Here is a 110,747-nt window from a genome sequence, read left to right as displayed (position 1 = left end):
CGATGGCACCGATCACGGAGTCGGCATCGGCGACCACCATCGGCGCCCTGCTGCAATCGGTCGGCACCTCTACGGCCGGTGCGACCATGGCGGCCACCGCGACGACCTGGGCGATAACCCTCGACGGGTACCCCCAACCATCGCTCACCACCATGTTCTGGATTTCGGCGGGCGCCACCTTCTCCGCAGCCGTCCTCGCGCTGGTGCTCGTCGCCCGCGATCCCACTCACCGGCCACCCGCACGCCGGCCGATATTCGGTGCCGATAGGTTCGGACCTCGGATCACAGGAGCGCGGCCGGGCCGCTGAACGACATCGGGGACAAGCACATGATTTCGGCTTCGGCGCTGTCGCTCGACCGTGTGCCCAGCGGGCCTGTCATCTCGCACCGCTGCCGGGTCGATGAGTCGTGGATCGACTTCAACGATCACATGAACGCCATGTACTACGGCATCGTCGTCTATCGCGGGCAGGAGAAGCTCAGCGAGCTGATCGGCATGGGCGCCGATTACACCGAGCGGACCGGGCTGGGCAAGGTCATCGTTCAGTCGACGCTGGGGTTCGAGCGCGAGTTGCTGCGCGGCGACGAGCTCGAGATCCGATCCTGGTTGCTCGGTGTGGACAGCAAACGCTTCCATGTGCTGCACGAGGTGTTCAGTCTCGGCAGCGGGTACCGGGCGGCGGTGAGCGAGCAACTGGACCTGCACTTCGATCTCGCGGGGCGGCGTAGCTGCCCCATGCCGGCCACCCAGCTCGACTACCTCACCCGGTTCTCGACCATCCAGACCGTCGGAGGCGTGCCGAAGGGGATCGGCCGCACCATTCGTCCGCCACGCCCGAGCTGAGTGGCTTGTACCGACGAAAATGGGGATGCGCCGCTGTACCCGGTCCGATTTCCGGATCTGGGGCTCCCTGTGTGCGCATCGTCTTCGGCACGGATACAGCGGGGGCTGATGTACGGATAGTCACAGCAATGTTGCCTATAGGGCGGCGGGGTCCGTTGGCGCGCTAACGCCAACGACTACCAACGACTCGAGGTCAGGTAGCGACTTTGAGTAACTCTCCCCCGCGACAGCAATCCAACAGCGCCACACCTGGAGGCCGCGCACGTAGGTGCTGCCGACCCAGGTCTGCCGCGCGACGGTTCGAGAGAAGGAACCTCGCTCGAACTCCATCCAGAGAGTTCGATGCCCGCGTGGGTCGGTGCTTGTGTAGCCGAATGGTGTTGCAGGCGGTATTGTTTCGCTCTATGAACACGCCATCTCGGTGTGTCTGCTGCGGTCCACGGACATTTCGTGGTGCGAGTACGGCACCGGGATCGCCAGCGGGTGGTAGTCGACCTTGCGCGGCACGAAATTGCAGATCACGAAGTTGCGGCCCTCGAACACCTGGTGCACCGGCGGTGGCTGGTGAATTCGCCCGGTGATCGGCTCGAAGTCCTCGATATTGAACGTGTACGGGTAGAGGCAGCCGTCCCAGCCGACCACGTCGAACGGGTGCGCAGGCAGCAGGTATCGGGTGCCGGTGCTGCCGCCGGTGCCGCGGTGCTTCACCAGGAGCGGCACGTCGGTGTCCGCGCGCAGCAGCGGGCCGGTCGGGGCGTGCAGGTCGCGCTCGCAGTAGGGCGCGTGCTCGAGGAATTGCCCGAAGCGGGACAGGTAGCGCCTCGGCGGCGCGATGTGCCCGGTCGCCTCGATGACATAGGCGCGGACCGTCTCGTCCGGTACCCAGCGGTGAATGGTGGCGCGGGGAATCAGGACGTAGTCACCGGCGCGGAAGGCGAGTGCGCCGAAGACCGTCTCGACGACGCCGGAGCCCTCCTCGATGTACACGCACTCGTCACCGATCGCGTTCCGGTACAGCGCCGACGGCGCCCCGGCCACCGCGTACGAAATGCGGACATCGGCATTGCCGAGGATCAGCCGGCGTCCCGTGACGATATCCGCGGCGGGGTCACCCGGCAGGTCGTGCAGGCGCAGGTGCCGGGGCAGCAGCGGGGCATTGGGGGTCAGGCTCAGATCGCCCGGCTCCCATATCTCGGCGGCGGCAATGGCCGACGGGATTCCGCGGTGATACAGCAGGGAGGAATCGCCGGAGAAGCCCTCCTCGCCGACGAGTTCCTCGGAGTACAGCTCGCCGGAATCCCGCCGGAACTGGGTATGACGCTTCGGCGGAATCTCTCCGACAGCGCGGTAGTAGGCCATGGGATCCCTCGCCTCCGACGGTGACTGTAATGTGCGTCACTATTGTGCGCGGTCCGATCCCGGTGGGCGGCTCGCAGCGCGCGGTTACGGTCTTTCCGTGGTGCGGGTATGAGCGGGTCGAGTCGAGTTCATCGCGATGTGGCGAGGAGCGCGCCGTTCCAGCTGGCGGCGCGGGCGGGGCTGGTGGCCTACGGCGTGGTCCACCTCCTGGTGGCCTGGGTCTGCGTGCAGCTCGCGCTCGGCGACCTCGACGGCGACGGGGTCGGGAAGGCGGACAAGACCGGCGCGCTGCAGAGCCTCGCGGAGAACGGTGCGGGCGCGTTCATCCTCTGGCTCATCGCCATCGGGCTCGGAATCGCCGTGCTGTGGCAGCTGCTCGAGGCAGGCACCGGCGCGCGGCGCAGCCGCAGGGACAAGCTGCTGCGCGCCATGAACGTCGGCGAGGCGGTGCTCTTCGCCTACCTCGCCTACAGCGCGGCCAAGCTCGCGAAGGGGTCACCGGCCTCCTCGACCGACCAGGCGCAGCTCGCGCTCGTCGACGGCCTGCTCCGGAAGGAATGGGGCGGGGCGGTGGTGATCGTCATCGGGCTCGCCATCGTCGTCGCGGGGCTCTTCATCGCCCATCACGGCTGGTCCAAGCGGTTCCGCGAGGAGCAGGAGTTCCGCGGCGTGAGCCGGGCGACGGAACGGGTCGTGCTCCGGCTCGGACAGGCCGGGTACGCGGCGCTCGGCGCGGTGTACGCGGGCGGCGGGGTGCTCGTCATCGTGGCCGCCGTGCGGAGCCAGCCGCACAAGGCGACGGGGCTGGACGTGGCGCTCAAGACGCTGGCGGCGCAGCCGTACGGCACCGTGCTGCTGCTCGTCGTCGCGGCCGGGCTGGCCGCGTTCGCGCTCTTCGCCTTCCTCGATGCCCGGTTCCGCAAGGTGCACTGACCGCGCGATCTCACCCCTTTCGGGTGATACCCGGCCCCCCGTACGCCGATAACGTCGGCCCGGACACCGCCGACCGCGCGGTGCCGGAGGGAGCCCGGAGATGTCGGTGTGGGAAGTCCTGTGGCTGATCGTGGTGAGCTTCGCCTTCGTGGCGTACCTGCTGCTGCTGTTCTACATCGTCGGTGACCTGTTCCGGAACCGCGAGAGCTCCGGCTGGGTGAAGGCGGTGTGGGTGGTGTTCCTGATCCTGCTGCCCCTGCTGACCTCCCTGCTGTATCTGATCGTGCACGGGCGCGGCATGGCCGAGCGCTCGGCCGAGGCGGCGCACCGCGCGCACGACGCCCAGACCGCCTACATCCGCGAGACCGCGGGCACGAACTCGGCCGCCCAAATCGCCGATGCCAAGCGGCTGCTCGACGAGGGCACCATCACCGCCGAGGAATTCCAGCAGCTGAAGAGCAGGGCCCTGGCCTGAGGTCCGGAACGGCGAGGGGCAGGCATGACCGAGCAACTGGACTTCGAGAACACCACCGACTTCGACGACGCCACCCGCGGCTACCTGGGCGCGCTGGACCCCGCGGTGATCACCACCGCCGACGGCCGCCCGGTCTGGGACGGCACCGCCTACGACTTCCTCACCGGCGCCTGCCCGGAGACGGCGCACCCGAGCCTGTGGCGGCAGGGGCAGCTGTGCAACCTGCAGGGGCTGTTCGAGGTGTGCGCGGGCATCTACCAGGTCCGCAACCTCGATCTGTCGAACATGACCCTGGTCGAGGGTGAGCGCGGGGTGATCGTGATCGACCCGCTCATCTCCGCCGAGACCGCCGCCGCCGCGCTCGCGCTCTACCGCCGCCACCGCGGCGACCGCCCGGTGACCGGGCTGATCTACACGCACTCGCACGTCGACCACTTCGGCGGCGCCCGCGGCGTGCTGCCCGGCGACGACGCGCAGGTGCCGGTGCTCGCCCCGGCCGGATTCCTGGAGCACGCCGTCAGCGAGAACGTCTACGCGGGCAATGCCATGACCCGCCGCGCGGTCTTCATGTACGGCACCGGGCTGGAGCGCGGCCCGGCCGGGCAGCTCGGCTGCGGGCTCGGCATGACCACCTCCACCGGCACCGTCACGCTCATCCCGCCCACCGTCGACATCACCGCCACCGGGCAGACCGAGACCGTGGACGGCGTCGAGATCGTCTTCCAGCTGACGCCGGGCACCGAGGCACCCGCGGAGATGAACTTCCTGTTCCCGCAGCACCGCGCGCTGTGCATGGCCGAGAACGCCACCCACAATATGCACAACGTGCTCACCCTGCGCGGCGCGCTGGTGCGCGACAGCCGGATCTGGGCCCGCTACCTGGACGACGCCGTCGCGCTCTTCGGCGAGCGGGCCGACGTGGCCTTCGCCTCGCACCACTGGCCCGCCTGGGGCGCGGAGAACTGGACCGGCTGGCTCACCGGCCAGCGCGATATGTACGCCTACCTGCACGATCAGACCCTGCGGCTGCTGAACCGCGGCCTGACCGGCCCGGAGATCGCCGAGGAGCTGCGCCTGCCGCCCGCCCTGGACCGGCTGTGGGCCAACCGCGGCTACTACGGCTCGCTCTCGCACAATGTGAAGGCCGTCTACCAGCGCTACATGGGCTGGTTCGACGGCAACCCCGCGCACCTGTGGGAGCACCCCCCGGTCGAGACCGCCCGCCGCTACGCCGCCGACTACGGCGGGGTCGACGCGCTGGTGGCCAAGGGCCGCGAGTACGCCGAGCGCGGCGACCTGCGCTTCGCCGCGACCCTGCTCAACCACGCGGTCTTCGCCGAGCCCGGCCACGACGGCGCCCGGTCGGCGCTGGCCGCGGTCTACGACCGGCTCGGCCACGGCGCCGAGAACGGCACCTGGCGCAACTTCTTCCTGGTCGGCGCGGGCGAGCTGCGGCACGGGGAGACCGAGGTCGACATCGACACCGCCGACCCGCAGATGATGCTCGCCCTGCCGATCGACATGATCATCGACGCCCTGGCGGTCCGGATCGACGGAATGCGCGCCGCCGACACCGATTTCACCATGGACTGGCACCTGACCGACCTCGGCGGCACCGTCCGGCTGACGCTCTCCCGCGGGGCGCTGACCCGGCGCACCGGCACCTCCGAGGCACCGCTGCGCGGCAAGGCCGACGTCACCCTGACGCTGACCAAGCCCGCGTTGCTCGCCGCGCTGGGGGGCGGTGGGCTCGACGGAGTCGAGGTCGACGGGGATCCGCGGTTGCTCGCCACCCTCGCCGGGCTGCTCGACACCCCCGACCCCCGGTTCCCCATCGTGACGCCCTGAGATCGAGAGTTCCCGCGCGTGTCGGATACAACAGCTGGCAGGGGGATGCCATGTCGGTAACGGACGACTTCGACCTTTCGCCGTCGAGACGAAACGCGGCGCTGGCCACGCTCGCGGGCACCGATCCCCGCTTTCCGGTGCCCGCGGTAGCGGAACTCCTGCGCGACCCCGTCAATGCGCGATTGCTCGACTACGTCTACGAGGAAGCGTTCACCCACGTCTTCCCCGGTGACGACGCCGACTACCCGCCCGAGCGATTCCTCGCCGATTTCGGCGAAGAGCTCGCCCGCGGCGAGCCGCTGCACCTGTGGACGATCATCCCGCTGTGCCGGTACCGCTGTCATTTCTGCCAGTTCCCGATCATGGTGCTGCCGGCCGGCGGTGACCGCGGCCGGGCCAAGGGCAGCGAGTGGGTCGACGCGAACATCGCCGAGGCGAAGCTCTGGCTCGCCATGGTCCCCGAGCTGGCGCGCGTACCCATCGGCCAGTTCTGTCTGTTCGGCGGCACACCGACCGCGGTGGCGATGCCCGACATCGCTCGCCTGGTGGAGTTCTACACCAGCAACTTCACCTTCACCGATGCCAGCCTGCTGCAGGCCGAGGGCAGCCCGGACTCGCTCACGCGCACCGTGATCCGGCAATTGTCCGGCTTGGGTTTCAGCGAACTGACCTACGGGATGCAGACCTTCGACGACCGGCTGCTCGAGGTCGCGCACCGCCGCCACAGCGGCGCCGATGCCCGCCGGGTCGTCGCCGAGGCCAAGGAGCTCGGGTTCGAGCGCGTCGACGGCGACCTGCTCTACGGAATCCCCGGCCAGACCGTGCGCGGCTTCCTGGACGACGTGCGGACCATGGTTGAGCTGGACTTCGACACCGTGGTCGCGATCAAACTGCATCTGCGCTCGTTCCACGACGTGGACACCGCGGTCGGCCACGAAACACCCGCCGTCTGGGAGAACCCCGCCGTGCGCCGCGAGATCGCCGAGCGGGGTTTCCGCTGGCCGTCGCTCGGCGAGCAGTTCCAGATGCGCGAACAGTTCGACGCCGCGCTCACCGCCGCCGGATACCTCGAATACCCGGCCACCTATTTCCCGAAGCGCTCGGTGGGCCCCGAGCACTGGCGCTCGCTCAACCTCGACCAGGACAAACAATTCCCGCAGCTGGGTATCGGCCTCGGCGCCTACGCGTGGAGCAACCTCTCCGAGGCCAATACGCACAACTCCCCGCGCGACTACCTCGCGGCGCTCGACGCCGGCCGGTTACCGCTGCAGTCCGCGACCCGGATCAGCGCACCCGAACGGGAGGTGCGCGCGGTGCGAATGGCGCTGTCGACCTGCCAGCCGCTCCGCGACGAGCTGCACCGGGCGCGCTTCGGCGGCAGCTCCCTGTTCGGTCCGCGCTGGCGCCCGATCTTCACCGACCTCACCGAACGCGGGCTCACCGTCCAGGACCCCGCCGCGGGCACCATCACCCTGACCGGCCCCGGCCGCACCCTGGTCGAGGCGATCATGGCGACCGAGATCGGGTGAGCCCGATGCGGATCGCGCTGGTGTGCGGGGACGGACTGCCGGTGTCGGGGCTGCTCACGATCTTCCGCAATGTCCGGGAGCTCGGCCGGTCGATGGGCATCGTCGAGAACTCCGTCGCCGCCGACCTCGGCTACTCGTGGCGCCCGGACAAGAAGCGGTTCTTCCCCGCGGGCAACGGCGCCGGGATGACCGCTCCGTGGATGGAGATCGCCGTCAATGCGGCGGTGACGCATCTGGACCCGGATCGGCTCGCCGCCGAGATCGATGAACTCCGGCGGCTCACCGTCCGCTTCGACGACCTCGATTCCGAGCAGTGCGACGACCTCACGGCCCGGACCGCGCAGCTGCGGGCGCTCTACACCGAGCATTTCGAGAAGTGGCTCGCCCGCCATCAGCCCGACTGGGTGTTCGCGGTGAATACCACCCTCCCCGACGCGGTCTTCGTGACCCGGGCACTGCACGAAGCCGCCGCGGCCTTCTACCGGGACCGCCCCGGCGGGCTCCTCGTGTGGGATCACGACCTGTTCGGCTCGTGCGCGGTCTGGGACGCCGAGGCCGGCCAGCGGCACTACCCGGCCGCGCCGAACGCCGCCACCCCGCTTCCCGCCGCCGCACCCCACCTGCGGTGGGTGGTCGTCTCCGAGACGCTGGCCCGCGAAGCGCGGCGCTACCCCACCACCGCCCGGCCGCGAGTCGTGCCGAACATCCTGCCTGCCATCGGCGACAGCCTCGAGACCCGGCACCGGCAGGCCGCGGCGCAGCTCGGACTGGATCCGGGCAGGCCGGTGCTGCTCAACCCGGTGCGGGTGTTCCGGGTCAAAGGCGTCGACCTCGCGATCCGCCTGCACCACGCCGTCATCGAGCACCGGCGGCTCGCCGGTGCCGCGCTGCCCTACCTGCTCGTGTTCGGCGCCCTCGACGAGGACCCCGGCTACGCCACGGAGGTCATCGAACTGGTCGAGCGGCTGGGCACGGGCGAGCACGTGCGATTCCTCAACGGCGTGCCCCTCGGGACCTCGCGGGACGAGCACGGCCGCTGGTATCTGGACGAAGCGGACCTGCTCACGCTCGCCCGGGTGAGCCGAGGGGGTGTCGTATTCACCCCCTCGGTCCCCGATGTCGAGACCGTCGGGCTGGGTCCGGCGCTGGCGGCGCGCGCGGCGGTCCCCTGCGTGGTGACCGGCTACGACGTCTTCCCCGATACCTACGGCCCCGGCTTCACCTGCACCCGGTTCGCCACCACCGGCGAAGGGCTGGATGCCGCCGCAGCTGCTTTCGCCGACGATCTCACCGATTTCGGACGCGACGCGCCCGCGCTCCTCGAGCGGCTGCGGATCAACGGTGACGTCGTGGATCGGCGCTTCCCCGACCAGCCGTGGCGATCGGTGCTCACCGAGTTGCAGGAGCGGCTGCGGTACAGGTAGCGGACCAGGGGCACGTTGCCGGACGTCCGTCGATTGAACCCTCTTGCCAAGGTCCTGACCTCGATGCCCGGCATCGTAGTCAGGACCGGCACCCGCATCCCCGCCCGATCCGGCAACCACAAACTCGAACGCGCGTTGTTCCTGTCCACGTTCGCCGCGCTACACGACCTGAGGTTCCCCCGCTTTGTTGGAGGGCGTGATGTTCCCCCGGTTCCTCGGAGTTGGTTTGCTTGACTCTTGGTCACGGACTCATCGAAGGAGAGTTGTTCGTGCCGAGGCGTTACCCCGAAGAGTTCCGTCGCAAAGTCCTGGACCTGGTCGCCGCAGGGCGACCGGTCGCCCAAGTAGCCGTGGACCTGGGCTTCAGCGATCAGACGATCTACACCTGGCGCAAGCAGGAACCGATCGACACCGGCCAGTTACCGGGCGCGACCAGCGTCGAGCAGTCCGAGCTGACCGCGGCCAGACGCCGCATCCGCGAGCTCGAGCACGAGGTCGCAATCCTGAAAAGGTCTCGTGAGCTGCTCAAAGAGCAGGGCAACAGCCCAAAAGGCGGTACGCGGCCATAGCCACCATCGCCAGCGAGGGGTTGCCGGTGCAGGTCGCGTGCCGGCTGCTGGATGTCTCGGTGTCCGGCTTCTACCACTGGAGATCCCGCCCGCCGTCGCAGCGATCGATCCGCCACGCCTGGCTGACCGAGCAGATCCGGGCCGTGCACACCGCCTCCCGCGGCACCTACGGCGCACCACGCGTGCACGCCGAGCTCACCCTCGGTCTCGGGATCGGTGTCGGCTACAACCAGGTCGAGCTGCTGATGGCCGAGCCGGGATCAAGGGCCTGCCCGGGGTCAAGCGCGCCCGCCCACGGCAGCAGACACCGAGTGCTGGTGACCTGGTCAACCGGGCATTCACTCGCACGGCGCCGGACCAGTTGTGGGTCACCGACATCACCGAGCACTACACCCGGGAAGGCAAGCTCTACTGCGCGGTCGTGCTCGATACCTACTCCCGGCGGGTGGTCGGTTGGTCGATCGACTCGACCCAGACCGCGGCGCTGGTCACCAATGCCCTGGGCATGGCGATATCGAACCGCTCACCTCGGCCGGGAGCCACGATCATCCATTCCGACCACGGCGTTCAATTCACGTCGTGGGCGTTCACCGAGCGGGCACGCAGGTCCGGGCTGGTGCCCTCGATGGGGTCGATCGGCGACTGCTACGACAACGCCGTAATCGAATCCTTCTGGGGCAGAACGCAAACCGAGCTGTTGAACCGGCGACGATGGCGGACCCGGATCGAGCTGGCGAACGCGATCTTCGACTACCTCGAGATCTTCCACAACCGGCGCCGCCGCCACTCCGCTCTCGGCATGCGGACCCCGATCGAATACGAGATGATCCCACCATCCATCCAACCCGTGGCCTGAAGTCCAGCATCACGACTCCACAGAACCGGGGGAACATCACCTGCGTGAGGTGACGGAAGAGACCGGGCTATCCGATGTCTCCGTGGTGAAACGAATTGCTGTGGACCACTGACCACACCCGCAGACCCAGCATCCACGCCGAACTACCTACTTCCACCTCGAAGCCGGGGCAGACACACCTGACGCCTGGACACACCGGGTCACCGGCGCAGGCGACGACCACGGCATGAAGTTCGCATGCCGCTTCGTGGCGCTCCCGCTGGAAAAGCCGTTGGCCGACAAGCAGGACGCCTGGCTGGATCAAATCTCGAGCTGAGCCGTAGTCCACCGATCACAACACGGGAACTGGGCACGCCAGCAGCCCTGACTTCTGTGTTGCAAAACCATAGGGACACCCCCGCCGCCCCCGCCAACACCGTCCGCTTGGTCTACCTCCAGCCCGACGCGACGCAGGAGTTCTTCGTCGACTACGACCAGGTCGCTCGCGATGCTGCGGCTGGAGGCCGGGCGCAACCCGCAAGACCAGGCGCTGATCGAGCTGGTCGGTGAGCTCTCCACGCGCAGCGAGCTGTTCCGGCAGCGGTGGGCGTCGCGGGATGTTCGGTTCCACCGCACCGGGCGCAAACGGTTGCATCATCCCGGTGGGGGGCTGCTCGATCTCGACTTCGAGGCCCTCGAGCTGCCTGCGGAGCCCGATCTGCAGCTCAATGTCTACACCGCTGCCGTGGGCACTTCCACCGCCGATGCGCTCGCGCTGCTAGCAGTTTGGGCCGCCGATCGCAGCCCGCTGCCTACTGAGCACCGAGCACCGGGTCAAGTGCGATGAACTCCGGAACTCCGGAACTCGTAAACGCCCAGCGTGGGGAGCAACGGGACGCTGATCGGAGGGGCATCGGGAGTCACCGGATCGGACTTACCCGGTCGTCCGGATCGATCGACGAGATCGCGCGCTCCATATCGGTCAGCGTGCCCTCGTCGAGCACCTCCCCCTCCAGGTTCACCAGTTCATAGCCCCACCTCTTCATAGCCCCACCTCGGCGACCTCCGGGGCCGGACATCCAAGCCGCGTGCCGACGCCCGAGCCTTCGCTGCTTCCCACCGGGCTTCGTCCACGTGCTTACTCATCGCCCCTCCCGCTTCCCGGAAGCTGCCCGGGTTCTCGCTCTCGTTCTTAATCGTTGGTGCGCCCGATTCGATTGGTCCGGACCTTCGCATGTGGGCCTCCTGGTGGCGGTTTCGAATGGTCGGAGACATCCGGTTGGCGGTATGGCTCGCCGGTTCGTCTGCGACGTTTCCGGGTTCGATCGTGGTCTGCCAGCGCTGTCGGCAGTCCCGTGTGGTGGTGGCGTGCCGTAGGTATTCAGTGAGCATCTCGCAGGTCGATGCCTGAAACTGTGGTGGTGGATATTCGCGGGCAGGGGTGGACCGGATTCGAAGCAGCCGCGCTGCAAGAAGCCATGCGCAGATCGATCCGGGATTTCGCCGCGCTGCTCGGCGTCGAGACGACCACGGTGAACAATTGGCGTTCGGGCCTGAGCAGGGTGATACCCAGGTCTTTGACGCAGTCGATCCTCGATAGCGTCTATCTGCGGCACGCGACCCCGGAGGACAGGGCGCGATTCGATCAGATCGTTGTGGAAGGGGAAGCCGCATGGCGCTCACGGCATGCGAGGTCAGCGCGCACGCTTGCGGCTTCGGCGGCAGCGATATCCGCCGTCGAGCCGCTGATACGAGCAAGACCGGCACCGGACAGGTCATTGGAGAGCTTCGCCGCCATCACCTATCTGTTGGTGAGCAGACGTCAGAGCATCGCACCCGACGCGCTGATCGGCCCGATCGAAGCTCATCGGGATGCCGTAGCCGCCCTGTTCCACGCCGCGACGGACGCTCGAGCCAAGCAGCGGGCCGGTGCGCTGCTGTGCGAGACTTCCGTTGTAGCGAGCCGTGTTTGGAGCGCGATCGGCGATCGGTCGATGGCGCTCACACATTGCGCCTTCGCCCGCAAACTCGCCGATCGGCTCCAGAACCGTGCCATGGGTGCGGTCGCGCGGATTTTTGAGAGCAACCTGCGTTCCGATGCCGCCACGCTGATCGGCTCCGACGGCGATGTCGTGATCGGACTCCGGATCCTGAAGGAGGCAGCCGCCGACGCCGATCTGCTGCCACCCGCCGCCCAGGCGCGGATTGCGGCCGAGCAAGCGCAGGCGTATGCGGTGCTCGACCTGCGGGTCGAATGCGAGGACGCGCTATACCGTGCACAACGGGCCGCTGAGGACATCGGCGGTACCGATCGTGCCGGGCTGTTCAGCGATTGGAACGCGACCCGCATCCAGGTCTACGTGGGCACGTGCCAATTACTCCTCGGGCAGCCGAAGCGCGCGATCCAAGCACTCACCGAAGCGTTGAACGCCACCGCCGGAGACAGTCCGAATGTCGACCTCGCGGCTCGGGTCGACCTCGCAGGTGCCTACGCACTGTCCGGCGAATTGGAAGAGGGTTGCAGGATTCTCGGTGACACCTACGCTGCGCTGACCGCCATGGGCAACCACCGCGGAATCGACCGGGCCCAACATGCCATCCAACGATTGTCTCCCTGGCAGGATGAACGGCCTGTGCTCGAGATGCGAGCACGGGTCGCCGGTATCACCGGTTCTTGACCGACTCCATCGCCGTCCGTATCGCCCGGAGAACTGCTTCGGGCTCCAGCCGGTCGACGATAGCATCGGGTGCGTGCTGGGCCAGGTCTTCGACCGGCAACCTGTGCGCTACAGCAACCGCACCGAAACCAGCGTGACGAGCGGTGGCGATGTCGTTCGGGGCATCGCCGATAATGACAGTTCGTGCCGGGTCGAGCGGATGACCGAACCGCTCTCGAAACCGGTCGACGACGAAGGCGGGGAGGTCGAATCGCTCCCGCGCATCCGAACCGAAGGCGCCCAGGTCCAGATCCAGATCAGCGCCGAGACCGGCGACCTTCAGCTTGAATTCGGCAGAGGTCCGCAGATTTCCGGTGAGGGCGGTCTGGACGAACCCGTTCTCCGACAGCGCCGTGATGGTATCGGCGGCGCCGGGGTACGCAGCCTGGTCGCGGGCGAGTTCGGCCTCACCCTCGGCCATGACGTCCATGAGCACGTCGGCGTAGCGGGCGAATCCTTTCTCTGCGTTCGCCTCGGCGACTCCGGAGGCAATGGCGGTGTCGATCACGATGGACTCGTCGGTGTAGCCGTGGACACGCGACGAAGGGAACACGATCGCGGACTCTGTCAGGTGATAGGTGCGGGCGACGGCTCGCCGGAGCCACCGCAGATCCGCAGGGATCAGAGTGCCGTCGACATCCCAGACAATGAGGCCCGCGTGTTTGTCACCCATATCCACAGATTCTGGCAGACGGTGTCGAGACACGGCGCGGCCTCAGCGGGGGAACCCCGCGACGGTGAATCCGAGCAACCGCTCGAATCCGTCGGCATGGACATGATCCGGGTCGGCGAGGGCAGGCTGGTCGAGCACTGGATGGTCGCCGAGCCCTTCGGCGAGTAACGCGCGAAGACCCGGACGGCACACGCCCGGGTCCTCGAATCAGTCAGCGACGGTTCAGATCTCGACGATCTGCTCCTTCGGCGTCCGCGACGGATGCCCCTCCACCAGGAACTCCTCCGGCACCAGGTTCTCGATATACGCCTTGATCAGCAGCGACGTGGTGGGCGTGTACCACCGCGCCTGCGCGACGGCACCGAGCATGATCCACAGCCCGTCCTGCGGCGTCGGCTTCCAGACATTGTTGATCTCGCCGTCGGTGCCGAACCCCCAGACCTTGCCGACCTTCTCCCGCACCCCGGCGCCGAACCACTCCTCGATCGCGGTCTCGATCGGCTCGTACCCGGTCGCCAGCACCACGGCGTCCAGCGCGACCTCGTCGCCGTTCCGCAGCCGGAGCCCGGTGGCGGTGAAGGTCTCGATGTCGTCGGTCTGGATGACGCCGATATCGCCGTCGATGATGCGCTGCGAGGCGCCGACGTCGAGGTAGTAGCCGCCGCCGGTGAGGAAGTAGCTGTAGAAGAAGCCGGTGTCCTCGGGGCCGGAGCCGATCTTCATGCCGGCCGCGCGGAGCTTGTCGTGCAGCTCCTTGTCGATCTCGTCGCCGAGCGCGGTCTGGGTGATGAAGTTCTGCTTGAGCTGCGGGTACACCATGCCGGACATGAAGCGGATGTCGATCAGCTCGACGGGGATGTCGCGCGGGTTGTACGGCGCGTACGAGAGGTTCGCGGTCTCGATGTCGAGCACGATCGCGGGCGAGCGCTGCAGGATCTTCGAGGTGCCGCCGTGCTTGTGGATGTCGAGCGCGATGTCGTGGCCGCTGGTGCCGGTGCCGACGACCAGGACGTTCTTGCCGGTGTAGTGCCTGCCGTCGACGAACTTGCTGGAGTGCACGACCTCGCCGGCGAAGTCCGCGAGCCCGGCGATGTCGGGGATGCGCGGCTTCTGGCTGCCGCCGGTGGTGAGCACGACGTGCCGGGGGCGCAGCTCGCGGACCGAGCCGTCGGCCTGGGCGATGCGGACGGTCCAGCGGCCGGACGCCTCGTCGTAGCTGCCGCCCTGGAACTCCGAGGAGGTCCAGAAGTTGATGTCGAGCGCCTCGACGTAGGCCTCGAACCAGTTGGCGAACTTGTCCTTCGGGATGTACTCGGGGTAGCTGTCCGGGAACTTCAGGAAGGGGAAGTAGAGCATGCCGTGCGGCTGGTGCAGCAGCAGCGACTCGTAGCGCTTGCGCCAGGTGTCGCCGATGCGCTCGTGCTTGTCGACCACCACGTTCGGCACGCCGAGGCGGTTCAGGTGCGCGGCCATCATGACGCCGAACTGGCCGCCGCCGACGAGCAGCACGTCGGGGTCGGAGTCGGTGAAGCTGGATTCCCGGTCGCGGTGCTCGGACCAGCGGACATCGGGGTGGGTGTCGTCGAAGCGGTCGCGGCGCGGCCAGTGCGGCGCGTGGTCGCGCAGCCCCTCGATGCGGGTGAGCAGGTTGACGGCGCGCCAGCCGGTCGCGGCGGTGCTGTCCTCGACGAGGTAGGCGAGGCCGTCGGCGGTGCCGGCGTCGACATCGAAGGCGAGGAACACCTCGAGCACCCGCGGGCCGCCCTCCTCCTGCGCGATGGCGGGCACCGTCGGCTTGCTCTCGTCGACGCGGAAGCCACGCGGATTGGTGCCGTCGGCGCTGCCGAGGATCAGGTCGATGAGCGCGGCGCGGCCGGCGGCCTGGCGGAAGTTCCAAGTGAGCGCGCCCAGATCGCGATAGAAGCTCTCCTCGAGGAACAGCGCCTCGAAGGCGGCTCGGTCGCGGGACGCGAAGGCCTCGTCGAGGGCTGCCAGCCATAGCCGGGCCCCATCGAGCGCCGGGTCGGTTGTGGCATCGAGAGTACTGGTCATGAAGTGCCCCTGAAGTGCGCGCTGAACCGCCGCCAACCGTGCGGTGTCCTGACGGTAACAACGCTTCCCTCTAGCGTCAATGCCATTCTCCTCCGCGAAGGGGCACATTTCGCGGAGGCCTCCGCTACCCGGTGGCGAGCGGGATCTCCCCCTCCGCGATCTGCTGCGCGGTGGCATACGCCAGGTGCAGGAAGTCCGCGCCGGCCAGGGCGGCGACGGCGTCGGTGACCAGGCGGGTGGCGCGCGGGGCGAACACGTGGCCGATGGTGAAGCCGGTGATCACCCAGACGTCCAGGCAGAACGGGCAGCTGAGCAGCTCGCCGATGCTGTGCCGGAGCCCGGAGCTCGCCCTCGGGGCCTCGCTCACCTCGCCCGGGCCGCCGTCTTCGCCGGTGGGGCGGGTGAACGGGGCCCGGACGGGTGCGGTGACCGCGCCCTTGGTGACCAGCCGGGACACCTTGTGCGCGGCGAGCGCGGTGCCGAGCAGCTCCCTGCTGCTCATGCCGCGGGGCAGCGCCCGCCCGGTCGCGCTGCCGAGCAGGGTGGTGGCGAGCACCACGATGCCGTAGGCGATCATGGTCGCGAGGTAGCCGCCGAGCGGGCGCTTCTCCTCGTTCACGGGCGGGTCTGCCTGCGGCATGGTTCGTTCTCCTCGGTGTGATCAGTCGAGCCCGGCGGCGTTCCCGGCGAGCGCCGCGAGCCGGGTCTGGGCGGCGGAGACGACTCCGTGCCGGTTCCGGTGCGCCTCCTCGTAGGCGACGACGGCGCGGATGTCGCCGGGCTCGTCCAGCTCGCGGATGGCGCGGATGGTCTCGGTGGCGCCCAGCCGGTCGTAGTTCGGGATGGGCAGCTCGCCCTGGTCGAGCAGGCCGGTGGCGGTGCGCACCCGGTGCACGGCCTCGGCGGCGCCGTCCTCGCCCTCGTCGGTGGTGACCAGCTCGACGGTGCGCAGCGCGGAATCACCGGCGGCGGTGGCCGCCTTCGTCGCGACGGTGGTGGCGTGCGCGCCGCGGGAGAGCAGCTGGCCGACGGCGGGGCGGGTGCCGCGGACGGTGTCGAGCGCGCGGTCGATGCGCCGCGCGGACCAGGTGACCGGGAGGTTCACCAGCTTCACCGCGGTGCCGGTCGCCGCCTGCAGCGGGGTGCGGCGCAGCGCGGCGGGGCCGCCGAGCGCCTCCTCGGCGAGCACGGTGGTGAGCCAGTCGACGGTGGCGGTGTGCGCGGCGATCAGCCGGTCGGCGAGCGCCTCGGCGGTGGGGTGCTCGGCGGTGGCGGCGAGCGCCTTGATGTAGCGGGCGCGGTCGAGCAGCTGGTGCTCCAGGGCGAGGTCGCCGAGCAGCGCCTCGTCCAGCGGCTGGGCCTGCTCGCCGAGCGCCTTGACGGCGGCGGTGGCGCGGCCGAGCAGCGGGCCGATCAGCTGCGGCACTCCCCCGAGCTGGCGGACGACGGCCTCGATCGCGTCGGCGCGGGCGCGGGCGTTCTCGGCGTTCTCGGTGAGTTCGCGCCGGACGGCGTCGGTCCTGGCCTGGGCGGTCCTGGTCTCGGCGATCTGGATCTCGGTGTGCGTGAGGTCGCGGACGGCGCGCAGCTGGGTCAGCAGGGCCGTGGTATCGGGTGTGCTCATGGAGTTCGTCCTTCGACGTGTCGTGAGCGGGCAGGACGGCGCACCGCGGTGTGCGCCTGCACCCCCCGACTACCCGGCTCGCGCCCGCGAAACCCGATTCGGGCTGCCGGGCAAGCGAAATCAGGCGCGGGTCGAGGGGTCCTCGCCGCGGCGCAGCGGAGGCAGGTGCTCGACGGCGCCCGCGGTGGCGGCCAGCGCGCGGCTCACCCGCGCGCAGCCGCGCGCGATCCGGGCCGGGGCACGGCGGGAGAGCTGGTCGAGGCGGTCGCGGGAGCGGTCCAGCGGCGAGAGCGGCAGCGCGGCAAGGGAATTGCCAGGCGGGCGGCGGGCGACGACGGGGTGCGGGCGGGTCGGGGCGGTGCGGCGCACCAGCAGCCAGGCCAGCCCCGCCCGGCGCAGGGTCTTCGCGTCGGCCACCTGCTGCAGCCGGGGCAGCAGGATGTCCTCCTCGTCGCGGACGTCCGCGCGCAGCAGGACGGTGATCCGTTCCAGCAGCTCCTCGTAGGCGGGGGTGTCGGGCTCGGTGGTCTCGAGAACGGTGAAGAGCTCGTTGATCTCCTGGTGCTCCTGCTCCACCCGCAGGGTCAGCTCGTGGCCGTCCGGCAGGACCCGGCGCAGCAGCGGCCAGAGCACCGCCTCCTCGGCGAAGGCGTGCGGGAACACCAGCCGGCACAGCGCGGTGAGCGTCTCCTGCCGCTCGGCGCCGGTGGTCGCGGCGATCCGGTTCAGCAGCTGGTCCAGGTGCTGGTGGTCGCGGCGCTGCTGGACGAGCACGCTGCGCGCACCGCCCAGCTCCGCCTCGGTCTGGTCGGCCAGTGTGCGGGCCATCGGCGTCTCCTCTCGATCCGGGAATCGCCAACCGCCTACCCCGGCCCAGCTCCCGGCAAACCGGGCGGGCGGGTCAGCGGTGCGCGCCCTTCTGGTAGCGGTACACCCCCGCGCCGAGGGCGTAGGACAGGTGCCCGCCGAGCGCGCCACCGACGCCCATCGCGGTGAGGCCGAGCAGGCTCCAGGTGGTCGCGGCCCGGCCGGTGCGCGCCCGGTAGGCCTTCAGGAACAGGGTGGCGGCCGCGGCGTTGGTGGCGGCGTGGATGAGCGCCACCCGGCGGGCCTCGGTTCCGAGCGTCGGGAACTCGGCCCAGCCGGTGACGACGGTCGGCACCGTAGCGGCCAGGCCGAGCCCGATCAGGCTGCGCGCGGCCTCCGGCTGCCCGAGCGAGCGCAGCACCAGCGAGGCGGTCCAGGCGCCGATCGGCATGGTCACCAGCAGCGGGTGCACGGGGTGGCCGAGCCAGGAGCCGCGGAGCAGCCCCGCGACCCTGCCCTCCCCGACCGCGCGGGTGACCGCGTCGGCGACCAGGGCGGCGGCGGGGTCGAGACGTCCGGCGGATTCGGCGGTGCGCAGTGCGGTATGCGGGTCCATGCGGCGCAGCTACCCCGTCACGCCGCCGCGACACCTGCGGATTCAGCCGCGCAGGGTCGCGCTCGGTGAGCGGCCGTAGGCCTTCCGGTAGGCGAGCGCGAAGCGGCCCGCGTGCGCGAACCCCCACTCCCTGGCGATGCCGGCGACGGTCCGGCCCGTGCCGGGCCCGGCGGCGGTGAGCTGCTCGTGCACGGCGTGCAGCCGCAGCCGCTGCAGGTGCTGCAGCGGGGTGGTGTCGAGGTGCTTGCGGAAGGCCAGCTGCAGGGCGCGCGGGGTGACGAAGGCGGCCGCGGCGACGTCGGCGAGCGCGATGTCCTCGCGCAGGTGCGTCTCCAGGTAGGCGATGGCGCGGCGCACGGTGTCGGGGTGCGCGTCGCGGCGGTCGGTGGCGGTGGGGCCGGCGAGCGCGGTGGTCGGCATGGTGGCGAGGACGGTGGCGGCCAGGTAGTCGGCGGCGGTTCCGGCGACGAGCGAGTCGTCGGTGGACCCGGGGTCGGCCGCGAGCTGCCGCAGGTGCTTGATCACGGCGGTGAGCCTGCGGTTGGCGGCGTCGTCGAGGGGGCGGTGACCGATGAGCCGCACCGGCTCGCCGCCGCGCGCGGCCACCCGGTCCAGCAGGGCGGGGTCGAACAGGGTGATGTCGTAGCGCGCGGAGCGGATGACCCCGGAGTACGGCAGGTCGTGCGGGGTCAGCAGCCCGGCCTCGCCGGGCAGGAAGGTGTCCGGCCCGGTGTCGTGGTAGTTCTCCTCGATCGCGCCGGTGTGCACGCTGACCAGGCAGATCTTGTTCAGCGGCGCGGCGTCGTAGGCCATGTCGAAGCCGAGGTGCAGCCGGTCCAGGTGCACCGGGCCGAGCAGATCGCGGCGGACGTGCGCCTCGGTGGCCTGCGAGCTGTCGTTCCCGATCCGCATGCTGGTGTAGTTCCGGTTGAGGAACTCCTCGGTCTCGCCGAGGTTCGTGCTGTCGAACGTGAGACTCCGCACCTGTCACCGCCCTCTGTCCGGTGCCGGGACAGGGTTCGTCCCGCCCGCGCACGGCTGCTGGCTGAACCGCGTGACGTACTCCAGTGAACTACACCGTTCCCGATAGTCAACCGCATCCGCGGGCGCGTCGTCGCCCGCAGCCCATCGATGTGATCCCTGGATCACGATCATTCTATCCGAAATTGACTCACCAACAGTATGTTTAGTGCATTATGTTGCCGATCATTCCGCGCTGTTCTACGGTGTGTTCGTCCGCCACGGTGGAGGTGCGCGACACCGATGCGGCGGACGGAGTGCCCGCGGGCGGGCCACTGCCCGGTTCGCACGCGGGCGCGGCCCGCCCGTCAGGCGGCGGGCTCGGCGAGCGCCTGGTCGCGCAGCCGCTCCAGGGTCCGGCTCAGGATCCGCGAGATCTGCATCTGGGAGATGCCGAGCCGGGCCGCGATCTGGCTCTGGGTGAGGTTCTCGAAGAACCGCCAGGTCAGGATCTGCCGCTCCCGCTCGGGCAGCTGACGCAGCAGCGGCCCGATCGTCATGGCGTCCTCGAGCAGCCGGTAGGACGGGTCGACGGCGCCGCTGCGCTGCTCCACCGAGGCGGGCGCGGAGCCGGAGTCGTCCGAGCCCGCGCTCATGGCCTCCAGCGACTCCGAGCGGTAGCCGTTGCGGGCCAGCAGCGCCTGGGTGACCTCGACCACGTCGACGTCGAGTTCGGCGGCGATCTCGCGGGCCGTCGGCATCCGCTGCAGGCGCTGGGAGAGCAGCTCGACGGTGCCGCCGAGCCGCTGCTGCAGCTCCTTGACCGGGCGCGGCACCCGCACGCCCCAGGCCCGGTCGCGGAAGTGCCTGCGCACCTCACCCATGATGGTGGGCACCGCGAAGGCCAGGAACGGGCTGCCGAGCCCGGGATTGAATCGATCGACGGCCTGGACCAGCCCGACCATGGCGACCTGGGTCAGATCCTCCAGCGCCTCGCCGCGGCCGCCGTAGCGGGCGGCGATGTGCTCGGCCAGCGGCAGCGCCGCGGTGATGATCTCGTCGCGCAGCCGGGCGCGGGCCGGGTCGGTGTCGTCGAGCGCGGCGAGTTCGGCCAGCCGCGGCTCGAGATCGTCATAGGAGTCGGTACCGCGCCGGGCGCGGACAGCAGAGTTCGTCGGGCGCATGGGAGCACCTTCCGTTGGTCAAGCTCAGAAAAGACCTACCCGACCCGTATCAGCGGTTATCTCCACTCGCGGGGTTCCTGGCGGGCCGCCCCGCGATAACCGGAAAGAAATGTGTCGAATCATCGGCTCGCGGCGGCCTTACTGTCCGAACCCTACTCGCTATCGGCTCCCGGCGAAACCCGTACGCTGCGACGACCCCGCACGCTGCGACGAAAAGCGTTGCGCCGCAACACCGAGTGTAAAATGTCCGTTTTTGTCCGATTCGCTCACGCCGCGCCGCTCCGGAGCCCGGGGCGGGGCCGGGTAGGGTGGAGGCATCCGGCAGACGAATCGCGGCCCCCACTCGGCGCACGGCGCCGGAGCCCATCGGCGCACGGCACGATCAGGACAGGAGTACTCCGGACCACGGCTCACGCCGCGACCACCCGGCGGCCCCTCTCGATCCCGCCGGCCCGAACACCCGGAGCGCAGCTCCCCCCTATTCGATTCCGAGGACCCTGTGACCAGCAACTACGTGCCCGACCTGTTCAGCCATGCCCCGGCGGCCGAGCAGACCGAGCAGCAACCCGACACCGGCGCGGTGCCGACCCCGGTGTTCAGCAACCCGAGCTCCGCGCAGCCGCGCGACACCGAACCCACCCCGAGCCGCCGCCCCCGGCGCTGACCCGCCGGGCAACCCGGGAGGAAATCCTCATCGCCATCACCCAGGTCGGTGCGTACGCGCACCTGAGCCCCGCCGACATCGACGAACTCGGGCGCGAACTCGACGCCATCCGCGCCGACATCACCGACAGCCTCGGCGCGAAGGATGCCACTTACATCCGGCACACCATCGCCGCCCAGCGCGTCCTGGACGTGGTGTCCCGCGCCCTGACGGTGTTCGGCCGGTCGCGCACCGCGCTCGTGCTCGGCACCGCGGGCACCGCGCTCGCCAAGATCATCGAGAACATGGAGCTGGGCCACAATATCGGCCACGGCCAGTGGGACTGGATGAACGATCCGGAGATCCACTCCGCCACCTGGGAGTGGGACATGATGGGCGCCTCCGCCCACTGGCGCTACTCGCACAACTACCAGCACCACGTCTACACCAACGTGCTGGACCACGACGAGGATCTCGGCTTCGGCATCATGCGGGTGACCAGGGACCAGGAGTGGCGCCCGGCGCACCTGCTGGCGCCGGTCCAGAACCTGCTGCTCGCGCTGACCTTCGAGTGGGGCATCGCCCTGCACGGCCTCTACGCCGAGCTGGACCGCTCGATCAGCAAGCGCGAGCGCCGCGGCCACCTGGCCGCCATCCGCACCAAGATGCTGCGCCAGGTCGGCAAGGACTACCTGGTGCTGCCGCTGCTGAGCGGGCGGCGCTGGAAGCGCACGCTGGCCGCGAACGCCACCGCCAACATCATCCGCAATGTCTGGGCGTACCTGGTGATCTTCTGCGGGCACTTCCCGGACGGCGCGGAGAAGTTCGACCCGAGCGTCACCGAGCAGGAGTCCCGCGCGGAGTGGTACCTGCGCCAGATGCTCGGCACCGCCAACTTCGACGCCGGGCGCACGCTCGCCTTCCTCAGCGGCAACCTCTGCTACCAGATCGAGCACCACCTGTTCCCGGAGCTGCCGAGCAATCGGTACGCCGAGGTCGCGGTGCGGGTGCGGGCGGTGTGCGAGCGCTACGACCTGCCCTACACCAGCGGGCCGCTGCTCGCCCAGTACCTGCTCACGCTGCGCACCATCCACAAGCTCTCGCTGCCGGACCGCTTCCTGAAGGCGGACAGCCACGACGCCCCGGAGACCGCCTCCGAGCAGAAGTTCGCGCACGCCCCGCTGCCGCCGGTCCGGATTCCGGGGCGGCCGCACACCGGGCTGCGCACCGCGCTGCACAAGCTCGCGGCACGGGGCTGACACTCCGGAAATTTCGACTGTCCGAAAGCGTTGCGGCGCAGTCCGTTCGACCGATTCCCGGTCGAACGGACTGCGCCGCCCACGTTTTCCCCCGGTTTCCCGTGGCATCCCCCCGTGTGCAAGGACATTCGGGTATCAGGAGGCGATGACCATGGCGGAGAGCCACCGTTCGGCGGAGACCGGAGAGTACGTGAGCGAGGAGACCGCGGAGCGGAACCCGCGCACCACGCTCGGCGAGGACGAGGCGCACGGCGGCGACAACCGGCGCGACCGATCGGCCATCACCGGCCACTTCGTCAAGCCGGAGACCAGCCGCAGGCACCCGGACACCACCGTCACCGAGAACGGCTGACCTGTTCACCCCGGCCGCTCCGGGGTACCACCACCGGTACCCGACGAGAGGAGCGGCCGTGACCGAGCCGAAGAACACCGACGACGAGCCGAAGGGCGGCCGTCCCGGCCCGACCGACCAGGGCCGGGACGGCGGCATGGCCACCCGCGAACACGCGCCGGAACTCACCGAGCCGGACGAGGACGAATCCGGCGACCGCTGAGCCGCCTCGGCTCAGGCTCCGGACATGGCCTCGCGGCGCAGCCACCGGAGCAGGGGTGGGTTGTCGACCGTGGTGACGACGCCGACCGTAGCGCGGAGGTAGCGGTCGCCGTCGAGTAGCGCGAGCAGGCAGGCGGCCAGGTCGGCGCGGGCGGTGAACCTGCCGTCGGCGTGGCCCTCGACCAGCGTGTAGCCGGTGGGGGCGGCCAGGTGGTAGAGGCCGCCGGGGCGGACGACGGTCCAGTACAGGTCGCTGGCGCGCAGCGCGGCCTCCATGCGCCGCATGTCGGCGTAGAGCGTCCTGCCCGCCACGGCGGCGTCGACGGCCGTCGCGTCGAGGACATCGGCACCGATCACCTCGAGCCGATCGTGCCCGAACGGGAAGGACTCGGGCTGCCGGGTGACGGCGGCGAGCCGGTGCCCGGCGGCCAGTGCCTGGCCGACGAGCAGCCGGCCGGTGCGGCCGCTGGCACCGAAAACAGTGATACGCATGGGCGAACCTTCCTGAGGAGCGGATGCACACAGGTGGCTGGAGCGTCCGTCTCCGTGACAACCGGGCGGGGTGACGAGCGCCACCCCGCTCGGCTGTCACCCAGCGGGCCCGGCGCGCCACCGATGGGTGACGATGTCGATGGACAGGAGCGTCCATGAGCGAGGATTCCGCGACCGATACCTTCATCGCCCACCGCAACCTGCTGTTCACCGTGGCCTACGAGATGATCGGCTCGGCCGCCGACGCCGAGGACGTCCTGCAGGAGACCTGGCTGCAGTGGGCAGCGGTCGATCTCGCCGCGGTCCGGGATCGGCGCGCCCTGCTGGTGACCATCACCGCGCGGCAGGCGATTCGGCGATTGCGCGCCGTCGGCCGCCGCAGGGAATCCTATGTCGGCCCCTGGCTGCCCGAGCCCCTGCGCACCGCGCCCGACGTGGCCGCGCGGGTCGAGCTGGCCGACAACCTGTCGATGGCGATGCTGCTGGTGCTGGAGACCCTCACGCCGACCGAGCGCGCGGTCTTCGTGCTGCGCGAGGTGTTCGATGTGGGCTACGACGAGATCGCGCAGGTCGTGGCGAAGACCCCCGTCGCGGTCCGCCAGATCGCGCACCGCGCCCGCACGCATGTCGCGGCGCGGCGGCCGCGCGGGGCGACTTCGCCCGCCGAGACCCGCGCGGCGCTGGCGGCGTTCCAGCGGGCGGTCGAGACCGGCGACCTCGCGGGCCTGCTCACCGTCCTCGCCCCCGATGTCGTCTTCCTCGGCGACGGCGGCGGGGTCGTGCGGGCGACGCCGCGGCCGGTGATCGGCGCGGATCGGGTCGCGCGGGTGCTGCGCGGCGGCACCGGCTGGCTGGGCGGGCAGCCCTCCGCCGAGGCCGCGCAGGTCAACGGCTGGCCGGCGTTGATCATCCGCGTCGACGGGGAGCTCGACGGCGTGGTGGCGGCGCGGATCGACGACGGGCTCGTCACCGGGCTCTATTACGTGCGCAACCCGCGCAAACTCGCCCGCCTCGAGCGGGAGATCGCGGTGGAGCGATGAGGCCCGGACAGCGGGTACCGGCTCGATCGCCCCGGTCCGCGCCCCCGATACCGACCGCGGGTCGGCCGCGCACCCGAACCGCGCGAAATGTTTCGCCCGGCCGTTACACCGCACCGCACCGCCACGACACAGTCCCGGAACTATCGGACGACGGTCGAAAGGCAGGTCAGGTGAGCAGGTCAGGAATGGTCACGGTGGGTGCGGTGCTCGCGCTGTGCGGTGTGCTCGGTGCGGGCCCCGCGGGCGCCGACATGTCGCTGAACGGGACCGACCCGGTGGCGACCGGCTGTGCGGCGAAGGCGACGGTGACGGCGAACCTGCCGCTGCCCGACGAGCGCGGCGAGACGACCGCGCTCACGCTGCGGGTGCTGCGCTCGGCGGCCTGCAACACCAACTGGGTGGAGATCGACAACCCCTACCCGGCGGCCGAGGTGCACACCCTGATCGCGGTGGCCGCCACCGACATCCTCTACCAGCGCACCGCCGCGCGCACCGGGCGGCACGTCTCGCCGCAGGTGTTCGCGCCGGGCCGCACCTGCATCAAGGTCTCGGCGACGGTGACCGAGGCGGGCCGGGTGCTGGCCGGCGGCGGGCCCGCGACGAAGATCTGCTGACCCGAACCGGCGGCGCTGCCGCGGAATCGGTTTGGCCCCGGGGGCCACGGGTAGCTCGGCGCCGAACCCGGCATCGAAGAAAGGCACTCCCATGGCATCCCTCGGTTCGACTCCCCGCGCCGGCGAACGATCGCCGGTGCGGGCCGCGGCACTCATCGTCGGCGCGGTCTTCCTGCTCGTCGGCATCCTCGGTTTCATTCCGGGGGTCACCACCGACTACGACACCCTGCAGTTCGCCGGGCACCACTCGGAGGCGAAGCTGCTCGGGCTGTTCAATGTCTCGATCCTGCACAACCTGGTGCACCTGGCCTTCGGCGCGGCCGGGCTGATCGCGGCGCGGGCGATCCGCACCTCGCAGCTCTACCTCATCGTCGGCGGCGCGATCTACCTGGTGCTGTGGCTGTACGGGCTGGCCATCGACGAGCACAGCGCGGCCAACTTCGTGCCGCTGAACACCGCCGACAACTGGCTGCACTTCGCGCTCGGCGTCGGCATGGTCGGGCTCGGCGTGCTGCTCGGCCGCCGGACCGCCGCACCGGTGCCCCCCGGCTCGGCGATCTGACCCGGGACTCCGGCGGCCCCCGCGCACCGCGCGGGGGCCGCTGTCAGATGTAGCGGGAGACGACCCGGCCCCTGGCGAAGGCGATCACCCGGGTGCCGGGCAGCACCGCCGGTTCGCTCAGCTCGTGCAGCAGCTGCTCCAGCACGGTCGCGGCGGGCACCGGGTCGGCGCCGTCGGCGCCGCCGGGGAACCGGTGCCGGTTCTCGGCGGTGTAGATCCAGGCCCGATCGTTCCGGATCCCGATCCGGACCACCTGCTCGGCATTGACGAAACCCTCGAACTCGTCGCCGAGGTCGATGAAGGTGGCCATCCACGATCCCTTCGCTGTCGTGCGCGGTGCCGCGCACCCCGTCGGACTTCCCGCATCGGCGCCGCCGAACCCGTCCGGCGGCACGCGATGCGGCGAGCGGGGTGCGCGCGCCCGGCCGGTCTGGTTGACTTCCGAGGTGACCTCGAGTCGCCCGTCTCGGGCCGGGGCACGGTGTAGCCGCCCGCCCGCGACGAGCACCGACCCGATGCCGCGCCGCGCGTGCGCCGGGCGCCGCTCCGACCCGACTCGAAAGTCACTCGGAGCCATGGTTTCACAGCGAGGATATCGGTCGCACACCCGCGCACGCACTTGTGCGAACCCAGCTTTCCGGACCGGCGCGATCCCGGCCCGCACATCGGAACGAGGACGGCCATGACGGAGACAGCGGTGCCCAGCGACCAGGTGGAGCTGCGACAGCTGCTGGCCGGGCTGACCGCGGTGCGGGACGGCGACTTCGGCACCAGGCTGCCCGCCGACGCCGACGGGCTGCTCGGCGAGATCGCGACCGTCTTCAACGGCATGGTGGACCAGCTCTCGCTCTTCACCTCCGAGGTGACCAGGGTGGCCCGCGAGGTCGGCACCGACGGCCGGCTGGGCGGCCAGGCCGAGGTGCCCGAGGTCTCCGGCACCTGGAAGGACCTCACCGACTCGGTGAACGCCATGGCGGGCAACCTCACCGCCCAGGTGCGCAATATCGCCCAGGTGACCACCGCCGTCGCCCGCGGCGACCTCACCCAGAAGATCCGGGTGGACGCGCGCGGGGAGATCCTGGAGCTCAAGGAGACCATCAATACGATGGTCGACCAGCTCTCGTCCTTCGCCGACGAGGTCACCCGCGTCTCCCGCGAGGTCGGCACCGAGGGCCGCCTGGGCGGGCAGGCCGACGTCAAGGGCGTCTCCGGCACCTGGCGCGACCTCACCGACTCGGTCAACTTCATGGCGGGCAACCTGACCGCGCAGGTGCGCTCGATCGCCCAGGTCGCCACCGCGGTGGCCCGCGGCGACCTCACCCAGAACATCACCGTGGACGCGCGCGGCGAGATCCTGGAGCTCAAGAACACCATCAACACCATGGTCGACCAGCTCTCCTCGTTCGCCGACGAGGTGACCAGGGTGGCGCGCGAGGTGGGCACCGAGGGCCGCCTGGGCGGCCAGGCCGACGTCAAGGGCGTCTCCGGCACCTGGAAGGACCTCACCGAGTCGGTGAACGTCATGGGCGACAACCTGACCGCCCAGGTGCGCTCGATCGCCCAGGTGACCACCGCCGTCGCCCGCGGCGACCTCACCCAGAAGATCCGGGTCGACGCGCGCGGGGAGATCCTGGAGCTCAAGGAGACCATCAATACGATGGTCGACCAGCTCTCCGCCTTCGCCGACGAGGTGACGCGCGTGGCCCGCGAGGTCGGCACCGAGGGCAACCTGGGTGGCCAGGCGACGGTGCGCGGGGTCTCCGGCACCTGGAAGGACCTCACCGACAACGTCAACGTGATGGCCTCGAACCTGACCAACCAGGTGCGCTCGATCGCCCAGGTCGCCACCGCGGTGGCGCGCGGCGACCTGAGCCAGACCATCACCGTGGAGGCCAAGGGCGAGGTCGCGGCGCTGGCCGGGGTGATCAACACCATGGTCACCACGCTCTCCGCCTTCGCCGACGAGGTGACGCGCGTGGCCCGCGAGGTCGGCACCGAGGGCATGCTGGGTGGCCAGGCCAGGGTGCCGAATGTGGCGGGGACCTGGAAGGACCTCACCGACAACGTCAACTCCATGGCCAACAACCTGACCAACCAGGTGCGCAATATCGCCCAGGTGACCACCGCGGTGGCCCAGGGCGACCTGACCCGCAAGATCGACGTGGACGCGCGCGGCGAGATCCTGGCGCTCAAAACCACCATCAACACCATGGTCGACCAGCTCTCCGCCTTCGCCGCCGAGGTCACCCGCGTGGCCCGCGAGGTGGGGTCGGAGGGGCGGCTCGGCGGGCAGGCCGAGGTCGAGGGCGTCTCCGGCACCTGGAAGCGGCTCACCGAGAACGTGAACGAGCTGGCGGGCAACCTGACCAGGCAGGTGCGTGCCATCGCCGAGGTCACCAGCGCCGTCGCCGAGGGCGACCTGACCCGCTCGATCACCGTGGAGGCCTCCGGCGAGGTCGCCGAGCTCAAGGACAACATCAACTCCATGGTCGGCTCGCTGCGCGAGACCACCACCGCCAACCAGGACCAGGACTGGCTCAAGACCAACCTGGCCCGGATCTCCGGGCTCATGCAGGGCCAGCGCGACCTGAAGGTGGTGGCCGAGCTGATCATGGACGAGCTGGCCCCGCTGGTCCGCGCCCAGTTCGGCGCCTTCTACCTGGCCGACGACACCGCCGAGCGGCCCGAGCTGCGGCTGATCAGCTCCTACGGCAGCCCGGAGAACAGCGCGCCGCGGCTCGCCTTCGGGCAGTCGCTGGTCGGGCAGGCGGCGCGCAGCAGGCGCACCATCGCGGTGGACGAGGTGCCCGGCGACTACGTCACCATCTCCTCCGGGCTCGGCCGCACCGCGCCGATGAACCTGCTGGTGCTGCCGATCGGGGTCGAGGACCAGGTGCTCGGCGTGATCGAGCTGGCCTCGCTGCACCGCTTCACCCGCATCCACCGCGACTTCCTCGACCAGCTCATGGAGACGGTCGGGGTGAACGTCAACACCATCATCGCCAATGCCCGCACCGACGAGCTGCTGGTGGAGTCGCAGCGGCTCACCACCGAGCTGCAGGCCCGCTCCGAGGAGCTGCAGGTGCAGCAGGACGAGCTGCAGCGCTCCAATGCCGAGCTGGAGGAGAAGGCGGCGCTGCTGGCCACCCAGAACCGGGATATCGAGGCCAAGAACCTGGAGATCGAGCAGGCCCGCCAGGAGCTGGAGACCAGGGCCCAGCAGCTCTCGCTGGCCTCGAAGTACAAGTCGGAGTTCCTGGCCAATATGAGCCACGAGCTGCGCACCCCGCTGAACAGCCTGCTCATCCTGGCCCAGCTGCTCGCGCAGAACCCGAACCGCAACCTCACCCCCAAGCAGGTGGAGTACGCCGGGATCATCCACTCGGCGGGCTCGGATCTGCTGCAGCTCATCAATGACATCCTCGATCTCTCCAAGGTCGAGGCGGGCAAGATGGAGCTGGCCCCCGAGCAGGTGCCGCTGCGCAAGCTGCTCGACTACGTGGAGGCCACCTTCCGGCCGATGACCACGCAGAAGAGCCTCGGTTTCCGGGTCGGCACCGCGCCGGGGCTCCCCGCCGAGCTGCTCACCGACGACTCGCGGCTGCGCCAGGTGCTGCGCAACCTGCTCTCCAACGCGGTGAAGTTCACCGAGACCGGGTCGGTGGAGCTGCGCATCGAGCCGGCCGCGCCGGGTGAGCTGCCCGCGGCGGCGCGCAGGCACGGCCCGGCCATCGCCTTCCGGGTGATCGACACCGGCATCGGGATCGCCGAGCACCAGCTGGAGTCGATCTTCGGGGCGTTCCAGCAGGCCGACGGCACCACCAGCCGCAAGTACGGCGGCACCGGGCTCGGGCTCTCGATCAGCCGGGAGATCGCCTACCTGCTCGGCGGGGCGATCACCGCGGAGAGCACGGTCGGGCGGGGCAGCACCTTCACCTTCTACCTGCCGGTGGCGCGCCCGGACTTCCGGGACGCGCCCGCGCGCGAGGACGTGCGCAGCCCGGAGCCGCTCCCGCTCCCGGCCGGGCCGCCGCAGCCGCGCCGGCTGCTCGTGGTGGAGGAGCGGCCGCAGGGGCTGCTCTCGCTGGTCGCGCAGAGCGCGGTCGCCGACCTCGCCGACAGCAACGACCCGCGCGGGCCGGTGCAGGTGGTGACGGCGATCGGGGTGCAGGAGGCGGCCGCGGCGATGGCGGCCGAGGTGTTCCACTGCGTGGTGCTGGAGCTGAACATGCCCGATGACGCCGCGCTGCGGCTGCTCGCCACCATGGACGGCGACAGCGCCGCGCGCACCGTCCCGGTGCTGGCGCACAACAACCGCAGGTTCGACTCCGAGCAGGAGCAGCTGCTCCAGGAGCGCACCGCGCAGCGGCCGCTGGAGCTGCTCTCCAGCCTGGACGAGCTGCGCGAGCGGATCGCGCTGCACATCACCGCCGAGGCGCCGGGCGACGTGCTCCCGCTGGTCCGCGAGGAGAAGCCCGCGCCGACGCCGCAGCGCCCGGACGGGCGGCTGGCCGGGCGCACCGTGCTCATCGTCGACGACGACGCGCGGAACCTGTTCGCGCTGAGCAGCATCCTGGAGCTGCACGGGGTCACCGTGCTGCACGCGGAGAACGGGCGCGAGGGGATCGAGGCGCTGGTCGCGCACCCGGAGACCGACCTGGTGCTGATGGACGTCATGATGCCGGAGATGGACGGGTACACCGCCACCTCCACCATCAGGGAGATGCCGCGGTACGCGGAGCTGCCGATCATCGCGGTCACCGCCAAGGCCATGCTCGGGGATCGGGAGAAGAGCCTGGCCTCCGGGGCCAACGACTACGTCACCAAGCCGGTGGACGCCGACGCGCTGCTCACCTGCATCCAGCATTGGCTGGGGGCGCGGTGAGCGGGGCGCGGATCGAGCCGGGTCCGGGCGGGGCACCCGGTGTGGCGGGCGACGCTGTCTCTGCCGCAGGCGGACTCGACCCGGGGGGCGAACCGGTCGCGGGCGACGGCGTCCCTGGTGGCGGCCCGCGGGCGGGGGAACCGGCGGTGACCCGGCTCGCGGCGACCGTCGAGCGGCTGCGCGCGGAGGTGCAGCAGGCGCAGGCGAGCGCGGACGGGCGGGCGCTGGTCGAGATGGCCAAGGGCGTGCTCATCGAGCGGCTGCGCTGCGGCCCGGCGCAGGCGGCGCGGCAGCTGGACGCGCTGGCCAAGCGCTCCGGCGTGAGCCCGCTGGAGCTGGCGGCCGAGCTCGTCAACCAGGCCGCGCAGGACGAGGGCAGCGTGCTCCCGGTGCCGCCGCAGCCGGCCGAGGCGGTCCGGCTGCGCACCGCGGAGAGCGGGCTGCTCGCCGCGGGCGACCCGCAGCGGGTCGCGCAATCGCTGCTGGAGCACGCGGCGGCCCCGCTGGGCGCCACCGCGGTGGCGATCTGGGCCGTCGGCAGCGACTCCTCGCTCGCCCTCGCCGGTTTCGCCGGCATCGACCTCGCCGAGGCCGAGCGCTGGCGCTACCTGCCGCCCGGCGTCGTCACCCCGGCCCGCCAGGCGCTGGCGCTGCGCGCACCGCAGTGGATCGCCGATATCGCCAGGTCCGGGCTGCCCTCCATCGGGGCGCGGGAGGGGGGCCGCGCCGCCATCCCGGCGGGGCTCGGCGGCCGGTTGATCGGCGTGCTCGAGGTCTGCTGGCCGACCCCGCTGGAGCCGCAGCCCCCGCAGGTCCGGCGCCAGCTGGAGGCGCTGGCGGAGCTGTGCGCGCACACCCTGGAGTCGGACCCGGTGACGGTCGGCGCCCCGGCCCGCCCCGGCGTCGCCGACCTGGTGCGGCTCGCCGACGGCCTCTTCGACCCGGCGCTGGTGCTGCTCCCGCACCTCGGGCCGGACGGCACGCTCACCGACTTCCGCATCCACCACCTCAATGCCTCCTTCGTGGACCCGGCGGGGCGCCCGCGCGGGCTGGTCGACGGCGCGCTGCTCTTCGAGGCGTACCCGATGGCGGCCAGCGAGGGCAGGCTCTTCGAGCACATCGAGCACGTCTTCGCCACCGGCGAGACCTACCGCGCCGACCGGGTGCAGCTCACCGAGCTGGTCGATCAGGTGCCGCTCACCGTCTCCGCCGCGCTCGGCATCAGCAGGCACGGCACCGGGGTGCTTGTGGTGTGGCGGGTGGAGGACGAGACCGCCCGGCTGGCCACGCTGCTCCAGCACGCCCAGCGCCTCGGCCGGGTCGGCGGCTTCGAGGAGAACGCCGCCAGCGGCGCCATCACCTGGAGCAACGACCTCTTCGCGCTGCACGGCCTCGCCCCCGGCGCCGACCCGGTGCCGCTGGCCCGGCTCCCCGAGCACGTGCACGCCGACGACACCGAGGCCGTGCGGCGGCTGCTGCGCTCCCTGCTGCGCTACCGCCGCCCCGGCTCCACGGCGTTCCGGCTCATCCGCCCCAACGGCGACACCAGGCACATCCGGATCATCGCCGAGCCGGTGGTGGACAGCGCCGGCCACCTGCTCGCCGTGCGCGGCGCCTACCAGGACATCTCCGCCCAGCACTGGACCGAGGTCGCGCTCTCGGCCACCCAGGACCGGCTCGCGCACACCGAGCAGCACGCCGCCGAGCAGAGCAGGCTGGCCCGGCAGCTGCAGCAGGCCATCATGCCCGCCGCCCAGCCAGCCATCGAGGCGTTCGGGCTGCACATCGCGGTGCGCTACCGCCCCACCGAGCAGGACCACCTGGTCGGCGGCGACTGGTACGACGCCATCGTGCTGCCGAGCAAGCAGATCATGGTCTCGGTCGGCGACATCACCGGCCACGGCATCAAGGCCGCCACCGGAATGGTGGTGCTGCGCAACGCTTTACGCGGGCTGGCCGCGACCGGTGCCGGGCCGGGCCAGATGCTCACCTGGCTCAACCTGGTCACCCACCACCTCACCGACGACATCTTCGCCACCGCCGTCTGCGGGCTCTACGACCCGGAGACCAGGGTGCTGCGCTGGGCCCGCGCCGGGCACCTGCCGCCGGTGCTGATCCGCGGCGGCACCGCGGTGAACCTGCCCGAGCTCTCCGGCATGCTGCTCGGCGCGGTCGCCGAGTCGGTGTACGAGGAGGGCGCCGAGCAGCTGGAGGGCGACGACATCCTGCTGCTCTACACCGACGGCCTGATCGAGCGCCGCGACCGCTACCTGGACGAGTGCGTGCAGCGGCTGCTCGACATCAACGCCGGCTTCACCGGCACCCTGGACGAGCGGCTGGACCACCTGCTCGACCACAGCGAGGCCAACAGCGACGACGACACCTGCGTGGTGGGGATCCAGGTCGGCCGCGGCGACAGCCTCTAGGACGCGCGGCGGACCCGACGCGCGGCGAGCACCATGGGCAGCTGCAGCGGCAGCCGGGCCAGCGCCACGGCCTTGAGCGGCTTCGGCAGCTGCTCGTCGCGCACCCAGTCCACCGCCATCTGGATATTGGCCGGGTAGACCGCCACGAACAGCAGCTCCGCCAGCCGCGCGCCGAGCCTGCGGGTGCCCGGCCGCAGCAGCGCGCCCGCGACCACGAGCTCGGCGACGCCGGAGCCCAGGGTGTAGAGCCGGGGACTACCGGGGAGCTGCTTGGGGATCACCGTGTCGAACGGCGCGGGGGCGACGAAGTGCAGCACACCCACCCCGCCGAGCAGCAGCGCGAGCCGCCGCGCCGTCCGGTCCTCGTCGACCTTGCCCACTGCCGTCTCCTCCACCGTCGAGAATCACGGCTAACTTAGCAGTGTCAGGACGGCCCCGCGCGCAGGGCCGCCTCGACCGCGGCGGCCGCACCGCCGGTCCACGGGTCGCCGTGGCCGGGGAGCAGGGTGCGGGCACCGGTCTCGGCGAGCGCGGTGAGCGAGCGCAGCGCGACCGCGCTGTCGGCGGTGGCGGCGCCGGAGACGATCTGCGGGCCGGTGCGGCCGGTGTAGGGGTCGAGGGTGACCAGCGCGTCCCCGGTGAGCAGTACGTCGCGGCCGGGCAGGTGCAGGGCGCAGTGCCCGGAGGTGTGGCCGGGGGTCGCGATCACCCGGGGGCGGCCGGGCACCGGCAGCTCGTCGCCGGGCTCGAACACGGTGACCTCGCTGAGCCCGCGCACGGTGAGCGCTCCGGCCGCGGCCATCCTGGCCAGCACCGGCACCGCGCGCGGGTAGCGCAGCGGGTACCGGAGCCGGGGGCGTTCGTGCCGGTAGCGGTAGGGGTGCGCGGTGAGGTAGCGCTCGACGCTGTGCACGTGAACCGGAGTGCCCCAGCGCCGGTGGATCTCGCGCGCAGAGCCGACGTGGTCGAAGTGCGCGTGGGTGAGCACCACCGCGCGCAGGTCGGCCGGGGTGCGCCCGACGGCGCGCACCGCCGCCGCGATCCGGCCGAAGGTGGCGGGGAGCCCGGTGTCGACCAGGGTGAGCCCGTCCTCGTCCTCGATCAGGTAGAGATTCACGGCCGCGTGCTCGAGCAGGTGCACGCCGTCGGCCACGGTGCGGTACGCCATGGCCGCGCGCTACCCGGCACCCGGCCGGGCAAACCGTCAGCGGCCGCCCGCGGCGGCCACCCGCGCCCACACCGCCGGGTCGGTGCGCGGGCCGCCCGGAGTGCCGGCGCCGTAGCGGGTGATCTCGGCGTCCAGGTCGAGCGGGCCGGTCATGGCCGCGCCGCCCGCGAGCGCCGCCTCCACCTGCGCGTCGGGGACCAGCCAGCAGACCTCGAACTCGATGCCGTCGGGGTCGCGGCCGTAGAGCGCCTTGGTGGTGGCGTGGTCGGAGGCGCCGGTGAGCGCGTTCTCGGCGCGCAGCCCCCGGTGCAGCTCGGCCAGGTCGGCGAGGGTCTCGACCTCCCATGCCACGTGGTACAGCCCGACCGAGCCGGAGGCGGGCGGCTGCGCCACCCGGGACTGGAAGAGCCCGAGGTCGTGGTCGTTGGCCGAGCCCGCGTGCCGCAGGAAGGCGCCGCCGGGGAAACCGGCGCCGAGCCGCTCGAAACCCAGCACGCCCTCGTAGAAGTCCAGGCTGCGCTGGAGCTCCGCGACGTACAGGACGATGTGGTTGATGCCGCGCAGCCCCATGCCGCCCTCCTCCGCCGCGCCGGGAGCGGCGTGGCCTCTCCCCCATGATCCACGCTCCGGCCGGGTGCGGCGCCTCGTACCCTGAAACCGTGGTGAACCGCGACACTTTCGACCTCGGCGAGGTCACGCTGCACGCCCTGACCTGGGGGACGCCGGGCGCCCCGCTGGCGCTGTGCCTGCACGGCTACCCCGACACCGCCTGGACCTGGCGCCACCTCGGCCCCGAGCTGGCCGGGCGCGGCTTCCACGTGGTGGCGCCGTTCAGCCGCGGCTACGCCCCCTCCGGCATCCCCGCCGACGGCGACCTCTCCACCGGCGCCAGGGTCGCCGATGCGCTCGGCCTCGCCGCCCGGATCGGCGCGCCGGAGGCGGTGGTGATCGGCCACGACTGGGGCGGCTTCACCGCCACCGCGCTCGCGGCGCTGGACGGCACCCCGTTCCGCGCCGTGGTGAGCCTGGCCGTTCCGCCGATCGCGAGCATGACCCCGGGCCGGGACAACCTGGTCCCGCACCTGGCCCAGACCGTCGCACAGGCATTGAACAGCTGGTACATCCTGGCCAACCAGCTCCCGGCGCTGCCCGAGCGCGCCTTCGCCCGGCTCACCGAATTCCTCTGGCGAACCTGGTCGCCCGGGTACGACGCCTCCGCGGACCTGGCCCACCTCGCCGACGCCACCCCGACCCGCGCGCACCGCACCGCCGCCACCGACTACTACCGCTTCCTGCTGCGCCGCCGCGCCCGCAGCCCGCGCAACCGCGAGCTGGACCGGCTGCTCCTGGCCGAGCCGCGGCACCCGCTCCTGCTGCTGCACGGCAGCACGGACGGCTGCCTGCGGCCCGGCCTGTTCCGTGGGCTGGAGCGACGGCTTCCGGCCGGAAGCCGGGTCGTGGAGGTCGAAGGAGCGGGGCACTTCCTGCACCTGGAGCAGCCCGCCCCGGTGAACCGGCTGATCATCGAGCACCTGACGGCGGGCTGAGCTCAGGGCACCAGCGCGCGCAGGATGAGCGCGGTGGCGTGCTCGGCGAGCTCGCCGGTGCTCAGCGCGAGCGTGCCGTCCAGCCACGCCTCCACCAGCTGGCTCAGCCCGCCCGCCACGAAGAGCGCGGCGCGGGCCAGCCACGGCGGGTCCGGCTCGATGCCGAGCTGGGCGGGGGCGTACTCGACGACGATCGCGGCCATGGTGGCCAGCAGGGCGCGGCGGCGCTCCACCAGCAGCGGCAGCGAGCTGAGCTCACCCGCCGCGATGTGGTGCACGTGCGGGTCGGTGGCGATCACCTCGAGCAGCGCCCGCAGCGCCGCCCGCAGCCGCTGCTCCGGGGTGCCCGGGCTGGTCAGCCCGACCTGGATCAGGGTGCCGAGCAGCAGGTCGCGCACCTCGTCGGCGATGGCGACGAGCAGCTCCTCGCGGCTCGCGAAGTGCTCGTAGAAGTACCGGTCGGTGAGCCCGGCGGCCTTGCACACCCCGCGCACGGTGACCGCGGCGTGCCCGGACTCGCCCCAGATCCGGCGGCCCTCGCGCAGCAGCGCGGCGCGCCGGTCCGACCGCCGCTGGGCCGCGCTGACCCCGGCGTAGCTGCGCTCGACTCTCGGCCTCACCATTTGACCCTCATCGTAGGCGACCCTAGATTGGACGACGCTCGTCCTCAGATGGGCGCCGGAGAGGAGGGCGCGGTGCGCGACACCGAATTGCTGCGCTGGGCACACCGTTTCGAGATCCTGCGCGGGGAGCTGCGCGCGGGGTCGGCCGAGCAGCTGCTGGTCACCCAGCTCGCGGCCTTCCGCGAGTTCATCGACACCCCGCCGTGGGCGCCGCTGCCGCACCTGCCGCCGCCGATCACCGACCGGGCGGACGCGGCGGGCGCCGAGCACCTGCTGCTGGTGTGCCACTACCTGCTCGCGCTGCCCGCGGTGGTGGCGGCCGCCGCCGACCCGCCCGCCGCCCGCACCGCGCTGACCGAGCTGCTCGCGTGGCTGGGCGAGCTGGCCGCGGACTGGGCCCGCGACGGGGTGGACGAGGAGCGGGCGGGCGCGCTCGCGGCGCACAACCACGAGCTGCACCACGCGGCGCAGGGGGTGTGACCGCTCAGAGCCTGCCGATACCGGCGCGGACGTAGCGCTCCAGCTCCGCGGGATCGATCCGGTCCGGTGCGGTGAGCAGCGCGATGCGGGCGGCATCCGGGAGCGCCGGCTCGGCGCGCCCGGCGAACGCCGCCACCACCCGCGCCCAGCCGGGCATGCCGAACCAATTCCCGCTCACCGCACCGAAACACGACTTCACCGCGATGAACCAGGCCATGTCGTGGTCGTCCGGGCCGGTGAGCCCGGCGTAGTAGCGGACCGCGCCCGCGCAGTCCTCGGCCCACTCCCGGTAGTGCTCGCCGAGCAGGTCGGCGACGGTGCGGCGGCCCGCCGCGACGCGCTCCGGGTCGGCGAGGGTGCGCGAAAGCCGCTGCCACGCCTCGGGGCTGCGGTCGGCGGCGGTCAGGAAGCCGCGCATGATGCGGAAGGCAGCCACATTGGCGGCGAACATCTCGCCGTCGCTGATCCGGTTCAGCCCGTCCCCGGCGTGCGCGTCCTCGATCAGGGGGGTGCGCCAGGCGCCGAGCACCATGGAGTAGGCGGCGGCCGGGAGCTGGTCGGCGCCGATGCGCTCGGCGTGCCGGGTGGCGTAGTACTCGCGGCCCTGCGCGAGGGTCCAGGTCGCCATATCCAGGGGGCTGTTCACCGGGCGGTAGATATCGCCGTACTCGGTGCTGCGCTCGATGGCGACGAAGCCCGCCGAGGCCAGCTGCGCGAGTTTGTCGCGCAGCGTGCCGACCACGCGGGTGTCGATATCGGCCTCGTCCAGATCCCACATGCCCGGGTAGGTCATCCGGGCGATCCGCCGGGCCTGCACGCCGTGCGGGAAGCGGTCGACGACATCCACGAGCTGCCGGTACTCGACCGGCAACGCCGTGTAGACGGCGAACTCGGCTTCGCTGCGCATGCGGTCTCCTCCCGACGGTCACCGGCGGCCCTCGGCCGGGGGCCGCGCGGCGCCGGGCGGCCTGCGGTGGTCAACTGCGCTCCTGCCCGGCGGCTTTCATCGCGCTGCGCAGCCCCACCAGCAAGAACGCTACAACCAGGCACCGGGTCTCGCATCCGCACGCGCGGCGGAGCCGGCCCGGCGCCGGTCAGACCCGGTCGGAGCCGTCCGGCTCCCAGTCCGGCATCCAGTCCGGGTCGAGCACCGCCATCCGCTCCGCGCCCGCCTCCGCCATGAGCGCCGCCCGGTGCATGCCGTCGACCCACTGCGCGCCGTTCGCGGCGATCTCGATGGGGCGCGCGAACAGCTCACTCCAGGCGAACAATTCGTAGCCGCGCAACCCCAGCCGCCGCCCGTGCTCGCGCCACTCCCGGTGCGTCCAGCCCTTGGGCCGCGCGCTCACCGCCTCCGCGCTGGCCTCGGCGACCACCCGCCAGTCGACGGCGGCGCCGCCCCGGCGGGCGATATTGTCCGCGGCGACCCGGGCAGGCAGCGGCGGCACGTCGGCGACCTTCCACACCACGAAATCCATCGTGTCCTCGCCTCTGCTCACCTGCCATCGCCCCCGGATAGTCCGACGCCCGCCATTGCCGGAATCCACCGTATCGAGGAGTCAGCGGGATACCGAATCACCGGTTCGCCGAGCGCCGCGTTCCGTCCGATTCCGTGTACGGACGGCGCCGAGCGCGGCGGCGACGACCGCGCAGCCGCCGAGCACCGTCGCCGGGCCGACGCGCTCGCCGAGCAGCAGCGCCGCCCAGCCGATGGTCAGCACCGGCTGGGCCAGCTGCACCTGGCTGACCTGTGCCATCGGCCCGATGGCGAGGCCGCGGTACCAGGCGAAGAAGCCGAGGAACATGCTCACGACGGCCAGGTAGCCGAAGGCCGCCCACTCGGCCGCCGACCCGCTCGGCGGCTGCCGCGCGGCCGCGACGCCGGTGAGCGCGAGCATGAGCGGGGAGGCCAGGACCAGCGCCCAGGAGATGGTCTGCCAGGCGCCGAGTTCGCGGGCGAGCAGCCCGCCCTCGGCGTAGCCGATCGCGCACACCGCCACGGCGGCGAGGAGCAGCAGGTCGGCGTGGCCGAGTCCGGTGCGGCCGTCCCCGCGCAGCGCGGCGAAGCCGACCGCCGCGCCCGCTCCGATCGCCGCCGCCACCCAGAAGGCGCCCCCGGGCCGCTCCCGGCCCCGGAGTACCGCCGCCACGGCGGTCGCGGCGGGCAGCAGCGCGATGACGACCGCGCTGTGGCTCGCGGGCGCCGCGGTGAGCGCGTAGGAGGTGAGCAGTGGAAATCCGGCCACCACGCCGCCCGCCACCACCGCGAGCCGCGCCCACTGCCGCCCGCGGGGCAGCGCCTGCCGGGTCAGCCCGAGCGCCGCGGCGGCGAGCAGTGCGGCGACCACGGCTCGCCCGGAGCCGACGAACAGCGGGGAGAGGCCGCCGACCGCGATCCGGGTGAACGGCACCGTGAAGGAGAAGGCGGTGATGCCGAGCAGTCCCCACCCGAGGCCCGCCGATAGCGGAGGGGCGTTGCTTGCGGTAGCGCTACTATCGAGCTTCATGTTCGACAGTAGCAGTGATCGGATCGTCGACGCGCTGCGTACCTGGGTGGCGTCCGCCCCGGCCGGTGCGCGGCTGCCGTCCACCCGCGCCCTCGTCACCCGATTCGAGGTGAGCCCGGGGACGGTGCAGCGGGCACTGCGGACACTCGTCGGGCAGGGGCTGGTCGAAACCCGCCCCGGCGTCGGCACTTTCGTGCGCACGGTTCGCCCGCTCCGCCCGAACGACTACGGCTGGCAGACCGCCGCGCTCGGCGCCCCGACGGCCCGGCTACCGCGCTCGGCGGCCGCCCTGCGCACCACCGCCGACGATCTGATCGCCCTGCACTCCGGCTACCCCGACCGCGAACTGCTTCCCGGCCGCCTGGTCCGCGCCGCCTTCGCCCGCGCCGCCCGCGGCGGATCGGTGCTCGACCGCGCACCGGCGGCGGGGCTGCCCGAACTGCGCGCCTGGTTCGCCGCCGAACTCGGCGGGCACACCCCGCCCGCGGCGGGCGACGTGATCGTGCTGCCCGGCAGCCAGAGCGGGCTCGGCACGCTCTTCCGCACCCTGGTCGGCGCGGACCGCCCGCTGCTCATCGAGTCACCCAGCTACTGGGGCGCGATCCTGGCCGCCGCCCAGGTCGGCGTGCGCCTGATCCCGATCCCCACCGGCCCCCGCGGCCCCGACCCCGACGAGCTCGACCGCGCCTTCACCCGGACCGGCGCGCGCGCCTTCTACGCCCAGCCCACCTTCGCCAACCCCACCGGCGGCCGCTGGCCGCCCGCGCTCGCCGACGCCGTGCTCGACCTGGTGCGCGCGCACGGCGCCTTCCTGATCGAGGACGACTGGGCGCACGACTTCGGCATCACCGCCGAGCCCGCGCCGCTGGCCGCCCGCGACGACAGCGGCCACGTCGTCTACCTGCGCTCGCTCACCAAGAGCGTCTCGCCGTCGGTGCGGGTCGCCGGGCTGGTGGCGCGCGGCCCCGCCCGCGATCGCATCCTCGCCGATATCCGGGCGCAGGCCATGTACGTCAGCGGCACCCTGCAGGCCGTCGCGCTGGATGTGGTGACCCAGCCCGCCTGGCGCACCCACCTGCGCGCACTGCGCCAGCAGCTCGCCGCCCGCCGCGACCTGCTCGCCGGCGCACTCGCCGAGCACGCCCCCGCCGCGCACCTGGAGTCGTTGCCGAGCGGCGGGCTGAACCTCTGGCTGCGGCTGCCGGACGAGACCGATCTCGATCGGCTGGTGCGCGCCTGCGAGGCGGGCGGGGTCGTCGTGGCGGCGGGCGACGACTGGTTCCCGGCCGAGCCGACCGGGCGCTACCTGCGGCTCAACTACTCCGGCCCGCGTCCGGGCGATTTCCCCGCCGCCGCGGCGGTGATCGGTCAGGCCCTGGCCTGCTCGTGACGTCCGGCGAAGGCGAGCAGGTGCGGGATCACCTCGTCCGGGCCGGCCCACAGCAGGTCGTGGCCGATGCCGGGGTAGATCCGGATCTCGACCTCCGGGATGTGGGCGCGGGCGCGCTCCGCCGCCGCCTCCGGGTCGTTGACCACCGTCTCGGCGCCGAAGAGGACCAGGGTCGGCGCGGTGATCGCCGCGAGCTGCCCGTCGGTGAACGGGCGATCCCACGGCAGCGCCATCCGGTACTTCGTCGCCGCGACCGCGACCGCCAGTTCGTCGTCGCCGAGTTCGAAGCCGGGCATCGCCCACCGGTTGAACCTGCGCAAGCGCTCCGGGGTCGGTCGGGCACCGGTGAGCAGGAGTTTCGCGAGCAGGCTCAGCCGCGGGCGGAGGAAGGTCGCGGCGCTGGGTTCGAGCAGGGTGAGGCTCGCGAGCCGGTCCGAGCGGTGCACCGCGACCGCACCGGCCAGCCAGGCGCCGAGCGAGTTGCCCACGAGGTGAGCGCGCTGCTCGCCGAGCCCGTCGAGCAGTTCGGTGAGCCAGGTGGCGACATCACCGGTGTCGCGGATCGGCGCGGTCTGTACCGAGCGGCCCGCCCAGCCGATGACGTCCGGGGTGTAGACCGTGCGCTCCGCGGCCAGCTCGGTCATGAACCGCCACCAGACATTGCCGTTGCCGCCGATGCCGGGGAGCAGCACGATCGGCGCGCCCGCGCCCTCCCCCGACCGGCGCACCCGGGTGGTGCCGAAAGCGGTCTCGACATCGTGGTTCGTCGAGGGCACCGGCCATCTGGCCGCCACGCTGTCGTAAGCACGGAAGAACTCGCGCTCCGCGTTCTCGCTGGTGAATCGGCCGATCTTCGGCATGGGTACCCTCCCGTTCCCGTCGTTACGGTACGAGCATATCAACTTTTCTGGTATCTACATACCAGCAAGCTGGTCGGCGATGGTTCGCAGGCCCTCGCGGATGAGCTGCCCGTACTCGTCGTCGCCGAGCGTGTCGATCGTGGCCTCGGCGCGGGCGAGGTGTTCGCCCTGCCGCACAGCGCCTTCAGCGCGCCCAGCTCGGCACGATGAAGATGCCATCGGCCTCCACGGTGACACCGCCGGCATCGCCGAGCGTGGCCGTGATGAAGGTCTTCACCCCTTCGGTCCGCTCGGCCCTGGCCCGGGCGACGAGCGGCCCGAGCGGCGTGCCGCGGCGGTAGCGCAGGGTGAGCGTGCCGGTGGAGGTGGCGCGCACCCCGTCGGAGGCGGCGACCCCGGCGATGTGGTCGAGGACGAGGGCGCAGATGCCGCCGTGCACGTGCCCGGGCGGGCCCTCGTAGGCGGCGCCGAGCACGACCTCGCAGCGGTAGCCGCCCTCCGGATCCGGCTCGATCACCAGCGGCGGCGCGATGGCATTCCGCAGCCCGATGGCGGCATTGCCCCACGGCATGGAGTCGCCGCTGCTGTTGTAGCTGATGCCGAAGCTGCCGGGGAGCTGGTCGCGGCGCAGCCGGGCGGTGACCTCGCGGACGGCGGCCTCGGCGGCCCGGATATCGGCGTCGGCGGCGGTGCTGCGGATGGTGGCGTCGACGAGTTCGCGCACCGCGTCGGCGAGCGGGCCGTAGACCGCCGCGCGCCGGTCGATCTCGGCGCTCTCGACGTCCTCGAAGGTGAACACCGTCAGTACTTGAGCGCGCCGCCGTCGACCGGGATCTGCAACCCGGTGAGCGGGCCGGACCCGGGTCCGGCGAGCCAGCCGACAACCTCGGCCACGTCCTCGGCGGGCATGAACCCGCTCTGCCCGTCGGAGGCCAGCTTCAGCGGCACCGGCGGGAAGCTGTGCAGGAAGGCCGGGTGCTCACCGAAGAGCTTCATCATGGCCTCGGGCTGGATCATCGGGGTGTCCACCGAGTACGGGTGGATGGAGTTGACCCGGATGCCGTACTCCCCCGCCTCCAGCGCGAGCGTATTGGTGAGCGCGACCAGCCCGTGCTTGGCGGCGGCGTAGTGGCCGTTGCCCGGGGTGGCCTTGAGCCCGGCCGACGAGCTCACGATGATGATCGAGCCGCCGTTGCCCGCCTCGATCATGGCGGGCACCGCGGCCCGCACGGTGCGCCAGGTGCCGGAGAGGTTGACCTGGACGACGCTGTCCCAGTGCTCCTCGCTCAGCTCCCAGAGCCGGCCCCAGCTCAGGATTCCGGCATTGGCGACCAGCACGTCGAGCCGCCCGAAGAGCGCGACCCCGTCGGCGACCAGCTGCTGCTGCGCGGCCAGATCCCGGATGTCGACGACCCGGCTCAGCACCTTGCGCCCGGTCGCCTCGACCAGCCGGGCGGTCTCGGCCAGGTCGTCGGCGGTGGGCGCGGGGTAGGTGACGGTGGGTGAGATCGGCGCGCACACGTCGGCGATGATCAGGTCGGCGCCGAGCTCGGCCAGGCGGACGGCGTGCGCGCGGCCCTGCCCGCGGGCGGCGCCCGTCACCAGCGCGGCCCTGTCAAGTAGCGGCTCGGTCGGATCACCCATCGCAGGACCTCGATCATCGTCTCGGGCGAGCGGCCGGAGCCACCGCGGTACAGCCCTGAAATTAGACGGATGTCCATCCGGCAGTCAAGACACGCGCTCCGAAGCGGGTTCGCATTCGCGATCAGCCCCCTGCCCGGGGTTGCAACCTGTACCCGGGTACAGGCTTACCGTGCCGGTATGACCGACGACGACCTGCGGGCGACGATGATGAACCTGTCCGCCTGCACGCTGCCGACCGAGGATCGCCCGACCCGGCTCGGCGAGTTCGAGGACTTCTTCGCCCGCTCGGTCGACGCCGTGGCACGCCCGCTCCCGACCCGGCTCGAACTGCGGTTGCGCGCGGGCGGGGACGCCGAGGTGGTGGGCCGGGATCTGGCCGCACGGGAGTCGGCGTGCTGCTCGTTCTTCACCTTCTCCTTCACCCCGTCCGCGGCCGGTCTCGTGATGGGAATCGAGGTGCCCGCCGCACACCTCGATGTCCTCGACGCCCTCGACGGGCGCGCGCGTGCCGCCATCGAGGGGGCGGACCGGTGACCGGGTTGCGCAGCGGGCAGCTGGCCGCGGCGGCGGGGGTGAACGTGCAAACCCTGCGCTACTACGAGCGCCGCGGCATCCTGCCCGAACCGGACCGGTCGCCGGGCGGGCACCGGCTCTACCCGGAACAGTCGGTGTCGGTGCTGCGGATGATCAAAGCCGCGCAGCGGCTCGGGTTCACCCTCGACGAGGTCGCCGAGCTGCTGGAGGCCACGCACCCGCGCGGCGCCCGCGCCGAGGCCGGGCTACGCGAGCGGGCGCGGGCCAAGCTCGCCGAGGTCGACGCGAAGCTGACCGAGCTGCACGCGGTGCGCGACACCCTGGCCGCGGCGCTCGCCGCCGGGTGCACGGACCTGCTGACCGGCAGCCGGGCACCATGCTGCCCGATCCCGTTCACCGACGTCGCGGGTGATCGACGCCGCGACGAACCAGCGCCGCCAGCGCCCTAGAACTTTGCTGCCACAATTCACCGGAACAGGCTTGTGTTGAATACTGCTTCGTTCCATACTGGTCTCGTGAGCTCCCCCACCCCCCGCGCGTACGACTCCTCCCGCCGCCGCCGCCTCGCCGAACAGACCAGGGCGGAGGTGCTCGCCGCCGCCACCCGCCTCTTCGTCGAGCGCGGCTGGGCGGGCACCTCGATGCGCGACGTGGCGCGGGCGGCGGGCTGCTCGGTGGAGACCGTCTACGCCAGCGTCGGCACCAAGCGGGAGCTGCTCAAGGTCGCGCTCGACATCGCGGTCGTCGGCGACGACGAGCCGGTGCCGCTGCTGGCCAGGGGCGAGATCGGGGCCATCGGGGCGGGCTCGGCCGCGGCGCGCGCCGCGGCGGCCGCGGCGCTCTGCGCCTCGATCTACCGGCGCACCGCCGGGCTGAACCGAGTGCTCGACCAGGCCAGGGTCACCGAGCCGGAGCTGGCCGGGCTCTGGGCCGAGACGCGGGCCGACTTCCGCACCTCCCTGGCCGCGGTGCTGGAGCGCGTCGCCGCCCGCCCGCTGACCGGCACCGAGCTCGACGCGCTCTGCGCGGTCCTCGGCAGCGACGTCTACTTCCAGCTCACCGGCGAATCCGGCTGGCCGGACGAGCACTACGAAACCTGGGCCGCCGACACCGTCCTCCGGCTGCTCCGCCTCGACGAGGAGACCTGACATGACCATCGACCTCGACGCACCGGCCGATACCCGGGTGATGGGCCTGGTGCACCGCGCGCTGCGCCGCGACCTGGCCCGCGCCGCCGCCGTGCTCGACGAGCGCCCGTACCCGTTCGACCGGCAGCGCACGGCGCTCGCCGACCACCTGGTGTGGATGATGGGGTTCCTGCACCACCACCACGAGACCGAGGACGAGCACCTCTACCCCCTGGTCCGCGACCGCGACCCCGCGGCGGCGCCGCTGCTCGACCGGATGAACACCGACCACGAGTCGATCGTCCCGGCGATGGCCGCGCTGACCGCCGCCGCCCGGCGCTACCGCGAGACCCCGGACGCCAGGGCCGAGCTCGGCGGCGCAGTGGACCGCCTCACCGCCCTGCTCGTCCCGCACCTGGACCGGGAGGAGCGGGAGATGATGCCCGTCGTCTCCGGCGCGATCTCCGAGCGCGAGTGGCGGCACTGGGACCAGGAGTACAACGTCGGCCCGCTGAACCCGCTCCAGCTCGCCGACCAGGGGCTGTGGATCCTGGACGGCCTCGAGGGCGCCGACCGCACCGCCATCACCGAACTCGTCCCGCCGATTCCGCGCTGGATCATCGTCGAGCTCATGACCGGGCGCTACCGCCGCGCCGCCTTCCGGCGCTGGCGCGCCCCGGAATTCTCCCCGCTCCGCGCCGTCCTGCACGGGGAGCAGAGCGCCGAGGTCGCCGCGGCGCCCGCCGCGGTCTGGGAGATCCTGGCCGACGTGCCGCGGGTCGGCGAGTGGAGCCACGAATGTCACGCCGCCGCCTGGCTGGACGGGGCCACCGCGGCCGCCCCCGGCGCCCGGTTCCGCGGGCGCAACCACTCGGGGCGCAGCCGCTGGAGCCGCGCCTGCACGGTGACCGAGGTCGTCCCGGAGCGCGCGCTCGGCTGGATCACGCACGGCGGGATCTACGGCGACCACACCGAGTGGCGCTACACGCTGGAGCCGGCGGGCACCGGCACCCGCATCACCCAGACCTACCGGGTGCAGGCCATGCCGCGCTGGTTCGACCGGCTCGCCTGGCGGATCACCCCCGCGCACCACGACCGCTCGGCGGCGCTGCGGGACGACCTGTTCCGGCTCGGCCGGCTGGCGGCGCAGGCCCCGAGCCGCGCCTGACCTACCCGGCCACGACCTTCGCCGGCGACCGCACCAGCGCCGCCGCGGCCACCAGCACCAGCGACAGCACCCCCGCCACCAGGAACGCGGTGTGCACCCCGGCGGCGGTGGCCGCCACCGCCTCGGTGCCGTCGCGCAGCGCCGACTCGGTGCCGCGCGTCATCATGGTGATGAAGAGCGCGGTCCCCGCCGCCCCCGCCACCTGCTGCACCGTGCTCACGGTGGCACTGCCGTGCGAGTACAGCTCCGGGGGCAGGGCGCCGAGCGCCGAGGTCATGAGCGGGGTGAGGCCGCAGCTGATGCCGGCGCTGACGATCACGTGCGCGGTGATCACCAGCCCGATCGAGGAGTGCTCGTCCAGCGTCGCCAGCACCCAGACCCCCGCGCTCAGCGCGATGGTGCCGGGCAGCACCAGCGGCCGCGCGCCCCAGCGGTCGAAGAGCGCGCCGACGAAGGGCGCGAGCAACCCCATGACCAGCCCGCCGGGCAGCAGCACCAGCCCGGTGGTGAGCACGTCCTCGCCGAGCACGTTCTGCAGGTAGATGGGGAGCACGATGAGCGCCCCGAACAGGGTGAGCATGAGGCTGCCCATGAGCGCCACCGCCAGCCGGAACGGCCCGACCGCGAAGGTGCGCAGATCCAGCAGCGCCCGCCCCCGGCCGACCAGCTTCAGCTGCCGCACCACGAAGAGCGCCAGCGCCACCGCGCCGACGGCGAGCGAGACCAACGGCGGCACCGGCGCGTGCCCGGAGGCCGATTCGCCGATACTGCTCAGCCCGTACACCAGCCCGCCGAAGCCGAGCGCCGCCAGCGGCACCGAGACGTAGTCCAGGTGCGCCTTGCGCGGCTCGGTCACGTTCCGCACGAAGATACCGCCGAGGATCAGCACCGCGACCGCGATCGGCAGCACGATCCAGAACATGGCGCGCCAGCTCAGCGACTGCAGGATCAGCCCGGAGACGGTGGGCCCGATGGCCGGCGCCACCGAGATCACGATCGACACCAGCCCCATGGTGCGCCCGCGCGACTCCGCGGGCACCACGGTCAGGATCGTCGTCATGAGCAGCGGGATCATCAGCGCGGTGCCCACCGCCTGCACCACCCGCGCCACCAGCAGCACCTCGAACCCGGGCGCCAGCGCGGCGATCAGCGTGCCCGCGGTGAAGAGCGCCATGGCGGCGATGTAGATCGCGCGCAGGGAGAAGCGCTGCAGCACGAACCCGGTGGTCGGGATGACGATCGCCATGGTGAGCAGGAAGCCGCTGGTCAGCCACTGCGCCGTGGCCGCGGTGATGCCGAGGTCGACCATCAGGGTCGGCAGCGCGACCGACAGGATCGTCTCGTTGAGGATCACCACGAAGGCCGCGATCAGCAGCAGCCCGATCAGCAGGATCGCGCCCGGCTGCCGCCCGGCCGCGCCGGTGGTGCCGCCTGCCGCCACCTCGGTCTCTGTCACGTGCCCCATCCGATCCTCGCAGTGCCGGTACCCGGAGCAGACTATCCAATCGTGTCAGTGACTGCCATGTTGACATCAGGTGCCGATGCGTATTCTGACGCGGTGAACTCTCAGGCCGCGCCCGATCTGCGCGCGCGCAGGCGGAACGCGACCCGGATCGAGATCCGCGCCGCCGCGCTCACGCTCTTCGAGCGCCAGGGCGCCGAGCGCACCACCGTGGACGAGATCGCGGCCGCCGCCGGCATCTCGCAGCGCACCTTCTTCCGCTACTTCGCGACGAAGGAGGAGTGCGTCCTCTTCGACCTGTACGGCTTCGACGCCGCGCTGGATCGCTGTCTCACGGCCGCCGACCCGGCCACGCTCACCCTGGCCGACGTGGAGGCGGCCTTCGCCCCGGTGATCGCGAGCATCGGCGCCGGCGAGCAGGGCGAGGTCGCCGAGACCGCCCGCCGCATCCAGACGCTGGTCGCCACCGACGCCGCGCTCAGCCGGGCCGCCGTCGCCGGGCACGTGGGGAGCGCCCAGCGCTCGCTGGCGCTGCTCGACGGCCGCTGCTCGCCCGCGGACCGCGCCCGGCTCCGGCTGATCCTGCAGGTCGCGCAGATCGCGCTGCACCTCGCCTTCGAGGAGTGGGTCGAGGCGGATGCCGGCGCCGGGCTCGCCGCCATCTACCGCGCGGTCTGCGCCCGCGTCCGCGCGCTCTGACCGTGTCCCGCCGCTGGAACAGCTAGTGGAACCGGCCCCGATCGTGGTAGCGGTCCAAGGCGGCCCGCAGGTCGGTGATGGTGTCGGCGCTCAACCCGCCACCGGTCGAGACCGGATAGCTCGACGCCCCGCCACCCGCGGCGGTGCGCGCCCGCGCCTCCGCCTCGGTGAGCAGCCGGTCGGCCTCCAGGCTGGCGCGCCGGAAGCGGTGCCGTTCGTGGGCGTTGAGGGTGCTGCGCCTGCACTGGGCGTCGAGCTCGGCGTGCTGCTCGCGCAGCGCGCTCAACCTGCTCGGATCGGGCACCGTGGCGAGCCCCTCGATGGCCTCGACGAGATCGGTATAGCGCTGTTCGAGGGTGCCCATCGTTCTCCCGGGTCGGTCCGTCCCCCCAAGCCCGTACAGCGTAAGACAATCCCCCTGTCCGGGACCAGCTTTCGGTTCAGCGAACCGCCCGCTGCCCCTCCGCCACCGCGCCGACCAGCGGCGATGCCGCGGAGAGCGGCCCGGGCAGGGTGATCGGGAGCGGCGCCGAGGTGGGCGAGAGGTGGGTGTCGACGTGCGCGAGCAGGTCGTGCACCGCGAAGGGCTTGGGCAGGTAGTCCTGCGCGCCCGCCGCCATGGCCGCGGCGATCACCCCCTCCTCGCGGGTGGCGGAGACGATCACGATCGGCGTGGCGCAGACCGCGCGCAGCGCCCGGCAGACCGCGACCCCGTGCAGGTCGGTGAGCATGAGATCGAGCAGGATGAGCCCCGGCCGGTGCCGCCGCGCGTACTCGGCGGCCCGCGCGCCCGCCGCGAGGTGGTCGACGACCAGGCTCTGCCCGGCGAGCACGATGGAGATCATCTCCGCCGTGGCGGGGTCGTCCTCGACGAGCAGCACCCGCGCCGGGCTGGCCCAGTAGTCGCGCAGGCACACCGGGCGCGCCCGCCCCGGCGGCGCCGTCGTCGGCCTAGGTTTCTGACCCATCGCGAACTCCCGGGGACCCCGATCCGGCGGGTTTCGCCGTGATCACGAACGTGGTGGGGTTCGACCGTAGGCCGCGCGGTGCGGGGCGGCAATACGGGAGCGGTTGCGGGGATCGGGTGGTACCGATCGAAATCATCACGCCGCCAAGCTGTTACCGGAGCGTCGCCGGATCGGGGCGGTCGAGACCGGATCGAGATGCGACGGGCGGGAAAGCGCAGGTCGCGTGCGAGACCCCGGGGTTCGCCAGGCGGCGGCCTGCCACCCGCGGGCAGTGCCCCCGCGGATGCGTGCCCGGCGTTCGCGCAGGTAACAACTCCGTCGCATACCGTCACCCGCCTTCCCTGCTGCTTTTTCTCGGGCACCACTGAGCGCATACAGATTATTTGATGCGCATAGCGCAATGGGTACATGTCTAATCGAAAGCCGGAGACTGCCGAGACCCGAAGGTCTCGGCAGCTCGGTATCCGAGATGATGCGACCCGCACCGGCGGCGCGAGCCCCATCGGCGGCCATGCTACCGCCGACCCCGCGAAAAGCAAGGACCGATCCCCCGAAACCGTTGCGGCGGGTCGGATTTCACCGTCGCCGGGCCTCGCGCGGCACAGGGTCTTAAGTCCCCAAATGGACATCGCGGGCGCGAACCCGCTGCGGGTCAGGCGCTTTCGCGGGCGGCCGCGCGGCCGGCGGCGCGGCCGGAGAAGAGGCAGCCGCCGAGGAAGGTGCCCTCCAGCGCGCGGTACCCGTGCACTCCCCCGCCGCCGAACCCGGCCGCCTCACCGGCCGCGTACAGCCCGGGGATCGGGGCGCCCGCGGCGTCGAGGACCCGGCCGGAGAGGTCGGTCTGCAGGCCGCCGAGGGTCTTGCGGGTGAGGATGTTCATCCGGATGGCGATGAGCGGGCCGGCGGCCGGGTCGAGGAGGCGGTGCGGTTCGGTGGTGCGGGCGAGGGTGTCGCCGATGTAGGCGCGGGAGCGGCGCAGCGCGCGGATGCCGGGGTCGGTGCTGGCCGGGTTGCCGATCTCGGCGTCGCGGGCGGTGATCTGGGCGTGCAGGTCGTCGTGGGCGATGAGGCCGGTGCCGGTGAGCCGGTTCATGCCGGCGACCAGTTCGGGCAGCGTCTCGGCGATGACGAAGTCCTCGCCCCGGTCCAGGAAGGCCCGCACCGGCGGCGGGGTGTCGTTGAATGCCCGCATGGCGAGGTAGCCGACGAGGTCTTTGGCGGTGAGTTCCGGGTTCTGCTCGGAGCCCGACAGCACGAACTCCTTGTCGATGATCCGCTTGTTGAGCACGAACCAGGAGTAGTCGTAGCCGGTCGCGCCGATGAGCTCGAGCGTGCCGAGGGTGTCGACGCTGGGGATGCCGGGGCTGGGGAAGCGCCGCCCGGTGGCGTCGAACCACATCGACGACGGCGCCGCCAGCACCCGGATGCCGTGGCCGGGCCAGATCGGCGACGGGTTGGTGATGCCCTCGGTGTAGTGCCACATGCGGTCCCGGTTCACCAGCCGCGCGCCCGCCGCCTCGGTGATGCCGAGCATGCGCCCGTCGACGTGCGCGGGGACCCCGGTGATGAGCCGGGCGGGCGGGGCGCCGAGCCGGGCGGGCCAATTGCGGCGCACGAGTTCGTGATTGGCGCCGATGCCGCCGGAGGTCACGATGACGATCGGGGCGCGCAGCTCGAACTCGCCGACCTCGGTGCGCGAGCTCGGCGTGCCGCGCGCGGCCCCGCTCGGCTCCAGGATGCGGCCGCGCACCCCGGAGATGGCGCCGCCGGTGGTGACCAGTTCGTCGACCCGGTGCCGGAAGCCGAGGGTGAGCAGCCGTTCCGGCGCCTGCCGCACCTTGCGCTCGAACGGCTCCACCACGCCGGGGCCGGTGCCCAGGGTGAGGTGGAAGCGGGGCACCGAGTTGCCCGGCGTCTCCGGGCCCTCGCCGCGCTCGGCCCAGCCCACGATCGGCACCCAGCGCACGCCCTCGGCGAAGAGCCACGCCTGCTTCTCCTCGGCGGCGAAGTGCAGGTAGGCCTCGGCCCAGCGGGCCGCCCAGTAGTCCTCGCCGAGCGGGTCGTCGACCCCGCGGTCGAAGCCGGCCGTGCGGAACCAGTCCGCGCGCGCCAGCTCGAGGGAATCGGCGATCCCCGCCGCCTTCTGCTCCAGCGAGCCGACCAGGAAGAGCCCGCCGAGCGACCAGAACGCCTGCCCGCCGAGGCTCGCCTCCGGCTCCTGGTCCAGCAGCAGCACGCGGCGCCCCGCGGCGACGAGCTCGCTGGTCGCCACCAGCCCCGCCAGCCCGGCGCCGACGACGATGGCATCGGCGTCGCCACCGGGCGGCGCCGCCCAGGCCCGGTTCGCGCCGAGCGCGGCGAGGGTGGTGGCGGCCGCCGCGCCGCCGATCAGGCCGCGGCGGGTGATTCCGCCGGGGCCGGGGTGAGAAGGCATCGTCGCAGTCCTCGAGGGCAGGGGTCCGGTCACCGGATGGTAGGGAGCCGGAGCGACGGGCGACAACCACCCAACTGGTCAACTGACCGAATCAGCACACCCCCTTGACGCAACCTTCCGGTTGCAATAACGTCTATGGCAATCAAATGGTTGCTATAGAGGAGAACAGCATGAGCTTTCCCGATCGCATCGTCCGCACCGTCGACCTCGCGCACCCGCCCGCCGCCGTCTGGACCGCCATCACCACCGCCGATGGGCTCGGCGGCTGGTTCGGCGACAGCGCCAGCATCGACCTGCGCCCCGGCGGCGCCGCCGAGCTCAGCTGGTCGGGTGAGCACACCGCGCGGCTGCGGGTGGAGCGGGTCGAGGAGCCGTCGGTCTTCGGCTTCACCTGGCACATCCACGGCCTGCCCGAGGAGGATCCGCGCCGCACCTACGTGGAGTTCACCCTGGAGCCGGCGGGCGCCGGTACCAGGCTCACCGTGGTGGAGTCCGGGTTCGCCCAGCTCACCGCGGAGGCGCACCAGGTCGCCTTCGACGGCAATACCGACGGCTGGGCCAAGGAGCTCGCCGAGCTCGACCGGTACCTCGATGCCGCCTGAGCCGGAGGCCACCGCCGAACGGGTCTTCACCGCGCTCGCCGACCCGAGCAGGCGCTCGATCCTCGCCGCGCTCGCCGCGGCGGGCCCGGCCACCGCGACCGACCTCGCCGACCGGCTCCCCATCACCAGGCAGGCGATCGCCAAGCACCTCGCGCTGCTCGCGGAGGCCGGGCTGGTGATCGCCGAGCCCGGCGAGCGCCGCCGGGTCCGCTACCGCCTCGACTCCGCCCCCATGCGGGTGGCCCAGCAGTTCCTCGCCGCGCTGGCGCGGGACTGGGACGGGCCGCTCGCCGCACTCCGCCACCACCTCGACACGCAGGAGGGAAAACCCCATGACCACAGCTGATTTCACCGCCACCATCACCGTCGACGCCACCCCCGCCCAGGCCTTCGCCGCCATCAACGACGTCCGCGGCTGGTGGTCGGAGACGATCGAGGGCAGCACCGGAGCGGTGGGCGACAGCTACCGCTTCGAGGTGCCCGGCGTGCACCGCTGCACCATGACCACCACCGAGTCGGTGCCGGGCGAGCGCCTGGTCTGGCACGTCACCGACTCGTACCTCGCCTTCGTCGCGGACACCGCGGAGTGGGACGGCACCGACGTGGTCTTCGACCTCACCGAGCGCGGCGGCCGCACCGAGATCCGCTTCACCCACGTCGGCCTGCGCCCGTCCGGGGAGTGCTACGAGGTGTGCTCGAACGCCTGGGGCGGGTACATCACGACCAGCCTGCGCGACCTCGTCGCCACCGGGTCGGGCGACCCGTTCCGGCGCGGCACCACCCTGGAGACCGAGGCGGCCAAGCACGGCAACACCGAGCTCCTCGGGCTCGCGTAATGCGCTGGTCCGCAACGCCGCCGCGCCCACCGTTGTACTCGCGCTGGTTCGATTCCTTCCGCCCGGCTCCGCCGCCTCCTACCGTCGTCCCTGCTACGTCGCTCGCCGACGGGTGACGCCAGACGAGGGGACAGTGCGCCATGACAGATCTCGCCGCTCCGCCGATCGCGGAGGCGCTGGAGCCCGGCGTGCTGCCCGAGGCGCTGCTGCGCGGCTTCCACGAGCGCGCGCCGGAGTACGACCGCGAGAACCGCTTCTTCGCCGAGGATCTGGCCGAGCTGAGGGCGATCGGGTACCTGCGCGCGGCGATCCCGGTGAGCCACGGCGGGCTGGGGTGGACGCTGCCGCAGTTCAACCGGGCGCAGCGCGCGCTGGCCTACTGGGCGCCCGCCACCGCGCTCGGCGTGAACATGCACCTGTACTGGACCGGCCCGCTGGCCGACCGGATCGCCGCCGGGGACAGCTCGCTGGACTGGCTCGCGCACGAGGTCGTCGCGGGCCGGGTGATCGCCTCCGGCCACGGGGAGCGCGGCAACGACCTGGCCATCGAGGACTCCACCACCAGCGCGGTCCCGGTCGAGGGCGGCTACCGGATCACCGGCCACAAGATCTTCACCTCGCTCTCCCCGGCCTGGGACTGGCTCGGCATCCACGCCCGCGACGACAGCGATCCGGAGCGGCCGCGCATCGTGCACGCCTTCGTCCCGCGGACCAGCGCGGGCGTCCGCACCGTCGAGACCTGGGACACGCTCGGCGTGCGGGCGACCGCCAGCCACGACACCGTGCTCACCGATGTCTTCGTCGCCGACGAGCACGTGGCCGACGTCTACGACAAGGGCGAGAACCCCGGCCCGTTCATCGCCTCGATCCTGCCGTGGGCGATTCCGGCGCTGGTCAATGTCTACCTCGGCATCGCCAGGCGCGCGGCCGACGTGGCGCTGGAGTCGGCGCGCACCAGGACGGTGCTGAGCCTCGGCAACCGCCCGGTCGGCGGCAAGCCGTTCGTGCAATACCACGCGGCCGAAGCCGAGCTGGCGCTGGAGTCGGCCACCGCCCACCTCGACCACATCACCGAGCGGCTGGCCCGCGGCGACGACCTCGGCGACCGGCTGCTGCTCGCGCTGTTCGCGGTCAAGGAGCACGGCACCCGCGCCGCGCGGGAGGTCGTCGACATCGCGCTGGAGATCGGCGGCGGCGGATCGATCCACCGCCGCAACGAATTGGAGCGGCTCTACCGGGACGTGCGCGCGGGCAGTTTCCACCCGCCCAGCAGCGACAGCGTCCGCGAATACATCGGCAACTTCCTGCTCGGCGAATGAAGGGACGGACACATGACACTCGCGCACCAGGACATTAGGGCGGACCGGGAGGCCGGGGCCGCGGAGAGCTACCGGCAGGCCGGGATCACCGTCGAGAAGCTCGGTGAGCACATCGGCGCGCGGATCGGCGGCGTGCGGCTCGGCGGCGACCTGCCCGCCGAGCGGGTCGAGGCCATCCGGCTCGCCCTCGCGCTCAACAAGGTCGTCGTCTTCGAGGCCCAGCACCAGCTCGACGACGAATCGCAGTACGCCTTCGCCGAGCTGCTCGGCGCGCCCACCGAGCCGCACCCCACGCTGACCTCCAAGGGCACCCGGCTGCTCACCATCGACGGCGCCGCCAACAGCTGGCACACCGACGTCACCTTCGTCGACCGCATCCCCAAGGCCTCGATCCTGCGCGCCGTCACCCTCCCCGGCTACGGCGGCGCCACCACCTGGGCCTCCACCGTCGCCGCCTACGAGCAGCTGCCGCCCGCGCTGCGCGCGCTCACCGAGGAGCTGTGGGCGACGCACAGCAACCTCTACGACTACGCCGCGCAGACCAGCAACTCCGGCCGCACCACCCCCGCCAACTACCAGGAGTTCACCAGCACCGAGTACGAGACGGTGCACCCCGTCGTGCGCGTGCACCCGGAGACCGGGGAACGCTCGCTGCTGCTCGGGCACTTCGCCAAGAGTTTCACCGGGCTCACGAGCGCCGAGTTCCACTCGCTCTACCAGCTCCTGCAGACGCGGATCATCAAGCTGGAGAACACGTTCCGGTGGAACTGGCGGCTCGGGGATATCGCGATCTGGGACAATCGGGCGACGCAGCACTACGGGATCGCCGACTACGGGAACCAGGAGCGGGAGCTGCACCGGATCACGTTGGCCGGGGATGTGCCCGTGGATGTGAACGGCACTGCGAGCCGGGTGGTCAAGGGTGATGCCGCGCATTACAGCGCTATCCAGCCCGCTTCGCGCCTGGAGTTGTTCGCGGCCTGATGATGTTCCCCCGGCTTCTCGGAGTTGGTTTGCTTGACTCTTGGTCACGGACTCATCGAAGGAGAGTTGTTCGTGCCGAGGCGTTACCCCGAGGAATTCCGTCGCAAGGTCTTGGACCTGGTCGCTGCAGGCCGACCGGTCGCCCAGGTCGCTGTGGACCTCGGGATCAGTGACCAGACGATCTACGCCTGGCGCAAGCAGGAGCTGATCGACACCGGACAACTACCCGGCGCGAGCAGCGTCGAGCAGTCCGAACTGACCGCGGCCAAGCGGCGCATCCGCGAGCTCGAGCACGAGGTCGCGATACTGAAAAGGTCGCGCGAGCTGCTCAAAGAGCAGGCCAACGGCCCAAAAGGCGGTACGCGGCCATAGCCACCATCGCCGGGGAGGGTTTGCCGGTGCAGGTCGCGTGCCGGCTGCTGGAGGTCTCGGTGTCGGGCTTCTACCACTGGAGATCCCGCCCGCCCTCACAACGCTCGGTCCGCCATGCCTGGCTGACCGAGCAGATCCGGGCCGTGCACGCCGCCTCCCGGGGCACCTACGGCGCACCACGAGTGCACGCCGAACTCACCCTCGGACTCGGCATCGGCGTCGGCTACAACCAGGTCGAGCTGCTGATGGCCCGCGCCGGTATCAAGGGCCTACCCGGGGTCAAACGCGCCCGGCCCCGGCACCAGACACCCAGCGCTGGTGACCTGGTCAACCGGGCATTTGCCCGCCCTGCGCCGGATCAACTGTGGGTCACCGATATCACCGAGCACTACACCCGCGAGGGCAAGCTCTACTGCGCGGTCGTGCTCGACACCTACTCTCGGCGGGTCGTCGGCTGGTCGATCGACGCGACCCAGACTGCGGCGCTGGTCACGAACGCGCTCGGTATGGCCATATCGAACCGCTCACCGCGACCGGGCGCCACGATCATCCATTCCGACCACGGCGTCCAGTTCACCTCCTGGGCGTTCACCGAGCGGGCCCGCAAGTCCGGGCTGGTGCCGTCGATGGGCTCGATCGGTGACTGCTACGACAACGCCGTCATCGAATCCTTCTGGGGCAGAATGCAAACCGAGCTGTTGAACCGGCGACGATGGCGGACCCGGATCGAGCTGGCGAACGCGATCTTCGAATACCTCGAGATCTTCCACAACCGGCGCCGCCGCCACTCCGCTCTCGGCATGCGCACCCCGATCGAATACGAGATGATCCCACCACCGGTCCAACCCGTGGCCTGAAGTCCAGCATCGTGACTCCACGAAACCGGGGGAACATCAAGCCCTCCAGAGAACCGGGGGAACCTCACCCACTCGCGGCCGGGGATTTCCCGGAAACCCGTCAACCCGCCGAAGCTGAAGCCACCTCGGCCTCCGGCTGGGCCGATCGATCTGCCGATTCATCAGCCGAGCGGGCCCTGCTGCCCCAGATGATCAAGACAAGCACGATGCCGATTCCCAGCACAGCAAACGACAGGCCACCGATACCGCGAAGGCTGTCGACCGAGGCCATCGCCGCGATTCCGAGAACGACTCCGGTCTGCCGCGCTGCGCCTTGGGCGCCCTGTGCGGTCGCGGCCATCGTTTTCGGAGCGACGAGGGAGATGTCGGTGGTGGTGGCCGGAATCGTGAGGGTGCCACCCACTGCGAGCAAGGTGCCACATGCCACGGCGATCCCGTAGGAGGGGTGGAGTTCGGCAGCCACCAATCCCACAGCACCGACCATGCAGGTCAGCAGGCCCGCGAGGATGATCGGCCGCGTGCCGTAACGAGTGATCAGCCGACCAGTCACCAGAGGCAGCACGCACATCGGCAGAGTCATCGGCAGGAATGCCAAGCCGGTGTGAAGGGGCGACATCTGCAGGGTGTCCACCATCCAGATCGTCAACCCGAACAATGATCCGTAGAAGGCGAACGCCGCTACCATCACTGCGACCATGTCCGCTGCCACTCCCGGTGCGGTCAGCAACTGCGGAGGCAACGCCGGGGCCTCGACTCGGCGCTCGACGAGGATGAGCAGCAGCAGCACGACCGATCCGATGCCGAACGCCACGATCGATCCCGGCGCCAGCCACCCGGCGGTTCCGGCGTGGATGATCCCGAATGTGACCGATCCCAGGCAGCACACCGACAACAGCAGACCCGCGAGGTCGAACCGTCGGTAGGTCTGCGGACGTGCGCGGTTGAGGCCCGCGCCCAGCAGTAGCACGACTGCGACGACGAAGGGATTGATCAGAAATACCACGCGCCAGCCGGACACTCCGATGAGCGCGCCGCCGGCAACCGGGCCCAGGGCGAAACCGACACTGCTCATCGCGGCCCAGACTCCGATGACCCGCGACCGTTGCGCCGGATCGGGGTAATGGGAGGCCAGCAGCGCAAGAGAGGCCGGCACCAGCCCCGCGGCCGCCGCGCCCTGCAGTGCGCGCCCCACGACCAGAACGGGCGCCGACGCAGCCGATGCGCACACGACCGAGAAGATCGCGAAAAGCACCATCGACGCGAGGTAGACCCGGCGCGGGCCGAACCGGTCGGCCATCGAGCCGGCGACCAGCAACATACCCGCGAAAGTCACGGTATAGGCGTCGACGACCCAGGGCATCACCGAAGCTGCGGCGTGCAGATCATCTCGGATATCGACCAAGGCGACATTGAGAATCGACACATCCAACACGACCAGGAAATTGCCTCCGACCAACCCCGTCAATAGCAGCCATCGTGGTAGCACAGGCATCGCGCCACCTCCTCGTCGCCAAACTCCAGTTAATGTAGCGGTCACTACGCTCATGAGGGAACTTCCTACCCGAAGCGACTGCTACAGTCAAGGGGTGCCGAGGCCGATCGACCAAGCGAAGCGCGAAGCGCTCCTGCGCGACATCCGCGCCTACATCAGCGACAATGGCCTCGCCGACCTCTCGTTGCGACCACTGGCGGCAGCCCTCGGCACCAGCGACCGCATGCTGATCCACTACTTCGGTACGAAGGACAACCTTCTGGCTCAAGCTCTCGCGAGCCGCAGGCCGGAGTTCCATCTCGTCTTCGACGACGTCGACACCCGCCAGGCTCTGCACTCAGGGCTACGGCGGCTATGGCAGTCGATGACCAGCGGCGAAGACGTGCAATCGGTCCGAATCCTGCTGCAGGCGATGGGCATAGCCTGCACCGGGCCAGGCCAGTTCACCGCCTACGTCACCACAATGTTCGACACCCTCACCGACGCGCTCACCCACGCAATCCAACGCTGCGGGTCCTCGAGCGAAGACGCCCGGATCGAAGCAACCGTGCTGGCCGCGACCTTTCGAGGTCTGCTCTTCGACCGCCTCATCACCAACGACGAAGACCGCACCAACGCCGCCGTCACCCAGCTCATCCACCACCACGCACACCCCCAGCACCACGACCGTGATCACAGCACTGTTGATTGAAGGGTGTTTCCGGCCTGATTCGCTGACCGATGGTCAGCGGGAAGGTGCCGCTCACGGAACCACCTTGGTCCAGCCACGGTGAGACACCAACCGCGACAGCGCGTTCCGTCGGCGCTGAACAGGGTTCGGATGGCCGGGTCGACGGGACGAGTTGGTGCCGCCGGGGACAACGCCGCGACGGAGAGCTTCTTCGGCCCTTCAGCGGCCACATATCAGGGCAGGTACCCGGCCAGCGCTGTGCTGAGCCGGGTAGCCGGGACGCAGGGCTCCTCGACGCCCTCGGCGGAGAGGTTCCTGATGACGAAGGCGACGGTTCCGCCGGACACCGGGAAGCCGGCGTAGCAGCCGATGTGGTTCGAGTCCTGGGCCGCGCGGAAGCGGTACGCCTCGCGGCCGGCGATGGTCAGCGGGGCGAAGTCGAGGTAGCGGCCGCTCTGCCGGAAGCCGGTGATCGACTGCTCGACCGAGACGACGGTCAGTTCGACCGCGCCCGTCGCCGATAGCCAGCGGCAGTTGAGGTCGGCGGCGCCGGGGCCGCCGAAGGTGGACTTGCTGGCAGGGCGGTAGTCCTGGGCGGCGATGGCGGTGTCGGGGATGGCGCAGGGGTCCCAGAGCGGGGTGGAGGTGGGCTGGTTCCGGGCCTCCGGTGCGCCGCACGGGGTCGCGCCGCAGGCGTCGGTGCCGCCCGGCTGTCCGTCGATCGGGGCGGAGTTGCCCGGCTGTTCGCCGCCGGGGGCCGGGTTCGGATCGCTCGAATCCACACCGCCCGGGGCCGAAGAATCCGGTGCGGGCGTCCGGGGCGACGACGTCACCGCGACACTGCTCGCGGGCGCCCCCTCGGCCCCGCGCTCCTCGGTCGCACACCCGGCCACCACCATGATCGGCGCTACGACACCGAGCACCAGCCCCCTGCCGAACTTCCGCATGACTCTCCCCCTCGCTTCCGCGCGCAGCACCGAATAACGCCGCGCGCAACGGTTTCCGAGCGCCGCCATTTACGAACACTCATGTTCACTGTCGGGGCCCGACCCGTTCCCGTTACATCCCGGGCGAGACAGAGATCCGGCGCCGGGAGATCAGGACGGGCGCAGCGTCAGCGACCCGGACTCGAACGACTCACCGCACGCCGAGCAGTGCAACTCCCCCACGAACTCGTGCCCGCAGGTGTGGTCGAACCGCACCGGATCGGCACCCTCCCGCACGTGCTCGTGCCCCCACCGCTTGAGCGCGAGCAGCACCGGCGCGAGCGCCCGCCCGGACTCGGTCAGCCGGTAGGCATAGCGAGCGGGCCGCGAACTGTACTGCTCCCGCGCGATGACCCCGTGCTCGACGAGCTTTCGAAGCCGCGTGGTCGCGATATCCCGCGGCGCCCCGGTATTCCGCACCACCTCGGTGAACCGCTGCTGGGCATAGAACAGCTCGCGCACGATCAGCAGACTCCACCGATCCCCGACCACCTCGAGGGCGTCGGCGATCGTGCAGTCACGGGGAGTCTTCTCGGCGGGTGCCGCGGGCATGGACACATTCTGCACCCCAGTGGGTTGCTTTTTCAAACCGACTCCCCCACGATAGGCGAGTTCGGTTTTCCAACTAACTGGGAGGGGTTGTGCCCCCTACGGATGCACCACGGCTCGCCGGGCAGGTAGCCCCCGAAGCCGCCACCGCGGCCATCACCCTGCTGTGCACGGCCGCCTTCATGACCATGCTCGACCTGTTCATCGTGAACGTGGCCTTCGCCTCGATCGGCCGCACCTTCGCCGGCTCCTCGCTGGCGGGGCTGAGCTGGGTGCTCAATGCCTACATCGTCGTGTACGCCGCCTGCCTCATCCCGGCGGGCAGCCTGAGCGACCGGTACGGGCGCAAGCGCGGGTTCCTGGCCGGGCTCGCGCTCTTCACGATCGCCGGGCTCGGCTGCGCGGTGGCGCCGACGCTTAGTGCGCTGATCGGCTTCCGGGTGCTGCAGGCGGTCGGCGCGGCGGTGCTGACGCCGACCAGCCTCGGGCTCATGCTCGACGTGCTGCCGGTGCGGCGCCGGGCCGGTGCGGTGCGGATCTGGGCCACCACCTCGTCGTTCGCGGCGGCGTTCGGGCCGATCGTGGGCGGGCTGCTCGCGGAGGCGTCCTGGCGGTGGGCCTTCCTGCTCAACCTGCCCATCGGCGTGCTCGCGCTGGTGGTGGCGGCGCGGCTGCTGCCCGCCTCGGCGCCGTCGGCGCGGACGCGGATTCCGGATCCGGTGGGGGCGGTGGCGATTGCGGTGGCCGTCGGCGCGCTGTCGTTCGGGCTGGTCCGGGCCGAGGAGTGGGGGTGGGGGTCGGGGCGGATGCTGCTCACGGCGGTGGTCGCCGCGTTGGCGCTGGCGCTGCTCGGGTATCGGGCGTGCACCCATCCGGCGCCGGTGCTTCCGCCGAAGTTGTTCCGCGCGCCGGGTTTCGGCGTCGCCAACCTGACGATCCTGCTGTTCACCGCGGCGTTCAGCGCGGTCTTCCTGAGCGTGGCGCTGTGGCTGGAGACGGCCGCGGGGTACGGCCCGCTGCGGGCCGGGGTGGCGCTGCTGCCGGGGCCGCTGGCCGTCCCGCTGTTCGCGGCGCTCACCCGGCGCTGGGCGGCGGGGGTGCCGCCGGGGTACGTGGTCTCGGCGGGGCTGGTGGTCTTCGGGCTCGGCTCGCTGCTGCTGGTGCTGGGTGGCGGGGTGGAGTACGGCACCGGCATCCTGCCGGGCTGGATCGTCATCGGCGCGGGGATCGGGATCGCCATGCCGACCGTCATCGGCGTCGCCATCGCCGCGCTGCCGCCCGAGGACACCGCGACCGGGAGCGCGGTGGTCAATACCGCGCGCCAGGCCGGGTACGCGCTCGGGATCGCGGCGCTGGTGACGATTCTCGGCAGCCTGCACGCGAGCGACGGCTTCCGGCAGGGCTGGATCCTGGTGACCGCGCTCGTCCTCGCGGGCGCGGTGACCGCGCTCGGCATCGATCGACGGGTGGCAGCCCGATGACAACGTTCACCGAGACCAGCGATCCGCACGTGCTGAGCACCGAAGCGGCCGCGGAATTACTGGCCACCGCCCCCTGGCGCCGGTTCGGCGTCTTCGGCGACAGCCTCTCGCTCGGCGTCGGCGACGCCACACCCGGCTACGAGGAGCTCGGCTGGCCCGCCCGGGTCGAGCGCGCACTGCGCCTGGTCCGCCCCGACCTCGCCTACCTGAACACGGCGCGGGTCGGCGCGACCACCGCCCAGGCATTGGACGAGCAGGCCGCCCGGATCGAGGAATTCCACCCCGACCTGCTGCACCTCAACAGCGGCGCCAACGACATCATCCGCCGCACCCCGGACTGGCACCGGATCGAGGACGACCTCGCCGCCATGTACGCCTGGGCCGGCGGCACCGGCGCCCGGCTCAGCGTCTTCACCCTCGGCCGCGCCTTTCTGATCCCCGCCTTCCCGGACTTCGCCGACCGCGTCGCCCGGCTCAACGACCTCACCCGTACCCTCGCCGCGCAGCACGGCGCCGCCGTCGCCGACTGCTGGGCGCACCCGCTCAACGACCGCCCCGACCTGCTCAGCGCCGACGGCATCCACTTCGCCACCACCGGGCAGGCGGTGATCGCGAGCCTGCTGGTGCGGGCGCTGGCGGCGGGTCAGGCGTAGGTGTAGTCGTCGAGCGGGAAGGTCCGGCTGGTCCACCAGGCCTGCAAGCCGGTGGTCGGGCGCAGCGAGCTGAAGTCGCCGTGGTGGTCGAAGTAGTAGCTGCCCGCCGGGGCGCAGTCGCTGATGGCGAGCAGCGAGTTCCGCGCCCTGGCCCGGACGAACTCGAGGAAGCGGGCATTGGCCTCGGGGCGCACGGCGACCCGCTCGGCGCCGCGACGCCCGGCCTCGCGCAGCACCCGGATGATGTGGTTGGCCTGGGTCTCCACCATGACGTGGTAGGAGCCGCCGGACCAGGAGTAGGGGCCGAAGAGGGAGAAGGCGTTCGGCAGCTGCGGCAGGCTGACGCCCTCGTAGGACTGCAGCGGCTGGTGCTCGAAGAACTCGGCCAGGTCGAAGCCGTCGGAGGTGCGCACCGGGGAGAGCCGGTAGTTGACCGGCTCGTGCGCGAAGTGGAAGCCGGTGGCGAGGACCAGGACGTCGAGGGGGTGCTCGGTGCCGTCGGCGGTGCGGATGCCGGTCGGGATGACGCGCTCGATGGCGTCGGTGACGAGCGTGACGTTGTCCCTGGTGAAGGTGCGGTACCAGGCATTCGAGACGCTCGGGCGCTTGCAGCCGAAGTCGTAGTCCGGGGTGAGCGCGGAGCGCAGCCCGGCATCGCGCACCTGGGTGCGCAGCAGCGCCCGGCTGGTGGCGGAGAGCCCGCGGGCCAGCGGCGCCACCGAGCGGCCGTAGGCGGCGACCGCGACCAGCAGCGCCTCCACCTGGGCGGTGAAGGCGTAGCGGAGCACGTTCTGCGCGCCGGGCACGGTGGCGAGGGCGCGCTGCACCGGCTCGGGCACCGGGAGGTCGAGCTTGGGCAGCACGTGGATGGCGCGGCGCTGGAAGACGCTCAGGTGCGCGGCGTCCTCGGCGACGTGCGGCACCAGCTGCACGGCGCTGGCGCCGGTGCCGACCACGCCGACCCGCAGCCCGGTGAGGTCGCGGTCGTGATCCCAGTGCTGGGACTGCATGACGGTGCCGGTGAAGTCGGCGAGCCCGGGGATGGCGGGGGTGCGCGCGTTCACGAACGGGCCGAGCGCGCTGATGACGTAGCGGCTGGTGAACTCACCGCCGCTGGTCCGCAGATGCCACACCCGCGCGTCCTCGTCCCAGCGCCGCTCCAGCACCTCGGTGCCGAACTCGATGTGCCCGGCGATGTCGTACTTGCGCACGCAGTGGTCGAGGTAGGCCTTGATCTCCTCCCCCTTGGGGAAGAGCCGCGACCAGTGCGGGTTCTTCTCGAAAGAGTACTGGTAGCTGAACGAGGGCACGTCGGCGCCGACGCCGGGGTAGGTGTTGTCGCGCCACACGCCCCCGATGCCGGTGCCGCGCTCCAGCACCGTGAAGTCGTGGATACCGTTGCGGCGCAGCAGGATCGCCATGCCGATCCCGGCGATACCGGCGCCGATGATCACGAGTTCGCGGTCGGGGGTGGTGCGGGGTTCGGGGGTCATCGGCGCGGGTCCTTCCGGGCGGACAGCAAGCGGTAACAGACGCTTCAATATGAAGCGCATGTTTCAACTTATGACCCGCCGCTGTCAAGGGCCGGGCGCGTCAGCCCTGCTCGCGCACTGCCCCGAGCACCGCGAAGACCACCGCCACCGCGGCGTCGGCGAGCCGGTCGCGGCCGACCGGGAGCCGCCCGTCGGTCCACTCCAGGTACAGCGAGACCAGACTGCCGCCGAGCGCGGCCGCGCCGAGCGCCAGCTCCTCGTCACCGTCGGGGACCACGGCGCCCGCCTCGGCGCCGAGCACCGGGATGAGCAGCCGCAGGAAGGCGGGGGCGCGGTCGGCGCTGTGTTTGCGCAGGGTGTCGTCGGCGAGCGGCTCGCGCAGCAGGATGCGGGCGCGGCCGGGGTCCTCCTCGAAGTACCGCGCGCAGATCTCGAAGATCTCCCGGATGGCGGCGCGCAGCCCGGCCCCGGTGTCCACCTCGCGCATGCGCTCGAAAAGCCGGGTCTCCACCCGGTCGTAGACCGCGAGCACGAGATCCTCGCGGGTGTCGAAGGTTTCGTAGAAGTAGCGCGGGCTCAGGTTGGTCTGCCGCATGACCGCGCGGGTGGTCACCGCGGCGGCGCCGCCGGTGCCGAGCAGTTCCTCGCCCACGTCCAGCATCTGCTCGCGGCGATCCAGGGAGCGGTCCCGCAGGGTCTGGCCGCGCCACAGCTTCGGAGAGCTCATGCGGCGATCCTCCCATCCCGGGGCGGTATTGACAGCGCCCGTTTCAAGATGAAACGCTTGCTTCATCTTCTTCGGAGGCCCTCAGAGAGGCGACGCCATGACCCCCATTGCCCGTCACCACTTCGGCGCGGACGCCAGGCACCACCCCAGCCTGCGCTCCCGGCTCGCCACCGCGGCGGTGCGCGAACTGGTCCGCCCGGTGCTGCGCCGGGTGCCGATCTCGCCGCTCGCCCTGCGCGCGGGTGCGCTGGTCGATGCCGGGGCGCGGCTGCTTCCGGTGCGCGCCGCGGTCCGGGTGGAGCCGGTGCGCGGCGCCGGGGTGCGGGGGGCGGTGGTGCGCGCCGACGGGGTCGCGGCGGGGTTCGGCGCGGGTGCGCTGCTCTACTTCCACGGCGGTGGTTTCGTGGCGGGCGGGCTGCACACGCACCGCCGCTTCGCCGCCGAGCTGTCCGCGGCCGCCGGGGTGCCGGTGGTGCAGGTGCGGTACCGCTACCTGCCGCAGGCCACCGTCCCGGAGTCGGTGCACGACTGCCTCGCCGCCTACCGCTGGCTGCTCGAGCAGGGCGCCACCGCGGAATCGGTGGTCTTCGCGGGCGATTCGGCCGGCGGCTTCCTCGCGCTGAGCACCGCCATCGCCGCCGCCACCGCGCAGCTGCCCGCCCCGGCCGCGGTGGTCGCGCTCAGCCCCTGGCTCGACCTCGACCTGACCGCCAAGCTCGCGCACCGCAATGCCGCCACCGAGGCATACCTGCCGACCGCGGCCTTCCCGCGGATCGCCGAGCTGGGCTGTACCAGGGACGGCCGGGTCGACCTGTCGCTCTCCCCGGTGGCCGGTGCGCTGGCCGGGCTGCCGCCGACGCTGCTCGCCGCCTGCGACGACGAGTTCCTGCGGCTGGACTCCGAGGTCATGGCGGCCCGGCTCGCCGCGGCGGGGGTGCCGTGCGAGCTGCACCTCTGGTACGGCCAGATCCACGCCTTCCCCGTCGTCTTCCCGTACCTGCCGGAGAGCCGCGAGCTCACCGCCGAGATCGCGCGTTTCGCCCGCGACCACATCCACCCCGCCGCCGCGACCACCGCGGCCTGACCCGGAAGGAACCCCGTGACCATCCCGACCGCGCTCGCCCGAGAGACCGGCGACCACCCCGCGGCCCTGCTCGACGAGCTCCGCGAACTCACCGCGACCGCACCCGCCCGCGCCCGCCTCGCCTGCTGGGACCACGTGCTCGCGGCGGGCGCCGCCGACGACCGCGACCTGCTCGACGCGCTCTTCGCCGCGGGCACCGCACCGGAGCTGCACGGCGACTACGAGGGCATCGTGGTCGGCAAGCTCTTCGGCATCCCGGCGCTGGCGCTGCTCAACCCGGTGGTGGCGATCGAGCCCGGCTGGGTCGGCAAGAGCTTCGACGCCGCCACCGGGACCGGCGCCAACCGGCTGAACCGGCTGGCCTACCTCGCGCTGCGGGCCGCCGTTCCCGGCTATCGGGGCTGGGTGCGCACCGGTTCGGTGTATCGCGGCTTCCGCTTCACCCACCGGGTCGAGAAGGCGATCCTGGCCCCGCACAACCAGGTCGTCGCCGTCACCTACACCGATCCGGCGCTCGGCAACCCGGGCAGCAGGGTGGTGCCGATGGAACGCGTGCGGGACGAGATCGTCGAGCTGGTGCCCGGCGTGTACCTCGGCCGCGCGCAGATGATCTCGACCGGCGGCGTGGTCAGGGCGGTCGGCTACTTCGCCATGCGCGCGCCGCGGCCGGGGGCGCGGCGGTGACCCGGCTGGACGGCGTGACGGCCTGCGTCACCGGCGGCGCCCGCGGCATCGGCCGGGCCACCGCGCTCGCGCTCGCCACCCGCGGCGCCCGGGTCTGGATCGGTGATATCGACGCGAACGCCGCCGAGGCGACGGCGGCCGAGGTCGGCGGGCACGCGGCCCCGCTGGACGTCACCGATCCGGCGAGCTTCGCCGCGTTCCTCGAATCCGCGGCGGCGAGCGGGCCGGTGGAGATCCTGGTCAACAACGCGGGCATCATGCGGCTCGCGCCGTTCCTCGAGCTCGATATCGCCGGGCACCACCGGGAGCTGGCGATCAATGTGGGCGGGGTGGTGAACGGGATGAGCCTGGCGCTGCCCGGCATGGTGGCGCGCGGGCGCGGCCACATCGTGAACGTGGCCTCCATGGCGGCCAAGGTGACCACGCCGGGCGCGGCGGTGTACTGCGCCTCCAAGTTCGCGGTCGCCGCGCTCTCCCGTGCGGTCCGCGCCGAGCTGGACGGGACCGGGGTCAGCGTCACCACGGTCATGCCCGCGGCCGTGCACACCGAGCTCACCTCGGGGGTGAACCTGGCGCTGCAACCCACCCTGCAACCCGCCGAGGTGGGCGAGGCCATTGCCGACACCGTGCGGCACCGGCGCGCGGAGGTGACGATTCCGCGCTGGCTGGCGCCGATGGGCACGGTCGAGCAGGGGGTGCCGGAGTCGGCGCTGCGGCTGGTCAAGCGGCGGTTCGTGGGCCGGGACCCCGGGCAGTACGACGCCGGGCGGCGCCGCGCCTACCTGGACCGCATCGGCGCCGAGCCCGAGCGTCGCGCCGCCACTCACCCCGACGGCTGAGTCCGCCGCTCGGTGGGTGCGTTCACGCGGAACTCCGCTCGGCGGCCGCCCCCTCGGTGGAGGCGTTCACGCGGGTCTCCGCTCGGGGGATGAGCCGTCGCCGGTCCGAATCGCTGCCGGACCGCTCAGCTGCGGCCGATGCTCGGCCAGGGCCGCCGCCAGCTCGGCGCGGTCGTCGAAGTGCCTGGTCGCGGTGGCGTAGCGCTGGACGGTGTCGGCGCCGCGGCCCGCGAGCAGCACCAGGTCGCCGGGGCGGGCGGCGGCGATCGCGTGCCGGATGGCGGCGGCGCGGTCGGCGATCTCGACGGTTTCGCCGCCGGCGGCGCCCGCCAGCACCTGGTGGCGCAGCTCGGAGGCGGATTCGCGCTCGGGGCTCTCGTCGGTGACCACTACCAGGTCAGCCCGGTGCGCCGCGGTCCGGCCGAGCGCCGCGCGCTTGCCCGCATCCCGGTCGCCGGTCGCGCCGATCACCACGATGAGCCGGCCCGCGGTGCGGCTCCTGGCCCAGGCGAGCACCGCGCGCTGGCCGTCCTCGTTGTGCGCGTAGTCGACGAAGGCCAGGAAGTCCTGGCCGGCGTCGACGCGCTCCAGCCGCCCCGGCACCACGCCGAGCTCGGCCATGCCCGCCGCGGCCGCTTCGGGGTCGATGCCCGCGCCCGCCAGCACGGCCAGCGCGGTCAGGGCATTGCGCGCCTGGTGTGTGCCGAGCAGCCGCAGCCGGACCGGGAAGCTTCCGCCGGGGCCGTGCGCGCGGAAGCGGGTGCCGGTCAGCTCGGCGCGAATATCGGTGGCGCGCCAGTCCGCCGCGGTACCGGGCGTGGTGCCGCAGGTGACCGTCGGCAGCCGCACCTGGCCGGCCAGCCGCAGCCCCCAGGCGTCGTCGACGGCGATCACCGCGCGCTCGCTGCGCGCCGGGTCGAAGAGCGCGGCCTTGGCGGCGAAGTAGCGCTCCATGGAGCCGTGGTGGTCGAGGTGGTCGCGGGCCAGCCCGGTGAAGGCGGCGCAGGCGAAGTGCGTGCCGTCCACCCGGTGCTCGGTGAGGCCGTGCGAGGAGACCTCCAGCACCGCCGCGCGGGCGCCGTCGGCGCGGCAGCGGGCCAGGTGCCGGGCGATGACATCGGCCTCGGGGGTGGTGCGGGTGGCGGGCTCCGAGCGCGCCGGGGTCCGGGCGACGATCCCGCCGAGCAGCCCGCTCGGGATTCCGGCCCCTGCCAGCCCGGCGTCGAGCAGGTAGGTGGTCGAGGTCTTGCCGTTGGTGCCGGTCACCCCGAAGACCGGCAGGTGCCGCGAGGGGTGGCCGTGCAGCCGGGCGGCGAGCGGGCCCAGTGCCGCCCGCGGCGCCGCCGTGACCAGCGTCGGGAGGGTGCGCGCGGGCCGGTCGCTGACCACCGCCACCGCGCCGCGGCGCCGCGCCTGCTCCTCGAAGTCGAGGCCGTGGTTCTGCCGCCCCGGCAGCGCGAACCACAGCGTGCCCGGCCGCACCGCCCGTGAGTCGGCGGCGACCCCGGTGACGAGCCCCGCGCCTGCTCCGGGCGGGAGCGGGCAGCGCAGATCGCGGGCGATTTCCTCGAGCGTGACGGGCACCAGGCGTTCCTTCCGGCCGCGACGGCCCGGCGGGCCCTCGAGAGTACTTCGGCGCGGAGTACCCCGTGGAGACGCGCTACTCCTCCGGGGATCGCGGGCGGCGCGCCACCGCTCCAGCGCGGCTTGCGCCTGGGTGAGCTGTTGGCGCAGGACGACGGCGAGCCCGGTGGTCAGGACGCCCATGGCGAGCGCGCCGATCTCGGCGAGCACGGCGGCGGCGCCCGCGCTGTCTGTCGGCGAACCGACCGAATCCCCCCGGCAACCGTCGAGTAGCCGAGCCCCATCGTGCCCGGGGTATCCAGCGGCAAGCTAGGCTAATGGTCATTAGCCCGTACCGGCCGAGGGGCGGGCGAGACTCCGACGGGAGCGTCATGACGGTGGAGCTGTCGTACTCGGACGAGGTCACCGGCCTCGTCGCCCGCACCGAGGCCTTCGTGCGCGAGGTGGTGCTCCCGGTCGAGGACGCCAACGGCGGCGACATCGCCGTCGCGGGCTCCGACAAGATCCGGGTCGAGCTGCAGGGCGAGGCGAAGAGCCGCGGCATCTTCGCCCCGCACGCGCCGCTCGAGTACGGCGGCTTAAGGCTGGACATGAGCGACCGCGCCCCGGTCTTCGAGGCCGCCGGATACTCGCTCTTCGGGCCGCTCGCGCTGAATATCGCCGCGCCGGACGAGGGCAATGTGCACCTGCTCGCGCATGTCGCGAGCCCGGAGCAGAAGCAGCAGTTCCTGGCCCCGCTGGCGCACGGCGACCAGCGCTCGGCCTTCGCCATGACCGAGCCCGCCCCCGGCGCCGGCTCCGATCCGTCGGCGCTCACCACCCGGGCGGAGAAGGCGCCCGGCGGCTGGAAGATCAACGGCCACAAGTGGTTCATCACCGGCGCGGACGGCGCCGGGTTCTTCATCATCATGGCCCGCACCTCCGGCGCGCCCGGCGACCGCGGCGGCGCCACCATGTTCCTCAGCCCGGCCGACGCGCCGGGGCTGCGGGTGGAGCGGCACATCAACACCCTGGACAAGTCCATGGTCGGCGGGCACTGCGAGGTCTTCTTCGACGATCTCTTCGTGCCCGACGAGGCGGTGCTCGGCGCGGTCGACGAGGGGTTCGCCTACGCCCAGGTGCGGCTCGGCCCGGCCCGGATGACGCACGTCATGCGCTGGCTCGGCGCCGCGCGGCGCGCGCACGACATCGCCGTCGCGCACGTGGCGCAGCGCCGCGGCTTCGGCTCGGCACTCGGCGATCTCGGCATGGTGCAGCAGCTCGTGGCCGACAACGAGATCGATATCGCCGCCACCCGCGCCCTGCTGGTGCGCGCCTGCTGGGAGCTGGACCAGGGCGATTCCGCCGCCAACGCGACCGCCATCGCCAAGACCTTCGGCGCCGAGGCCATCGGGCGGATCGTGGACCGCTCGGTGCAGATGTGCGGCGGGCTCGGCGTCTCCGACGACCTGCCGCTGGCCCGGCTCTCCCGCGAGGTGCGGCCGTTCCGGGTCTACGACGGGCCGTCCGAGGTGCACCGCTGGGCGCTGGCCAAGCGAGTCGTGGGCGCCGCCAAGCGGGCCGCGCGGGAGCAGGCGTGACCGCCACCGTGCACGAGGGGCTGGATCTGGCCGCGCTGCTGCGGTTCTTCGCCGAGCGGGGCATTCCGGTCGACGGCGAGCTGCGGGCCGAGCTCATCTCCGGCGGCAAATCCAACCTGACCTTCCTGATCGCCGACGACCGCACCCGCTGGGTGCTGCGCCGCCCGCCCACCGCCGGGCTCACCCCGTCGGCGCACGACATGGCGCGCGAGTACCGGGTCTGCGACGCGCTCCAGGGCAGCGGGGTGCCGGTGGCGCCGACGGTCGCGCTCTGCACCGACGAGCGGGTGCTCGGCGCGCCGTTCGCGGTGACCGGGTTCGTCGAGGGGCGGGTGGTGCGCACCGCCGACGACCTGGCCGCGTTCTCCGACGCCGAGATCGCCGCCTGCACCGACGAGCTGATCCGAGTACTCGCGGCGCTGCACGAGATCGAGCCCGGCGCGGTCGGGCTGGCCGGCTTCGGCCGCCCCGAGGGGTACCTGACCAGGCAGGTCGCGCTGTGGGCGCGGCAGTGGGAGCGGGTCAAGACCCGCGAGCTGCCCGACCTGCACCGGCTGCACGACCGGCTCGCCGCCGCGATCCCGGCTCGCTCCGCGGTCTCGATCGTGCACGGCGACTACCGCATCGACAACACCATCCTGGCCGCGCCGGGGCAGGTCGCGGCGGTGGTGGACTGGGAGCTCTCCACGCTCGGTGACCCGCTCGCCGACCTGGCCCAGATGTGCACGTACCGCCACCCGGCGCTCGATGCCATCATCGGCGAGACCGCCGCCTGGACCAGCGCCCGGCTGCCCGGCGCCGACGACCTCGCCGGGCGTTATGCCGCGCGCACCGGGCGCGATCTCGGGGAGTGGGGCTTCTACCTGGGGCTGGCGCACCTCAAGCTCGCGGTGATCGCCGAGGGGATCACGCATCGGCACCGGGCCGGGGCGACCGCGGGGGACGGGTTCGAGCACGCGCACCGCGCGGTCGGGCCGCTCGTCGCGGCGGGATTGGCCGCGCTCGGGGAGTAGGGGTCCGGGCCACGTCGCACGCCCGAGCCGGGCGCCGGACCACCGATGCGCGGCCGAGTCAGGCGCCGGACCACCGGTGCGCGGCCGAGCCTGGCGCCGGAACGCCGGTGCGCGCTCGGGCCGGGCGGCGGACCGGGACGCGATGAGCGTGCTCATCCGTCCCCGTCGACGATCCGCTGCACCAGCGCGCCGTAGCGGCGGATCAGCGCCTCGTCCTCGATGGCGGCGGGATCGAGCAGCTCCAGGTGCCGGAGCGCGGCGGCGAGCCCGAGCAGCTGCGCCATGACGAGCTGGGCGCGCAGCCGGTCCGGCGCGGTGTCGCCGATCTGCTCGGCGACGGCGTCCAGGTAGCGGGTGCGGATGTCGGCGCGGGTGCGCGCCGGATCCTCGGATTCCCGGATGAGCACCGGCGCCATGGCCCACGGCTCCGGCTCGTCGGCGCGGCGCCGCTCGACCAGCCGCCGCACCAGCAGGAAGCCGGGTGGTTCGTCCGCGGGCGGCGGCGCCTCGTCCAGGGCGGCGCCGGAGGGGTCGGCGGCGGCGAACAGCTCGGCCTTGCTCCCGGTCAGCTTCATGACCAGGGCGGGCGAGCAGCCCGCCGCGGCGGCGATGTCCTTGATGGTGGTGGCGGTGTAGCCCCGGCGGGCGAAGAGCTCGCGGGCGGCGGCGATGACGGTGTCGCGGGAGTCGCTCACCGGACGGCCTGCAGCGCGTGGTCCAGCTCGAAGTCGACGGCGGCGGGCCGGGTCAGCACGGCGACGTGCCTGGTGACGGTGCGCCGGTCGGCGGCGAGCACGGTCACCAGGTAGCGCCCGCTCGGCGGCTGCGCGAGCTCGTAGCTCCCATCGCCGCCGGTGACCGTGGCCGCCACGTACTCCCCGCTGGCCTTGACCAGGCTGACCACCGCGCCGGCGCACGGCTCCCCCGCCGCGGTGACCCGGCCGTGCAGGCTGAGCCGCCGGGTCAGCAGCACCCGCGGCCGCTCCGAGTCCGCGGCCAGCTCCATGACCTGCGATTCCGGCGCCCAGCCATCCGCGCCGGTGATCACCAGGTACGGCCCCGGCGCGGGCAGCACCACGGTGAACTCCCCCGCGTTGTCGGCCCGTCCCCAATCGGCGGGCTCGCCGGTGGTGCGCAGCACGGTGACCACCGCGTGCCGGATCGGCTCGCCGCCGCTGCCGTGCACCGTCCCGGTGACCACCAGCTCCTCGGGGCGCTCCTCGTCGTCGGGCACCGGATCGGCGGGCGCCTCCACCCGCGGAATGAAGCACGCGACCGCCGTCGCCACCGCGGCCGCCACCGCCGCCGCCACGAACACCAGCTGGAAGGCGGCGAGCGCGGGCAGCCGCACCCCGCTCACCTCGACGGTGACGGTGGTGAGCAGCGCGGCGATGAACGCGCTGGAGATCGCGGTGCCCACCGAACGCAGCAGGGTGTTGAGCCCGTTCGCCGAGGCGGTCTCGGTGATCGGCACCGACCCCATGATGAGCATGGGCATGGCGGCGTAGGCGATGGCGGTGCCGACCACCACGAACATGGCGCCGCCGATGATCAGCGGAATCGAGCCGTTGCACAGCGCGCGCACCACGTAGGCGACCGCCAGCACCGCGGTGCCCGTCACGAGCGTGTACTTGGCCCCGATGCGCCCGATCATCCGCGCGGAGACCGGCGCGAAGACCACCATCATGAGTCCGGCGGGCGTCATGCAGAGCCCCGCCGCCAGCACCGAGAGCCCGAAGCCGTAGCCGGTGCTCGCCGGCATGGTCAGCTCCTGGGTGGTGGCCAGCATGTTCGCGTACATGGAGATGCCGCAGAGCAGCGCCGCGACATTGGTGAGCAGCACCGGGCGCCGCGCGGAGGTGCGCAGGTCGACCATGGGCAGGCTGACCCGCAGCTCGAACGGGAACCAGAGCGCGAACCCGAGCACCGCGATCGCCGCGGCGCCGAGGGTGTACCCGCTGGTCCACCCCCATGAGCTGCCCCTGGAGATCACCAGCAGCAGCGCGACCAGCGCGATGGAGAGCAGCACCGCGCCGCCGATGTCGAACCGGCCCCTGGTGCGCACCGCCGACTCCGGCACCACGGCCAGCACCGCGGCGAAGAGCGCCGCCGCCGCGACCGCGGAGAGCCAGAAGACCGACTCCCAGCCCAGGTGCTCGTAGAGCACGCCGGGCAGCGGCAGCCCCAGCGCCGAGCCGATGCCGAGCGTCGCGCTCATCATCGCCGTCGCGCCCGCGACCTTGCCCCGGGGCAGCTCGTCGCGCAGCATGGCGATGCCGATCGGCACCAGCGCCGAGGCCAGCCCCTGCAGCCCGCGCCCGACCAGCACCGCGAGGAAGGTCCCGCCGACCGCGGCGAGCACCGAGCCCGCCACGATGGTCGCCAGCGAGACCAGCATCATGAGCCGCTTGCCGAACATGTCCGCGAGCCGGGACAGGATCGGCGTCGCCACCGCCGCGCTGAGCAGCGTGATCGTCACCAGCCAGGAGGCGCTCGGGTAGCCGACCCCGAGAATCTCCGGGAATTTGCCGAGCAGCGGGACCACCAGGGTGTGCTGCAGCGCCACCACGATGCCGGAGAGGCAGAGCACCGCGGTGAGCAGCCGATGCGGCGGCGCTTTCGCCGGACTGTCCACGCGGGCTCCTTACCGAGACGAACGAACGTTCCCTGTGAGGTGAACACACGTTCACCTCTGGATGCAACCGGGAATGCCCCGTGCGACCATCGGGGGATGACACCGCCACCGACCCTGACGGCCGTCTCGGTGCAGGAGCTCGCCGATGCCGCGCTCGGCGCTTCGTTCGCCGCGCTCGACGCGAACGGGGTTCCGGCGACGCCGCTGGTCGTCGTGGAGCTGGACGGAACCCCGTGGGACGCGGCGGTGATCGCCGCGGCTACCGCGGTGCTCGCGCATCCGGCGAGCCCGGTCGCCGTCGGTATCGCGGGCCGCCGTCCGCCGCCGGAAGCCGAGCCGCTGCTTCGCGCGCTCACCTGCACGCTGGGGGCGGAGGAGTGGTCACCGCAGGTGGTGGCCGCGCCCGACAGCCTCGGGTCGATCGCCGCGGCCGTGGCGCGGGCACCGCTCGCGGCGCTGGCCATGAACGGTTTGCTGCGGCTCACCGCCGATGCGCCGGTGGGTTCGGCGCTGGTCGCGGAGTCGCTGGCGTACTCCATGCTGCTCGCCGGGGACGAGTTCGCCGCCTGGCGTGCTTCCCGACCGGTGCGTCCCATTCCGCCGCCGGTCGCGCCGCCGGTGCTGGCGGAGCGCACCGGGAATCGGCTCGACCTCACGCTCAATCGGCCCGAGCGGCGCAATGCCTTCGCACGGGAAGTTCGGGAGGCGCTGCTGGAGGCGCTCGATATCGCGGCGCTCGACCCCGATGTGACCGAGGTGCATCTGCACGGGGCCGGGCCGGATTTCTGCAGCGGCGGTGATCTGGACGAGTTCGGCACCGCCACGCACGCGCCGACCTCGCACGCGGTCCGGCTGCAGCGCAGTGCCGGGTACGCGGTGCACCGGCTCGCTACCCGGCCCGGGACGACCGTGCACGCTCACCTGCACGGTGCCTGCATCGGGGCGGGGCTGGAGGTTCCCGCCTTCGCCACCCGGGTGTACGTCGCCGAGGATGCCCGGTTGCGGTTGCCGGAGTTGTCGATGGGGTTGGTGCCGGGGGCGGGCGGGACGGTCGGGGTGGTGCATCGGATCGGGCGCTGGCGGGCGGCGTGGATGGTGTTGACCGGGGCCTATGTGGATGCGGAGACGGCGGTGCGGTGGGGGCTGGCCGATGCGCTGCGGGAGCGGGAGTAGGGGCGGCGGTATGCCGGAGGTTGTTCCCGGGTCCGGGCGGCCCGGTGGGGCAGTTCGCCTGCCCGGGAAAGCGGCACCCGAGTCAGCCGGTTCGGTCGCCTCGCTCGATGCCGCGGGTGCCGGGCGGGCGCTGGCCGCGTGGGCGCGCTCGGGTGCGATGGCGCTGACCGGGCGTGCCGGCGGGCCTCCCCTTGCCGCGCCGGGCTCGCCCGCGCTCGTGGTCGAGCGGGCTCTGGAACGGGTCGCCGCCGCGGCCACCGGGCGCGCGCCCGACCTGCCCGGGGTTTCCCTGCTCGGCGAACGCGCCGCGTTCACCGGCTTCACCCGCAATGCCCCCTGGTCGTGCGGGGGCCGCTTCCGCGCGGTGCCCGCCCGCGACGGCTCCGTCGGGCTCTCCCTCGCCCGCCCCGACGACATCGCCCTGATCCCCGCGCTGGTCGAGCGCGACGACTGCGCCGACCCCTGGGCGGCGCTGGCCGCGTGGGCACGGGAACTCCCGGCCCGGGTCGCCGACGAGCGCATCGCCCTGCTCGGACTACCCGGCGGCGCACTGGACTCCCCCGCCACTCGGCCGCCGGTACTCCGCAGCCCCGGCGGCCTCCGGACACGCCGGACCGAGCGCCCCCGCGTGATCGATTTCAGCGCCCTGTGGGCGGGCCCGCTCTGCACCCACCTGCTGACCCGAACCGGCGCCGAGGTGATCAAAATCGAGAGCCGCACCCGCCCCGACGGCGCCCGCACCGGCCCCACCGGCTTCTACGACCTCCTGCACCACGGGCAGCACAGCGTCGCAGTCGATTTCGATGATCCAGCCGACCGCGACCGCCTGGCTCGGCTGGTCGCCGGCGCCGATCTCGTGGTGGAGGCCTCCCGCCCGCGCGCCCTGCGCCGCCTCGGCCTCGACGCCGAAGCGCTGGTGGCCGCCGGCGTCTCCTGGCTCTCGATCACCGCGCGCGGCCGGGGCTCCGACCGCGTCGGCTTCGGCGACGACATCGCCGCCTGCGCCGGGCTGCACGCCACCGCCGGCGACACCCCCGTACCCTGCGGCGACGCCATCGCCGACCCGCTCACCGGCGCCGTGGCCGCCGCCGAGGCCGCCGAGGTGCTCCTCGACGAGCGCGCCCGCCTCATCGATATCTCCATGCACGACCTTGCGGCCGAGTCCGCCTCCGGCCCGGTCCCCGCCCACACGGTGTCGCTCCGCGCCGGGCAGTGGTGGGTCGAGTGCGAGGCGGGCGCCTTCCCGGTCGCCCGCCCCGCGCCGCGACCCGCACCCGGTTCCGCCCCGCCATCGGGTGCGCATCCCCTGGAGTCACTGCTGTGAGCTGGCTGATCCGGGATGTCTCGCTCGCGGACGGGCGCACCGGCGTCGATGTCCGCCTCGACGGCGGGGTGATCGCCGAGATCGGCACCGGACTGAACCTTCGCGGAGAGACCGAGGTCGACGGCGACGGCGCCGTCCTGCTGCCCGGCCTGCACGACCACCACATCCACCTGCACGGCACGGCGGCCGCCCGCGAATCCATCGACTGCACAACCGGTTTGGCGGCACTCCGCACTGCGACCACCCCGCGCGTCCGCGCGGTCGGCGCGGGCGTCTCGGTCGACCGGCACACCCTGGACCAGCTGGTCCCCGACCGCCCGGTCCGCGTCCAGCACCGCTCCGGCGCCCTCTGGATGCTCAATACCGCCGCCCTCGCCGAACTCGCACCCCTCCCCCACCTCCCCGGAATCGAACGCGACGCCACCGGCGAGCCCACCGGCCGCCTCTGGCGCCTGGACGACCTGCTGCGCGGAACCTGGCCGCCCCGAGGCGATCTCACCGCCCTCGGCCGCGAGCTCACGGCGTTCGGCATCACCGGCGTCACCGACGCCACCCCCGGCCTCGCCGACCCCCCGGCACTACCCCAGCACGTCACCGTGCTCGGCGAGCGCAAACTACTCCTGCACGACCACGACCTCCCCGGTTACGACGAACTCCGCGACCGCATCGCGGCCCTGCACCGGCGCGGCCTCCCGGTGGCCGTGCACTGCGTCACCCGGGTCTCGCTGCTGCTCACCCTCGCGGTGCTGGACGAGGTCGGCACCCTCCCCGGTGATCGGATCGAGCACGGCGCCGTCGTCCCCGACCCGGAACAGCTGCGCGGCCTCACCGTCGTCACCCAGCCCGGTTTCGTAGTCGCCAACCGCGAAAGATACCGCGCCGAGGTCGATCCCGACGACCTCCCGCACCTCTACCCCTACGCGACCCTGCTCACCGCCGGAGTCGCGGTCCTGCCGAGCAGCGACGCCCCCTACGGCCCGCTCGACCCCTGGGCGATCATGCGCGCCGCCGCGAGCCGGGAACTCGGCGCGCACGAGCGGGTCCCGGTCCGGACCGTCCTCGACGGCTTCCTGCACGACGCCGAACTCCGCCCGCGCTCGATCACCGCGGGCGCGACCGCCGATCTCGTCCTGCTGGCCGCCCCCCTGCCCACGGCACTCGACTCCCCCGACGCGGCACTGGTCCAGCACGTGTGGATCGGGGGAAATCAGGTCCGCTGAGGCGGCTACCTCGCCGCCAGCACCCGATCGAGCGCCGCGTACCCGGCCGGTTCCCACGTCGGCTTCCCGCCCGGCAACCCCCGCCTGCCCGCCCGGCCGATAGCGATCAGCCCCAGGGCACGCAGCACCGCCCACCCCCGCGCCCGGACGACGGTGGCTGCGTCGGCCCGCCCGTAGGCGTCGAAGAAGCGGTCCGAGGTACCGCCGGGGAGGAGAATCCACGCCGCGGAGAGATCGGTAGCGGGATCGCCCGCGCACAGCTCACCGAAATCGATGACACCGGTGAGCATTCCGTCGCGCACGATCACATTCGCCGGATGCAGGTCCCCGTGCAGCCAGCGCGGCGCCCCTCCCACGCCGGAGCCGCCAACGCCTCCGCACCACGGCGCGGGCACCGTCGGGGATACGGTCGAGTTGTTCCCGCGCCCCGGCCAGCGGGTTACTGCGGGCGGGGTTCACCGGGGCGTCGGCGGGCGCCGGAGAATGCAGGGCGCGGAGGAAACCCGCCAGGACGTCGGCGGCGGCAGGCTGGGTGATCGGCTCCCGATCGGCGGGCTCCCCCTCCACCCAGCGCGCGATCGTCCAGGTGTGCGCGAACAGCGCCGACGGCCTCCCGATGCGCACCGGGAGCGGCGCGGGCAGGGTCAGCCGCGGCGCGAGCACCGGCACCCACTTCTGCTCGATGGCCAGCAGTCCGGGCGCGCGGCCGGTGCGCGGCAACCGCACCGCCAGCTCCTCGCCGAGCCGCCACTGCTGGTTGTCCCACCCGCCCTCGACATCCCGGAGTTCGAGTCCCGCGAGATCCGGGTGTTGCTCCCGCAGCAAGGCCCGCACCAGCTCCTGCCCGAACCGCACTTCCGTCATGGAAGCCCCTCCCTCGCGCGAAATCCGTGACAGCGCGACCCTAGAACGCCCCGATCAACGCCCCCGCCTCGGTGATCGGCACGGTGTGGGTGGCCACGCCCGCTCCGGTACCGACGTGCAGCAGGAAGGCGGGTGGCTCCGCGAGGTACCCCATCTGCCGGTCCGCCGAGAGCGTCAGCGAACTCTGCCGATGGGTGCTCGGCGCGATCGAGACCTGGGTGCCGGCGAACGGGGCCGAGACCGCCCGGTGCACGTGCCCGGCCAGCACCCGGACCACACAGAGATGCCGGGCCAGCACCTCACCCAGCGCATCGGCATCCGTCAACCCCATCGCGTCCAGGAACGGAATCCCCACCGGCACCGGCGGATGGTGCAGGCACACGAACACCGCCCGTTCGGCGCGCTCGCTCAGCACCCGATCGAGCAAGGCCAGCTGCCGCTCCCCCACCCGCCCCGAGGGGCCACCCGGCTGCCGGGAATCGAGCACCACCACCGACAATTCGGCGTGATCCACCACGTAGTGCGTCTCGGACCCGCCCCCGAGCGCGGCACTGCCCGCGAAGGTCTCGCGGACCGCCGCCGGATCGTCGTGGTTCCCGACGACCAGGTGCAGCGGCAGCGGGAACCGCGCGATCAGCTCGCGCAGCTGGTCGTACGCCCGATGCCCGTACTCGACCAGGTCACCGGTGAGCACCACGCACTCCGGACGCGGCTCCAAGGCCAGGACCCGGCCGAGCGCGAGATGCAGGTTGGCGGCCGGCGCGGCGGCGAGCGCGTCGGCGCGCAGGTGCGGATCACTCAAATGGGCGAGGAGCATGCCCCCATCATCCAGCGGCGACCGCGGGCGGCCACAGCGGCGACGGCGTGGTCCCGAGCGGGTACCACCCCGGCAACCGCCCGGCCCCGGCGTTCTTCGCCATCCGCGCGGAGAACTCCGCCGACACCTTCCCCGCCTTCAGCAACCGGATGTACAGGTCGGCGACATGCCCGAAGTCGAAGAAATCGCGCTGCCACGCCCACTTCCCGTCCCCGGCGTAGCCGAACCACGAGCCGCCGAGCCCGTACACCTCGTGCTCGACCCCGTCGGTGTCGGTGGCGACCTGCTTCCAGAAGCCGAGCACCTCCCCCTGCACCTCGTCGATGAGAACCCGCTGGTAGGGGTAGCGCCAGCCGAGCAGCCCCGCCATCTCCTGGCCGAAGGCGATCTCCCGGATCTCGTCGATCCCGACGCACATGACGTCGTCGGTGGGGCCGATGTTCCAGCCGTAGCTGCCGTCGGCGACGAAGAAGTCCGCGAGCGGACGCCAGTCGCCGGTGCGCTCGGCTTCGATATTGGCGGCGAGCCACAGGTCGACGACCTCTTGCAGTTCGGCGCGGGGGAACGAGGGCATGGGGGGTCCTTTCAGGAGCGCTTGGCGCGCAGTCGTTTCCGGTCGGCGAGCAGCGCCTCGAGGGTCTGCCGGACCGGGCGGAAGGTGAGGCCGAGGTCGCGTTCGGCGGCGGAGTTGTCGGCGGGCGGCGAGTCGACGAGGTAGCGGGCACCCGCCGCGCCGAGTTTGCGCAGGGCCGGTGGGAGGCGGTCGCGGAAGCGGTCGGCGAGCGTGCCCGCCGCGATCAGCGCGGCGTCGGGGACGCGGTGGTGGCGGATCCGGCGGCCGGTGATCGTACTCAGGTGCCCGGCGAGTTCGGCGCCGGTGACGTGGTGTCCGGTGATCACGTACCGGCGCGGGCCGCGCCCGGGTTCGAGCAGCCGGGCGTGCGCTTCCGCGATATCGCGCACGTCGGCGATCGTGAAGGCCGCACCGCGCCCCGGGATCCCGGACCGCAGGAAGGCGCCGATCGCGTCGCCGGATTCCCCGAACCGACCGGCCGCGGCGGGGCCGAACACGCTGCTCGGATAGGTGATCACCACCGGCGCCCCGGCGCGCTGCAGGCCGCGCGCGTACCGTTCGACCCGCGCCTTGGACTCGCCGTAGGCGTCGCCGCCACCGCCCGGCGGCAGGTCCGGGTGCAGCAGCGGGCAGCGCGGATGCCAGAGCGCCACCGCGCTCGACACCGACACCACCGGGTCCAGCCCGGCCGCCACCGCTTGCCCGAGCACGTTCTCCGCGCCGGTCACGGTGGCGTGGATCGTCCGCTCGGCCGCGGCGGGGTCGAGGGCGACCACCGCCGCCGCGTGCACGACGGCGTCGCAGCCGGTCAGCGCGGTGCGCACCTGTTCCGCGTCGGTCATGTCGCCCCGCACGATGTCGCTGCCGTCGAAGCCGAGTTCGGCCGCCACGGTGGCCGCCCGCTCGGGGTCGCGGGCCAGCAACCGCAGGTGGTGGCCGCTGTCGTGCACGGCCTTGGCGGTCCAGGCGCCGACGAAACCGGTCGCGCCGGTGATCAGGACCCGCATGCTCAGCTCCGCAGCAGCAGCGCGGCGACCGAGGTCAGCCGCTCGGCCATTGCGGTGTAGGAGCCGTACGCCATCCCGGCCTGGATCATGGCGCCACTGACGGCGATGCTCAGCGCGTCCAGGATCTCCGGCGTGCAGGAGGGCCCGGCGGCGCGGCGCAGGCGGCCGGCCAGGGCGGTGCCGATACAGGTCCGCAGCCGGGCCACGTCCGGGTCGCGGCTGAGTACCGCGGCCGAGGCGGCGACGCTCAGTTCGGGCTCCTCCGACATGAGCGCGCCGAGCTCGGCGAAGACCGCCGCCAACCGCTCCAGCGGCTCCGCGCCCGTCACCGGCTGCTCGCACCAGCGCTGGATCCGGCGCCAGTACAGCTCGGTGACCAGGTGCTGCTTGGCCGAGAAGTAGCCGTAGACGGTGGCGTGCGTCAGCCCGGAGCGCCGCGAGACCTCGCGCATGGAGAGCTGGTCGTAGCCCTGCTCGCGCAGCACCGACAATCCGGCGTCGAGCACCCGGTCCGCGGTGCCGACCGAGCGGCCGCCCAGTGCGCGGCGCCCCATTCCCGTGTCCACCATGTTTCAGACACTAGGCTATACAGGTGTAAACCGAAAGAGTTCCGGCGACTCCCGCGCGGCAGCCCCATAACTTCAGTCAACTAAAGCGCGGGCCCGGTTATGAACTCACCGGGCCGGAAGCGCTGACGCTGCCCGAGGCCGCGGCGACGCTCACCCGGCTCCTCGGCCGCGAGATCGTCTACACGCCGACGACTCCGGAAGTGATGCGGGAGGCGATGGCGGTGCGCGGGGTGCCCGGCTACTACGCCGAGGTGGCGCTCGGAATCGTTCGCAGCGTCGAGGCCGGGCTGCACGCGCGGGTCACGACGACCGTCGCCGAGTTGCTCGGTCGCCCGGCCACCGATGCTGCGGCCGTGCTCGCCACGCACCTGGCCGGCTTCTCCGGGGCGGCGGCGTGAGTATCCGCGCGGCGCTCTCCTGCACCGCTTCCGCGGCAGCTCCTCCTCAGAACAGCCCGAGCTGAGTCGAAATCCCGTCCGACCGAACGGCTCCCGGCACCACCCGCCGCCCGGCGAGCACCCCCAGATCGGCCAGGAACGGATCGTCTTCCTCGTTCACCCGCACCGAAGCGACGGACCCGACCATCGCCACCACGCTCAAGCAATGGTCACCCGAGGTCAACGCGTGCGGATACTCGTCGCTCGCACCGGAGACCCCGGCGTGCTGCGCGGGCGGCTCCCACGGCTCGAGCGGCAGCACCGCCGAGGCCCCCTCGAGCACCTCCCGCGCCTCCTGAACGGCCCACCCGTGCGCGCGCTCGATCTCGGCGGCGGACCGCGGGCGGGACAGCGCGCTCAGCTTGGCGCTGCGCCGCTTGCTCTGCACGATGTCGAGCGCACCGGAGACCAGGTCTTCGTACTCCCGCGCGGTGACCCCCGAATCGGCCCAGGCCAGGTAGGTGGCGCGGATGGCGCCCTGCTCGTCGAGCCGGGTCCGTTTGCGGGCGTGCACCGCCGTGCCGACCTTGCTGGAGGCGTCGGCGAAGGTGGCGATGTAGACCCAGTGCGGCCGGGCGACGTACTCGCGCAGCCCGTCGGGAACGTAGCCACCGCGGTGCACGTGGTGGATGAAGCGGAATTCGTCGGCGGCGGCGCATTCCGCGCACTGCCGCCCGCTCACCGCGGGCCGGGCGCCGGGACAATCCCGGCCCTTCACCTCACCGGAGGGCGCGAAAATCGCGTGCCCGGTGCAGAATTGACCGTCGCCGTCCACCGAGAACGACAGTGTCGTGCCGATCAGCGGCAGCACGGTGCGCGCGTTCGAGCCCACCTCGGCCAGCTCCAGGTGCGGGGTGCCGCCGGTCCACGAGACCGCGCGCACGAGATACCGCGCACCGTCGAGCCAGGAAGCGCGCATCATTCCACCCCCCGAGAGCTCGTCCACAACTCCTCCACCGTACCCGGCGGCCGTCACGCGACGAGAGCGGCGACCACGCTGTACCCCTTGGGATCCCGCCACACCGCGCCCGGATGCGCGGCGAGCGCTCGACCTCGGCCGAGACGTCGGGCCGGGTGACCCGGCGCGGCTCCGCGACGAACCCGCAACGGCGCCGGGTCGGCGTACTCGCTCTCCAGCGACGGCCCGGTCACGCTCACCGCCCGAGATAGGCCGCGAGCCCACCCAGCTCCTCGCTGGCGATGAACACCGCCCGCACATTCAGAATCGCCTCCTCGGCGTGCGCGGGGCACCCCCATGCCGAATCCCCCCAGGAATCCGCGATTTTGATCTCCGCCGCGGCCTCGCACCCCTCCGGCCCGCCGAGCTGACAGGACTCGGGATGCGGCGCCGCCACCTGCGCGGCGGCGGCGGAGCGCAGCCGGGCCGCGAGCTCGGCGGCGGCCTCGGCCCGCCGCTCCGCATCGGCCCGCAGCTCGTGCTCGGCCCGCAGCGCACGGGCCAGCTCTTCCCGCGCGGCCTCGGCCCGCGCCTCGGCAAGCGCCTTGGCCTGCTCGATGTGGTGCCGCTCGATGGCGAGCGCGGCGGTGCGCGCGAAGATCCGGGCGAGCGCGAGATCGCTGTCCTGCGGCACCCGCGGGCGCCGGTGGTACATGGCGAAGGTGCCGAGCAGGCTGCCGTCGCGGGCCAGGATCGGCGTCGACCAGCAGGCGGCGAGCTCGGCGCGCTGCGCCAGGTCGCGGAAGTCGTCCCAGAACGGGTCGGTGCCGATATCGGTGACGATCACCGGTTCCCGCCGGAAGGCGGCGGTGCCGCAGGAGCCGACGCCGTCGCCGGTGGCGATCCCGTCGATAGCCGCGTTGTAGAAGCCGGGCAGGCTGGGGGCGGCGCCGTGCCGCAGGTGCGCGCCGTCGGGGTCGGCGAGCAGCACCGAGACCAGCACCGGTTCCGGGGCCAGGCTCTCGATCGAGCGCGCCATCCCGTCCAGCACCTCGGTGAGCGGCGCCTGCCTGGCGATGTGCTCGACCAGCAGCCGCTGCTCGGCGAGCAGCCGCTGGGCGTGTTTGATCTGGGTGGTCTCCACGCCGATCACCTGGAGGCCGCCGCGGCGGGGTTCGACGGTGATGTCGAAGAACGCCTCCCGCGCGGGGGCGCCGGCGCCGAGCACGACCCGCAGGTCCCGCAGGGTGTCGGCGATACCGGTGCTGCCCACCCGATCGAGCAGCGGGAGGATGTCGTCGCCGAGGCCGCGCGGCAGCAGCGCGCCGAGCGGGAGCCCGATACCGTCCGGCGACCGGCCGATGGCGGCGAAGAAGGCCGGGTTGGCGGCCTCGAGCACGTGCTCGGGGCCCGCCAGCGTCGCGGAGACCGCGATCGACCGCCCGAAGAGTTCGCGCAGGTCGTGCTCGGACGTCGTGATCATTCGGGCCTCGCCTCGGGCGTCGGGTGGGGTCGCCGGGAGCGGCGCGCCCCGGCCCGGCCGGGCATTCGAGGTCGGGTCAGTAGACCAGAACGGGCCGACATGCGCCAGCGATCAGGCCGGGGGCAGGACGGTGGCGGGCACGACGATGGTCGGCGCGGGCTGCCCGGGCGCGGGCGGCGGGAGCGTGTCGATCACCCGGCGACGAGGTCGTAGACGGCGGTGGCGAGCTCGGGGTCGTCGGCGGAGATGCCGCCGTGCGCGTTGTGGTCGAGCGCGACGAGGTAGTCGGCCATCTGCTCGCCGGTCAGGTCGATGCGGACCATGCCGTCGGCCTCCGGGATCAGCGTCACCGGGTCCTCGACGCCGGGATCGCCGAGCCGGACGTCGGTGCGCTGCCACACCTGCTCGGGCATGTGCAGCTCGAAGACCGGGACGGCGGCGACGCGGTCCTCGCGGCCGAGCTGTTCGGGTGGTGATTCGGCGCATCCCGCGAGCAGCAACACACCCAGCACGCCCGCCATCAGCCGTGCCCTCGAGAATCCCGCGACCATCTGCCCCGTCCCCTGTCCCGCCGTCCGTTCGACCTCGCATTTCCACCGGTGCGGGCGCGTAAACGTAGCCGCTGCGAGCACGTGTTATGTTCTACGCACATCGAACGTGACCCACGCCACTGCGGAGGCGCCATGAGCACACCGGATCGGTTCGACCAGCTCGCCGCCCGGGTGGCCGGGGTGGCGCCGGTATCGCGCACACCGCTGGACTCCCCGTACGACATCTCCGACGAGCTCTTCGCCGCGCTGCGGCACGTGCTGCACGACGTCGGCGGCCAGCCCGACATCCCGGTCCCCTACCTGGAGAAGACCGAGGAGCCCTGGGAGATGAACACCTACGTCACCTGCGAGTGCCTCGGCTGGCGCGGGGTGTGGAACTCCGAGGAGCGGCGCCGCGCCGAGAACGACCTCGGCGCCACGCTCTACTTCGGCCTCCCCTACTACGCCCGCTGGGCCCTGGTCGCCGCCAAGACCCTGGTGGTCAAGGGGTACATCACCCCCGACGAGCTGAGCGCCAAGCTCGACGAGGTCCGCGCCAGGCAGGTGCCGCGGTGACGCGCCGGTTCGAGGTCGGCGACCGGGTCACCGTGCGCGAGGCCACCACCCTGTTCCACACCCGCACCCAGCTCTACACCCGCGGCCGCACCGGTACCGTCGTCGACCACCGCCCGGAGTGGGTGATCCCCGAGGACGAGGCGTGGGGCCGCGACGACGGCCGCACCGAGCCGTTCTACGTGGTGCGGTTCCGCCAGCACGACCTCTGGCCCGGCTACACCGGCTTCCCCGCCGACACCCTGCAGACCGAGATCTCCGAACACTGGCTGACCCCCGCACAGGAGGACGACACGCAGTGAGCCACGACCACGACGACCACGCACCCATCGAGACCGCCGGGCAGATCAGCGAATTCGAGGTGCTGGAGACCGCGATCCGGGAACTCGCCATCGAGAAGGGGCTCTTCTCCCGCGAGGACCACCGCCGCTTCGCCGAGTGGGCCGAGACCGTCGGCCCGCACGGCGGCTCCAAGCTGGTGGCCAAGGCGTGGACCGATCCGGAATTCAAGGCGCGGCTGCTCGCCGACGGCACCGAGACCTGCAAGGAGGTGGGGATCGACTGGCGCGACCCCACCGGCTCCGGCACCCCCAGCGACTACACCTACTTCTACGTCCTGGAGAACACCCCCGAGGTGCACAACGTCATCGTCTGCACGCTGTGCTCCTGCTACCCGCGCCCGGTGCTCGGCATGTCGCCGGACTGGTACCGCACGCCGAACTACCGCAGGCGGCTGGTGCGCAGGCCGCGCGAGGTGCTCGCGGAGTTCGGGCTGCACTTCCCGGCCGAGGTGGACGTGCGGGTGCACGACTCCAACCAGAAGTCGCGGTTCATGGTCATGCCCATGCGCCCCGCGGGCACCGAGGGGTGGACCGAGGAGCAGCTGGCCGCCATCGTCACCCGCGACACCATGATCGGCGTCGCGCTCCCGCAGGTCGGCTGGACCGCGCAGAAACCGCCGAGCCAGGCCGAGGACGCCATGCAAGGGGAGGCCCGCGCATGACCGCGCCCTACGACGTCCTGCTCGCCACCCTGCCCGCCGGCGCCGAACGCGAGCGCACCCTGCCCGACCTGGACCGCAGACCGGACCCCTGGGAGTCGAGCATGCAGGCCACCTGCGAGTGCCTCTCCTGGCGCGGCGCCCTGGACAATCTGGAGCGCAGGCACGCCGAGGACGCGCTCGGCGAGACCGTCTACCGGGATTTCCCGGTCCGCACCCGGTCGGCGGTGGTCACCGCGCACACCCTGCTCGAGCGCGGCGTCATCGACCCGGACGAGCTGGCGGCGCGGATGGCCGCGGTGCGGGAGCGGCTGCACCGGGAGTAGCGGCCGGGTGTGGTTGATTGGGGGGATGTATCGCCCCCTCGAACGTCGGGTCCGGACCAATGGTGTGACGCTGCGGGTGACCGAGGCCGGTGACCGCGGCGCGCCGGTCGTGCTGCTGGCACACGGGTTCCCGGAGCTGGCGTTCTCCTGGCGGCACCAGATCCCCGTCCTCGCCGAAGCCGGGTACCACGTGCTCGCCCCCGACCAGCGCGGCTACGGCGGCTCGGAGCGTCCGGCGGCCGTCGAGGAGTACGACATCGCCCGGCTCACCGGCGACCTCGCCGGGCTGCTGGACGACGCCGGGGCCGAGCGGGCGGTGGTCGTCGGGCACGACTGGGGTGCCACCGTCACCGCCGGGTTCGCGCAGCTGCACCCCGGCCGCGCCGCCGCCGTCGCGCTGCTGAGCGTGCCGCCGACGCCGCGCCCGCCCGCCCCGCCGATGCGGATCCTGGCGAAGCGGTTCGGCGAGAACTTCTACTACATGCTGTACTTCCAGCGGGTCGGGCCCGCCGACACCGAGCTCGACGCCGACCCGGCCACCGCGCTGCGCCGCCTGCTCAGCGGGTTGCGCGCCGGTGTTGATCCGCGGGCGCAGGCCGCCATGCTCCGGCTGGTGGCCCCCGGGCCGGAGGGGTTCGTCGACCGGCTGCCCGAGCCCGGCTCCCCGCCGGACTGGATCACCGCCACCGAGATCGACCACTACGTCGCGGAATTCACCCGCACCGGGTTCACCGGCGGGCTGAACTGGTACCGCAATATCGACCGCAACTGGGAGCTGCTCGACGGTGCTCCGCCCATCGCCGTGCCCGCGCTGTTCCTCGCGGGCGCCGACGACTTCACGCTGCTCACCACGCCGAGGCACCGCATGGGCGAGATCCTGACCGGGCCGTATCGGGAGGTCGTGCTCGAGGGGGCGGGGCATTGGGTGCAGCAGGAGCGTCCGGCGGAGGTCAATGCCGAGCTGCTCGCCTTCCTGCGCGGGCTGGAGCGCTGGTGAGCACCGACCTGTTCGCCGGAATCCCGGTGCGCGAGTATGCCGTCGCCCGCGCCTGGTACGAGCGGCTCTTCGGCGGCGAGCCCGCTTTCCTGCCGAACGACATCGAGGCGGTGTGGGAGGTCGGCGCGCACCAATACGTGTACATCGTGGTGCGTCCGGCCGCCGCGGGGCACGCGGCGCACCTGCTGTACGTGCCCGATCTCGACGCGCGGATCGCCGCGATCGCGGAGCGCGGGATCGAGCCCGCCGCGCGGGAGGAGTACGGCGAGGCACGGGAGGTCGTGTTCCGCGATCCGGACGGGAACGAGTTCGGCTTCGGCGGATAGCGTCGATGCGCCGGGCGCACCACGCAGTCCTCGGGCGGTCCGGCCGTGATCCACCGCGCGGGTTACGGCACGGCGTTCACGCGGCGGCATCTCGGCCGAGCCGGGCCGCCGAGCAGCGGCGGATCCGGTACCACGGCGACGTGCGTGGCGACCTCGCGGATCCGCCGGCCCGCGCACAGCGAGGGCCGGTCCCACTCCTCCGGCGCCAGCCCGGCCAGCAGCTCGGCGATGGCGCGGCGCTGCTCGGCATGGACCGAGCATCTCGGCGCCGCCGAGATGCGCCGCCTGTGCGCGGCGCTCACCCGTCTGCGGGGGCTCATCGAACCCGAGGCGGCCGGCGGCTGAGTCCGTTTCGTCCCGCAATGCCCGGGTAGAGCACCCCTACTGCTCCGAGAGATGGGTGCCCTGCGGCGAACGACGATGACCGAGAACGATATCGAGGGCGCCTACCTGGCCGCCGGACTCGCGCTGCTGCTGGCGGCTACGCTGCCCCGCCTCTTCAAGAACCGGGCGATCACCGCGCCGATGCTGGTCGTCGGGATCGGGGCCCTGGCGGGGCTCGCTATCGGGCGGACCGGCATCGAGGTGGTCTCCCCGCTCGCGCACCCGGCGGTGATCGAGCATCTCGCCGAGCTGTGCGTGATCGTGGCGCTGATGGGCGTCGGGCTGGCGATCGACCGTCCGCTGCACTGGCGGACCTGGCGCTCCACCTGGCGCCTGCTGCTCATCGCCATGCCGGTGTGTATCGCGGCGGTGGCGCTCTTCGGCTGGTGGGCGGTGGCGCTGCCGCCCGCGGCGGCGGTGCTGCTCGGCGCGGTGCTGGCCCCGACCGATCCGGTGCTCGCCTCGGATGTGCAGGTCGAGGGGCCGACGCCGGGCGAGGGGTCGGACGAGGAGGACGACGAGGTGCGGTTCGCGCTCACCTCGGAGGCCGGGCTGAACGACGCGCTCGCCTTCCCCTTCGTCTACCTGGCGATCATGCTCGCGACCGCGGGGCCGGTGCTGAGCTGGCTGCCGGGCTGGGTGGCGTGGGAGCTGATCTGCAAGGTGGTGCTCGGCGCGGCGGCGGGATTCATCGCGGGCGATCTGCTCGGCCGCGCCTTCTTCCGCTTCCCTATCCGCAATGCCAGGCTCGCCGATCGCGGCGAGCCGATCGTGGCGCTGGCGGCGGTGCTCGCGGTGTACGGGCTCACCGAGCTGATCGGCGGGTACGGCTTCATCGCGGTCTTCGCCTGCGCCATCGCGATCCGGCGGATCGAGCGCGACAACGACTACCACGAGGAGATGCACAGCCTGGTCGAGCAGCTGGAGCACGTCCTCACCCTGGTCGTGCTGCTGCTGCTCGGCGCGGCGCTCACCTCGGGGCTGCTGGCGGCGCTGGACTGGCGCGGCGCGTTGCTGGGGGTGCTGCTGGTCTTCGTGGTGCGCCCGGTGGCGGCCTGGCTGTCGCTGCGGCGCTGCCCGGAGCTGGATGCCAGGGAGCGCCGGGTCACGGCGTTCTTCGGGGTGCGCGGGATCGGCTCGGTCTACTACGTCGCCTACGCGCTGGCGCAGACCGATTTCGGGGCGGCGGACGAGACCATCTGGGCGGTCACCGCGTTCACCATCGTGCTCTCGGTGCTGGTGCACGGCGCCAGCGCGGGCTGGGTGATGAGCCGGCTGGACTGGGAACGCAGCGAGCCGGGATAGCTACTCCGGCGCCGCCTGGAAGAAGTCGGTGAAGCCGCTGGGCCGGTGCACGCCGATCACGCCGTGCTCGTAGAGCCCCCACCCGACCCGCGGCTCCCTGCCCTCCTCGTGCCACACCGCGCGCCCGACATTGTCGGTGAGCCCGAAGGGCAGCCGGCCGGCCACCTCGGGGGCGCTCAGGTCGTAATCGCGGCGCTCGGTGAAGTTCTCGCCGTGCCACTGCCCGTGCAGCCAGTCCGGGTCGGGGCTGTACCCGCCGCCGACGCCGATGGCGAGGAACAGCGTCGACTCCAGCTCCACCCGCACCTCGGCGCCGTCGCGGGTGCGCAGCGCGAGCGTGCCGGTGGCGGGCAGCCGGGTGCCTAGATGGTAGCGGGTGCTGACGAGCGGCCAGCCGAGCTGCTCGGTGCGGCCGTCGGGCCAGATGCGGTGGCAGTCGTTGAGGCTGCGCTCGCCGTCGGCGTCCTCCTGGATGATGATCACGATGGCGAACTCGTCGAAGGCGATGGGGGCGTAGAGCCACCACATGCCGCCGAAGGGCGGGTCGGCGGGGCGCCCGGCGGGCTCGGCCTCGCCGATGGGGCGCAGCCCCCAGGAGCGGTCGCGGGTGCCGGTCCAGCGTTCGGGGGTGACCGGGTAGGTGGTGCCGTCGATGCTGATCGTCCCCTCCCAGGTGCCGACCTGGGCGAAGCGCTGCGCGTCGATGATGGTGCGGTGGCTGCCCGAGCGCATGACGTGCCGCTGTTCGGGGATCGCGGGGAAGGAGGCACGCCAGGTCATGTCGACGGCGATGCCCTCGGTCTCGGCGATCACCAGCCGCGAGGTGGTCAGCGGCTCGACCACCTCGAGCCGGTAGTTACCGCAGTGCTGGTTGAGCCGGTCGCTGTCGATGGTGTCGCCGAAGTGCAGGGCGTGCTGCCGCTCGCCGCGCCGGAGCACCAGGAAGGCGTCCTTGGTGCCGAGGTTCGGGTAGTAGCCGATGCCGGTGATCAGCATGAGCTCGCCGGAGTGGTCGAGCGCGTTCCAGTAGGACCGGTCGTAGAAGTTGCGGTCGCCGCCCACCCATTCGATGGGCGCCGGGATCTGGTGGATGGGGTACTCGTCGAGCGGGAATACCCCCGGCACGTGCTGCACGTTCGGCTCCTCGGATTCGGTTCAGGGACGGCTGATCAGGGTCACCACGCCGCGGTCGCCGTCCACCCGGACGCGGTCGCCGGTGCGCAGCGCGGTGGTCGCCACCAGGGTGTTCACCACGCAGGGCAGGCCGTACTCGCGGGCGACGACGGCGCCGTGCGAGACCGAGCTGCCGATATCGGTGACGAGCGCGGCGATCACCGCGAAGTACGGCGTCCAGCCCACGTCGGTGACCGGGGCGACGAGCACCTCGCCGGGGCGGAGTTCGCGCGCCTCGACGATCGACTGCGCCACTCGGACGGTGCCCTCCACCACCCCGCGCCCCGCCGGACGGCCGACGACTTCGGCGGCCACCCTGGAGACGGCGACGGCGGCGCGCGGCAGGGCCGGCTCCGGCCGCCCGACCGAGACGTCGGCGAAGTGCAGCGCCGCCTGGAACGGCAGCGCCCGGCGCCGCTGCTCCGCCCGGGCCACCAGCGCGGTGTCGCCCGCCACGAGCCGGGCGAGCTCGGCCCGGTCGAGGAAGAAGACCAGGTCCGCGTCGGGCAGGTCGCCGCGCTCGCTCAGCACCGCGCCGAGATGCCGGTAGCCGCGCTTGAGCCGGTGCGCGACCTGGGCCATGCGGGATTTCGTCTCCTCCCGGCCCCTGGCCCCGCCCTGCGCGAGCCGGGCCAGCAGCCCGAGCGCGCCGCGGCGCGGGCCCGGCGCGGCGGTGTCGTCGCGATCCGGCGCCGGGGCGCGCAGCATGATCTGCATCATCGAGCCGAGGCCGTCGGGGTCGTCGGCCCAGGATGGGTCGCGCATGCACAGCTCGCGGTAGCCGCGGTGGCCGTGTCGCTCCAGGAACCCGCGGAGCGCCGCTCCGGCCGGGGTGTCCGCCGCCACCAGCCGTTCGACCGCCTCGGCGGGTGCCGCGGCGAGGAACCCCGCGGTCGCGGCGGGATCGGCGGCGAGCAGGGTGATGACGCCGGTGAGCTGCTCGACCATGACGACGCTCTCGACCTCGGTCGCCCCGGCCAGCAGCCGGATGGCCTCGGCGCGCCCGTCCGCCTCGCTCGCCCCCCGCCGCACGGCCGCGCGAATCAACCGCTCCTCCAGGATGTTCGCCGCCACCGCCGCCCGCGACGAGGAGCGCACGTGGGTGAGCGTCACCCGGCGGTACAGCTCGACCCCCGCCTCCAGCCGGGCCAGGATGACCCGCGGATCGCGCCCGGAGATCGGCGGGAAGCCGTCGATCTCGGCGGGCAGCCGCCGGATGGCGGGCCCGACGCTGAGCGTGAAGGCACTGAGCCGCACAGTGTTCCGCAGCCGCTGCCCGAACGGCTTGGGTGGCGCCGCCTCCAGCTCCTCGACCACCCGCCCGCACACCGACAGCGAGAACTGCTCGCGCGAATTGCCGAGAATGCCCGAGCTCAGCGCGGTGCCCTCGGTCAGATTCAGGAACATGTGCCCGTAGAAGTAGCCGACCTGCGGCCAGCGCTCCTCGTATCCCCGCTGCACCCCGCCCGCGACCTGCACCATCTGCATGGCGTAGTCGATGGCGTGGCCGCTCACATCGGCGGTGAGCGGGCAGAACGCGCCCGGCATCATCTCGCCGATATTGCAGCGGGTGTAGACGTGGCCCGCGGCGACCGGGGTGTCCATCTCGTCCAGCTCGCCGGGGAGGGTGGTGATCGGGCGGGCCTGCAACCACCACAGCGTCCCGGCGCGGTCGATCGCCCACTCCAGATCCAGCGGCCGCCCCCAGTGCGCGGCCGCCCGCTGGGCGCCGACGCGGATGGCGGTGAGCTGGTCGGCCGTGAGCACCGGGTTCGCGCCGACCTCGCTGGTCACCGGGGTGCCGGCGGCGGTGAGGACGTGGTGGTCGGAGCGCGCCGAGCCGTCGACCAGGCTCTCCCCCAGGCCGTGCACGGCGTCGATCACCAGCAGGTCGCGGCGCCCGGAGACCGGGTCGGCGGTGAAGACCACCCCGGCCGCGGCGGCATCCACCAGCTGCTGGACCACGACGTGCATGGCGCCGCCCGCGCCGTACCGCGCCGCGCGGGCGGAATCGGCCGAGGCGACGCAGCGGTGCACGGCGGCGACCAGGTCGCGCTCGGTCCCGACGCCGAGCACCGTCTCGTACTGGCCCGCGAAGGAGAGTTCGGCGCCGTCCTCCCCCGCGGCCGAGGAGCGCACCGCCACCGGCGTCGATCCGGCCGCGCGCATGCGCGAGAATCGTGCCATGACGGCAGCAGCAGGGACCGCGGCGGCGTCGGCGATGGCGAAGCCGGGCGGCACCGGCAGGCCGAGCCGCATCAATGCGGCGAGCCCGCTCGCCTTGCCGCCGAAGCTGTCGTCCGTGATGTCGCCAAGGTCGGCGACGACGGGTCCGGTAGTGCCCACCGGCCAAACGTTACGCGTGTCACGGAAATGACGGGCGAGAACGGGCGACCCCGCGACAGCCGGATCGATTCGGCGGTGCTGAGCGCGGCGGCCGCGCTGCTCACCGAGGTCGGCTACGCCGATCTCACCATGGCCGCCATCGCCGATCGGGCAGGCACCTCGCGCCCCGCCGTCTACCGGCGCTGGCCGAGCAAGGCGCACCTGGTGCACGAGGCGGTCTTCCAGGAGGCCGACACCTCCGCCGTCGCCGCCACCGGGTCGCTGGAGACCGATCTGCGCGCCATCGTCACCCGCACCGTCGCACTGCTCACCTCACCGCTGGCCCGGCTCGCGGTGCCCGGCCTGATCGGCGAGGCCGCCGCCGACGCCACCCTGAACCAGCGGCTGCTCGACCGCTTCGCGGCGCAGGGCTGGCGCGGGCTCGACGACCACCTCGCCGCCGCCATCGAGCGCGGCGAGCTGCGGCCGGGGTTCGACGGCGGGGTGCTGCTGGAGGTGGTGATCGGCGCGGCGCTGGCCGCCCTGCTCTTCCGCGGGCCGGACGGGCTCACCGACGCCTGGATCGAGAGCACCACCCGGGTGCTGCTGGACGGGCTCCGCGCAGAGGGCGGCGGGCCGTGAGTGCATTCACGCTGCCCATGCCGACCGGCGTCCAGCGCGCGAGATAGCGGGATCAGGAGACGAGGTTGTCGGCCGCCGTCGCCATGTGGTGCCGCACCGCGGCCGCGGCCTGATCCGCGTCCCCGGTCTCGATCGCCTCGACGATCGCGCTGTGCCGCCCCACATCCATGTTCCCGACCGCCTTCTCCAGCCCCGCCCACATGATGGACATGCGGATCGAGCCCTCCAGCGACTGCCAGGAGTGCACGAGGGTCTCGTTGCCGGTGAGCCGGCACAGCACGCGATGGAAGTTCAGGTCGGTCTCGATCCGATCGTCGAGCGAGTACTCGGCGCGGGTCATGGCCGCGAGCGCGGCGTGCAGCGGGGGCAGCACCTCCGCGCGGTCCGGACGCTCGGCGAGTTCGCGGACGGCGAGCGACTCCAGCGCGGCCCGGACCGCGAAGATATCGCGGATCTCCTTCTCGTCCAGGTGCCGGACGTAGAGCCGGCCGCGCGCGCCGGCGACGATCAGCCCCTCCTGCTGGAGCTGGCGCATGGCCTCGCGCAGGGTGCCGCGGCTGATCGCCAGCTTCTCCGAGAGCTCGGTCTCCACCAGCGGGCTGCTCGGGGCGAGCGCGCCGCTGGTGATGGCGCTGCGCAGCGCGGTGACGGCCTGCTGGCGCAGGCTCGTCTTCTCCAGTCCGAGCAGCGTGGTGGGTTGCGCGACCATCCGAGCCTCCAGGCGATGTCAGCGGGCGACTGTCGACAACAGCCTGTCGACAATTGTAGGGCCTGCCCCGGGCCGCACCGCTCAGCCCAGCTCGGCCAGCACCCGGGCGACCACCCGCTCGGTGCTCAGCCCGTAGCGCTCGTGCAGCGTGGGCAGGGCCCCGGCGTCCAGGAACTCGTCCGGCAGCCCGATCGGCACCACCCGCCTGCCGAGCCCGGCCTTGACCACCTCCGCGGCGACGGTCTCGAAGAGCCCGCCGATCACGGTGTGGTTCTCCAGCGTGACCGCGAGTCGCGGGGTGTCGATCTCGGCGAGCACGGTGGCGGCGTCGAAGGGCTTGATGGTCGGGGTGTGCACGACCGCGACGTCGACCCGGTGCGCGGCCAGCGCGGCGGCGGCCTGCAGTGCCCGCATGGTCATCAGCCCGCTGCTCACCAGCACAACGTCGGCGCCGCCGCGCAGCACCTTCGCCTTGCCGAGCTCGAAGGTGTAGTCGTACTCGTCGAGCACGGTGGCGACCTTGCCGCGCAGCAGCCGCAGGTAGGTCGGGCCCGGGCTGGCGGCCAGCTGCGGCACCGCCTGCTCCAGGTCGACCGAGTCGCACGGGTCCACGATGGTCAGGTTCGGCATGCCGCGGAAGATCGCCATGTCCTCGGTGGCCTGGTGGCTGGGGCCGTAGCCGGTGGTCAGCCCGGGCAGCCCGCCGACGATATTGACGTTCAGGAAGGGCTCGGCGATGTCGAGGCAGAGGAAGTCGTAGGCGCGCCGGGCGGCGAAGACCGAGTAGGTGGAGGCGAAGGGGATCAGCCCGGTCTCGGCCATACCCGCCGCCGCCCCGAAGAGCAGCTGCTCGGCCATGCCCATCTGGAAGAAGCGCTCCGGGAAGGCCTCGGCGAAGATGTGCATGTCGGTGTACTTGGCCAGGTCGGCGGAGAGCCCGACGATCTGCTCGTTCTCCCTGGCCGCGGCGACCAGCGCGTGCCCGAAGGGGGCGGCGGTGGTGCGCTGGCCGGGGTCGACGAACGAGGCGATCATCGCCGAGGTCTTGAGCTTCGGTGCGGCGGTGGTCATTTCGCGTCCTCGTATCCGGCGGTGAGCTGCTCGCGGCAGATCTGCCATTCGTCTTCGTCGATGCGCATGAAGTGCGCCTTGGTGCGGTTCTCCAGCAGCGGGACGCCCTTGCCGACCTTCGTGTCGCAGAGCACGACGGCGGGGGCGCCGTGCGGCGCGGCGTGCGCGGCGGCGTCGTCGAAGGCGGCGAGCAGCGCGGCGGTGTCGTTGCCGTCGACCCGGTAGGTGCGCCAGCCGCAGGCGCGCCACTTGTCCGGCACCGGCTCGGTGCTCAGCACGCCCTCGGTGGCGCCGTCGGCCTGCAGCGCGTTGATGTCGACCATGGCGATCAGGTTGCCGAGCCGGTGGTGGTGCGCGCTCATGGCCGCCTCCCAGGTGGAGCCCTCGTCCAGCTCGCCGTCGGAGAGGAAGTTGAAGACCCGGGCGGGCGAGCCCTGGTGCCGCAGCCCGAGCGCCATGCCGACCGCGACGGTCAGACCGTGCCCGAGCGAGCCGCCGGAGATCTCCATGCCCGGGGTGTAGCTGGCCATCCCGGACATCGGCAGCCGGGAGTCGTCGGAGCCGTAGCTGAGCAGCTCCGCGCGGGGCACGATCCCGGCCTCGGCGAGCGCGGCGTAGAGCCCGATGGCGTAGTGCCCGGTGGAGAGCAGGAACCGGTCCCGCCCGGCCCAGTGCGGGTCGTCGGGGCGGTAGTTCAGGTGCTGGGCGTAGACGGTGGCGAGCAGGTCGGCGGCGCCGAGCGCCTGGCCGACGTAGCCCTGGCCCTGCTCCTCGCCCATGTCGAGCACGTTGTGCCGCATGCGGTAGGCGAAGGCGTCGACGAGGGCGCGGCGGTCGATGGTGGTGGTCACAGCAGTTCCTTCTCCCTGGGGGCGGCGACCGGGCGCGGAGCCGCGATCGGGTCGGCGGTGCCTGCGGCCTCTTCGGCGATCCGGCGCTCCTCCGGACCCCAGGTCTCCCTGGTGAGCAGCGCCGCGACCAGCCCGATCGCGCCGTAGGCGCTGAAGAGCAGCGCCGGGCCGATCCAGCCGAGCCAGACGTAGAGCAGCGTGGTGGCGAACGGGGTGAAGCCGGCGACCATGGCCGAGATCTGGTAGGCCAGCGAGGCGCCGGAGGCGCGCCGCGCGGCGGCGAAGAGCTCGGGGAACCAGGCGCCCTGCGCGCCGGCCAGCGCGTTCTGGCAGACCGCGTAGGAGACCACGACGGTCGCGATCACCAGCACGAAGACCCCGGTGTTGACGAGCAGGAACATCGGAATGCCGAAGAGCACCGCGAAACCGCAGACCCACAGGTAGACCGGCCTGCGGCCGACCCGGTCCGTGAGCCCGGCCCAGGCCACGGTGGCGACGATGCCGATCGCCGAGGCGATGCACAGCGCGAACAGCGTCTGCGACTTCCCGGCCAGCCCGTTGGCGTGCAGGTAGGAGATCATGTACGTGATCGAGACGGCGTACCCGGCGGTCTCGGCGATCCGCAGCCCGATGCCGCGCAGGATGTCGCGCCAATCCTTCTTCACCGACTCCAGCACCGGCGAGGCGGCGATGGCGCCGCTCTCCTTGACGTCGGTGAAGACCGGCGACTCCGGCACCTTGGAGCGGATCACCAGCCCGACCGCGACCAGCACGATGCTGGCCAGGAACGGCACCCGCCAGGCCCAGTCGCCGCCCAGGTGCACGCTGACCAGGAAGACCAGGTTGGCCAGCAGCAGCCCGACCGGGAACCCGGCCTGCACGATGCCGGTGTAGCGGCCCTTCGACCGCCACGGCGCGTGCTCGTAGCTCATCAGGATGGCGCCGCCCCACTCGGCGCCGAAGGCGAGGCCCTGGACGATCCGCACGGTGACCAGCAGCGCGGGCGCCCACAGCCCGACCGCGGCGTAGGTGGGCAGCAACCCGATGGCGAAGGTGGCGAGCCCCATCACGATGAGCGAGGCGACCAGCACCGGCTTGCGGCCGATCCGATCGCCGAGGTGCCCGCCGAGAATGCCGCCGAGCGGGCGGGCCGCGAAGCCGACGCCGAGCGTGGCGAAGGCGGCGAGGGTGCCCACCATGGGATCGCCGCTCGGAAAGAACGCGGTGCCGAAGTAGAGCGCGGCCGCGGTGCCGAACCCGATGAAGTCGTAGGTCTCGATGACGGCGCCGACCGAGGAGCCGATCGCGACGCGTTTGGCATCGGGGGTGCCGTGGACCGGGCCACGCATCCCGAGAGCGTCAGTGCTCATTTTTTCTCCTAGCGCACCGGGTGCGGACCGGTGGCAACTTCCGAGGGAAACGTTACGTCGACTGTCAACAGTGTGCTCAGTGTGACCCCGGCCACCCGTGCATGTCAACTGTTGGTCACCAACCGTTGACTGTTGACAGTCGAGCGCCGTACTGTGGGCGTCGTCACCAATCCCGGAGGATGTCCCGTGTTCCACGATCGGCTCGGCTGTTCCACGATCAGCTTCCGCCACCTGCCGCTCGGGCAGGCGCTGCGGACCATCGGCGAGCTCGGTTTCGCCGAGATCGACCTCGGCGCGCTGCCCGGCGTCTGCGATCACGTCCCCTTCGTGCTCGACGCCGCCGCGGTGGACGAGGTCGCCGAGGTGGTGGCCGGCTCCGGGCTGCGGGTGCGCAGCGTGAACGGCGACATCGGCGACCTGAACCGGCCCGCGGACGCGGCCAGGCGGGAGCACCTGGAGCGGCTGCTGGAGCTGACGGCGAGCGTCGGCGCGGAGGCCCTGGTCCTGCCGTGCGGCGCTCTGTCGCACACCCCGGTCCGCGATCTGGACGCCGACCTCGACCTGGTCGCCGCGCACCTGGAGTGGGCGTCGGAGGCGGCGCGCGCGGCCGGGCTCGCGCTGTGGACCGAATCGCTGCACGTGCACCGGCTCTGCCCCGACCTGTCCCGCGCGACCCGGCTCACCGCGCGGCTGGCGCCGGAGATCGGGATCGTCATGGACTTCAGTCACATCGTCGCCTCCGGCGCCGACCCGGTGCAGTTCGTCCGGCTCTTCGGCCCGCGCATCGCCCACGTGCACCTGCGCGACGCCGTCCCCGGCAATATCAACCTGAGCATCGGCGCGGGCGCCGCCGATTTCGGCGCGGGCTTCGCCGCGCTGGCCGAGTCCGGCTATCGCGGGCACTTCAGCCTGGAGCTGGAGACCCGCGACATCACCGACGCCGAGCGCCCCGGCGCCGCCGCGCGCGCCGCGCGCCTGCTCTCCCCCCGCATTCGCTGACCCACCGAAGGAGCACCCCCATGTCCGTCCAGCGCACCGCCGTCATCACCGGCGCCACCTCCGACCAGGGCATCGGCCTGGCCACCGCCCGCCGCTACGCCGAGGACGGCTGGGCCGTCGTCGTGCTCGACCTGGACGGCGAGAAGTCGGCGAAGGTGGCCGCCGAGATCGGCGCCGAGTACGCCGTGCCCGCCTTCGGCCACGAGATCGACGTGGCCGACGAGGATTCGGTGACCCGCGCCGAGGCCGCCGTCGCCGCCGAGGTCGCCGCCGGCGCGCTGCCGACGGTCGGCGCGCTGGCCAATATCGCCGGCATCACCTCGCCGGTGCCGTTCCTGGAGACCACGCTCGAGCTCTGGAACCGGGTGATGGCGGTCAACGCCACCGGCACCTACCTGGTGACCCGGGCCTTCCTGCCCGCCATGATCGAGGCCGGGTGGGGCAGGATCGTGACCATGTCCTCGGTCTCGGCGCAGCGCGGCGGCGGAGTCTTCGGCAAGGTGCCGTACTCCTCGGCCAAGGCGGCGGTGCTCGGCTTCACCCGCGCGCTGGCGCGCGAACTCGGCGACTCCGGGGTCACCATCAATGCCGTGACCCCCGGCGCGGTGGACACCGCCATCCGGGTCGGCAGCACCGACGCGCAGGAGGCGGCGATCCGCGACGGCATCCCGCTGGGCCGCACCGCGACCACCCGCGAGGTGGCCTCGGTGATCACCTTCCTCTCCTCCGCGGACGCCGGCTACCTGACCGGCAGCACCGTCGACATCAACGGAGGCAGCCATATCCACTGAGACGCTGCGGATCTCCTGGTGGGGCGACAGCCTCGTCGCCGCCGGGGAGGCGTACGCGCCCGCACTCGACGATCCCTACGGCCTGCCCCCGGTCGGCACCGCGATCACGGTGACGGAGTGGCGGTATCGCGGTTTCGCGCACCTGGTCGAGGTGGCGCTGCGGGCGCGGCGGCCCGGCACCGACGTGAGCGGGGTCAACCTCGCGGCCGGGGGCGCCACCTCCGGCGATGTCCGCGCCCGCATCGAGGCCGGTCCCGTGCCCGCCGCCGAGGTGGCGGTGCTCGGCTGCGGCACCAACGACGCCTGGGGGTGGCTCACCTCCGGCGCGGAAGGAGCCGCCGTGCGGGCCGAGTACGAGCAGAACCTGCACCGCGCGGTACGCGCGTTGCGCAAGCGATCCGGCACCGTCGTCCTGCTGGCTCCGCCACCCGTCGGCCGGCTCCCCGGCGCGGCCGCCATGAACGACGAACTCACCCGCTACGCCGCCATCTGCGCGACCGTCGCACGGACCAACAACACCGAATCGGTCGACGCACGACCACGTTTCCTGACCGTGGCCGGAGGACAGGGTTCGCCCAGCGCCTCCCCCTGGCGCCCGGACGGCGTCCACCTGACCGACCTCGGCAACCACCTCGTCGCCGAGGAGCTGCTCCGTGTAATCCCCTGACGCGACGACCTCTGCCACCACCGTTCACGCGGCGTGGAGTGAGGAGGCGGATGGCGCCGGGCCGAGCTGCGTAGCGCACCCCTGCCCGGACCACCGGTATCCGAACGCCCGGGTCGTGGCGGCTCAAGCCGAACCCGGACGATGTGAGTGTAGCCGAAAAGCTAGGGACTTTGGTCCTCGAAATGACATCGATGTCGGTGGATTTCGGCGGGCTCCCGGTATCCCCGCTCCACCTGCGAGATTGCCGAGGGCGGTGCGGCCGGGCAAGTCCCAGTTCCGGGACGGCGCGAGTCTGTCACCGGCCCCGGCTACGTTCTGCCGCATGAGAATTGCGCTCCGGGAGCGGCCATGACCGACCAGACCCTGCACGACATCGTGGAACTGCTGCGCGCCGCACCGGCCTCCGGCTCCTTCGCCACCCACGGCACCCTGCCCGTGCCCCTCACCGTCGAGGTGGACGGAGTCGGCACGCTGGCCTCGCCGGTCCCGCCCGAGCAGGCGCGGCGGCTGCGCGCGCTGGCCGGCCCGGCCCGGTTCGGCCGGGGCGAGCAGACGCTGCTCGACCCGGCGGTGCGCGACACCTGGAAGGTCCCGCTCGACCGGGTCCGCGTCGACGACGGCGGGGCCCTCGCCGCCGTCCTCGACACCGTCCGCGCCGAGCTGGGGCTGCCCGCCGAGTGCGCGCTGCGCGCCGAGCCGCACTCGCTGCTGGTCTACGAGCCGGGCCAGTTCTTCGCCAGGCACCGCGATTCGGAGAAGGCCGACGGGATGCTCGGCACCCTGGTGCTGACGCTGCCGACGGCCTGCACCGGCGGCGAGCTCGTCATCGAGCACGGCGACCGGCGGCTGCGCACCGGGAGCGCGCCCGACGCGCTCGGCTACGTGGCCTTCTACGCCGACTGCGAGCACGAGGTGCTTCCGGTGACCGACGGGCACCGGATCGCGCTCACCTACAACCTGATCGCGACCGGCGGCACCCGCCCCGCCGGCCCGTCGACGGTGCCGCAGCTCGCCGCGGCGCTGCGCACGCACCTCGGGACACCGGTTCCGCTCCCCCACTGGCGGCGCGACCAGGGCCGGGCGGAGCAGCCGCCGCGGCGGCTCGTGTACCTCCTCGATCACCAGTACTCGCAGCGCGGCCTCGGCTGGGACCTGCTCAAGGGCACCGACGCGGCCACCGCGGCGGCGCTCGGGGCGGCCGCCGCCGACGCCGGGTTCGACGTCGCGCTCGCGCTGGCCGAGGTGGCGCACTACCACCGCACCGACGCCTTCGAGTTCGAGCTGGCGATGATCGGCAGGCACCGCCGGTGGGAGTTCGCCGACGGCGAGTGGACGGTCGTCGCGGACGAGTGGGAGTCGCCCGACGGCGACGAGGACCTGGCGGACCTGGTCGGCGAGGCCGGCGACCGCACGGCGACCGACCACCCGGACGCCAACACCGAGGGGCTGGGCGAGCCCGAGGACCCGGACACCACCCTGACCTGGTGGCTCGCCGCCGACGGGACCGGCACGGCGGTCGAGGAGCGGGTGCACGACGAGGAGCTCTGCTGCACCAAGCCGACATGGGCGCTGCAACCGCACGCCTACGCGGCCACCGGGTACACCGGCAACGACGGCGACACCATCGAGCGGTGGTACCGGCGGGCCGCCGTCGTGGTACACCCCGCGGAAAAGAATTCGACGGCGCCCGAGGCGGATTGATACCGTCCCCTCGACCGTGATCGAACGCGAGGAGGTGAGCCCCATGTTCCCAGCAAACAGGTGGGTGCTCCCCCTCGTGTCCACGGTCGGGCGGCTGTCGTAGGTGTCGCCGGGAGCGCCCGACAAGGCACTTCCGAAAGGCAACACCATGCACTTCACCTCCGAGACATCGTCGAACGGTGTCGTCGAACGGCACTTCACGCTGGACGGGATCACCGGCGTGCTCTGGTCGCCCGCGGCCGCCACCGCGGGTGCACCGCTGCTCCTGCTCGGCCACGCGGGCGGCATGCACAAGCAGGCGCCCGGGCTGGTCGCCAACGCCGTGCACACCGTCAGCACCGCCGGGTACACCGTGGCCGCGCTCGACGCGCCCGGCCACGGCGACCGGCCCCGCACCGAGCGGGACGAACGCTGCGGCCTGGCCATCCAGCGGGCCAGGGCGGCGGGCGAGCCCATCGCCCCGATCGTCGCCGAGTACAGCTGGTGGGTGGCCGAGCGCGCGGTGCCGGAGTGCCGGGCGGCGCTCGATGCCCTGCGGGCGCTGCCCGAGATCGGCGCCGATGCCCCGATCGGCTACGGCGGCATGACGCTGGGCGTGGTCACCGGGCTGCTGCTCGCGGCGGCCGATCCCCGGATCGCGGCGCTCAGCCTCGGCGCGGTCTTCGTGACCGAACCGCTGCTCGAGCTCGCCGGGCGGATCAGCGTCCCGGTGCAGTACCGGATCCCCTGGGACGACGGCGATTTCGATCGCGCGTCGGGGATCGCGCTGTTCGACGCCTTCGGCTCGGCCGCGAAGACACTGCACGCGCACGCGGGCCGGTACCACCAGGTACCCGCCTGCGAGCGCGCGAGTTCGACGGCGTTCCTCGCCGAGCACCTGGGCCGCGGCACTCCGGCCTGAGCCGGGCGGCATCGGCGTCCGGCCGCGCGCCGGGCGCCGGTGCCGCCGGTTACTTCTCCGCGTTCTCCGGCTCGTCGAGCAGCTGGGCCTGGCCGGTGACCACGGTGGTCAGGATCTCCCGCGCGACCCGCAGCAACTCGGCGACCTGCGGCGAGGTGAGGGCGTAGGTGACCGAGAGCCCCTCGCGGCGGGCGGTGACGAGGCCGGTGCGGCGCAGGATGGCGAGCTGCTGGGAGAGGTTGGCGGGCTCGACGTCGACCTCGGGCAGCATCTCCGCCACCGTGTGCTCGCGCTCGCTCAGCAGCTCCAGCACCCGGATGCGCGCCGGGTGCCCGAGCGTCTTGAAGAAGTCGGCCTTCATCCGGTACAGCGGCCGGCGCACACCGCCCACGTCGACCCTCCAACCAGCGCACCGGCACACCGAAGATTTGCTCGCCAACCCTAGCAAATCGCCGATGCCCGGCCCCCCGACCGCGGCGATCCGCCGATCAGACCTCGAGTTCCCTGGTGACGGCCTTGAGGCTGTGCCGCGCGAGCGCCAGGTTGCCGCGGCCGCGGTCGAGCACGACGTAGACGAACAGTCCGTTGCCGGTCGGCCGCAGCAGGTGGAACTGGGTGCGCAGGGTGATCAGGATGTCGTCGATCTCCTCGTTCAGCCCGAGGTCGCCGATGGTGCGCATCTTGGCCCGCACGATCTCGGTGGTGCCCGCGGCGGCCAGCTCGATATCGAAGTCCTTGGAGCCACCCGCCGTGCCGAGCGGCATGCCGCTGCCGTAGTCGACGACGGCCGCGGCGATCGCGCCGTCCAGCATCATCTAATCCTTCAACGCGACTTCCATGTGGGCCACAGCGATTCCTTCCGTCGGTGCGCCCACCGTACTCCATGAGATGCGCAATTGCAGAGATACGCAACCAGGCAACCGGCACGCCACCCCTGTTTATCCACAGGCAGGCGGACCGCGGCCCAGCGGCATCCCCCGCAGGGGGTAGCATCGGCCGCTGATCCCGCCGCCACGCGGCCGGACGAATGTGCTCCACCGAGCCGGTGAGGGTGTCAGGCCCCGTTTCGGGCCCGTCGGTTCGTTGATCTCGATGCTTCGTTGACCGGATTCAACCGATATCGATACTGGGGGCGCCAGATGTCGAGTTCTGCCGAGGCGGTGCGGATGTGACGCACGTCGATGATGTTCAGCCGGTGGTCGATTCCGCGGATCTGGCGGATCGCTACCGGAGTTCCACCGGGCCGGTGCTGCTCACCGGGGTGCAGGCGATCGCGCGGCTGCTGGTGGAGCAGCACGAGCGGGATCAGCGGGCGGGGCGGCGGGTCGCGACCTTCGTCTCCGGGTACCAGGGCAGCCCGCTGGCCGGGCTGGACCGGCTGCTCGCCGGGCTGCCGGAGCTCGCCACCGAGCACGATGTCCGGCTGGTGCCCGCGGTGAACGAGGAGCTGGCGGCGACCTCGGTGTGGGGCAGTCAGCTGGAGTTGCCCAAGGGCACGCGGACCCACGAGGGGGTGATCGGGGTCTGGTACGGCAAGGGGCCGGGGCTGGATCGGGCGGGTGACGCGCTGCGGCACGCGGCCATGTACGGCGCGCATCCGGCGGGCGGGGCGGTGGCGCTGGTCGGGGACGATCCGGCGGCGAAGTCGTCGTCGGTGCCCGCGGCCAGCGAACGCTCCCTGGCGGCGCTGTCGATGCCGGTGCTGTTCCCGCGCAATGCCGAGGAGGTGGTGGCATTCGGGTTGTACGCGGTGGCGCTGTCGCGGGCATCGGGGTGCTGGCCCGCGCTGAAACTCGTCGCCGACGTCGCCGACGGGCTGTGGACGCTGGACCGCGATTTCACCGATCTCCGCATCACCGTGCCGCGGCTGGAGTGGGAGGGCAGGCCGTGGACCTACCGGCAGCGGGTGCTCGCCGCCCCGCCGGACAGTGTGCTGGCCGAGGCGGATCTCTACGGGCCGCGCTGGGCGATGGTGCGGGAGTTCGCCGCCGCCAACGACATCGACCGCATCGAGGTCGACCCGCGGGACGCCTGGCTCGGCGTCGTGGCGGTGGGTACCGCCTACGACGCGGTGCGCCAGGCGCTGGAGGAGCTGGGGGTGGACGACCCGCGGCGGGCGGGCCTCCGGATCCTGCGGGTGGGGATGCCCTACCCGCTGGACGCGGGCAAGGTGCGCCGGCTGGCCGCGGGGGTGGAGACGGTGCTCGTGGTCGAGGACAAGACCGCGTTCGCGGAGTCGCAGGTGCTCGAGGCGCTGTACGGCACCGCGGCGGCACCGCGCATAATGGGCAAGCGCGGCGCCGACGGCCGCCCGCTGGTCCCCGCCGACGGTGAGCTGACCGCCGCCCGGCTGCTCGGGCCGCTGCGAAGCGTGCTGCGCGAGCGGGTTCCGCTGCGCGCCCCGCTCCCCGGCCCCCTGCCGCTGAGCGTGCTCGACACCAAGCGCACCGCCTTCTTCTGCTCCGGCTGCCCGCACAACCGCTCCACCGCGATCCCGGACGGCTCGCTGGCCGGCGGCGGGATCGGCTGCCACACCTTGGTGACCATGTCCTCGCGCACGGATTCCCAGGTCACCGGGTTGACCCAGATGGGCGGTGAGGGCGCGCAGTGGATCGGCCAGGCGCCCTACACCGATATCGGGCACATCTTCCAGAACGTCGGCGACGGAACGTATTTCCACTCCGGGCAGCTCGCCGTCCAGGCGTGCGTCGCCGCCGGGGTGAACATCACCTACAAAATCCTCTACAACGCCGCCGTGGCCATGACCGGCGCCCAGCCCGCCGAGGGCGGGCTCTCGGTGCCGCAGCTGACGCACAAGCTCGCCGCCGAGGGCGTGGCCAAAACCATTGTCTGCGCCGAGGAGCCGGGGCGGCACCGCGGCGCCTCGTTCGCGGCCGGGGTCCTGGTGTGGGATCGCGACCGCCTCGACGAGGCCCAGCGGCTGCTGCGCGAGGTTCCCGGCGTGACGGTGCTCATCTACGACCAGCCGTGTGCCGCCGACACCAGGCGCAAACGCAAACGCGGGGAGGCGCCGGTGCGCCGCACCCGGGTGCTCATCAACGAGGCGGTCTGCGAGGGCTGCGGCGACTGCGGGGTGAAGTCGAACTGCCTGTCGGTGCGGCCGGTGCAGACCGAGTTCGGCCGCAAGACCCGCATCGACCAGACCGGCTGCAATACCGACTACAGCTGCCTGGACGGCGACTGCCCGGCCTTCGTCACCGTCGAGCTGCCGGAGCTGCCCGCGCCGCCCGCCCGCACCGCGGCGCCCGCACCGCCCGTGGTCCCCGACCCGGAGCTGCCCGAGATCGACGGCACCTTCGACGTCTTCCTGGCCGGGGTCGGCGGCACCGGCATCGTCACCGCCAACCAGGTGCTCGGCACCGCCGCGCTGCGCGCCGGGCTGCACGTGGAGGGGCTGGACCAGACCGGGCTCAGCCAGAAGGCCGGGCCGGTCACCTCGCACCTGCGGCTGAGCAGGCGCGCGACCGGCGCCGCCAACCGCATCGCCCCGGCGGGCGCCGACTGCTTCCTCGCCTTCGACCTGCTCACCGCCGCCGACGACCGGAACCTGCGCTACGGCAGCGCCGAGCGCACCCTGGTCGTCGCCTCGACCAGCCGCACCCCGACCGGCGACATGGTGCACGACGCCTCGGTGGCGTACCCGGCCGAGAGCGCGCTGCTCGACCGGCTGGCGGCCGCGGGAAGGGCGGTGCTGCGCTTCGACGCGGTCGCCGCCGCCGAGGTGCTGTTCGGTGACTCCGCGACCGCCAATTCGCTGCTGGTCGGCGCCGCCTACCAGGCCGGGGCGCTGCCCATCCACGCCGCCGCGATCGAGGAGGCCATCGCGCTCAACGCGGTCGCGGTGCGCGCCAATCAGCGGGCCTTCGCCTGGGGCCGGGTCGCCGTCGCCGACCCCGCCGCCTTCGCCGCGGCCACCCGCGCGGGCGAGCGCTCGCACCGCAGCGACGATGCCCCGCTGCCCGCGCACCTGCTCGCCCCGCTGCGGGTGACCGGCGCGGTGCGCGCGGCCGTCGAGCGGCGCGGCGCCCAGCTCGTCGCCTACCAGGGAGAGGCGCTCGCCGCCCGCTATCTCGCGCTGGTGCAGGAGGTCTGGGCCGCCGAGCGGGCCGTCGGCGCGGGGAGCGAGCTCACCGCCGCCGTGGCGCACGGGCTGCACAAGCTGCTGGCGTACAAGGACGAGTACGAGGTCGCCCGCATGCTCACCGACCCCGCCTTCCTCGGTGCGGTGCGCGACGAACTGCCCGGCGCGGGCAACCTCACCTACAAACTGCACCCCCCGACCCTGCGCGCCCTCGGCCGGAACCGGAAGATCGGGCTGCGCTCGCCCGCCGTGCTGCGCGCGCTCGCCCGCGGTCGTGGCCTGCGCGGGACACCGTTCGACCCCTTCGGGTACACGCGCATGCGGCGGCTCGAACGCCGCCTGGCAGCCCACTACGAGCAGACGATCCGCACGCTGATCGCGGAGCTCACCCCGGATGACCACGCGCACGCCGTCGCGGTGGCGGCCGCGGCCGATCTGGTGCGCGGCTACGAGGAGGTCAAGCTGCGCACCGTCGACACCTACCTGGCCCGGCTGCGTGCCCTCGGTATCGACACCGCCGGAATCCGGGCCGGTGGCCCCGCCTGACCGGGCAGCCGCGCAGCGCGGGCCGGATCCGGAAGTGGTCGATCCCGGCGGGGACCGGCGCGGCGGGCACCACGCCGGCGGCGATGCCGAAGCGCTGCTCCCGCAGCCGCGCGACCGCGCCGCACCGATAGCGCGGCACCGATGAGTTTCCGGCGCACAGGAGGTCTACCCGGCATGAGAAGACTGATCTACGGCTTCGGCGTGTCCCTGGACGGCTATATCAACGACCGCGACGGCAGCATCGACTGGTCCGACCCGGACGACGAGCTGCACCAGCACCACAACGACCGCTTCCGCGAGCTGGAGCTGGTGCTGAACGGCCGCAGGCTCTTCGAGCTCATGGCCGAGTACTGGCCGCACGTGCCGGACGACGCGCCGCCGATCGAGCGCGAGTTCGGGCAGCTCTGGACCGCGGTGCCGAAGGTCGTCTTCTCCCGCACGCTCACCGAGGTCGGCTGGAACAGCACGCTGGTGCGGGAGAACGCGGTCGAGGAGGTGCGCCGGTTGAAGGCCGAGGGCGACGGCGTCGCCGAGATCGGCGGTGCCGAGCTGGCCGCCGCCGTCATCCCGCACGGCCTGATCGACGAGTACCACGTCTACATCTCGCCGGTCGTGCTCGGCGGCGGCACCCCCATGTTCCCGGCGCTGGCCGAGCGCATCCGGCTCCGGCCGATCGAGACCAAGCAGTTCCGGTCCGCCCAGCTCCTGCGCTTCCGCGCCGAGTAGCAACCATCCAGCAATAGACTGGCGGGGTGACCACCCGGCTGCGCGCCCTGGAGCGCGAGGATCTGCCCTTCGTCCACCAGCTCTTCAACGACGCGCAGATCATGTCCTACTGGTTCGACGAGCCCTTCGAGGCGCTGGTCGAGCTGCGCGACATCTACGACCGGCACATCCACGACGAGCGGGAACGCCGCTTCGTGCTGGATGTGGACGGCGCACAGGCCGGGCTGGTGGAGCTGCGGGAGATCGCGCCGGTGCACCGCAATGCGGAGTTCCAGATCATCATCGCCCCCGGGCACCAGGGGCGCGGGCTCGCCGCCATCGCCACCGGCAAGGCGCTGGACTACGCCTTCGCCGTGCTGAATCTGCACAAGGTGTACCTGATCGTGGACGTGGTGAACGAGAAGGCGATCCACGTGTACCGCAAACTCGGATTCCAGGACGAGGGCATCCTGCGCGACGAGTATTTCGCCGCCGGCCGCTACCGGAACGCCCTGCGCATGGGCATCCTCCAGGACGAACACCTGGGCGGGTGAGCTACGCCCGGCGCGCGCGGTGCTCGAGGACTACCGGGCAACCGAGAGCGCGCGGTCCGCGGCGGCGAGCACCCGGCCGAACACGAACGCGATGACGGGCTTCGCCACCACCCGGGTGAGCACCCCCGCCCCGAACGGCACCCGGATCTCGGCGACGGTCGTCCACACGACCTTCGTCCCGCCGGGCACCGCGGCGCAGGTGACCTTCCCGCCCTCGTGCCGCGCGGGCGGAAAACTCCGCTCGACCACGTACTCGAACGAGTGCGGCGGCCGGTACGCGGTGACCCGCTCCCGGAACCAGCCGATCACCCAGATCAGCACCCGCACCGCCTCCCGCCCGTACGGGTCGCCCACCCCTGGCCGCGCCAACCGCGCCGTCAGGACGACCGGCGACCGCGGATAGTTCCCCGCATCGGCGAGCCAGCCGAAGACCTCCTCGACGGGTGCGGCGATGACCCGCTCGACGGTGATGACTTCCATTCGAGAACCCCCTGCTCGATCTACTACAAACAATAGTAGAGCCTGGAGAAGGCCCTGGACAGCCTCGGCGCGGTGGCGGCCCGTGCTCCAGCGCGCTAGTATCTAGTGCACTATGGAATCACGCGCTAGAGAACGGACGGGCGAGCTGGGCAGGCAGCTCTCGTTCGCGCTCTACGGAGCGGCGAACCGCATGATCCGCCACCACAAACCGATCCTCGAGCCGCTGGGGCTGACCTTTCCGCAGTACCTGGTGATCCTGGCGCTCATCGACGGCGCGCCGCGCACCGTCGGGGCGCTCGGCGGCTGCCTGGAGATGGACACCGGCACCATCACCCCGCTGGTCAAGCGGCTGGAGACGGCCGGGCTCGTGACCCGCCGCCGCGATCCCGGCGACGAGCGCCGGGTCCTGGTCGACCTCACCGAGCGCGGGCTGGCGCTGGAGGCCGAGGTCCGCGCGGTCACCGCCAAGGTCGACGAGGTCTGCCCGCACACCGCCGACGAGCTCGAGCACCTCCGGCGCACCCTCGACGAACTCGGCCGCCCCACCGGCTCCTGACCACCCACCGACGACGCCCGCCGTGGCGAAGGATTGGTACGAACCATGACCATCACCCTCTCCCTGCTCGACCTCGTCCCGCTGCGCACCGGCCAGACCAGCGCGCAGGCGGTCGCGGCCTCCATGCAGCTCGTGCGGCGCGCCGACGAGCTCGGGGTGCACCGCTACTGGTTCGCCGAGCACCACAACATGCCCGCCATCGCCTCCAGCTCGCCGCCGGTGCTCATCGCCGCGGCGGCGGCCCGCACCGAGCGGATCCGGCTCGGCTCGGGCGGGGTCATGCTGCCGAACCACTCTCCGCTCATCGTGGCGGAGCAGTTCTCCACGCTCGCGGCGCTGGCCCCCGGCCGCGTCGACCTCGGCATCGGCCGCGCCCCCGGCAGCGACCAGGTGATCACCCAGCTGCTGCGGCAGTCCGGCGCGACCAGCGACGTCGACCGCTTCCCGGACAACATCACCGACATCATCGCGCTCTCGAACCCCGACGGCGCGACCCTGCGCTTCGCCGCGGGCGGCGAGTACACGGTGAAGGCCACCCCGGTCGCCACCAGCACGCCCGAGGTGTGGCTGCTCGGCTCCAGCGACTACTCGGCGCGGCTCGCCGCCCAGCTCGGGCTGCCCTACGTCTTCGCCAACCACTTCGCCGGCGACCACCTGGAGCACGCCATGTCGCTCTACCGCACCCAGTACCGGCCCTCCGCCGAGCATCCGGAGCCGAAGAGCTTCCTCACCGCGAACACCGTCGTCGCCCCGACCTACGACGAGGCCTTCGAGCGCGCCCTCCCGCACCTGCGCATGATGGCCCGCATGCGCTCGGGCAAGC

General features: G+C 72.3%; 112 protein-coding genes and 6 pseudogenes (2 of these 118 running past the window's edge). 65 read left to right on the top strand and 53 right to left on the bottom strand.

Annotated features, from left to right (window positions below):
• Both AB0H71_RS02020 and AB0H71_RS02015 read left to right on the top strand, forming a co-directional pair.
• Positions 1 to 308, top strand: the end of a protein-coding gene (locus tag AB0H71_RS02020; protein ID WP_357013897.1) for an MFS transporter. 382 nt of this gene lie to the left of the window's left edge; the window shows 308 of its 690 coding nt (coding positions 383-690); its start codon lies beyond the left edge, outside the window; the stop codon is at positions 306 to 308.
• 20 nt (positions 309 to 328) lie between these two features.
• The gene (locus tag AB0H71_RS02015) at positions 329 to 844 is read left to right on the top strand and encodes a thioesterase family protein (protein WP_357013894.1); all 516 of its coding nucleotides are present in this window, start codon (positions 329 to 331) and stop codon (positions 842 to 844) included.
• Positions 845 to 1,303: 459 nt separating this feature from the next.
• Here AB0H71_RS02015 and AB0H71_RS02010 read toward each other — a convergent pair.
• Positions 1,304 to 2,203, bottom strand: a pseudogene (locus AB0H71_RS02010) (homogentisate 1,2-dioxygenase); the annotation flags it as partial.
• Between the two features lie 108 nt (positions 2,204 to 2,311).
• Here AB0H71_RS02010 and AB0H71_RS02005 point away from each other — a divergent pair.
• From AB0H71_RS02005 to AB0H71_RS01970, 8 genes and pseudogenes are all read left to right on the top strand, one after another.
• Entirely contained in the window at positions 2,312 to 3,136 is an 825-nt protein-coding gene (locus AB0H71_RS02005) for a DUF1206 domain-containing protein (protein WP_357013891.1), read from the top strand.
• Between the two features lie 100 nt (positions 3,137 to 3,236).
• Complete coding sequence (locus AB0H71_RS02000; RefSeq protein WP_357013888.1) at positions 3,237 to 3,611, top strand: SHOCT domain-containing protein; 375 nt, start codon at positions 3,237 to 3,239, stop codon at positions 3,609 to 3,611.
• A gap of 24 nt (positions 3,612 to 3,635) precedes the next feature.
• A complete protein-coding gene (locus tag AB0H71_RS01995) occupies positions 3,636 to 5,459 on the top strand; it encodes an alkyl sulfatase dimerization domain-containing protein (protein ID WP_357013885.1) in 1,824 nt (607 codons plus the stop codon).
• A 50-nt stretch (positions 5,460 to 5,509) separates the two neighbouring features.
• Positions 5,510 to 6,988: a radical SAM protein gene (locus AB0H71_RS01990; RefSeq protein WP_357013882.1), complete on the top strand. Its 1,479-nt coding sequence runs from the start codon at positions 5,510 to 5,512 to the stop codon at positions 6,986 to 6,988.
• The gene (locus AB0H71_RS01985) at positions 6,985 to 8,412 is read left to right on the top strand and encodes a hypothetical protein (protein WP_357013879.1); all 1,428 of its coding nucleotides are present in this window, start codon (positions 6,985 to 6,987) and stop codon (positions 8,410 to 8,412) included. Before AB0H71_RS01990 ends, AB0H71_RS01985 begins: the two co-directional genes overlap by 4 nt.
• A 36-nt stretch (positions 8,413 to 8,448) precedes the next feature.
• Positions 8,449 to 8,580: pseudogene (locus tag AB0H71_RS01980) on the top strand (IS110 family transposase); the annotation flags it as partial.
• A gap of 101 nt (positions 8,581 to 8,681) precedes the next feature.
• Positions 8,682 to 9,837, top strand: a pseudogene (locus AB0H71_RS01975) (IS3 family transposase).
• A 405-nt stretch (positions 9,838 to 10,242) separates the two neighbouring features.
• Positions 10,243 to 10,663, top strand: a pseudogene (locus AB0H71_RS01970) (transcriptional regulator); the annotation flags it as partial.
• 73 nt (positions 10,664 to 10,736) lie between these two features.
• Here AB0H71_RS01970 and AB0H71_RS01965 read toward each other — a convergent pair.
• A complete protein-coding gene (locus AB0H71_RS01965) occupies positions 10,737 to 10,862 on the bottom strand; it encodes a hypothetical protein (RefSeq protein WP_357013877.1) in 126 nt (41 codons plus the stop codon).
• Positions 10,863 to 11,219: 357 nt separating this feature from the next.
• On the opposite strand from AB0H71_RS01965, the gene AB0H71_RS01960 reads away from it, so the two are divergent.
• Positions 11,220 to 12,494, top strand: coding sequence for a hypothetical protein (locus tag AB0H71_RS01960; RefSeq protein ID WP_357013876.1), 1,275 nt, complete (start codon positions 11,220 to 11,222; stop codon positions 12,492 to 12,494).
• Here AB0H71_RS01960 and AB0H71_RS01955 read toward each other — a convergent pair.
• Positions 12,481 to 13,206, bottom strand: coding sequence for an HAD family hydrolase (locus AB0H71_RS01955; protein WP_357013873.1), 726 nt, complete (start codon positions 13,204 to 13,206; stop codon positions 12,481 to 12,483). The two genes, AB0H71_RS01960 and AB0H71_RS01955, sit on opposite strands and share 14 nt — an antisense overlap.
• Before the next feature lie 21 nt (positions 13,207 to 13,227).
• Between AB0H71_RS01955 and AB0H71_RS01950 the strand changes: the two genes are divergently transcribed.
• Positions 13,228 to 13,374 (top strand): hypothetical protein, encoded by a 147-nt coding sequence (locus AB0H71_RS01950; RefSeq protein WP_357013870.1) that lies wholly within the window; start codon positions 13,228 to 13,230, stop codon positions 13,372 to 13,374.
• Positions 13,375 to 13,428: 54 nt separating this feature from the next.
• Here the strand turns inward: AB0H71_RS01950 and AB0H71_RS01945 are convergent, their stop codons facing one another.
• From AB0H71_RS01945 to AB0H71_RS01915, 7 genes are all read right to left on the bottom strand, one after another.
• Entirely contained in the window at positions 13,429 to 15,258 is a 1,830-nt protein-coding gene (locus tag AB0H71_RS01945) for an NAD(P)/FAD-dependent oxidoreductase (protein WP_357013868.1), read from the bottom strand.
• Between the two features lie 124 nt (positions 15,259 to 15,382).
• Positions 15,383 to 15,898 carry a DUF1360 domain-containing protein gene (locus AB0H71_RS01940; protein WP_357013865.1) on the bottom strand — a complete coding sequence of 172 codons (516 nt, stop codon included), beginning with the start codon at positions 15,896 to 15,898 and terminating at the stop codon, positions 15,383 to 15,385.
• A 21-nt stretch (positions 15,899 to 15,919) separates the two neighbouring features.
• On the bottom strand, positions 15,920 to 16,882 hold the full coding sequence (locus AB0H71_RS01935; RefSeq protein ID WP_357013862.1) for a ferritin-like domain-containing protein: 963 nt from the start codon (positions 16,880 to 16,882) through the stop codon (positions 15,920 to 15,922).
• A gap of 120 nt (positions 16,883 to 17,002) precedes the next feature.
• On the bottom strand, positions 17,003 to 17,710 hold the full coding sequence (locus tag AB0H71_RS01930) for a hemerythrin domain-containing protein (RefSeq protein ID WP_357013859.1): 708 nt from the start codon (positions 17,708 to 17,710) through the stop codon (positions 17,003 to 17,005).
• A 73-nt stretch (positions 17,711 to 17,783) separates the two neighbouring features.
• Positions 17,784 to 18,305, bottom strand: a complete 522-nt coding sequence (locus AB0H71_RS01925; RefSeq protein ID WP_357013856.1) for a DUF2231 domain-containing protein — start codon at positions 18,303 to 18,305, stop codon at positions 17,784 to 17,786.
• 42 nt (positions 18,306 to 18,347) lie between these two features.
• Positions 18,348 to 19,289, bottom strand: coding sequence for a helix-turn-helix domain-containing protein (locus tag AB0H71_RS01920; RefSeq protein WP_357013854.1), 942 nt, complete (start codon positions 19,287 to 19,289; stop codon positions 18,348 to 18,350).
• A 344-nt stretch (positions 19,290 to 19,633) separates the two neighbouring features.
• Positions 19,634 to 20,449, bottom strand: coding sequence for a SigB/SigF/SigG family RNA polymerase sigma factor (locus AB0H71_RS01915; protein ID WP_357013852.1), 816 nt, complete (start codon positions 20,447 to 20,449; stop codon positions 19,634 to 19,636).
• Positions 20,450 to 20,948: 499 nt separating this feature from the next.
• Between AB0H71_RS01915 and AB0H71_RS01910 the strand changes: the two genes are divergently transcribed.
• The 4 genes from AB0H71_RS01910 to AB0H71_RS01895 all read left to right on the top strand — a co-directional run bounded on the left by AB0H71_RS01910 (position 20,949) and on the right by AB0H71_RS01895 (position 22,905).
• Positions 20,949 to 21,113, top strand: coding sequence for a hypothetical protein (locus AB0H71_RS01910; protein ID WP_357016235.1), 165 nt, complete (start codon positions 20,949 to 20,951; stop codon positions 21,111 to 21,113).
• Between the two features lie 29 nt (positions 21,114 to 21,142).
• Positions 21,143 to 22,351 carry an acyl-CoA desaturase gene (locus AB0H71_RS01905; RefSeq protein ID WP_357016103.1) on the top strand — a complete coding sequence of 403 codons (1,209 nt, stop codon included), beginning with the start codon at positions 21,143 to 21,145 and terminating at the stop codon, positions 22,349 to 22,351.
• Between the two features lie 145 nt (positions 22,352 to 22,496).
• Positions 22,497 to 22,703, top strand: a complete 207-nt coding sequence (locus AB0H71_RS01900) for a hypothetical protein (protein WP_357013849.1) — start codon at positions 22,497 to 22,499, stop codon at positions 22,701 to 22,703.
• 58 nt (positions 22,704 to 22,761) lie between these two features.
• Entirely contained in the window at positions 22,762 to 22,905 is a 144-nt protein-coding gene (locus AB0H71_RS01895) for a hypothetical protein (RefSeq protein ID WP_357013847.1), read from the top strand.
• An 11-nt stretch (positions 22,906 to 22,916) separates the two neighbouring features.
• Here the strand turns inward: AB0H71_RS01895 and AB0H71_RS01890 are convergent, their stop codons facing one another.
• Positions 22,917 to 23,396 (bottom strand): NAD(P)H-binding protein, encoded by a 480-nt coding sequence (locus AB0H71_RS01890; RefSeq protein ID WP_357013845.1) that lies wholly within the window; start codon positions 23,394 to 23,396, stop codon positions 22,917 to 22,919.
• A gap of 155 nt (positions 23,397 to 23,551) precedes the next feature.
• Between AB0H71_RS01890 and AB0H71_RS01885 the strand changes: the two genes are divergently transcribed.
• From AB0H71_RS01885 to AB0H71_RS01875, 3 genes are all read left to right on the top strand, one after another.
• Positions 23,552 to 24,436 (top strand): RNA polymerase sigma-70 factor, encoded by an 885-nt coding sequence (locus tag AB0H71_RS01885; RefSeq protein WP_357013842.1) that lies wholly within the window; start codon positions 23,552 to 23,554, stop codon positions 24,434 to 24,436.
• 170 nt (positions 24,437 to 24,606) lie between these two features.
• Positions 24,607 to 25,050: a hypothetical protein gene (locus AB0H71_RS01880; protein WP_357013840.1), complete on the top strand. Its 444-nt coding sequence runs from the start codon at positions 24,607 to 24,609 to the stop codon at positions 25,048 to 25,050.
• Positions 25,051 to 25,141: 91 nt separating this feature from the next.
• Positions 25,142 to 25,612, top strand: coding sequence for a DUF4383 domain-containing protein (locus AB0H71_RS01875; protein ID WP_357013838.1), 471 nt, complete (start codon positions 25,142 to 25,144; stop codon positions 25,610 to 25,612).
• Positions 25,613 to 25,655: 43 nt separating this feature from the next.
• Here the strand turns inward: AB0H71_RS01875 and AB0H71_RS01870 are convergent, their stop codons facing one another.
• Entirely contained in the window at positions 25,656 to 25,922 is a 267-nt protein-coding gene (locus AB0H71_RS01870; protein WP_357013836.1) for a hypothetical protein, read from the bottom strand.
• Between the two features lie 372 nt (positions 25,923 to 26,294).
• Here AB0H71_RS01870 and AB0H71_RS01865 point away from each other — a divergent pair, with 372 nt between their 5' ends.
• Both AB0H71_RS01865 and AB0H71_RS01860 read left to right on the top strand, forming a co-directional pair.
• On the top strand, positions 26,295 to 30,497 hold the full coding sequence (locus AB0H71_RS01865) for a HAMP domain-containing protein (protein WP_357013833.1): 4,203 nt from the start codon (positions 26,295 to 26,297) through the stop codon (positions 30,495 to 30,497).
• A gap of 146 nt (positions 30,498 to 30,643) precedes the next feature.
• On the top strand, positions 30,644 to 32,923 hold the full coding sequence (locus AB0H71_RS01860; RefSeq protein WP_357013831.1) for a SpoIIE family protein phosphatase: 2,280 nt from the start codon (positions 30,644 to 30,646) through the stop codon (positions 32,921 to 32,923).
• Here the strand turns inward: AB0H71_RS01860 and AB0H71_RS01855 are convergent.
• Genes AB0H71_RS01855 through AB0H71_RS01845 form a run of 3 tightly spaced genes read right to left on the bottom strand, consistent with a single transcriptional unit; the run spans position 32,920 to position 34,661 of the window.
• Positions 32,920 to 33,303, bottom strand: coding sequence for a hypothetical protein (locus AB0H71_RS01855; protein ID WP_357013829.1), 384 nt, complete (start codon positions 33,301 to 33,303; stop codon positions 32,920 to 32,922). The two genes, AB0H71_RS01860 and AB0H71_RS01855, sit on opposite strands and share 4 nt — an antisense overlap.
• Before the next feature lie 44 nt (positions 33,304 to 33,347).
• Positions 33,348 to 34,091, bottom strand: coding sequence for an MBL fold metallo-hydrolase (locus tag AB0H71_RS01850; RefSeq protein WP_357013826.1), 744 nt, complete (start codon positions 34,089 to 34,091; stop codon positions 33,348 to 33,350).
• 36 nt (positions 34,092 to 34,127) lie between these two features.
• Complete coding sequence (locus AB0H71_RS01845; protein WP_357013824.1) at positions 34,128 to 34,661, bottom strand: VOC family protein; 534 nt, start codon at positions 34,659 to 34,661, stop codon at positions 34,128 to 34,130.
• Between the two features lie 89 nt (positions 34,662 to 34,750).
• Here AB0H71_RS01845 and AB0H71_RS01840 point away from each other — a divergent pair, with 89 nt between their 5' ends.
• Entirely contained in the window at positions 34,751 to 35,638 is an 888-nt protein-coding gene (locus AB0H71_RS01840) for an alpha/beta hydrolase (protein WP_357013821.1), read from the top strand.
• Between the two features lie 2 nt (positions 35,639 to 35,640).
• Here AB0H71_RS01840 and AB0H71_RS01835 read toward each other — a convergent pair whose 3' ends face one another.
• A complete protein-coding gene (locus tag AB0H71_RS01835; RefSeq protein WP_357013818.1) occupies positions 35,641 to 36,261 on the bottom strand; it encodes a TetR/AcrR family transcriptional regulator in 621 nt (206 codons plus the stop codon).
• Between the two features lie 72 nt (positions 36,262 to 36,333).
• On the opposite strand from AB0H71_RS01835, the gene AB0H71_RS01830 reads away from it, so the two are divergent.
• Positions 36,334 to 36,741 carry a hypothetical protein gene (locus AB0H71_RS01830; RefSeq protein WP_357013816.1) on the top strand — a complete coding sequence of 136 codons (408 nt, stop codon included), beginning with the start codon at positions 36,334 to 36,336 and terminating at the stop codon, positions 36,739 to 36,741.
• Between the two features lie 4 nt (positions 36,742 to 36,745).
• Here the strand turns inward: AB0H71_RS01830 and AB0H71_RS01825 are convergent, their stop codons facing one another.
• From AB0H71_RS01825 to AB0H71_RS01815, 3 genes are all read right to left on the bottom strand, one after another.
• Positions 36,746 to 37,648 (bottom strand): hypothetical protein, encoded by a 903-nt coding sequence (locus tag AB0H71_RS01825; RefSeq protein WP_357013814.1) that lies wholly within the window; start codon positions 37,646 to 37,648, stop codon positions 36,746 to 36,748.
• A gap of 187 nt (positions 37,649 to 37,835) precedes the next feature.
• On the bottom strand, positions 37,836 to 38,240 hold the full coding sequence (locus tag AB0H71_RS01820) for a hypothetical protein (protein ID WP_357013811.1): 405 nt from the start codon (positions 38,238 to 38,240) through the stop codon (positions 37,836 to 37,838).
• Between the two features lie 60 nt (positions 38,241 to 38,300).
• A complete protein-coding gene (locus AB0H71_RS01815; protein WP_357013809.1) occupies positions 38,301 to 39,248 on the bottom strand; it encodes a DMT family transporter in 948 nt (315 codons plus the stop codon).
• Here AB0H71_RS01815 and AB0H71_RS01810 point away from each other — a divergent pair.
• Positions 39,247 to 40,638: a PLP-dependent aminotransferase family protein gene (locus AB0H71_RS01810; RefSeq protein ID WP_357013807.1), complete on the top strand. Its 1,392-nt coding sequence runs from the start codon at positions 39,247 to 39,249 to the stop codon at positions 40,636 to 40,638. The genes AB0H71_RS01815 and AB0H71_RS01810 overlap by 2 nt on opposite strands.
• On the opposite strand, the gene AB0H71_RS01805 is transcribed toward AB0H71_RS01810, so the two are convergent.
• From AB0H71_RS01805 to AB0H71_RS01790, 4 genes are read right to left on the bottom strand one after another with little or no spacing between them, the layout of a single operon-like run.
• Complete coding sequence (locus AB0H71_RS01805) at positions 40,617 to 41,498, bottom strand: alpha/beta fold hydrolase (RefSeq protein ID WP_357013804.1); 882 nt, start codon at positions 41,496 to 41,498, stop codon at positions 40,617 to 40,619. The two genes, AB0H71_RS01810 and AB0H71_RS01805, sit on opposite strands and share 22 nt — an antisense overlap.
• Before the next feature lie 54 nt (positions 41,499 to 41,552).
• Positions 41,553 to 41,675 (bottom strand): hypothetical protein, encoded by a 123-nt coding sequence (locus AB0H71_RS01800; protein WP_357013803.1) that lies wholly within the window; start codon positions 41,673 to 41,675, stop codon positions 41,553 to 41,555.
• 7 nt (positions 41,676 to 41,682) lie between these two features.
• The gene (locus AB0H71_RS01795) at positions 41,683 to 42,303 is read right to left on the bottom strand and encodes a PaaI family thioesterase (protein WP_357016100.1); all 621 of its coding nucleotides are present in this window, start codon (positions 42,301 to 42,303) and stop codon (positions 41,683 to 41,685) included.
• On the bottom strand, positions 42,300 to 43,142 hold the full coding sequence (locus tag AB0H71_RS01790) for a mycofactocin-coupled SDR family oxidoreductase (RefSeq protein ID WP_357013801.1): 843 nt from the start codon (positions 43,140 to 43,142) through the stop codon (positions 42,300 to 42,302). Before AB0H71_RS01790 ends, AB0H71_RS01795 begins: the two co-directional genes overlap by 4 nt.
• A 177-nt stretch (positions 43,143 to 43,319) precedes the next feature.
• Between AB0H71_RS01790 and AB0H71_RS01785 the strand changes: the two genes are divergently transcribed.
• The 4 genes from AB0H71_RS01785 (at position 43,320) to AB0H71_RS01770 (ending at position 45,971) form a co-directional block, all read left to right on the top strand.
• Entirely contained in the window at positions 43,320 to 43,676 is a 357-nt protein-coding gene (locus AB0H71_RS01785; protein WP_357013798.1) for a hypothetical protein, read from the top strand.
• A 5-nt stretch (positions 43,677 to 43,681) separates the two neighbouring features.
• Complete coding sequence (locus tag AB0H71_RS01780; RefSeq protein ID WP_357016097.1) at positions 43,682 to 44,125, top strand: MerR family transcriptional regulator; 444 nt, start codon at positions 43,682 to 43,684, stop codon at positions 44,123 to 44,125.
• Between the two features lie 66 nt (positions 44,126 to 44,191).
• A complete protein-coding gene (locus AB0H71_RS01775) occupies positions 44,192 to 44,824 on the top strand; it encodes a helix-turn-helix domain-containing protein (RefSeq protein ID WP_357013795.1) in 633 nt (210 codons plus the stop codon).
• A gap of 1 nt (position 44,825) precedes the next feature.
• Entirely contained in the window at positions 44,826 to 45,971 is a 1,146-nt protein-coding gene (locus tag AB0H71_RS01770) for a hemerythrin domain-containing protein (RefSeq protein ID WP_357013792.1), read from the top strand.
• 1 nt (position 45,972) lies between these two features.
• Here the strand turns inward: AB0H71_RS01770 and AB0H71_RS01765 are convergent, their stop codons facing one another.
• A complete protein-coding gene (locus AB0H71_RS01765) occupies positions 45,973 to 47,427 on the bottom strand; it encodes an MDR family MFS transporter (protein ID WP_357013789.1) in 1,455 nt (484 codons plus the stop codon).
• A 102-nt stretch (positions 47,428 to 47,529) separates the two neighbouring features.
• Here AB0H71_RS01765 and AB0H71_RS01760 point away from each other — a divergent pair, with 102 nt between their 5' ends.
• Positions 47,530 to 48,132, top strand: a complete 603-nt coding sequence (locus AB0H71_RS01760) for a TetR family transcriptional regulator (protein WP_357013786.1) — start codon at positions 47,530 to 47,532, stop codon at positions 48,130 to 48,132.
• A gap of 22 nt (positions 48,133 to 48,154) precedes the next feature.
• Here the strand turns inward: AB0H71_RS01760 and AB0H71_RS01755 are convergent, their stop codons facing one another.
• The 3 genes from AB0H71_RS01755 to AB0H71_RS01745 form a co-directional block, all read right to left on the bottom strand.
• The gene (locus tag AB0H71_RS01755) at positions 48,155 to 48,496 is read right to left on the bottom strand and encodes a hypothetical protein (protein ID WP_357013784.1); all 342 of its coding nucleotides are present in this window, start codon (positions 48,494 to 48,496) and stop codon (positions 48,155 to 48,157) included.
• A gap of 76 nt (positions 48,497 to 48,572) precedes the next feature.
• Positions 48,573 to 49,100, bottom strand: coding sequence for a response regulator (locus AB0H71_RS01750; RefSeq protein ID WP_357013782.1), 528 nt, complete (start codon positions 49,098 to 49,100; stop codon positions 48,573 to 48,575).
• A 652-nt stretch (positions 49,101 to 49,752) separates the two neighbouring features.
• The gene (locus AB0H71_RS01745; RefSeq protein ID WP_357013779.1) at positions 49,753 to 51,534 is read right to left on the bottom strand and encodes an FAD-binding dehydrogenase; all 1,782 of its coding nucleotides are present in this window, start codon (positions 51,532 to 51,534) and stop codon (positions 49,753 to 49,755) included.
• Positions 51,535 to 51,704: 170 nt separating this feature from the next.
• Here AB0H71_RS01745 and AB0H71_RS01740 point away from each other — a divergent pair, with 170 nt between their 5' ends.
• The 6 genes and pseudogenes from AB0H71_RS01740 (at position 51,705) to AB0H71_RS01715 (ending at position 56,504) form a co-directional block, all read left to right on the top strand.
• Positions 51,705 to 52,136 (top strand): SRPBCC domain-containing protein, encoded by a 432-nt coding sequence (locus tag AB0H71_RS01740; protein ID WP_357013776.1) that lies wholly within the window; start codon positions 51,705 to 51,707, stop codon positions 52,134 to 52,136.
• On the top strand, positions 52,126 to 52,482 hold the full coding sequence (locus AB0H71_RS01735) for a metalloregulator ArsR/SmtB family transcription factor (protein WP_357013773.1): 357 nt from the start codon (positions 52,126 to 52,128) through the stop codon (positions 52,480 to 52,482). Before AB0H71_RS01740 ends, AB0H71_RS01735 begins: the two co-directional genes overlap by 11 nt.
• Positions 52,469 to 52,972, top strand: a complete 504-nt coding sequence (locus AB0H71_RS01730; protein WP_357013770.1) for an SRPBCC domain-containing protein — start codon at positions 52,469 to 52,471, stop codon at positions 52,970 to 52,972. Before AB0H71_RS01735 ends, AB0H71_RS01730 begins: the two co-directional genes overlap by 14 nt.
• A gap of 140 nt (positions 52,973 to 53,112) precedes the next feature.
• On the top strand, positions 53,113 to 54,291 hold the full coding sequence (locus tag AB0H71_RS01725) for an acyl-CoA dehydrogenase family protein (RefSeq protein WP_357013767.1): 1,179 nt from the start codon (positions 53,113 to 53,115) through the stop codon (positions 54,289 to 54,291).
• 12 nt (positions 54,292 to 54,303) lie between these two features.
• Positions 54,304 to 55,275: a TauD/TfdA family dioxygenase gene (locus tag AB0H71_RS01720; protein WP_357013764.1), complete on the top strand. Its 972-nt coding sequence runs from the start codon at positions 54,304 to 54,306 to the stop codon at positions 55,273 to 55,275.
• A gap of 72 nt (positions 55,276 to 55,347) precedes the next feature.
• Positions 55,348 to 56,504: pseudogene (locus AB0H71_RS01715) on the top strand (IS3 family transposase).
• A gap of 100 nt (positions 56,505 to 56,604) precedes the next feature.
• Here the strand turns inward: AB0H71_RS01715 and AB0H71_RS01710 are convergent.
• Positions 56,605 to 57,996, bottom strand: coding sequence for an MFS transporter (locus AB0H71_RS01710; protein ID WP_357013762.1), 1,392 nt, complete (start codon positions 57,994 to 57,996; stop codon positions 56,605 to 56,607).
• 94 nt (positions 57,997 to 58,090) lie between these two features.
• On the opposite strand from AB0H71_RS01710, the gene AB0H71_RS01705 reads away from it, so the two are divergent.
• On the top strand, positions 58,091 to 58,687 hold the full coding sequence (locus tag AB0H71_RS01705; RefSeq protein ID WP_357013759.1) for a TetR family transcriptional regulator: 597 nt from the start codon (positions 58,091 to 58,093) through the stop codon (positions 58,685 to 58,687).
• A gap of 212 nt (positions 58,688 to 58,899) precedes the next feature.
• On the opposite strand, the gene AB0H71_RS01700 is transcribed toward AB0H71_RS01705, so the two are convergent.
• Complete coding sequence (locus AB0H71_RS01700; RefSeq protein ID WP_357013756.1) at positions 58,900 to 59,613, bottom strand: DUF3558 family protein; 714 nt, start codon at positions 59,611 to 59,613, stop codon at positions 58,900 to 58,902.
• Between the two features lie 150 nt (positions 59,614 to 59,763).
• Positions 59,764 to 60,204, bottom strand: coding sequence for a helix-turn-helix domain-containing protein (locus AB0H71_RS01695; protein WP_357013754.1), 441 nt, complete (start codon positions 60,202 to 60,204; stop codon positions 59,764 to 59,766).
• 89 nt (positions 60,205 to 60,293) lie between these two features.
• On the opposite strand from AB0H71_RS01695, the gene AB0H71_RS01690 reads away from it, so the two are divergent.
• Both AB0H71_RS01690 and AB0H71_RS01685 read left to right on the top strand, forming a co-directional pair.
• Entirely contained in the window at positions 60,294 to 61,682 is a 1,389-nt protein-coding gene (locus tag AB0H71_RS01690) for an MFS transporter (RefSeq protein ID WP_357013751.1), read from the top strand.
• Positions 61,679 to 62,335, top strand: coding sequence for an SGNH/GDSL hydrolase family protein (locus AB0H71_RS01685; protein WP_357013748.1), 657 nt, complete (start codon positions 61,679 to 61,681; stop codon positions 62,333 to 62,335). Before AB0H71_RS01690 ends, AB0H71_RS01685 begins: the two co-directional genes overlap by 4 nt.
• Here the strand turns inward: AB0H71_RS01685 and AB0H71_RS01680 are convergent.
• Entirely contained in the window at positions 62,326 to 63,828 is a 1,503-nt protein-coding gene (locus tag AB0H71_RS01680) for an NAD(P)/FAD-dependent oxidoreductase (RefSeq protein WP_357013747.1), read from the bottom strand. The genes AB0H71_RS01685 and AB0H71_RS01680 overlap by 10 nt on opposite strands.
• A gap of 100 nt (positions 63,829 to 63,928) precedes the next feature.
• Positions 63,929 to 64,555, bottom strand: coding sequence for a helix-turn-helix domain-containing protein (locus AB0H71_RS01675; protein ID WP_357013744.1), 627 nt, complete (start codon positions 64,553 to 64,555; stop codon positions 63,929 to 63,931).
• A 97-nt stretch (positions 64,556 to 64,652) separates the two neighbouring features.
• Between AB0H71_RS01675 and AB0H71_RS01670 the strand changes: the two genes are divergently transcribed.
• The 3 genes from AB0H71_RS01670 to AB0H71_RS01660 are packed head-to-tail and all read left to right on the top strand — an operon-like array spanning position 64,653 to position 67,162.
• Positions 64,653 to 65,639 carry an alpha/beta hydrolase gene (locus AB0H71_RS01670; RefSeq protein WP_357013741.1) on the top strand — a complete coding sequence of 329 codons (987 nt, stop codon included), beginning with the start codon at positions 64,653 to 64,655 and terminating at the stop codon, positions 65,637 to 65,639.
• A gap of 15 nt (positions 65,640 to 65,654) precedes the next feature.
• Positions 65,655 to 66,323: a hypothetical protein gene (locus tag AB0H71_RS01665; RefSeq protein ID WP_357013739.1), complete on the top strand. Its 669-nt coding sequence runs from the start codon at positions 65,655 to 65,657 to the stop codon at positions 66,321 to 66,323.
• Positions 66,320 to 67,162 carry an SDR family oxidoreductase gene (locus tag AB0H71_RS01660; RefSeq protein ID WP_357013737.1) on the top strand — a complete coding sequence of 281 codons (843 nt, stop codon included), beginning with the start codon at positions 66,320 to 66,322 and terminating at the stop codon, positions 67,160 to 67,162. The genes AB0H71_RS01665 and AB0H71_RS01660 overlap by 4 nt, the downstream gene beginning before the upstream one ends.
• A 66-nt stretch (positions 67,163 to 67,228) precedes the next feature.
• Here AB0H71_RS01660 and AB0H71_RS01655 read toward each other — a convergent pair whose 3' ends face one another.
• Positions 67,229 to 68,746, bottom strand: coding sequence for a UDP-N-acetylmuramoyl-L-alanyl-D-glutamate--2,6-diaminopimelate ligase (locus AB0H71_RS01655; protein WP_357013735.1), 1,518 nt, complete (start codon positions 68,744 to 68,746; stop codon positions 67,229 to 67,231).
• Between the two features lie 371 nt (positions 68,747 to 69,117).
• Between AB0H71_RS01655 and AB0H71_RS01650 the strand changes: the two genes are divergently transcribed.
• Together AB0H71_RS01650 and AB0H71_RS01645 are read left to right on the top strand one after the other, a co-directional pair.
• A complete protein-coding gene (locus tag AB0H71_RS01650) occupies positions 69,118 to 70,326 on the top strand; it encodes an acyl-CoA dehydrogenase family protein (RefSeq protein WP_357013733.1) in 1,209 nt (402 codons plus the stop codon).
• The gene (locus AB0H71_RS01645) at positions 70,323 to 71,339 is read left to right on the top strand and encodes a phosphotransferase family protein (RefSeq protein ID WP_357013731.1); all 1,017 of its coding nucleotides are present in this window, start codon (positions 70,323 to 70,325) and stop codon (positions 71,337 to 71,339) included. Before AB0H71_RS01650 ends, AB0H71_RS01645 begins: the two co-directional genes overlap by 4 nt.
• A 152-nt stretch (positions 71,340 to 71,491) precedes the next feature.
• On the opposite strand, the gene AB0H71_RS01640 is transcribed toward AB0H71_RS01645, so the two are convergent.
• Both AB0H71_RS01640 and AB0H71_RS01635 read right to left on the bottom strand, forming a co-directional pair.
• On the bottom strand, positions 71,492 to 72,034 hold the full coding sequence (locus tag AB0H71_RS01640; RefSeq protein ID WP_357013729.1) for a TetR family transcriptional regulator: 543 nt from the start codon (positions 72,032 to 72,034) through the stop codon (positions 71,492 to 71,494).
• Positions 72,031 to 73,974, bottom strand: a complete 1,944-nt coding sequence (locus AB0H71_RS01635) for an MFS transporter (RefSeq protein ID WP_357013728.1) — start codon at positions 73,972 to 73,974, stop codon at positions 72,031 to 72,033. Before AB0H71_RS01635 ends, AB0H71_RS01640 begins: the two co-directional genes overlap by 4 nt.
• A 96-nt stretch (positions 73,975 to 74,070) precedes the next feature.
• Here AB0H71_RS01635 and AB0H71_RS01630 point away from each other — a divergent pair, with 96 nt between their 5' ends.
• From AB0H71_RS01630 to AB0H71_RS01620, 3 genes are all read left to right on the top strand, one after another.
• A complete protein-coding gene (locus tag AB0H71_RS01630) occupies positions 74,071 to 75,147 on the top strand; it encodes an enoyl-CoA hydratase/isomerase family protein (protein WP_357013725.1) in 1,077 nt (358 codons plus the stop codon).
• A gap of 157 nt (positions 75,148 to 75,304) precedes the next feature.
• A complete protein-coding gene (locus AB0H71_RS01625; protein WP_357013723.1) occupies positions 75,305 to 76,471 on the top strand; it encodes a CoA transferase in 1,167 nt (388 codons plus the stop codon).
• Entirely contained in the window at positions 76,468 to 77,691 is a 1,224-nt protein-coding gene (locus AB0H71_RS01620; RefSeq protein ID WP_357013722.1) for an amidohydrolase family protein, read from the top strand. The genes AB0H71_RS01625 and AB0H71_RS01620 overlap by 4 nt, the downstream gene beginning before the upstream one ends.
• A gap of 5 nt (positions 77,692 to 77,696) precedes the next feature.
• Here the strand turns inward: AB0H71_RS01620 and AB0H71_RS01615 are convergent.
• The 5 genes and pseudogenes from AB0H71_RS01615 to AB0H71_RS01595 all read right to left on the bottom strand — a co-directional run bounded on the left by AB0H71_RS01615 (position 77,697) and on the right by AB0H71_RS01595 (position 81,522).
• Positions 77,697 to 78,555 (bottom strand): annotated as a pseudogene (locus tag AB0H71_RS01615) (aminoglycoside phosphotransferase family protein).
• A 40-nt stretch (positions 78,556 to 78,595) separates the two neighbouring features.
• Positions 78,596 to 79,372 (bottom strand): metallophosphoesterase, encoded by a 777-nt coding sequence (locus AB0H71_RS01610; RefSeq protein WP_357013719.1) that lies wholly within the window; start codon positions 79,370 to 79,372, stop codon positions 78,596 to 78,598.
• Between the two features lie 7 nt (positions 79,373 to 79,379).
• A complete protein-coding gene (locus AB0H71_RS01605) occupies positions 79,380 to 79,946 on the bottom strand; it encodes a nuclear transport factor 2 family protein (RefSeq protein WP_357013717.1) in 567 nt (188 codons plus the stop codon).
• Between the two features lie 11 nt (positions 79,947 to 79,957).
• Positions 79,958 to 80,953 carry an SDR family NAD(P)-dependent oxidoreductase gene (locus tag AB0H71_RS01600; RefSeq protein ID WP_357013715.1) on the bottom strand — a complete coding sequence of 332 codons (996 nt, stop codon included), beginning with the start codon at positions 80,951 to 80,953 and terminating at the stop codon, positions 79,958 to 79,960.
• A gap of 2 nt (positions 80,954 to 80,955) precedes the next feature.
• Positions 80,956 to 81,522: a helix-turn-helix domain-containing protein gene (locus AB0H71_RS01595; RefSeq protein WP_357013712.1), complete on the bottom strand. Its 567-nt coding sequence runs from the start codon at positions 81,520 to 81,522 to the stop codon at positions 80,956 to 80,958.
• 203 nt (positions 81,523 to 81,725) lie between these two features.
• Between AB0H71_RS01595 and AB0H71_RS01590 the strand changes: the two genes are divergently transcribed.
• Positions 81,726 to 81,920 (top strand): hypothetical protein, encoded by a 195-nt coding sequence (locus AB0H71_RS01590; RefSeq protein WP_357013709.1) that lies wholly within the window; start codon positions 81,726 to 81,728, stop codon positions 81,918 to 81,920.
• A 46-nt stretch (positions 81,921 to 81,966) separates the two neighbouring features.
• Here the strand turns inward: AB0H71_RS01590 and AB0H71_RS01585 are convergent, their stop codons facing one another.
• The 3 genes from AB0H71_RS01585 to AB0H71_RS01575 form a co-directional block, all read right to left on the bottom strand.
• Positions 81,967 to 82,905 carry a DUF2797 domain-containing protein gene (locus AB0H71_RS01585; RefSeq protein WP_357013708.1) on the bottom strand — a complete coding sequence of 313 codons (939 nt, stop codon included), beginning with the start codon at positions 82,903 to 82,905 and terminating at the stop codon, positions 81,967 to 81,969.
• A 208-nt stretch (positions 82,906 to 83,113) separates the two neighbouring features.
• Positions 83,114 to 84,340, bottom strand: coding sequence for a GAF domain-containing protein (locus AB0H71_RS01580; RefSeq protein ID WP_357013706.1), 1,227 nt, complete (start codon positions 84,338 to 84,340; stop codon positions 83,114 to 83,116).
• Positions 84,341 to 84,531: 191 nt separating this feature from the next.
• A complete protein-coding gene (locus AB0H71_RS01575) occupies positions 84,532 to 84,861 on the bottom strand; it encodes a hypothetical protein (RefSeq protein WP_357013703.1) in 330 nt (109 codons plus the stop codon).
• 162 nt (positions 84,862 to 85,023) lie between these two features.
• Here AB0H71_RS01575 and AB0H71_RS01570 point away from each other — a divergent pair, with 162 nt between their 5' ends.
• Genes AB0H71_RS01570 through AB0H71_RS01545 form a run of 6 tightly spaced genes read left to right on the top strand, consistent with a single transcriptional unit; the run spans position 85,024 to position 88,092 of the window.
• Positions 85,024 to 85,446, top strand: a complete 423-nt coding sequence (locus AB0H71_RS01570; protein ID WP_357013701.1) for a hypothetical protein — start codon at positions 85,024 to 85,026, stop codon at positions 85,444 to 85,446.
• Positions 85,443 to 85,745: an SH3-like domain-containing protein gene (locus AB0H71_RS01565; protein ID WP_357013700.1), complete on the top strand. Its 303-nt coding sequence runs from the start codon at positions 85,443 to 85,445 to the stop codon at positions 85,743 to 85,745. Before AB0H71_RS01570 ends, AB0H71_RS01565 begins: the two co-directional genes overlap by 4 nt.
• A complete protein-coding gene (gene scnC, locus AB0H71_RS01560) occupies positions 85,742 to 86,446 on the top strand; it encodes a thiocyanate hydrolase subunit gamma (RefSeq protein ID WP_357013698.1) in 705 nt (234 codons plus the stop codon). Before AB0H71_RS01565 ends, scnC begins: the two co-directional genes overlap by 4 nt.
• Positions 86,443 to 86,769, top strand: a complete 327-nt coding sequence (locus AB0H71_RS01555; RefSeq protein ID WP_357013695.1) for a ScnB — start codon at positions 86,443 to 86,445, stop codon at positions 86,767 to 86,769. The genes scnC and AB0H71_RS01555 overlap by 4 nt, the downstream gene beginning before the upstream one ends.
• Before the next feature lie 25 nt (positions 86,770 to 86,794).
• Positions 86,795 to 87,766, top strand: a complete 972-nt coding sequence (locus tag AB0H71_RS01550; RefSeq protein ID WP_357013694.1) for an alpha/beta hydrolase — start codon at positions 86,795 to 86,797, stop codon at positions 87,764 to 87,766.
• Positions 87,763 to 88,092 carry a VOC family protein gene (locus AB0H71_RS01545; RefSeq protein WP_357013691.1) on the top strand — a complete coding sequence of 110 codons (330 nt, stop codon included), beginning with the start codon at positions 87,763 to 87,765 and terminating at the stop codon, positions 88,090 to 88,092. Before AB0H71_RS01550 ends, AB0H71_RS01545 begins: the two co-directional genes overlap by 4 nt.
• Before the next feature lie 62 nt (positions 88,093 to 88,154).
• Here the strand turns inward: AB0H71_RS01545 and AB0H71_RS01540 are convergent, their stop codons facing one another.
• Complete coding sequence (locus tag AB0H71_RS01540; RefSeq protein ID WP_357013689.1) at positions 88,155 to 88,412, bottom strand: maleylpyruvate isomerase N-terminal domain-containing protein; 258 nt, start codon at positions 88,410 to 88,412, stop codon at positions 88,155 to 88,157.
• Positions 88,413 to 88,512: 100 nt separating this feature from the next.
• On the opposite strand from AB0H71_RS01540, the gene AB0H71_RS01535 reads away from it, so the two are divergent.
• Complete coding sequence (locus tag AB0H71_RS01535; protein WP_357013686.1) at positions 88,513 to 89,781, top strand: cation:proton antiporter; 1,269 nt, start codon at positions 88,513 to 88,515, stop codon at positions 89,779 to 89,781.
• Here the strand turns inward: AB0H71_RS01535 and AB0H71_RS01530 are convergent, their stop codons facing one another.
• Both AB0H71_RS01530 and AB0H71_RS01525 read right to left on the bottom strand, forming a co-directional pair.
• A complete protein-coding gene (locus AB0H71_RS01530) occupies positions 89,782 to 90,906 on the bottom strand; it encodes a hypothetical protein (protein WP_357016095.1) in 1,125 nt (374 codons plus the stop codon).
• 30 nt (positions 90,907 to 90,936) lie between these two features.
• Complete coding sequence (locus AB0H71_RS01525; protein WP_357013683.1) at positions 90,937 to 93,300, bottom strand: PEP/pyruvate-binding domain-containing protein; 2,364 nt, start codon at positions 93,298 to 93,300, stop codon at positions 90,937 to 90,939.
• A gap of 27 nt (positions 93,301 to 93,327) precedes the next feature.
• Here AB0H71_RS01525 and AB0H71_RS01520 point away from each other — a divergent pair, with 27 nt between their 5' ends.
• The gene (locus AB0H71_RS01520; RefSeq protein WP_357013680.1) at positions 93,328 to 93,921 is read left to right on the top strand and encodes a TetR/AcrR family transcriptional regulator; all 594 of its coding nucleotides are present in this window, start codon (positions 93,328 to 93,330) and stop codon (positions 93,919 to 93,921) included.
• 52 nt (positions 93,922 to 93,973) lie between these two features.
• Here AB0H71_RS01520 and AB0H71_RS01515 read toward each other — a convergent pair whose 3' ends face one another.
• The 4 genes from AB0H71_RS01515 to AB0H71_RS01500 form a co-directional block, all read right to left on the bottom strand.
• Entirely contained in the window at positions 93,974 to 94,630 is a 657-nt protein-coding gene (locus tag AB0H71_RS01515) for a GntR family transcriptional regulator (protein ID WP_357013677.1), read from the bottom strand.
• A gap of 81 nt (positions 94,631 to 94,711) precedes the next feature.
• Positions 94,712 to 95,701 (bottom strand): transketolase C-terminal domain-containing protein, encoded by a 990-nt coding sequence (locus tag AB0H71_RS01510; RefSeq protein ID WP_357013676.1) that lies wholly within the window; start codon positions 95,699 to 95,701, stop codon positions 94,712 to 94,714.
• Entirely contained in the window at positions 95,698 to 96,501 is an 804-nt protein-coding gene (locus tag AB0H71_RS01505) for a transketolase (protein ID WP_357016092.1), read from the bottom strand. Before AB0H71_RS01505 ends, AB0H71_RS01510 begins: the two co-directional genes overlap by 4 nt.
• A gap of 47 nt (positions 96,502 to 96,548) precedes the next feature.
• Complete coding sequence (locus AB0H71_RS01500) at positions 96,549 to 97,922, bottom strand: MFS transporter (RefSeq protein ID WP_357013673.1); 1,374 nt, start codon at positions 97,920 to 97,922, stop codon at positions 96,549 to 96,551.
• 186 nt (positions 97,923 to 98,108) lie between these two features.
• Here AB0H71_RS01500 and AB0H71_RS01495 point away from each other — a divergent pair, with 186 nt between their 5' ends.
• The 5 genes from AB0H71_RS01495 (at position 98,109) to AB0H71_RS01475 (ending at position 102,981) form a co-directional block, all read left to right on the top strand.
• A complete protein-coding gene (locus AB0H71_RS01495) occupies positions 98,109 to 98,921 on the top strand; it encodes a sugar phosphate isomerase/epimerase (RefSeq protein WP_357013671.1) in 813 nt (270 codons plus the stop codon).
• A gap of 20 nt (positions 98,922 to 98,941) precedes the next feature.
• On the top strand, positions 98,942 to 99,712 hold the full coding sequence (locus AB0H71_RS01490) for an SDR family NAD(P)-dependent oxidoreductase (RefSeq protein WP_357013669.1): 771 nt from the start codon (positions 98,942 to 98,944) through the stop codon (positions 99,710 to 99,712).
• A complete protein-coding gene (locus AB0H71_RS01485; protein WP_357016090.1) occupies positions 99,702 to 100,379 on the top strand; it encodes a GDSL-type esterase/lipase family protein in 678 nt (225 codons plus the stop codon). The genes AB0H71_RS01490 and AB0H71_RS01485 overlap by 11 nt, the downstream gene beginning before the upstream one ends.
• Before the next feature lie 348 nt (positions 100,380 to 100,727).
• A complete protein-coding gene (locus AB0H71_RS01480; protein WP_357013667.1) occupies positions 100,728 to 102,080 on the top strand; it encodes a 2OG-Fe(II) oxygenase in 1,353 nt (450 codons plus the stop codon).
• A gap of 148 nt (positions 102,081 to 102,228) precedes the next feature.
• Complete coding sequence (locus AB0H71_RS01475; protein ID WP_357013664.1) at positions 102,229 to 102,981, top strand: alpha/beta hydrolase; 753 nt, start codon at positions 102,229 to 102,231, stop codon at positions 102,979 to 102,981.
• 49 nt (positions 102,982 to 103,030) lie between these two features.
• On the opposite strand, the gene AB0H71_RS01470 is transcribed toward AB0H71_RS01475, so the two are convergent.
• Positions 103,031 to 103,342: a metalloregulator ArsR/SmtB family transcription factor gene (locus AB0H71_RS01470; protein WP_357016087.1), complete on the bottom strand. Its 312-nt coding sequence runs from the start codon at positions 103,340 to 103,342 to the stop codon at positions 103,031 to 103,033.
• A 127-nt stretch (positions 103,343 to 103,469) separates the two neighbouring features.
• A complete protein-coding gene (locus AB0H71_RS01465) occupies positions 103,470 to 103,796 on the bottom strand; it encodes a hypothetical protein (RefSeq protein ID WP_357013662.1) in 327 nt (108 codons plus the stop codon).
• Between the two features lie 353 nt (positions 103,797 to 104,149).
• Here AB0H71_RS01465 and AB0H71_RS01460 point away from each other — a divergent pair, with 353 nt between their 5' ends.
• The 3 genes from AB0H71_RS01460 (at position 104,150) to speG (ending at position 108,888) form a co-directional block, all read left to right on the top strand.
• Positions 104,150 to 107,629, top strand: a complete 3,480-nt coding sequence (locus tag AB0H71_RS01460) for an indolepyruvate ferredoxin oxidoreductase family protein (protein WP_357013659.1) — start codon at positions 104,150 to 104,152, stop codon at positions 107,627 to 107,629.
• 174 nt (positions 107,630 to 107,803) lie between these two features.
• Entirely contained in the window at positions 107,804 to 108,355 is a 552-nt protein-coding gene (locus AB0H71_RS01455) for a dihydrofolate reductase family protein (RefSeq protein ID WP_357013656.1), read from the top strand.
• Positions 108,356 to 108,381: 26 nt separating this feature from the next.
• Positions 108,382 to 108,888, top strand: coding sequence for a spermidine N1-acetyltransferase (gene speG / locus AB0H71_RS01450; protein ID WP_357013655.1), 507 nt, complete (start codon positions 108,382 to 108,384; stop codon positions 108,886 to 108,888).
• Positions 108,889 to 108,918: 30 nt separating this feature from the next.
• Here speG and AB0H71_RS01445 read toward each other — a convergent pair whose 3' ends face one another.
• A complete protein-coding gene (locus AB0H71_RS01445; protein WP_357013652.1) occupies positions 108,919 to 109,368 on the bottom strand; it encodes an SRPBCC family protein in 450 nt (149 codons plus the stop codon).
• 112 nt (positions 109,369 to 109,480) lie between these two features.
• Between AB0H71_RS01445 and AB0H71_RS01440 the strand changes: the two genes are divergently transcribed.
• Complete coding sequence (locus tag AB0H71_RS01440; RefSeq protein ID WP_357013650.1) at positions 109,481 to 109,924, top strand: MarR family transcriptional regulator; 444 nt, start codon at positions 109,481 to 109,483, stop codon at positions 109,922 to 109,924.
• Positions 109,925 to 109,969: 45 nt separating this feature from the next.
• A protein-coding gene (locus tag AB0H71_RS01435; protein ID WP_357013648.1) for an LLM class flavin-dependent oxidoreductase crosses the window boundary here: on the top strand, positions 109,970 to 110,747 show its 5' portion. Its footprint extends 266 nt past the window's final position; the window shows 778 of its 1,044 coding nt (coding positions 1-778); its start codon is at positions 109,970 to 109,972; its stop codon lies off the right edge, out of view.

Origin of the sequence: Nocardia sp. NPDC050697 (assembly GCF_040654395.1) — a bacterium.
In the GTDB taxonomy this organism is placed as follows: Bacteria; Actinomycetota; Actinomycetes; order Mycobacteriales; family Mycobacteriaceae; genus Nocardia.
The sequence above is the reverse complement of the archived record's forward strand: the minus strand, read 5'-3'. Positions and strand labels throughout refer to the sequence as shown.

Bases quoted from the DNA above. Each gene is read 5' to 3' on its own strand.
- AB0H71_RS01755 (WP_357013784.1), bottom strand. From the start codon at position 48,496: ATGGGCACCCTCGAACAGCGCTATACCGATCTCGTCGAGGCCATCGAG.
- AB0H71_RS01630 (WP_357013725.1), top strand. From the start codon at position 74,071: ATGACACCGCCACCGACCCTGACGGCCGTCTCGGTGCAGGAGCTCGCC.
- AB0H71_RS01730 (WP_357013770.1), top strand. From the start codon at position 52,469: ATGACCACAGCTGATTTCACCGCCACCATCACCGTCGACGCCACCCCC.
- AB0H71_RS01520 (WP_357013680.1), top strand. From the start codon at position 93,328: ATGACGGGCGAGAACGGGCGACCCCGCGACAGCCGGATCGATTCGGCG.
- AB0H71_RS01595 (WP_357013712.1), bottom strand. From the start codon at position 81,522: ATGGTGGACACGGGAATGGGGCGCCGCGCACTGGGCGGCCGCTCGGTC.
- AB0H71_RS01740 (WP_357013776.1), top strand. From the start codon at position 51,705: ATGAGCTTTCCCGATCGCATCGTCCGCACCGTCGACCTCGCGCACCCG.
- AB0H71_RS01850 (WP_357013826.1), bottom strand. From the start codon at position 34,091: ATGGCGTACCGCACCGTGGCCGACGGCGTGCACCTGCTCGAGCACGCG.
- AB0H71_RS01475 (WP_357013664.1), top strand. From the start codon at position 102,229: ATGCACTTCACCTCCGAGACATCGTCGAACGGTGTCGTCGAACGGCAC.
- AB0H71_RS01870 (WP_357013836.1), bottom strand. From the start codon at position 25,922: ATGGCCACCTTCATCGACCTCGGCGACGAGTTCGAGGGTTTCGTCAAT.
- AB0H71_RS01535 (WP_357013686.1), top strand. From the start codon at position 88,513: ATGACCGAGAACGATATCGAGGGCGCCTACCTGGCCGCCGGACTCGCG.
- AB0H71_RS01845 (WP_357013824.1), bottom strand. From the start codon at position 34,661: ATGGGGCTGCGCGGCATCAACCACATCGTCCTGTACGTCGCGGAGCTC.
- AB0H71_RS01650 (WP_357013733.1), top strand. From the start codon at position 69,118: ATGACGGTGGAGCTGTCGTACTCGGACGAGGTCACCGGCCTCGTCGCC.
- AB0H71_RS01455 (WP_357013656.1), top strand. From the start codon at position 107,804: ATGAGAAGACTGATCTACGGCTTCGGCGTGTCCCTGGACGGCTATATC.
- AB0H71_RS01890 (WP_357013845.1), bottom strand. From the start codon at position 23,396: ATGCGTATCACTGTTTTCGGTGCCAGCGGCCGCACCGGCCGGCTGCTC.
- AB0H71_RS01885 (WP_357013842.1), top strand. From the start codon at position 23,552: ATGAGCGAGGATTCCGCGACCGATACCTTCATCGCCCACCGCAACCTG.
- AB0H71_RS01750 (WP_357013782.1), bottom strand. From the start codon at position 49,100: ATGGGTCAGAAACCTAGGCCGACGACGGCGCCGCCGGGGCGGGCGCGC.
- AB0H71_RS01900 (WP_357013849.1), top strand. From the start codon at position 22,497: ATGACCATGGCGGAGAGCCACCGTTCGGCGGAGACCGGAGAGTACGTG.
- AB0H71_RS01510 (WP_357013676.1), bottom strand. From the start codon at position 95,701: ATGACCACCGCCGCACCGAAGCTCAAGACCTCGGCGATGATCGCCTCG.
- AB0H71_RS01790 (WP_357013801.1), bottom strand. From the start codon at position 43,142: ATGGGTGATCCGACCGAGCCGCTACTTGACAGGGCCGCGCTGGTGACG.
- AB0H71_RS01945 (WP_357013868.1), bottom strand. From the start codon at position 15,258: ATGACCAGTACTCTCGATGCCACAACCGACCCGGCGCTCGATGGGGCC.
- AB0H71_RS01810 (WP_357013807.1), top strand. From the start codon at position 39,247: ATGTTCGACAGTAGCAGTGATCGGATCGTCGACGCGCTGCGTACCTGG.
- AB0H71_RS01940 (WP_357013865.1), bottom strand. From the start codon at position 15,898: ATGCCGCAGGCAGACCCGCCCGTGAACGAGGAGAAGCGCCCGCTCGGC.
- AB0H71_RS01600 (WP_357013715.1), bottom strand. From the start codon at position 80,953: ATGCGGGTCCTGATCACCGGCGCGACCGGTTTCGTCGGCGCCTGGACC.
- AB0H71_RS01700 (WP_357013756.1), bottom strand. From the start codon at position 59,613: ATGCGGAAGTTCGGCAGGGGGCTGGTGCTCGGTGTCGTAGCGCCGATC.
- AB0H71_RS01725 (WP_357013767.1), top strand. From the start codon at position 53,113: ATGACAGATCTCGCCGCTCCGCCGATCGCGGAGGCGCTGGAGCCCGGC.
- AB0H71_RS01835 (WP_357013818.1), bottom strand. From the start codon at position 36,261: ATGGTGAGGCCGAGAGTCGAGCGCAGCTACGCCGGGGTCAGCGCGGCC.
- AB0H71_RS01685 (WP_357013748.1), top strand. From the start codon at position 61,679: ATGACAACGTTCACCGAGACCAGCGATCCGCACGTGCTGAGCACCGAA.
- AB0H71_RS01515 (WP_357013677.1), bottom strand. From the start codon at position 94,630: ATGGTCGCGCAACCCACCACGCTGCTCGGACTGGAGAAGACGAGCCTG.
- AB0H71_RS01875 (WP_357013838.1), top strand. From the start codon at position 25,142: ATGGCATCCCTCGGTTCGACTCCCCGCGCCGGCGAACGATCGCCGGTG.
- AB0H71_RS01675 (WP_357013744.1), bottom strand. From the start codon at position 64,555: ATGAGCTCTCCGAAGCTGTGGCGCGGCCAGACCCTGCGGGACCGCTCC.
- AB0H71_RS01570 (WP_357013701.1), top strand. From the start codon at position 85,024: ATGAGCACACCGGATCGGTTCGACCAGCTCGCCGCCCGGGTGGCCGGG.
- AB0H71_RS01805 (WP_357013804.1), bottom strand. From the start codon at position 41,498: ATGCCGAAGATCGGCCGATTCACCAGCGAGAACGCGGAGCGCGAGTTC.
- AB0H71_RS01680 (WP_357013747.1), bottom strand. From the start codon at position 63,828: ATGACCCCCGAACCCCGCACCACCCCCGACCGCGAACTCGTGATCATC.
- AB0H71_RS01490 (WP_357013669.1), top strand. From the start codon at position 98,942: ATGTCCGTCCAGCGCACCGCCGTCATCACCGGCGCCACCTCCGACCAG.
- AB0H71_RS01720 (WP_357013764.1), top strand. From the start codon at position 54,304: ATGACACTCGCGCACCAGGACATTAGGGCGGACCGGGAGGCCGGGGCC.
- AB0H71_RS01540 (WP_357013689.1), bottom strand. From the start codon at position 88,412: ATGAGCCCCCGCAGACGGGTGAGCGCCGCGCACAGGCGGCGCATCTCG.
- AB0H71_RS01965 (WP_357013877.1), bottom strand. From the start codon at position 10,862: ATGAAGAGGTGGGGCTATGAACTGGTGAACCTGGAGGGGGAGGTGCTC.
- AB0H71_RS01500 (WP_357013673.1), bottom strand. From the start codon at position 97,922: ATGAGCACTGACGCTCTCGGGATGCGTGGCCCGGTCCACGGCACCCCC.
- AB0H71_RS01995 (WP_357013885.1), top strand. From the start codon at position 3,636: ATGACCGAGCAACTGGACTTCGAGAACACCACCGACTTCGACGACGCC.
- AB0H71_RS01955 (WP_357013873.1), bottom strand. From the start codon at position 13,206: ATGGGTGACAAACACGCGGGCCTCATTGTCTGGGATGTCGACGGCACT.
- AB0H71_RS01445 (WP_357013652.1), bottom strand. From the start codon at position 109,368: ATGGAAGTCATCACCGTCGAGCGGGTCATCGCCGCACCCGTCGAGGAG.
- AB0H71_RS01465 (WP_357013662.1), bottom strand. From the start codon at position 103,796: ATGATGCTGGACGGCGCGATCGCCGCGGCCGTCGTCGACTACGGCAGC.
- AB0H71_RS01930 (WP_357013859.1), bottom strand. From the start codon at position 17,710: ATGGCCCGCACACTGGCCGACCAGACCGAGGCGGAGCTGGGCGGTGCG.
- AB0H71_RS02015 (WP_357013894.1), top strand. From the start codon at position 329: ATGATTTCGGCTTCGGCGCTGTCGCTCGACCGTGTGCCCAGCGGGCCT.
- AB0H71_RS01770 (WP_357013792.1), top strand. From the start codon at position 44,826: ATGACCATCGACCTCGACGCACCGGCCGATACCCGGGTGATGGGCCTG.
- AB0H71_RS02000 (WP_357013888.1), top strand. From the start codon at position 3,237: ATGTCGGTGTGGGAAGTCCTGTGGCTGATCGTGGTGAGCTTCGCCTTC.
- AB0H71_RS01670 (WP_357013741.1), top strand. From the start codon at position 64,653: ATGACCCCCATTGCCCGTCACCACTTCGGCGCGGACGCCAGGCACCAC.
- AB0H71_RS01550 (WP_357013694.1), top strand. From the start codon at position 86,795: ATGTATCGCCCCCTCGAACGTCGGGTCCGGACCAATGGTGTGACGCTG.
- AB0H71_RS01625 (WP_357013723.1), top strand. From the start codon at position 75,305: ATGGCGCTGACCGGGCGTGCCGGCGGGCCTCCCCTTGCCGCGCCGGGC.
- AB0H71_RS02005 (WP_357013891.1), top strand. From the start codon at position 2,312: ATGAGCGGGTCGAGTCGAGTTCATCGCGATGTGGCGAGGAGCGCGCCG.
- AB0H71_RS01580 (WP_357013706.1), bottom strand. From the start codon at position 84,340: ATGATCACGACGTCCGAGCACGACCTGCGCGAACTCTTCGGGCGGTCG.
- AB0H71_RS01610 (WP_357013719.1), bottom strand. From the start codon at position 79,372: ATGCTCCTCGCCCATTTGAGTGATCCGCACCTGCGCGCCGACGCGCTC.
- AB0H71_RS01710 (WP_357013762.1), bottom strand. From the start codon at position 57,996: ATGCCTGTGCTACCACGATGGCTGCTATTGACGGGGTTGGTCGGAGGC.
- AB0H71_RS01440 (WP_357013650.1), top strand. From the start codon at position 109,481: ATGGAATCACGCGCTAGAGAACGGACGGGCGAGCTGGGCAGGCAGCTC.
- AB0H71_RS01555 (WP_357013695.1), top strand. From the start codon at position 86,443: ATGACCGCGCCCTACGACGTCCTGCTCGCCACCCTGCCCGCCGGCGCC.
- AB0H71_RS01505 (WP_357016092.1), bottom strand. From the start codon at position 96,501: ATGCGGCACAACGTGCTCGACATGGGCGAGGAGCAGGGCCAGGGCTAC.
- AB0H71_RS01815 (WP_357013809.1), bottom strand. From the start codon at position 39,248: ATGAAGCTCGATAGTAGCGCTACCGCAAGCAACGCCCCTCCGCTATCG.
- AB0H71_RS01575 (WP_357013703.1), bottom strand. From the start codon at position 84,861: ATGGCGGGCGTGCTGGGTGTGTTGCTGCTCGCGGGATGCGCCGAATCA.
- AB0H71_RS01990 (WP_357013882.1), top strand. From the start codon at position 5,510: ATGTCGGTAACGGACGACTTCGACCTTTCGCCGTCGAGACGAAACGCG.
- AB0H71_RS01785 (WP_357013798.1), top strand. From the start codon at position 43,320: ATGACCGACGACGACCTGCGGGCGACGATGATGAACCTGTCCGCCTGC.
- AB0H71_RS01605 (WP_357013717.1), bottom strand. From the start codon at position 79,946: ATGCCCTCGTTCCCCCGCGCCGAACTGCAAGAGGTCGTCGACCTGTGG.
- AB0H71_RS01915 (WP_357013852.1), bottom strand. From the start codon at position 20,449: ATGCGCCCGACGAACTCTGCTGTCCGCGCCCGGCGCGGTACCGACTCC.
- AB0H71_RS01735 (WP_357013773.1), top strand. From the start codon at position 52,126: ATGCCGCCTGAGCCGGAGGCCACCGCCGAACGGGTCTTCACCGCGCTC.
- AB0H71_RS01925 (WP_357013856.1), bottom strand. From the start codon at position 18,305: ATGGACCCGCATACCGCACTGCGCACCGCCGAATCCGCCGGACGTCTC.
- AB0H71_RS01865 (WP_357013833.1), top strand. From the start codon at position 26,295: ATGACGGAGACAGCGGTGCCCAGCGACCAGGTGGAGCTGCGACAGCTG.
- AB0H71_RS01960 (WP_357013876.1), top strand. From the start codon at position 11,220: ATGCCTGAAACTGTGGTGGTGGATATTCGCGGGCAGGGGTGGACCGGA.
- AB0H71_RS01470 (WP_357016087.1), bottom strand. From the start codon at position 103,342: ATGAAGGCCGACTTCTTCAAGACGCTCGGGCACCCGGCGCGCATCCGG.
- AB0H71_RS01695 (WP_357013754.1), bottom strand. From the start codon at position 60,204: ATGCCCGCGGCACCCGCCGAGAAGACTCCCCGTGACTGCACGATCGCC.
- AB0H71_RS01825 (WP_357013814.1), bottom strand. From the start codon at position 37,648: ATGCGCAGCGAAGCCGAGTTCGCCGTCTACACGGCGTTGCCGGTCGAG.
- AB0H71_RS01745 (WP_357013779.1), bottom strand. From the start codon at position 51,534: ATGCCTTCTCACCCCGGCCCCGGCGGAATCACCCGCCGCGGCCTGATC.
- AB0H71_RS01480 (WP_357013667.1), top strand. From the start codon at position 100,728: ATGACCGACCAGACCCTGCACGACATCGTGGAACTGCTGCGCGCCGCA.
- AB0H71_RS01935 (WP_357013862.1), bottom strand. From the start codon at position 16,882: ATGAGCACACCCGATACCACGGCCCTGCTGACCCAGCTGCGCGCCGTC.
- AB0H71_RS01590 (WP_357013709.1), top strand. From the start codon at position 81,726: ATGCGGGAGGCGATGGCGGTGCGCGGGGTGCCCGGCTACTACGCCGAG.